This is a genomic window from Micromonospora sp. WMMC250, from assembly GCF_027460215.1.
Taxonomy (GTDB): Bacteria; Actinomycetota; Actinomycetes; order Mycobacteriales; family Micromonosporaceae; genus Micromonospora; species Micromonospora taraxaci.
In genome coordinates this window covers 4406513-4521855 of the sequence record NZ_JAPZBJ010000002.1, presented here as the reverse complement: position 1 = coordinate 4521855, position 115343 = coordinate 4406513, and the positions used below count along the sequence as shown (strand labels likewise).

Annotated in this window: 106 protein-coding genes and 1 riboswitch (2 of these 107 running past the window's edge); of the genes, 60 read left to right on the top strand and 46 right to left on the bottom strand. The window is 71.7% G+C overall.

Annotation, left to right across the window (positions count from 1 at the left end; translation table 11 throughout):
• From O3438_RS20240 to O3438_RS20230, 3 genes are all read left to right on the top strand, one after another.
• Positions 1-3581, top strand: partial view of a carbohydrate-binding protein gene (locus O3438_RS20240; protein WP_269681417.1) — the 3' portion only. Its footprint begins 1405 nt before the window's first position; the window shows 3581 of its 4986 coding nt (coding positions 1406-4986); its start codon lies off the left edge, out of view; its stop codon occupies positions 3579-3581.
• 194 nt (positions 3582-3775) lie between these two features.
• Positions 3776-4471 (top strand): hypothetical protein, encoded by a 696-nt coding sequence (locus O3438_RS20235; RefSeq protein WP_269681416.1) that lies wholly within the window; start codon positions 3776-3778, stop codon positions 4469-4471.
• A gap of 107 nt (positions 4472-4578) precedes the next feature.
• Positions 4579-7176: a right-handed parallel beta-helix repeat-containing protein gene (locus O3438_RS20230; protein ID WP_269681415.1), complete on the top strand. Its 2598-nt coding sequence runs from the start codon at positions 4579-4581 to the stop codon at positions 7174-7176.
• 83 nt (positions 7177-7259) lie between these two features.
• Here the strand turns inward: O3438_RS20230 and O3438_RS20225 are convergent, their stop codons facing one another.
• On the bottom strand, positions 7260-7631 hold the full coding sequence (locus tag O3438_RS20225; protein ID WP_269681414.1) for a DUF4267 domain-containing protein: 372 nt from the start codon (positions 7629-7631) through the stop codon (positions 7260-7262).
• Positions 7632-7719: 88 nt separating this feature from the next.
• Between O3438_RS20225 and O3438_RS20220 the strand changes: the two genes are divergently transcribed.
• A complete protein-coding gene (locus O3438_RS20220) occupies positions 7720-8292 on the top strand; it encodes a TetR/AcrR family transcriptional regulator (protein ID WP_269681413.1) in 573 nt (190 codons plus the stop codon).
• Positions 8293-8382: 90 nt separating this feature from the next.
• Here the strand turns inward: O3438_RS20220 and O3438_RS20215 are convergent, their stop codons facing one another.
• Entirely contained in the window at positions 8383-10062 is a 1680-nt protein-coding gene (locus O3438_RS20215) for a DNA repair helicase XPB (RefSeq protein WP_269681412.1), read from the bottom strand.
• A 171-nt stretch (positions 10063-10233) separates the two neighbouring features.
• Here O3438_RS20215 and O3438_RS20210 point away from each other — a divergent pair, with 171 nt between their 5' ends.
• Entirely contained in the window at positions 10234-11112 is an 879-nt protein-coding gene (locus tag O3438_RS20210; protein WP_269681411.1) for a L,D-transpeptidase family protein, read from the top strand.
• A gap of 97 nt (positions 11113-11209) precedes the next feature.
• Positions 11210-11446 carry a hypothetical protein gene (locus O3438_RS20205; RefSeq protein WP_269681410.1) on the top strand — a complete coding sequence of 79 codons (237 nt, stop codon included), beginning with the start codon at positions 11210-11212 and terminating at the stop codon, positions 11444-11446.
• Between the two features lie 45 nt (positions 11447-11491).
• Here O3438_RS20205 and O3438_RS20200 read toward each other — a convergent pair whose 3' ends face one another.
• Positions 11492-13978, bottom strand: coding sequence for a helicase-associated domain-containing protein (locus O3438_RS20200; protein ID WP_269681409.1), 2487 nt, complete (start codon positions 13976-13978; stop codon positions 11492-11494).
• Positions 13979-14062: 84 nt separating this feature from the next.
• Between O3438_RS20200 and O3438_RS20195 the strand changes: the two genes are divergently transcribed.
• Together O3438_RS20195 and O3438_RS20190 are read left to right on the top strand one after the other, a co-directional pair.
• Positions 14063-14686, top strand: a complete 624-nt coding sequence (locus tag O3438_RS20195) for an HAD family hydrolase (RefSeq protein WP_269681408.1) — start codon at positions 14063-14065, stop codon at positions 14684-14686.
• A 27-nt stretch (positions 14687-14713) separates the two neighbouring features.
• Positions 14714-15100, top strand: a complete 387-nt coding sequence (locus O3438_RS20190; RefSeq protein ID WP_088986676.1) for a cold-shock protein — start codon at positions 14714-14716, stop codon at positions 15098-15100.
• Here O3438_RS20190 and O3438_RS20185 read toward each other — a convergent pair.
• The gene (locus O3438_RS20185; RefSeq protein WP_269681407.1) at positions 15061-15891 is read right to left on the bottom strand and encodes a 1,4-dihydroxy-6-naphthoate synthase; all 831 of its coding nucleotides are present in this window, start codon (positions 15889-15891) and stop codon (positions 15061-15063) included. The genes O3438_RS20190 and O3438_RS20185 overlap by 40 nt on opposite strands.
• Before the next feature lie 411 nt (positions 15892-16302).
• On the opposite strand from O3438_RS20185, the gene O3438_RS20180 reads away from it, so the two are divergent.
• Positions 16303-17166 carry a helix-turn-helix domain-containing protein gene (locus O3438_RS20180; protein ID WP_269681406.1) on the top strand — a complete coding sequence of 288 codons (864 nt, stop codon included), beginning with the start codon at positions 16303-16305 and terminating at the stop codon, positions 17164-17166.
• On the opposite strand, the gene O3438_RS20175 is transcribed toward O3438_RS20180, so the two are convergent.
• Both O3438_RS20175 and O3438_RS20170 read right to left on the bottom strand, forming a co-directional pair.
• Positions 17167-17817 carry a futalosine hydrolase gene (locus tag O3438_RS20175; RefSeq protein WP_269681405.1) on the bottom strand — a complete coding sequence of 217 codons (651 nt, stop codon included), beginning with the start codon at positions 17815-17817 and terminating at the stop codon, positions 17167-17169. It abuts the gene before it with no gap.
• Complete coding sequence (locus O3438_RS20170; protein ID WP_269681404.1) at positions 17814-19415, bottom strand: MFS transporter; 1602 nt, start codon at positions 19413-19415, stop codon at positions 17814-17816. Before O3438_RS20170 ends, O3438_RS20175 begins: the two co-directional genes overlap by 4 nt.
• Before the next feature lie 89 nt (positions 19416-19504).
• On the opposite strand from O3438_RS20170, the gene O3438_RS20165 reads away from it, so the two are divergent.
• A complete protein-coding gene (locus O3438_RS20165; RefSeq protein WP_269681403.1) occupies positions 19505-20344 on the top strand; it encodes a DUF3027 domain-containing protein in 840 nt (279 codons plus the stop codon).
• 18 nt (positions 20345-20362) lie between these two features.
• Here O3438_RS20165 and O3438_RS20160 read toward each other — a convergent pair whose 3' ends face one another.
• The gene (locus O3438_RS20160) at positions 20363-20608 is read right to left on the bottom strand and encodes a DUF2530 domain-containing protein (protein ID WP_145786020.1); all 246 of its coding nucleotides are present in this window, start codon (positions 20606-20608) and stop codon (positions 20363-20365) included.
• An 88-nt stretch (positions 20609-20696) separates the two neighbouring features.
• On the opposite strand from O3438_RS20160, the gene O3438_RS20155 reads away from it, so the two are divergent.
• The 5 genes from O3438_RS20155 to thpR all read left to right on the top strand — a co-directional run bounded on the left by O3438_RS20155 (position 20697) and on the right by thpR (position 25294).
• On the top strand, positions 20697-22175 hold the full coding sequence (locus tag O3438_RS20155) for an NCS2 family permease (RefSeq protein WP_269681402.1): 1479 nt from the start codon (positions 20697-20699) through the stop codon (positions 22173-22175).
• A gap of 115 nt (positions 22176-22290) precedes the next feature.
• On the top strand, positions 22291-22740 hold the full coding sequence (locus O3438_RS20150) for a MarR family winged helix-turn-helix transcriptional regulator (RefSeq protein WP_197699303.1): 450 nt from the start codon (positions 22291-22293) through the stop codon (positions 22738-22740).
• A gap of 74 nt (positions 22741-22814) precedes the next feature.
• Entirely contained in the window at positions 22815-24098 is a 1284-nt protein-coding gene (locus O3438_RS20145; protein WP_269681401.1) for an MFS transporter, read from the top strand.
• A gap of 102 nt (positions 24099-24200) precedes the next feature.
• Complete coding sequence (locus O3438_RS20140; protein WP_269681400.1) at positions 24201-24710, top strand: hypothetical protein; 510 nt, start codon at positions 24201-24203, stop codon at positions 24708-24710.
• Positions 24711-24712: 2 nt separating this feature from the next.
• The gene (thpR, locus tag O3438_RS20135; RefSeq protein WP_269681399.1) at positions 24713-25294 is read left to right on the top strand and encodes an RNA 2',3'-cyclic phosphodiesterase; all 582 of its coding nucleotides are present in this window, start codon (positions 24713-24715) and stop codon (positions 25292-25294) included.
• A 156-nt stretch (positions 25295-25450) separates the two neighbouring features.
• Here thpR and sepH read toward each other — a convergent pair whose 3' ends face one another.
• The 3 genes from sepH to O3438_RS20120 all read right to left on the bottom strand — a co-directional run bounded on the left by sepH (position 25451) and on the right by O3438_RS20120 (position 29160).
• A complete protein-coding gene (gene sepH, locus O3438_RS20130; RefSeq protein WP_269681398.1) occupies positions 25451-26536 on the bottom strand; it encodes a septation protein SepH in 1086 nt (361 codons plus the stop codon).
• Positions 26537-26721: 185 nt separating this feature from the next.
• Positions 26722-27849, bottom strand: a complete 1128-nt coding sequence (gene serC, locus O3438_RS20125) for a phosphoserine transaminase (protein ID WP_269681397.1) — start codon at positions 27847-27849, stop codon at positions 26722-26724.
• A gap of 204 nt (positions 27850-28053) precedes the next feature.
• Positions 28054-29160, bottom strand: a complete 1107-nt coding sequence (locus tag O3438_RS20120) for a citrate synthase 2 (protein ID WP_269681396.1) — start codon at positions 29158-29160, stop codon at positions 28054-28056.
• 279 nt (positions 29161-29439) lie between these two features.
• Here O3438_RS20120 and pdxH point away from each other — a divergent pair, with 279 nt between their 5' ends.
• The 7 genes from pdxH to O3438_RS20085 all read left to right on the top strand — a co-directional run bounded on the left by pdxH (position 29440) and on the right by O3438_RS20085 (position 35524).
• Positions 29440-30069 carry a pyridoxamine 5'-phosphate oxidase gene (gene pdxH, locus O3438_RS20115; protein ID WP_269683696.1) on the top strand — a complete coding sequence of 210 codons (630 nt, stop codon included), beginning with the start codon at positions 29440-29442 and terminating at the stop codon, positions 30067-30069.
• A complete protein-coding gene (locus O3438_RS20110) occupies positions 30066-31364 on the top strand; it encodes an MFS transporter (RefSeq protein ID WP_269681395.1) in 1299 nt (432 codons plus the stop codon). Before pdxH ends, O3438_RS20110 begins: the two co-directional genes overlap by 4 nt.
• 18 nt (positions 31365-31382) lie before the next feature.
• A complete protein-coding gene (locus tag O3438_RS20105; protein ID WP_269681394.1) occupies positions 31383-32312 on the top strand; it encodes an aldose 1-epimerase family protein in 930 nt (309 codons plus the stop codon).
• Positions 32312-32914: a nitroreductase family protein gene (locus O3438_RS20100; RefSeq protein ID WP_269681393.1), complete on the top strand. Its 603-nt coding sequence runs from the start codon at positions 32312-32314 to the stop codon at positions 32912-32914. Before O3438_RS20105 ends, O3438_RS20100 begins: the two co-directional genes overlap by 1 nt.
• A gap of 187 nt (positions 32915-33101) precedes the next feature.
• Positions 33102-33407 carry a type II toxin-antitoxin system VapB family antitoxin gene (locus tag O3438_RS20095; RefSeq protein ID WP_145786031.1) on the top strand — a complete coding sequence of 102 codons (306 nt, stop codon included), beginning with the start codon at positions 33102-33104 and terminating at the stop codon, positions 33405-33407.
• A 44-nt stretch (positions 33408-33451) separates the two neighbouring features.
• A complete protein-coding gene (locus O3438_RS20090; protein WP_269681392.1) occupies positions 33452-34615 on the top strand; it encodes an acyl-CoA dehydrogenase family protein in 1164 nt (387 codons plus the stop codon).
• A gap of 99 nt (positions 34616-34714) precedes the next feature.
• Positions 34715-35524, top strand: a complete 810-nt coding sequence (locus O3438_RS20085) for a DUF4230 domain-containing protein (protein WP_269681391.1) — start codon at positions 34715-34717, stop codon at positions 35522-35524.
• Positions 35525-35748: 224 nt separating this feature from the next.
• On the opposite strand, the gene O3438_RS20080 is transcribed toward O3438_RS20085, so the two are convergent.
• Positions 35749-35958, bottom strand: a complete 210-nt coding sequence (locus tag O3438_RS20080) for a PspC domain-containing protein (protein WP_030329606.1) — start codon at positions 35956-35958, stop codon at positions 35749-35751.
• A 442-nt stretch (positions 35959-36400) separates the two neighbouring features.
• Here O3438_RS20080 and O3438_RS20075 point away from each other — a divergent pair, with 442 nt between their 5' ends.
• The 10 genes from O3438_RS20075 to O3438_RS20030 all read left to right on the top strand — a co-directional run bounded on the left by O3438_RS20075 (position 36401) and on the right by O3438_RS20030 (position 49962).
• The gene (locus O3438_RS20075; RefSeq protein WP_269681390.1) at positions 36401-37771 is read left to right on the top strand and encodes an L-serine ammonia-lyase; all 1371 of its coding nucleotides are present in this window, start codon (positions 36401-36403) and stop codon (positions 37769-37771) included.
• 71 nt (positions 37772-37842) lie between these two features.
• The gene (locus tag O3438_RS20070) at positions 37843-38670 is read left to right on the top strand and encodes an ABC transporter permease (RefSeq protein WP_269681389.1); all 828 of its coding nucleotides are present in this window, start codon (positions 37843-37845) and stop codon (positions 38668-38670) included.
• A 1-nt stretch (position 38671) separates the two neighbouring features.
• Complete coding sequence (locus O3438_RS20065) at positions 38672-39418, top strand: ABC transporter ATP-binding protein (RefSeq protein WP_269681388.1); 747 nt, start codon at positions 38672-38674, stop codon at positions 39416-39418.
• Positions 39415-41457, top strand: a complete 2043-nt coding sequence (locus O3438_RS20060; RefSeq protein WP_442929627.1) for a DUF5941 domain-containing protein — start codon at positions 39415-39417, stop codon at positions 41455-41457. Before O3438_RS20065 ends, O3438_RS20060 begins: the two co-directional genes overlap by 4 nt.
• Positions 41458-41472: 15 nt before the next feature.
• Entirely contained in the window at positions 41473-43683 is a 2211-nt protein-coding gene (locus tag O3438_RS20055) for a bifunctional glycosyltransferase/CDP-glycerol:glycerophosphate glycerophosphotransferase (RefSeq protein ID WP_269681387.1), read from the top strand.
• Between the two features lie 120 nt (positions 43684-43803).
• On the top strand, positions 43804-45105 hold the full coding sequence (locus O3438_RS20050) for an ABC transporter ATP-binding protein (protein WP_269681386.1): 1302 nt from the start codon (positions 43804-43806) through the stop codon (positions 45103-45105).
• A 94-nt stretch (positions 45106-45199) separates the two neighbouring features.
• Entirely contained in the window at positions 45200-46201 is a 1002-nt protein-coding gene (locus O3438_RS20045; protein WP_269681385.1) for a hypothetical protein, read from the top strand.
• Between the two features lie 64 nt (positions 46202-46265).
• Entirely contained in the window at positions 46266-46730 is a 465-nt protein-coding gene (locus O3438_RS20040; protein ID WP_269681384.1) for a DUF4442 domain-containing protein, read from the top strand.
• Positions 46731-46789: 59 nt separating this feature from the next.
• Positions 46790-47593 carry a beta-phosphoglucomutase family hydrolase gene (locus O3438_RS20035; protein ID WP_269681383.1) on the top strand — a complete coding sequence of 268 codons (804 nt, stop codon included), beginning with the start codon at positions 46790-46792 and terminating at the stop codon, positions 47591-47593.
• Complete coding sequence (locus tag O3438_RS20030) at positions 47590-49962, top strand: glycoside hydrolase family 65 protein (protein WP_269681382.1); 2373 nt, start codon at positions 47590-47592, stop codon at positions 49960-49962. The genes O3438_RS20035 and O3438_RS20030 overlap by 4 nt, the downstream gene beginning before the upstream one ends.
• 71 nt (positions 49963-50033) lie before the next feature.
• Here O3438_RS20030 and O3438_RS20025 read toward each other — a convergent pair whose 3' ends face one another.
• Positions 50034-50213, bottom strand: coding sequence for a hypothetical protein (locus O3438_RS20025; protein WP_269681381.1), 180 nt, complete (start codon positions 50211-50213; stop codon positions 50034-50036).
• A gap of 146 nt (positions 50214-50359) precedes the next feature.
• Here O3438_RS20025 and O3438_RS20020 point away from each other — a divergent pair, with 146 nt between their 5' ends.
• The gene (locus tag O3438_RS20020; RefSeq protein ID WP_269681380.1) at positions 50360-51010 is read left to right on the top strand and encodes a dienelactone hydrolase family protein; all 651 of its coding nucleotides are present in this window, start codon (positions 50360-50362) and stop codon (positions 51008-51010) included.
• Here O3438_RS20020 and O3438_RS20015 read toward each other — a convergent pair whose 3' ends face one another.
• Positions 51011-52114, bottom strand: coding sequence for an AI-2E family transporter (locus O3438_RS20015; protein ID WP_269681379.1), 1104 nt, complete (start codon positions 52112-52114; stop codon positions 51011-51013).
• A 212-nt stretch (positions 52115-52326) separates the two neighbouring features.
• Here O3438_RS20015 and O3438_RS20010 point away from each other — a divergent pair, with 212 nt between their 5' ends.
• Positions 52327-52497: an antitoxin gene (locus O3438_RS20010; protein ID WP_423436586.1), complete on the top strand. Its 171-nt coding sequence runs from the start codon at positions 52327-52329 to the stop codon at positions 52495-52497.
• A 69-nt stretch (positions 52498-52566) separates the two neighbouring features.
• On the opposite strand, the gene O3438_RS20005 is transcribed toward O3438_RS20010, so the two are convergent.
• Positions 52567-53172 carry a hemerythrin domain-containing protein gene (locus O3438_RS20005; RefSeq protein ID WP_269681378.1) on the bottom strand — a complete coding sequence of 202 codons (606 nt, stop codon included), beginning with the start codon at positions 53170-53172 and terminating at the stop codon, positions 52567-52569.
• Between the two features lie 105 nt (positions 53173-53277).
• Between O3438_RS20005 and O3438_RS20000 the strand changes: the two genes are divergently transcribed.
• On the top strand, positions 53278-54669 hold the full coding sequence (locus O3438_RS20000; RefSeq protein ID WP_269681377.1) for an FUSC family protein: 1392 nt from the start codon (positions 53278-53280) through the stop codon (positions 54667-54669).
• 12 nt (positions 54670-54681) lie between these two features.
• Here O3438_RS20000 and O3438_RS19995 read toward each other — a convergent pair whose 3' ends face one another.
• The 8 genes from O3438_RS19995 to eccB all read right to left on the bottom strand — a co-directional run bounded on the left by O3438_RS19995 (position 54682) and on the right by eccB (position 61058).
• A complete protein-coding gene (locus O3438_RS19995) occupies positions 54682-55326 on the bottom strand; it encodes a C39 family peptidase (protein ID WP_145786049.1) in 645 nt (214 codons plus the stop codon).
• Positions 55327-55552: 226 nt separating this feature from the next.
• On the bottom strand, positions 55553-55960 hold the full coding sequence (locus O3438_RS19990; RefSeq protein WP_269681376.1) for a pyridoxamine 5'-phosphate oxidase family protein: 408 nt from the start codon (positions 55958-55960) through the stop codon (positions 55553-55555).
• A gap of 31 nt (positions 55961-55991) precedes the next feature.
• Entirely contained in the window at positions 55992-56330 is a 339-nt protein-coding gene (locus O3438_RS19985) for a YkvA family protein (protein ID WP_269681375.1), read from the bottom strand.
• Positions 56331-56363: 33 nt separating this feature from the next.
• Positions 56364-57179 carry a hypothetical protein gene (locus O3438_RS19980; protein ID WP_269681374.1) on the bottom strand — a complete coding sequence of 272 codons (816 nt, stop codon included), beginning with the start codon at positions 57177-57179 and terminating at the stop codon, positions 56364-56366.
• Between the two features lie 154 nt (positions 57180-57333).
• Positions 57334-57690, bottom strand: coding sequence for a hypothetical protein (locus tag O3438_RS19975; RefSeq protein WP_269681373.1), 357 nt, complete (start codon positions 57688-57690; stop codon positions 57334-57336).
• A 205-nt stretch (positions 57691-57895) separates the two neighbouring features.
• Complete coding sequence (locus O3438_RS19970; protein WP_269681372.1) at positions 57896-59176, bottom strand: WXG100 family type VII secretion target; 1281 nt, start codon at positions 59174-59176, stop codon at positions 57896-57898.
• Positions 59169-59537 (bottom strand): hypothetical protein, encoded by a 369-nt coding sequence (locus O3438_RS19965; RefSeq protein WP_269681371.1) that lies wholly within the window; start codon positions 59535-59537, stop codon positions 59169-59171. The genes O3438_RS19970 and O3438_RS19965 overlap by 8 nt, the downstream gene beginning before the upstream one ends.
• A 105-nt stretch (positions 59538-59642) precedes the next feature.
• On the bottom strand, positions 59643-61058 hold the full coding sequence (eccB, locus tag O3438_RS19960; protein ID WP_269681370.1) for a type VII secretion protein EccB: 1416 nt from the start codon (positions 61056-61058) through the stop codon (positions 59643-59645).
• 160 nt (positions 61059-61218) lie between these two features.
• Here eccB and O3438_RS19955 point away from each other — a divergent pair, with 160 nt between their 5' ends.
• Positions 61219-62400: a type VII secretion protein EccE gene (locus tag O3438_RS19955; protein ID WP_269681369.1), complete on the top strand. Its 1182-nt coding sequence runs from the start codon at positions 61219-61221 to the stop codon at positions 62398-62400.
• A gap of 21 nt (positions 62401-62421) precedes the next feature.
• On the opposite strand, the gene eccD is transcribed toward O3438_RS19955, so the two are convergent.
• Positions 62422-63819 carry a type VII secretion integral membrane protein EccD gene (gene eccD, locus O3438_RS19950; RefSeq protein WP_269681368.1) on the bottom strand — a complete coding sequence of 466 codons (1398 nt, stop codon included), beginning with the start codon at positions 63817-63819 and terminating at the stop codon, positions 62422-62424.
• A gap of 166 nt (positions 63820-63985) precedes the next feature.
• On the opposite strand from eccD, the gene eccCa reads away from it, so the two are divergent.
• The 3 genes from eccCa to O3438_RS19935 all read left to right on the top strand — a co-directional run bounded on the left by eccCa (position 63986) and on the right by O3438_RS19935 (position 68770).
• Positions 63986-67951 carry a type VII secretion protein EccCa gene (eccCa, locus tag O3438_RS19945; RefSeq protein ID WP_269681367.1) on the top strand — a complete coding sequence of 1322 codons (3966 nt, stop codon included), beginning with the start codon at positions 63986-63988 and terminating at the stop codon, positions 67949-67951.
• A 206-nt stretch (positions 67952-68157) separates the two neighbouring features.
• Positions 68158-68466, top strand: a complete 309-nt coding sequence (locus O3438_RS19940) for a WXG100 family type VII secretion target (protein ID WP_088986628.1) — start codon at positions 68158-68160, stop codon at positions 68464-68466.
• 25 nt (positions 68467-68491) lie between these two features.
• Positions 68492-68770, top strand: coding sequence for a WXG100 family type VII secretion target (locus O3438_RS19935; protein ID WP_203174913.1), 279 nt, complete (start codon positions 68492-68494; stop codon positions 68768-68770).
• Positions 68771-68857: 87 nt separating this feature from the next.
• On the opposite strand, the gene mycP is transcribed toward O3438_RS19935, so the two are convergent.
• Positions 68858-70021: a type VII secretion-associated serine protease mycosin gene (mycP, locus tag O3438_RS19930; protein ID WP_269681366.1), complete on the bottom strand. Its 1164-nt coding sequence runs from the start codon at positions 70019-70021 to the stop codon at positions 68858-68860.
• A gap of 119 nt (positions 70022-70140) precedes the next feature.
• On the bottom strand, positions 70141-70464 hold the full coding sequence (locus tag O3438_RS19925) for a helix-turn-helix transcriptional regulator (RefSeq protein ID WP_269681365.1): 324 nt from the start codon (positions 70462-70464) through the stop codon (positions 70141-70143).
• 196 nt (positions 70465-70660) lie between these two features.
• Between O3438_RS19925 and O3438_RS19920 the strand changes: the two genes are divergently transcribed.
• A complete protein-coding gene (locus O3438_RS19920) occupies positions 70661-71374 on the top strand; it encodes a carbonic anhydrase (protein WP_269681364.1) in 714 nt (237 codons plus the stop codon).
• Positions 71375-71461: 87 nt separating this feature from the next.
• On the opposite strand, the gene O3438_RS19915 is transcribed toward O3438_RS19920, so the two are convergent.
• Together O3438_RS19915 and O3438_RS19910 are read right to left on the bottom strand one after the other, a co-directional pair.
• Positions 71462-72481 carry a coiled-coil domain-containing protein gene (locus O3438_RS19915; protein ID WP_269681363.1) on the bottom strand — a complete coding sequence of 340 codons (1020 nt, stop codon included), beginning with the start codon at positions 72479-72481 and terminating at the stop codon, positions 71462-71464.
• Between the two features lie 4 nt (positions 72482-72485).
• Positions 72486-72616, bottom strand: a riboswitch (cyclic di-AMP (ydaO/yuaA leader).
• Between the two features lie 166 nt (positions 72617-72782).
• Positions 72783-74153, bottom strand: a complete 1371-nt coding sequence (locus O3438_RS19910) for a YibE/F family protein (protein WP_269681362.1) — start codon at positions 74151-74153, stop codon at positions 72783-72785.
• A gap of 311 nt (positions 74154-74464) precedes the next feature.
• Here O3438_RS19910 and O3438_RS19905 point away from each other — a divergent pair, with 311 nt between their 5' ends.
• Positions 74465-76534 carry a copper-translocating P-type ATPase gene (locus O3438_RS19905; protein WP_269681361.1) on the top strand — a complete coding sequence of 690 codons (2070 nt, stop codon included), beginning with the start codon at positions 74465-74467 and terminating at the stop codon, positions 76532-76534.
• 5 nt (positions 76535-76539) lie between these two features.
• On the opposite strand, the gene O3438_RS19900 is transcribed toward O3438_RS19905, so the two are convergent.
• Entirely contained in the window at positions 76540-76836 is a 297-nt protein-coding gene (locus tag O3438_RS19900; RefSeq protein WP_088986622.1) for a metal-sensitive transcriptional regulator, read from the bottom strand.
• An 89-nt stretch (positions 76837-76925) separates the two neighbouring features.
• On the opposite strand from O3438_RS19900, the gene O3438_RS19895 reads away from it, so the two are divergent.
• From O3438_RS19895 to O3438_RS19865, 7 genes are all read left to right on the top strand, one after another.
• Complete coding sequence (locus O3438_RS19895; protein ID WP_269681360.1) at positions 76926-77135, top strand: heavy-metal-associated domain-containing protein; 210 nt, start codon at positions 76926-76928, stop codon at positions 77133-77135.
• A gap of 13 nt (positions 77136-77148) precedes the next feature.
• On the top strand, positions 77149-78093 hold the full coding sequence (locus O3438_RS19890) for a hypothetical protein (RefSeq protein ID WP_269681359.1): 945 nt from the start codon (positions 77149-77151) through the stop codon (positions 78091-78093).
• A 12-nt stretch (positions 78094-78105) separates the two neighbouring features.
• Complete coding sequence (locus O3438_RS19885; protein WP_269681358.1) at positions 78106-80361, top strand: heavy metal translocating P-type ATPase; 2256 nt, start codon at positions 78106-78108, stop codon at positions 80359-80361.
• A gap of 74 nt (positions 80362-80435) precedes the next feature.
• Positions 80436-80609, top strand: a complete 174-nt coding sequence (locus O3438_RS19880; RefSeq protein WP_088986618.1) for a CsbD family protein — start codon at positions 80436-80438, stop codon at positions 80607-80609.
• Positions 80610-80774: 165 nt separating this feature from the next.
• Complete coding sequence (locus tag O3438_RS19875; protein ID WP_269681357.1) at positions 80775-81122, top strand: ArsR/SmtB family transcription factor; 348 nt, start codon at positions 80775-80777, stop codon at positions 81120-81122.
• Positions 81119-81388 (top strand): hypothetical protein, encoded by a 270-nt coding sequence (locus O3438_RS19870; protein ID WP_269681356.1) that lies wholly within the window; start codon positions 81119-81121, stop codon positions 81386-81388. The genes O3438_RS19875 and O3438_RS19870 overlap by 4 nt, the downstream gene beginning before the upstream one ends.
• A gap of 118 nt (positions 81389-81506) precedes the next feature.
• Positions 81507-82964, top strand: a complete 1458-nt coding sequence (locus O3438_RS19865) for an alpha/beta hydrolase (protein WP_269681355.1) — start codon at positions 81507-81509, stop codon at positions 82962-82964.
• Positions 82965-83011: 47 nt separating this feature from the next.
• Here O3438_RS19865 and O3438_RS19860 read toward each other — a convergent pair whose 3' ends face one another.
• On the bottom strand, positions 83012-83653 hold the full coding sequence (locus tag O3438_RS19860; RefSeq protein ID WP_269681354.1) for an SAM-dependent methyltransferase: 642 nt from the start codon (positions 83651-83653) through the stop codon (positions 83012-83014).
• Positions 83654-83737: 84 nt separating this feature from the next.
• On the opposite strand from O3438_RS19860, the gene O3438_RS19855 reads away from it, so the two are divergent.
• Positions 83738-84322: a helix-turn-helix domain-containing protein gene (locus tag O3438_RS19855; protein ID WP_269681353.1), complete on the top strand. Its 585-nt coding sequence runs from the start codon at positions 83738-83740 to the stop codon at positions 84320-84322.
• Here O3438_RS19855 and O3438_RS19850 read toward each other — a convergent pair.
• From O3438_RS19850 to O3438_RS19820, 7 genes are all read right to left on the bottom strand, one after another.
• A complete protein-coding gene (locus O3438_RS19850) occupies positions 84319-85578 on the bottom strand; it encodes an RNA polymerase sigma factor (protein ID WP_269681352.1) in 1260 nt (419 codons plus the stop codon). The genes O3438_RS19855 and O3438_RS19850 overlap by 4 nt on opposite strands.
• Positions 85575-85931 (bottom strand): YciI family protein, encoded by a 357-nt coding sequence (locus O3438_RS19845; RefSeq protein WP_269683694.1) that lies wholly within the window; start codon positions 85929-85931, stop codon positions 85575-85577. The genes O3438_RS19850 and O3438_RS19845 overlap by 4 nt, the downstream gene beginning before the upstream one ends.
• A 165-nt stretch (positions 85932-86096) precedes the next feature.
• Positions 86097-87368 (bottom strand): DUF2786 domain-containing protein, encoded by a 1272-nt coding sequence (locus tag O3438_RS19840; protein ID WP_269681351.1) that lies wholly within the window; start codon positions 87366-87368, stop codon positions 86097-86099.
• A 309-nt stretch (positions 87369-87677) separates the two neighbouring features.
• The gene (locus tag O3438_RS19835; protein ID WP_269681350.1) at positions 87678-88817 is read right to left on the bottom strand and encodes a CaiB/BaiF CoA transferase family protein; all 1140 of its coding nucleotides are present in this window, start codon (positions 88815-88817) and stop codon (positions 87678-87680) included.
• Positions 88817-90970, bottom strand: a complete 2154-nt coding sequence (locus tag O3438_RS19830) for a 3-hydroxyacyl-CoA dehydrogenase NAD-binding domain-containing protein (protein WP_269681349.1) — start codon at positions 90968-90970, stop codon at positions 88817-88819. Before O3438_RS19830 ends, O3438_RS19835 begins: the two co-directional genes overlap by 1 nt.
• Positions 90971-90984: 14 nt before the next feature.
• Positions 90985-92199, bottom strand: coding sequence for an acetyl-CoA C-acetyltransferase (locus tag O3438_RS19825; RefSeq protein ID WP_269681348.1), 1215 nt, complete (start codon positions 92197-92199; stop codon positions 90985-90987).
• Positions 92189-93355: an acyl-CoA dehydrogenase family protein gene (locus tag O3438_RS19820; RefSeq protein ID WP_269681347.1), complete on the bottom strand. Its 1167-nt coding sequence runs from the start codon at positions 93353-93355 to the stop codon at positions 92189-92191. Before O3438_RS19820 ends, O3438_RS19825 begins: the two co-directional genes overlap by 11 nt.
• A 232-nt stretch (positions 93356-93587) precedes the next feature.
• Between O3438_RS19820 and O3438_RS19815 the strand changes: the two genes are divergently transcribed.
• Together O3438_RS19815 and O3438_RS19810 are read left to right on the top strand one after the other, a co-directional pair.
• Positions 93588-93890, top strand: coding sequence for a hypothetical protein (locus O3438_RS19815; protein ID WP_269681346.1), 303 nt, complete (start codon positions 93588-93590; stop codon positions 93888-93890).
• 138 nt (positions 93891-94028) lie between these two features.
• Positions 94029-94673: a TetR/AcrR family transcriptional regulator gene (locus O3438_RS19810; RefSeq protein WP_269681345.1), complete on the top strand. Its 645-nt coding sequence runs from the start codon at positions 94029-94031 to the stop codon at positions 94671-94673.
• Between the two features lie 9 nt (positions 94674-94682).
• On the opposite strand, the gene O3438_RS19805 is transcribed toward O3438_RS19810, so the two are convergent.
• Entirely contained in the window at positions 94683-95561 is an 879-nt protein-coding gene (locus O3438_RS19805) for a zf-HC2 domain-containing protein (protein ID WP_269681344.1), read from the bottom strand.
• 72 nt (positions 95562-95633) lie between these two features.
• Here O3438_RS19805 and O3438_RS19800 point away from each other — a divergent pair, with 72 nt between their 5' ends.
• The 8 genes from O3438_RS19800 to O3438_RS19765 all read left to right on the top strand — a co-directional run bounded on the left by O3438_RS19800 (position 95634) and on the right by O3438_RS19765 (position 107335).
• Positions 95634-96674 (top strand): TRM11 family SAM-dependent methyltransferase, encoded by a 1041-nt coding sequence (locus O3438_RS19800; RefSeq protein ID WP_269681343.1) that lies wholly within the window; start codon positions 95634-95636, stop codon positions 96672-96674.
• Between the two features lie 432 nt (positions 96675-97106).
• A complete protein-coding gene (gene kdpF, locus O3438_RS19795) occupies positions 97107-97196 on the top strand; it encodes a K(+)-transporting ATPase subunit F (protein ID WP_036390805.1) in 90 nt (29 codons plus the stop codon).
• Complete coding sequence (gene kdpA, locus O3438_RS19790) at positions 97196-98851, top strand: potassium-transporting ATPase subunit KdpA (RefSeq protein ID WP_269681342.1); 1656 nt, start codon at positions 97196-97198, stop codon at positions 98849-98851. Before kdpF ends, kdpA begins: the two co-directional genes overlap by 1 nt.
• Positions 98852-98871: 20 nt before the next feature.
• Positions 98872-101046 (top strand): potassium-transporting ATPase subunit KdpB, encoded by a 2175-nt coding sequence (kdpB, locus tag O3438_RS19785; RefSeq protein WP_269681341.1) that lies wholly within the window; start codon positions 98872-98874, stop codon positions 101044-101046.
• Positions 101046-101927, top strand: a complete 882-nt coding sequence (locus tag O3438_RS19780) for a potassium-transporting ATPase subunit C (protein WP_269681340.1) — start codon at positions 101046-101048, stop codon at positions 101925-101927. The genes kdpB and O3438_RS19780 overlap by 1 nt, the downstream gene beginning before the upstream one ends.
• A 72-nt stretch (positions 101928-101999) precedes the next feature.
• Complete coding sequence (locus O3438_RS19775; protein ID WP_269681339.1) at positions 102000-104549, top strand: sensor histidine kinase; 2550 nt, start codon at positions 102000-102002, stop codon at positions 104547-104549.
• Positions 104546-105226, top strand: a complete 681-nt coding sequence (locus O3438_RS19770; protein ID WP_269681338.1) for a response regulator — start codon at positions 104546-104548, stop codon at positions 105224-105226. Before O3438_RS19775 ends, O3438_RS19770 begins: the two co-directional genes overlap by 4 nt.
• Positions 105227-105325: 99 nt before the next feature.
• The gene (locus O3438_RS19765) at positions 105326-107335 is read left to right on the top strand and encodes an FAD-dependent oxidoreductase (protein WP_269681337.1); all 2010 of its coding nucleotides are present in this window, start codon (positions 105326-105328) and stop codon (positions 107333-107335) included.
• Here the strand turns inward: O3438_RS19765 and O3438_RS19760 are convergent.
• Positions 107236-107655 (bottom strand): SAV_915 family protein, encoded by a 420-nt coding sequence (locus O3438_RS19760; RefSeq protein ID WP_269681336.1) that lies wholly within the window; start codon positions 107653-107655, stop codon positions 107236-107238. The two genes, O3438_RS19765 and O3438_RS19760, sit on opposite strands and share 100 nt — an antisense overlap.
• A 41-nt stretch (positions 107656-107696) precedes the next feature.
• On the bottom strand, positions 107697-108110 hold the full coding sequence (locus O3438_RS19755; protein WP_269681335.1) for a hypothetical protein: 414 nt from the start codon (positions 108108-108110) through the stop codon (positions 107697-107699).
• Positions 108111-108273: 163 nt separating this feature from the next.
• Here O3438_RS19755 and O3438_RS19750 point away from each other — a divergent pair, with 163 nt between their 5' ends.
• Complete coding sequence (locus O3438_RS19750; RefSeq protein ID WP_269681334.1) at positions 108274-109029, top strand: dienelactone hydrolase family protein; 756 nt, start codon at positions 108274-108276, stop codon at positions 109027-109029.
• An 18-nt stretch (positions 109030-109047) separates the two neighbouring features.
• Here the strand turns inward: O3438_RS19750 and O3438_RS19745 are convergent, their stop codons facing one another.
• The 7 genes from O3438_RS19745 to O3438_RS19715 all read right to left on the bottom strand — a co-directional run.
• A complete protein-coding gene (locus tag O3438_RS19745) occupies positions 109048-110151 on the bottom strand; it encodes an L-dopachrome tautomerase-related protein (protein WP_269681333.1) in 1104 nt (367 codons plus the stop codon).
• A 157-nt stretch (positions 110152-110308) separates the two neighbouring features.
• Complete coding sequence (locus O3438_RS19740; protein ID WP_269681332.1) at positions 110309-111190, bottom strand: SMP-30/gluconolactonase/LRE family protein; 882 nt, start codon at positions 111188-111190, stop codon at positions 110309-110311.
• 61 nt (positions 111191-111251) lie between these two features.
• Positions 111252-112193, bottom strand: coding sequence for a sugar kinase (locus O3438_RS19735; protein WP_269681331.1), 942 nt, complete (start codon positions 112191-112193; stop codon positions 111252-111254).
• Positions 112190-112810 (bottom strand): bifunctional 4-hydroxy-2-oxoglutarate aldolase/2-dehydro-3-deoxy-phosphogluconate aldolase, encoded by a 621-nt coding sequence (locus O3438_RS19730; RefSeq protein WP_269681330.1) that lies wholly within the window; start codon positions 112808-112810, stop codon positions 112190-112192. Before O3438_RS19730 ends, O3438_RS19735 begins: the two co-directional genes overlap by 4 nt.
• Before the next feature lie 11 nt (positions 112811-112821).
• Positions 112822-113661, bottom strand: coding sequence for a hypothetical protein (locus O3438_RS19725; RefSeq protein ID WP_269681329.1), 840 nt, complete (start codon positions 113659-113661; stop codon positions 112822-112824).
• Positions 113655-114800, bottom strand: coding sequence for a galactonate dehydratase (gene dgoD, locus O3438_RS19720; protein WP_269681328.1), 1146 nt, complete (start codon positions 114798-114800; stop codon positions 113655-113657). The genes O3438_RS19725 and dgoD overlap by 7 nt, the downstream gene beginning before the upstream one ends.
• Positions 114797-115343, bottom strand: partial view of a FadR/GntR family transcriptional regulator gene (locus O3438_RS19715; RefSeq protein WP_269681327.1) — the 3' portion only. 164 nt of this gene lie beyond the right edge of the window; only the last 547 of its 711 coding nucleotides appear in the window; its start codon lies off the right edge, out of view; it ends in the stop codon at positions 114797-114799. Before O3438_RS19715 ends, dgoD begins: the two co-directional genes overlap by 4 nt.

Sequence of the window (115343 nt, the reverse complement as noted above, 5' to 3'; positions counted from 1 at the left end):
ACTTCACCGTCGAGGGTGCGCCGACGACACGCACCGTCGACACTCTCGGCAGCGGAGGCGACGCGCACCTGAAGGTGTTCGTCGGCGGAAACGGCAGCGACAACGGGTACGACAACAAGGTGCTGGTCAACGGCATCCCGCTGGAGATCGGGATGTGGGAGAAGGAGGTCGCCGACCTCAGTTTTCCGAACGAGTGGCTGGTGCCGGGCGTCAACGCCGTCGAGTTCGTGGCGGGCAACGACCGTGGCAGCGCCAAGCCGGGCGGTTGCGACAACTTCGACGACTTTACGCTGCGGGACTTCCAGTTGCTGCCGACCGACGCGAAGGCGACGCAGCTGACCCGGTCGATCGCGCAGACGACTGTCACCATCGGTTCGGCCAGCTACCCGGCCGGATCCCAGGTGACCACCTACATCGGTGACGGCAGCTGTGGCAACAGCTTCAACGGGGTGCTGACCAAGATGGTCATGTTCGACGTCACCGCGCCGGACGGGTCGGCGTTGCCGGCGTCGGGCAAGCGCGCGGACGTCGACACGACGACGATCGCGGACGGCGCGCACACCATCAAGGCGGTCGTCGGGGACAAGACCTCGACGCGGCGCTTCACCAGCGACAACACCGCCCCGGAGATCGAGAGCAGCGTCCCGGCCGCCGGGCAGCGGCTGACGTCGACGGTCGCGCTCGACGTCCGGATCAAGGACGCCACCGGGTTGGCCGGTACGCCGGTCCTCACGCTGGACGGCGCGGCCGTCAAGCAGGGTGACCAGATCGGCCACGGCCTGCCCGCCGGGGAGCACACCATCGCGGTGACGGTGACCGACGCGCTCGGCAACACCGCCACCCGTGAGGTGCGGTTCAGCAGCGCCAGCATCCCGGACGTCCCGACCGAGCTGAACTCGACGGTCAAGGGCACCGACCCGCTCTCCGCCGAGCTGTCCGCCCGGATCCCCGGCGCGGAGGGTGTCGGTCTGACCGCCACCTTCACCAAGGCCGACGTGGTCCTGCCGACCGCTGGTTATCAGGGTGAGGCGGCCGACGTGCCGACCGCGCTCGACGTCCAGCACGACAAGACCGTGGACGTCACCTCGCTGCGTCCGCTCGACGGCGCGACGGTCGACAGCGCATCCGGCCGTGGGGTGGTCTTCCAGCGGTACGACCTGCCGCTGGCGGCGGCCAAGCAGGAGCCGACGCTGCGCTGGTCGGGCACCATCGACCCGGCCCGGATCGTGGCGCTGCGGGTCTGGAACCCGGCCACGAAGAAGTGGGTCGTGCTGACCAGTTCCCGTGGCCAGGCTGGGCAGGACACCGTCCTGACCGCGCAGGTGGAGGCCGGTTACCGCGACGGTGGTGTCGTCCACGTGCTGGTCACCGGTGAGGACCCGTTCGCCGACGACCTCTCCCCGCGCGACTCGACGGCGCAGAACGACAAGGACCGCTTCGAGGACCCCGCGTCGTACGACTTCTCGCTGGCGCACTTCACCGACACCCAGTACGTCACCGAGGGTGCGGCCGGCGGCACGTACGACGACTTCGACGGCAACGCCGAGCCTTCGGACGTCGAGACGGCCGAGGAGCAGGCGATCTGGTCGGCCGCGTACCGCGACCAGATGCAGTGGATCGCCGACAACGCGGACAGCCGCAAGATCGCGTACACGGCCCACACGGGCGACATCATCGAGAACGACTACTACGACCCGCTGGCGAAGAACCCGGACGGTTCGCTGAAGCGGCCCGGCCTGCACGAGCAGGTGGAGAAGGAACTCGCCGTCGCCTCCGGCTTCCAGAAGATCCTCGACGACAACGGCGTCGTCAACCAGGTCATCGCCGGCAACCACGACGACCAGTTGGGCGCGGAGACCGGCCCGACCTCGCGGTTCAGTCGGACCTTCAGCGCCGACCGGTACTACGGCACGGCGAAATCCTGGCCGAAGGGCACCGAATACCACGCGTGGGACGAGGTGACCAACGCCGACGGCTCCGTCACCCCCGGCACCGACAACCAGAACAACTACCTGCTGTTCTCCGCCGGTGGACTGGACTTCGTCGCGGTCGGCCTGTCGTACGGGGTGACGCCGGCCGAGGCCAAGTGGGCTGACTCGATCTTCAAGCGGTACAAGGACCGCAACGGGATCCTGCTCTCCCACGACTACCTGAAGCCGTCGGCCAACCCCGACGGGCGCGGGGCGGACTTCTCCGCGCCGGACGGCTCGCCGCTGTTCAAGCAGGTAGTGGAGACCAACGCGAACGTCTTCCTGGTCCTCGCCGGTCACGAGCACGGCGTCGGCACCAACCTGAAGTCGAAGATCGGCGTCACCGTCAGCCACGACGTCGTCGAGCTGCTGGCGGACTACCAGTTCTACACGGTCACCGCCGCCGAGCTGTGGCCGAAGCAGGTCGCCGCGGACGGCACCATCGACGTCAACGGGGACGGCAGGCCGGACCACAAGGCCACCGACCGGTTGCAGTTCGGGGCGAGCTTCCTGCGCCTGCTCCAGTTCGACGTGGACCGGGCCGAGATGCACATCGACACGTACTCGCCGTTCCTCAAGAACTTCGGTGCGACCGAGTACGACATCCGCCAGGACGGCAGCCAGACCAAGCCGCGCTACAACGGCGCGGAGGACAACCTGACCCTGCCGGTGGACCTCAGCACCCGCAAGACGTCCTTCACCACCGACTCGCTCGCCGCGTACGTGCCGTCCGGCACGATCGGCACCGCCGAGGTGACGGCGAACGGGGTCGCCACGACGACCTGGGGCAACCTCCTGCCGGGCACCTCGTACGGCTGGATCGTCTCCGCGAAGAGCGCCGACGGCGGTGAGGCGGTGGCCCAGCCGGCCGTGTTCCGTACCGCCAAGCAGGTCCCGACGATGACCGTCACCGCAGCCCCGACCGCCTGGGGCACCGCGGCGACGGTGACCGTCACTGTCGCGGCCGGCAGCACGCCGATCACCGGCGCGGTGGAGTTGCGCGAGGGTACGACAGTTCGTGGCTCGGCCACGCTGACGAACGGGGCTGCGACGTTCACCCTTCCGGTGGGCCTCGCGGGCGGTCAGCACAACCTGACCGCGTCGTACCCGGGCAGCGACCACCTCACCCCGGTCGACGCCAGCGCCACACTCACGGTGAACGTGCCGGCGGAGTGGAACCCGTCCACGGTCTACAACGACGGGGACCGGACCACCTACCAGGGGCGGATCTTCCGGGCCTCCTGGTACACGAAGAACCAGAAGCCGGGCGCCGACCCGAACGGCGCATGGCAGGAACTCGCCATAACCGAGGACGGCACCTCGATCTGGACCGCGTCGCGGATCTTCAACTCCGGTGACGTCGCCATCTACGACGGCAGGACGTGGCGGGCCCAGTGGTACACCCGCAACCAGAAGCCGGGCGACCGCAACGGCTCCTGGGAGGAGATCGCGCCCACCCCGCCGGACAACAGCCCGGCGGCCTGGACGCTCACGAAGGTCTACACCGTGGGTGACCGGGTGTCGTTCAAGGGCCACGTGTACGAGGCCAGGTGGTGGACACGCGGCCAGGAGCCCGGGGACAAGAACGGCCCGTGGAAACTGATCAGGTAATCAGGTACGCGTGACGCCGGCCCGGGACCGCTCCGGTCCCGGGCCGGTGCGCTTACCGCCTCACCCATCCGGTGGAGTCGACCCGTTCGGCCGCTTCTCACGTTCTGCCTGCTCATACGCTTCGCCGAAGGCAGATGCGTGGTCTTTCCACAGTGGCGGGGGCGATGGTGGTGTCGAGGCGTACACGTCGGGCTGTGGTTTCGATGGTGGCCGGTGCGTTGTTCGCCCTCGGGGTGGTCGCGCCCGGCCCGGCGGTGGCTCCGCTGCCCCGCGCGGCCAAGGCCGACGGCGACGTGACGCCCGTGCCGACCGAGCCGCGCCCTCCGCAGTTGCCGGCGGACTTCCAGGGCACCGGCCGGTACGTCGTGCGCGACCTCGGCATCGACGTGCCGTTCACCTGGCAGGGCCGCGACGGCAACAGCCAGATGGTCGCCGGCGGCCCGGAGCATCCGATCTGGTTCACCAACCTGATCTACGAGAACAGGCTGTACACGCTCACCTACAAGTGGCCGAACATCCCGCTGTTCCCGCCGCGCGAGTGCAGCAAGGTTCCGGGGTTCTTCAACCGGCAGATCTTCAACGACAAGCTGAAGACGTCCCGTTTCGTCGGGCCGGAGATCCTTCAGGGGGACAAGGACCGGCACGTCGACCACTGGCGGGTCGGTGTCGTCGGAGGCTCCACGGTGCCGGGGGAGTTCTTCCGGTTCCCGCTCGCGCTCGGTGACATCTACGTCGACCAGCGTGACCCGACCCGGTGGTGGCAGGTGCTCCAGTTCGGTCTCCAGAACCTCTTCGACCCCGAGTTGGACGAGTGGTTCACGATGGACAGCTTCGACCACCGCCCCGGCCAGGTGACCCTCCCCGACCGCTGCCCACCGCCGACGTCCTGACACGGCCCGTCCGAACGACAGGTGGACGGTGGTCGAGGGAGCCTCGGGCACGCCCTGAGCGGGGTAGGCTGCCGCGGCACACCATCCCTGATCATCGTGGGGCATTCATGAAGAGAGCCGCTCGCTCCCTGCTCGCGCTCGTACCACTGGTCGGTGCCGCAACCCTGGTCGGGCCGGTGATTCCCGCTGCCACCGCGGCTCCCGCGCCCTCCTCCGCCTCGGCGGCGCCAACGTCCACCGGTTCGGAGCTTTTCGTCAGTGCGACGGACTGCGTGCCCAACGGCGACGGCAGGGCCGAGTCGCCGTTCTGCACCATCTCCGCGGCCGCGGCCGTCGTGCAGCCCGGTCAGACCGTGCTGGTGCAGCCGGGGCTCTACCCGGAGAGTGTCGCGGTCACCCGATCGGGCACCGCAGCGGCACCGATCACCTTCAAGGCAGCCAACACCCGGGACGGCGTCGTCCGGGTGGGCAGGTACGGCGCGGACACCGGCACCGGATCGGTCTTCACCCTGCGCCAGGTGCACGACGTCGTCGTCGAGGGCTTCGCCATCTACGGGCGCCCAGAGGTGCCGGTCATTGTCGACGGCGCGTCTCGGGTTACCGTCGACGGCACTTCCGTCACCGGAACCAGCCGGCCCCTGATCAAGGTCACCGGTGGTTCCGCCGATGTGACCATCAGCCGGAACTTCCTGCACTCCCCGGGTACGACAGCGCTTGCCGTCGAGGGCGACTCGACGGGCACGATGGTGATCGCCAACCAGATTCCGAACGGCGGGATGGAGCTGACCCGGGCCGCGGGTGCCACAGTTACCAACAACACCATCCAGGCCGGGTGCGCTCCGGGCATCACGCTCGTCGCCTCGCCCGGTGTCACTGTCGCCAACAACATCGTCAAGCCCTTGCCGGACCAGAGGCTCTGCGAGGGCGAACCGACGGTGAAGACGGCGATCATGGTCCTTCCGGCGGAGGTTCCGCAGACGACCGTCCACCACAACCTGATCGATCCGACCACCGGCTGGGCCCTCTACCGCTGGGGCGCGACCACGTACCGGACGCTCGGAGACTTCCAGGCGGCCACCGGGCAGGGCGCGTTCGACATCGTCGCCGACCCGCTGCTCGACCCCAGGTTCGAGGACCGCGGCTTCATCGCGCTGAAGCAGAGCTCCCCGGCCATCGACTCCGCCGACGCGAACGCACCCGGGGTGCCGGCCACCGACCTGATGGGCAACGCCCACGCCGACGACCCGACGTGGGCGAACACGGGCACTGGCAACGGCTACCACGACCGGGGAGCGGTCGAGCGGCTCGGACCGACCACCCTCCGGGTCGAGCGCCTGCACCGGACGATCGGCGCCGGCCCCCTGGACACCACGCTCCGCGCCAGCGCCTCGACCCAGTGGACGACCGACGGTCCGATCGGATCCTTCGTCTACCAGTACGGTGACTCCCCGCTCTGGCGGGGCGGCACGCCGTCGCTCAACGAGAACCACCGGTTCCGTCGGGCGGGTAGCGCCTGTGTGCAGGTGCAGTGGAGCACGACCGGCTTCCGGTCCGCCAGTGCCAGCGCCCCGAGCTGCACGGTGCTCGGGGCGCACTACACGGCGGTGGCGCCACAGCGGCTCCTGGACACCCGGTCCGCGGTCGGTGTGGGTACCAGCACCCCGGTGCCGCCGAAGTCCGAGGTGGTGGTGCCGGTCGACAGCATCGGCGGAGTGCCGGCGGCGGACATCAGCGCCCTGGTGCTGAACGTGACAGCGACCCAGCCGGCGACCGCCGGGTTCCTGACCGTCTACCCGGACGACACGAACGCGCCGACCGCCTCGAACGTCAACTTCGTTGCGGGAGAGACGGTGCCGAACCTGGTGACCGTGCCGATGAGCAACGGAAAGATCAGGATTCGCAACAGCAGCGGCGGCACGGTGCACGTGGTCGCCGATCTCCAGGGCTGGTACGCGGAGGCCGGCGACGGATTCGCCACCCAGCCGTTGACGCGGGTCCTGGACACCCGTACCGACGGCGGCGCGCTCGCGCCGAACAGCACGCGCACGCTCAACCTGGACCGGAAGGTCTCGCCGGGCGCGACGGCCGTCGTCCTCAACGTCACCGTCACCGGGCCGACGACCAGCGGCGTGTTGAAGGTCTTCCCGTACGGCTCGCCCGTGCCAACCGCGTCGAATCTGAACTTCGTCGCCGGCCAGACCATCCCGAACCTGGTGATCGTGCCGGTGACCGACCTCAAGGCGAACATCCACAACCAGAGCTCCGGCAGCGTCCACGTGATCGCGGACCTGGCGGGATACTTCGGGGTGGACGGACAGCTCAGCTACGTTCCGAACGGGCCGTTGCGGATCGCCGACAGTCGGGACGCCACGGGCCTGCCCAACCGGGGAGGCGCGAAGCCACTTCAGCCGTGGGAGTCGGTGAATGTCAGCCCGTACGTCGACAACCTGGCCTGCTGCGTGACGGCCGCCGCCGTGGTGGCGAACCTTACCGTCACCGCGCCGGCCAGCTCCGGTTTCCTCATCGCGCATCCGGGCGCCGAGGCGCGTCCGCCGGTGTCGAACCTCAACTTCGTGGCGGGCGAGACATCGTCGAACCTCGCCATCGTGGGGACCATGGGCGGCCTGAACCTCTACAACAGCAGCTCCGGCACCGCCCACGTGGTCGCCGACCAGGCGGGCATTTTCGTCACCCCGCAGTACTGACCGTCCCGGCAGTGGCCGCGCCCCCGTCGGGGCGCGGCCACTGCCGTTGTGTCTGAACGGAACGAGCCCGGAGTCGGCGTGGGTCACAGGGCGAACAGCAGCGCGGCGTTCAGGAGGACGACAACGGCGGTGGCGAAGTGGATGCCGAAGGCGACGGCCTTCGTGCCACCGTTGCGCAGCACGATGGCGGTGTCGCCCAGCGGGACGAGCGCGACGATCAGCATGTACCACGCGACCGCGTCGGCGTTCGTGAAGGCGATCAGCGCGAGGCCGAGCAACCCGAAGGTCAGGTCTTTCAAGCCCTTGACCGTCAGGTACGCGGGATCGCCGTCCGGCCGGGCCGGAACGCCGTACCCCGCTGCCGCCGCCTGGGGCACCAGCAGGAACCGCGCACCGATGAAGACGACGAAGAGGCTGAGGACGACGGCGAGCCCGTAGGCGAGGGGTGCCAGCATGATGTGCTCCAATTCCTAGCGCTGCTAGATATGGGAGCGACGCTAGCAGAGCATCGACAGCAACGCTAGCGGTGCTAGCATTGCTGTCATGTCGACACAGGCACGCCGGGAGCGCGAGCGGGCTGAACGGGAACAGGCGATCATCGCCACGGCACGCGATCTGGCGTTGGCGGAGGGCTGGGACGCGGTGACCACCCGGCGGCTCGCTGCGGAGATCGAGTACAGCCAGCCGGTCCTCTACAGCCACTTCAAGGGCAAGGACGCCATCATGGCGGCGGTCGCCGTCGAAGGGTTCGCCGAACTGGCGGCGGCGCTCGCCTCGGCCCGGACGTCGGCCGCCGATCCCCGCCAGGCGGTCGCCGACGTCGCGGCCGCGTACACCGACTTCGCCGAGCAGCGGCCGGCGATCTACGACGCGATGTTCACCCTCACCGTCGACCTACCGTTCGCCAGCCAGGACGTCCCGACCGACCTGGCCCGCGGCTTCGCCGAGCTGGCCGAGACGGTGCGCCCGTTCGCCGGCGACGGCGACCTGGAGACGTTCACCGAGACGTTCTGGAGCGGCCTGCACGGCCTGGTCACGCTGATGCGCAGCGGCAGGCTCCGCCGCACCGACCACGACCGGCGGCTGGCGGTGCTGGTGGACCGCTTCTCCCGGTGAAGATTCACTCCGTTTCGCCGAAAGTGCGGTATCGAGGCGTCTGGGATACCGCACTTTCGGCGATCTGGAGTTGATCAACCCCCGCGCGCGTCAGTCGACGGTCGGCAGGGGTGGGCCGAGGACGTCGTCGGCGTCGACGATCGTGTACGCGTACCCCTGCTCGGCGAGGAAGCGCTGCCGGTGTGCCGCGTACTCGGTGTCGATCGTGTCCCGGGACACCACAGTGTAGAAGTGCGCCTGTCGGCCGTCGGCCTTCGGCCGGAGCACCCGCCCCAACCGCTGCGCCTCCTCCTGGCGTGACCCGAACGTCCCGGACACCTGGATCGCCACCGCCGCCTCGGGCAGGTCGATGGAGAAGTTGCCGACCTTGGAGATCACCAACGTGCGCAGCTCGCCGGTGCGGAATGCGTCGAACAGCCGCTCCCGCTCCTTGTTCGTCGTCGAACCCTGGATGATCGGCGCGTCGAGGTATTCGCCGAGCTGGTGCAACTGGTCGATGTACGCCCCGATCACCAGCACCTGATCCTCCGGATGCCGATCGACCAGCGCCTTCACCACCGGCAACTTCGTGCGGGCGGTAGCCGCCATCCGGTAACGCTCCTCGGCCTCGGCCGTCGCGTACGACATGCGCTCCGCGTCGGTCAGGGTCACCCGTACCTCGGTGCACTCGGCCGGGGCGATCCAGCCCTGCGACTCGATGTCCTTCCACGGCGCGTCGTACCGCTTCGGGCCGATCAGGCTGAACACGTCACCCTCGCGGCCGTCCTCGCGTACCAGAGTCGCCGTCAGGCCCAGCCGACGGCGGGCCTGGAGATCCGCCGTGAACCGGAAGATCGGCGCGGGCAGCAGGTGCACCTCGTCGTAGACGACCAGGCCCCAGTCGCGGGCACCGAACAGGTCCAGGTGGGTGAACGCGCCACCGCGGCGCGAGGTGAGCACCTGGTACGTGGCGATGGTGACCGGGCGGATCTCCTTGCGCTCGCCGGAGTACTCGCCGATCTCCTCCTCGGTCAGCGACGTGCGGGCGATCAGCTCCCGCTTCCACTGCCGGCCGGCGACCGTGTTGGTGACCAGGATCAGCGTCGTCGCCTTCGCCTCGGCCATCGCCGCCGCGCCGACCAGGGTCTTGCCGGCGCCACAGGGCAGCACCACCACACCCGACCCGCCGGCCCAGAACGCCTCCACGGCCTCCCGCTGGTACGACCGCAGCGTCCACGGCTTGCGGCCGTCCTTGCCGGCCTCGGCCAGCTCGATCGGGTGCGCCTCACCGTCGACGTAGCCGGCCAGGTCCTCCGCCGGCCAGCCCAGCTTGAGCAACGCCTGCTTGAGCCGGCCACGCTCGGACGGGTGCACCCGGATGGTGTCGTCGTCGATCTTGTCGCCGAGCATGCCGGCGAGCTTCTTGCTTTTGGCCACCTCGATCAGCACCAGCCGGTCGAGCGCGCGCAGCACCAACCCGTGCGCTGGGTCGTTGGCGAGCTGGAGCCGGCCGTACCGGTCCATCGTCTCGGCCACGTCCACCAGCAGCGCGTGCGGCACCGGGTAGCGGGAGTACTTCAGCAGCGAGTCGACCACACCCTCGGCGTCGTGCCCCGCCGCCCGGGCGTTCCACAGACCCAGCGGCGTCAGCCGGTACGTGTGCACGTGCTCCGGCGAGCGCTCCAACTCGGCGAAAGGCGCGATCGCCATCCGGCAGGCCTGCGCGTCGGGGTGGTCGATCTCCAGCAGCAGGGTCTTGTCCGACTGCACGATCAGTGGTCCACCGCTCACGCCAGCGTCCTCTCCTCGGTCGGTCTTCGGCCCTGGCGGGTCGCATACCCGCAGATGGCCGACCATCCAGTGTTGCACGGGCCGGGATGTCCAAAGAAAGTTGCTCACCAGGTGCAACCGTGACGGCACTCACGAACGTCTAGCAAAGGGGCGAATGTCTGGGGAGGTGCCATGAAGCGTGTCTGCAACACTTCCCGGCTGGTCGCCCTGCTGGTGGTCGTGCTGGTCGGTTCCGGTGCGTGCACGTTCGATCCGCAGTCCGGTGGGAGTGGTGGCGGGGGAGCCGCCCCAGCCGGCGCGGCGGAAAAGGCAACGGGGGCGAGCGGCGCGCCCGGGCCGGACCAGCGCGACCGGCCCACGCCGGTCGCACCCACCTCCGCCACAGCCAAACCCAAGCCGAAACCCACTCGCAGCGTCACACCCAAACCAACCCCCAGCACGGGTACGCCGACAGTCGCCGGCTGCCCGCAGGGCCAGCACCAGCGCCAGGTGGAGACGTACCTGGCCCAGTTGGGCGGGTTCGGGACGGTCACCGTGGACGGCCGGCAGTCCGCCGCCGACTGCGCCGCGATCAAGAAGTTCCAGAAGAGGTACGGCATTCGCCCCGTCGAGGGTCGCGCCGGACCGACCACCCTCGACGTGGCCCAGCGCCTCGCCACCACCGATCCGAGCCGGTGCAAGGCCGGCACCGGCACCACGTTCTGCGTCGACCTGACCCGGCAGACCGTCTGGGCGGTCCGAAGCGGCAAGGTGATCATGGAGCCGACGGTGACCCGCACCGGCATGTCCGGCTACCGCACCCCGGCCGGCACGTTCACCGTCAACTTCCGCAATCCCAAGGAGTGGTCCGACCCGTACGAGGTGTGGCTGCCGTACTGGCAGCACTTCACCCAGGGAATGGGCTTCCACGAGACCACCACCTACCTGCACGACACGTCCATCGGCTCGCACGGCTGTGTCAACCTTCTGCACGTCGACGCGGTCCGGATGTGGGAACTCGGGAAGGTCGGCACCCGGGTGGTGCTGATCGGCCGCCGTCCCGGCACCTGACCGACACGGCCGCGAATCGGGGGTTTAACCCCTGTCCGACCGGTCCAACGAGTGTCACCCTGGGAGTCCAGGGCCAGACCGGGCGGGGAGGCTGGGTATGACGGTCGACCGTGACGTGATGACGGAACATGAGCAGGCACCACCCGACGAGGTGTCCCGAGCGACGGTGATCGCGTACGCCGTCGCGGCGGCACTCCTCCTCGGGTGGTTCCTCTTCGGATGGCTGGTGCTGCGGCAGGGCTTCGTCGACTCGGTCGGGGAGTCCGCCGGCGCCGGCTTCGCGCTACTTCTGGTCATCTCGGTGGTCGGCACCGTCCGCCGCAGCCGCCGCTGACCGGCAACGCCCGCGGTGGCGTCGTCGGTCGGCCGTACGAACCGGTCAGTCCGCCAGCACCGCCGCGGTGATCCGGTGCAGCGCGAACGTGTGCAGCATCTCGGTCCGTTCGTCCTCGGCGCGCAGATAGCCGGCACCGATCGAGACCGGCTTGACCAGGCGGGACGCGGTCGCCCCGTGAGCATCGACGTAACCGACCCAGACCAGCGCCTTGTCCCGTACCGCCTGCTGGAGCACCGCGAGGGCCTCGCTGTGCGTGTGAGCCGGCACCGGGCCACCGCCCAGCCCCGCCGCACCGCCACGCACCACCGCCGGCGCCCGCCGGGCCGCCCGCGCCGCCGCCTCACCCCTGCGGATGTGCTCCACCACACCGAGCAGCCGTGGCATCGGCAGCTTCGGGGTGACCAACGGGTCGAGCGTCCGGGTGGTCACCGACACCCGCGCCGGGGCCCGGCGGATCCGCGGCCGGGCCAGCACCGTGCTGCCGGTGCCGTCCTCCTGCACCGGGGCGTACCCGGCGTCGCGCAGCGCACCCAGCAACCGACCCACCTGGTACTGCGTGCACAGCACCGTCGGCGCGAGCCGACGCAGCGCCATCGACTCCAGCCGGCGGTCTGCCAGCACCTCGCTGAGCAGGGTCTCGTCGTCGCTGCGCAGGTACGCCCCGGCCAGACCGACCCGCAGCCCGCCGTGTTTACGGGCCACGTCGTCCACCAGGTAGGTGAGGCCCTGCGGCACCGGGGTACGCGACCGCCGTCGGAACACGTCGTGCAGGTCGTCGGCCGTGTAGCCGGAATCCAGCGCACGTCGCACGCTCGACGTGGTGACCCGGTGCACGCTGGCGCCGCCGGCCGACTCGAGTTCGGTCATCGCCTCCAATTCGGCGGCGAGCGCCGGTTCGGGTGGGCCGGGCACCACCACTGTCAGGTCGGCCTGCACCAGGAAGTGGTCGACCGGTGCGGGCAGCAGCGCGTCCAACGCCCGGGCGGCACCCGACGGGTCGCCGCTCTCGACGTCCGCGTGTACGCCCAGCGGATCCTCGCCGCCCCGCTCGTCGGTCGACGTCAGGTCACCCAGCAGCAGCCGACCGTACGACGTGAGCGCACCCAGACCTGTGACACCCAACTGCGCGGCCTCGGCCAGCACCTCCCGATGCGCGGCGTCCCGGCCCCGGCTGCGTCGTGGCGCCCGCCAGTCGAGCAGGTCCTGCACCTCGTCGGGGGTGGGCGCGGTCGCCGGCTCCAGGTCGGCGAGCACGCCGAGCACGGCCCGCCGGACGCCCGGGACACTCGCCCGTTCGGCCTCGGAGGACAGCGCGGTGATCGGTCGGTCCCGGTCGTCCCGGCGGCCCACCAGCCCCACCTGCCGGGTCATGGTCAGCCAGGCCCGGGCCAACTGCTCCCAGCGTTGGGCCAGTGAGGCGGCCCGCCACACCTCGTACCCGCCGGTCGGCAGCACCTGCTGATCGGCCCCGTACCGGCCGGTGGCCGCGCCCGGGATCTCCAACTCGCCGAGGAGCCCCGCCGCGTACGCCACCTCCAGCAGCAGCGCTGTCGTCGGTTCGTCCAGCCCGGCGGCGCGCGCCAGCCGCCGCAGGTCCCGTACCCCGATGCCACCCGAACGCAGCACCGGCGCGGGTTCGTCGGCCAGCTGCTCCAGCAGCCCTTCGGTGTTCCGGACCACCTCCATCGTCTGCCCGGCGCCGGCCGAGTCGACGGCTTTCGGTTCGCGTGGCGCGCCGGCAACCGGCGGTGGGCTGGTGCGCAGCGGGCCGAGAGGGCCGCTGTCGCGGCGCAGCAGCAACCCGACCTCGCGGGGCAGCTCCACCGTGCCGCTGGCCGTCGACGATCCGGTCGTCACGGGGACCAGCAGCCGATTGTCGACGAGCCAACGCACCGGGGAGCCGGCCGGGGCACCACCGTTGGTCGGGTCGGAGAGCACCGGATCCTCAGCGCCGAGCGGTGGTGCCTGCAACGCGCCCGGGGGCACGCTGCCCACCGGCGGGCCGGCAGCCAGGCGGTCCAGGATCGCCCGGGCCGACGGCGGGGCGGCGAGCAGCGTCCGGCGCAGTTTCGCCGGGTCCGCGCAGAGCGCGGCCGTGCGCGGGTCCAGCTCCGCAGCCGGCCGGCCGAGCCCAGCGGGGTACGGGGCGACTTCGTCGACGGCGGGCACCACCTCCAGCGCGTGCTCCGGGCCGTACAGCAGAAAGAGTGCGCGCAGCCGACCCACGGCGGCCCGGACGGCGGTCGGAGCCGGCGGGTGCGGCCCGGAGGTCGCCATGGCCAGGACGGCGTCGGTGGCCGTGGTGCCGTCGTCCGGGTTCCGGGTGAGGCGGGCGGCGTCGAGGATCTGGAGGGTGAACTGGTCCAGCCCGTCCAGCGCACGCGCCACCGAGACCCGGGACTGGGCCCGGATGGCCAGGGCGGAGACGTCGGCTGGCACGGGTACGACGAGATCGGGCCGCAGCTGGAGGAGCGCGGCCAGTGACTCGTCGGGCAGCGACCGCAGGTGGTCGGCGAGTGAGGTGGTCATCGTCTTTCCACGCTAGCCCGGCAGCGGGCTTCCGCGCCCCTCGGACGTTCGGCCGGAGGGGAGTCGCCGGGTACGTTTTTCGGCATGCCCGCACTGACCGTCGGATTCGATCTCGACATGACCCTGGTCGACTCCCGCCCCGGCATCGCCGCGGCTTACCGCGCGCTGACCGCGAAGACCGGCGTGCCGATCGACGCCGAGCTGGCGGTGTCCCGCCTCGGGCCGCCGCTGCGTACCGAGATCGCGCACTGGTTCCCGCCGGAGCAGGTCGAGTCGGCTGTGCTCCTGTACCGCGAGCTGTACCCGGCGTACGCGATCACCCCGACGCTCCTGCTGCCCGGCGCCCGGGAGTCCATCGACGCGATCCGTGCGCGGGGTGGGCGGGTGCTGGTCGTCACGTCCAAGATCGGCCGGTTGGCCCGGTTGCACCTGGACCACCTCGGTCTCGAGGTCGACGAGTTGGCCGGTGACCTGTTCGCCGAGCAGAAGGCGACCGCCCTACGCGAGCACGGGGCCACCCACTACGTCGGTGACCATGTCGCGGACATGGTGGCGGCGGCAGCGGCCGGGGTGCCCGGCATCGCTGTCGCGACCGGCCCGTGCTCCCGGGACGAGCTGCGCTCGGCGGGCGCGGAAGTGGTGCTGGATCGGCTCACCGAATTCCCAGCGGCACTCGACGGCATGATCCAGCTAGCCTTGGAGCAGTAGCGGCTCAAGTGAAGCAGGGGTTTTCAGGTGCCTACGGGTCGAGTGAAGTGGTACGACACGGCCAAAGGATACGGCTTCGTCACAAGTGACGAGGGCGGGGACGTGTTCCTGCCCAAGGGGGCGTTGCCGGCGGGTGTCACCGACCTCAAGGGTGGCCAACGGGTCGACTTCAGCGTGGTGGACAGCCGTCGGGGCGCGCAGGCCATGGGTGTCAAGCTGCTGGACGCGCCGCCGTCGATGGCGGAGTTGCGCCGTCGACCGGCCGAGGAGCTGCACGGCCTGGTCGAAGACATGATCAAGGTGCTGGAGGCCAAGGTCCAGCCCGACCTGCGTCGGGGCCGGTACCCGGACAAGAAGACCGCGCAGAAGATCGCTCAGCTGGTCCACGCGGTGGCGCGCGAGCTGGAGGTCTGAGGCACCAGGCCGGCGGTGGCGGCCCGGTCGAGCAGTGCCGCCACCGCGGCGAAACCGGCCTCACCCAGGTCTGCGGTGAACTCGTTGACGTAGAGACCGATGTGCCGGTCCACCACGTCGAGTTCCATCTCCTGGGCGTGCGCCAACACGTACTCCCGGCTGGCGGCCGGGTCGGCCCACGCCTGCCGGACGGACTCGCGGACCCAGCCGGCTGCGGCCTCCGGGTCGACGGCGCCGCGTCGGGCCAGGATCGCACCGAGTGGAATGGGCAGGCCGGTGTCGGCCTCCCACCACTCGCCGAGGTCGACGAGCGCGCTCAGGCCGTGCCGGTGGTAGGTGAACCGGGCCTCGTGGATGACCAGCCCCGCGTCGTAATGCCCGGCCGCGACGCCCGGCATGATCTCGTGGAACGGGACCACCTCGATCCGGGCCGGCGGCTGCCCGGCCGACCAGAGCCGGAACAGCAGGTACGCGGTGGTCCGGTCGCCCGGCACCGCCACCGTCGCGCCGGTCAGGTCGGTGCGGTCGCCCCTGGTCAGCACGAGCGGGCCACAGCCACGACCGAGCGCGCCACCGCAGGGCAGCAGGTGGTAGTCGTCGAGCAGCCAGGGCAGCGCCGCGAAGCTCACCTTGACCAGGTCGAAGGCGCCTCGTTCGGCCGCCGTGTTGGTGACGTCCACGTCCGCGTAGGTCACCTCCACCGGCGGTGCGCCGGGAACCCGACCGTGCACCAGCGCGTGGAAGACGAACGTGTCGTTGGGGCAGGGCGAGATCGCCAGGGAGAGCGCCACGCCCCTCACGTTAGCCCTGCCCCCGCCCCGAGGCCCGTGCCCACCCCGCCCACTGTGATCCGTGACGGGTCTGGCGGGTCGGGTCACCCGCCGTCTCGGCCCGCGCTGGTGTTGGTCCGGCCGCCCACAACCTGCGCGCCAGCCGCTGCCAGGAAGTGTGTCGCTGCCTGTAGAGCTGCCCCATCTTTGGGGCAGCACGGGTCGGCGGTGGGCGGCTCGACTAGTCAGCGGTGCGGCCGGTATCAGCGGTGTGGTGGTCTGATCCGACGTCCGTCGGCATGCCCCACCTATGGGGCAGCTCTACAGGCGCTGAACGAGGTATGCACAGCGACAACGGCGTTATCCACAGGGTTGTCCACAGCTCGACCGTTGCTGTTGACGGCCGAAGGGGTCGCGGAAAAGCATGGACCTGTGACTACCGGTGAGGACGCCGTCGACGTGGGGGCAGCCCTTCGGGACCTGCGTCGACGTGTCGATCTGAGCCAACGGCAGCTGGCTGAGCGCTCCGGCATACCCAAGAGCACCGTGGCGCGCATCGAGGCGGGGCAAGGCGCCAGGCCGTCCTTCCGGACGGTGGAGCGGCTCGTCCGTGCGGTCGGCGGCGACCTCGCCCTCAAGCTGCCCGGTGACCACTGCTGCGTCCCGGCGAGCGAGACGGCGAGCACGGTGGCCGCCCCCGACGAGGAGCGGGAGGCCGAGCTGCGGGACGAGGCAGGTCGCCGGTACCCGGCGCATCTCGACGTCCGTCGTGTTCTGACCCTCCGCGACTGGCCGGGAGCCTGGTGGGTGCACTCGTACACCCTCCCGGAACGGCTGTGGCCGGTGCGTGTCCCGGAGCTGACCTACGACCTGGATCGCACGCGGCGGGACGAGCGACGGATGCGCCACCAGACGAGGGCCCAGGTGCGGTATCGGCGTGCGTCCGAAGGGCTGCCGGCCACGTCGTGGCGACTCCTTGCCGAACTGCCCGGGGCCGGGCCGGTCGGTGAGTTGAGAGCTCATGAGCGAAGCGTGGACCTGCTCCTCGGCGAGGACTGGGGTGACCGACGTGAGCTGGTGTTGGAGGGCGTTGTCGTCGCTCCCGGTCTGCGGACCCTGGGCATCGGGCGTCAACTGATCGGGCTGCTGGCCAGGGAGATGGCAGTGGCCGGCATCCACACCGCACACGCGACAGCCGCTGGTGGCGCCGTTGACTTCCTGCTCGCCTGTGGGTTCGAGCTACAGGCGGGTCGGCCGTCGGCGCTCGCCCTCGAGGTCCGTCCGCCCCAAGGTTAGTCAACGCAGCGCGGGTGCTGCCGTGGTCAGGGCGGCGAGGGCTTCGCGCAGCCGCCAGGCGTCCCGGTCGCGTGGGCCGATCGGGTTGGAGATGGTGCGTAACTCGGCGAAGGGCACCCCGGCCTGGGCAGCGGCGACCGCCACTCCGTACCCCTCCATGGCCTCGGCGACCGCCTCCGGATGCCTTCGGCGTAGCTCCCGGGTGCTGGCCGCGGTGCCGGTGACAGTGCTGACGGTGAGCACCGGCCCGGTCGTGGCCGCCGGGAGCGCGGCCCGCAGTGCCGCCAGCAGGCTCGGGTCGGTCGGTACCACGCCGCCGACGCCCAGCATCGCCGGCGGCATTCCCAGTTCGTCGACGGGGATGAACCCGTCCGGTGCTTCGGCACCCAGATCGGCGGCGATGCTGGCGGTGCCGAGCACGGTGTCGCCGACCTCGGCCCGCCCGGTGAAGCCGCCGGCAACGCCCGCGCTGATCACCGCACGGTAGGGGCGGCCGGCGGCCTCGGCCAGCGCCAGCAGCCGGGCGGTGGCGGCACCGGCAACGGCCGGGCCCACGCCGACCGGTGTCACGGTCACGGTGTGGTCGGTCAGGCCGGCGCGGACCGCCTCCGCCTCGGCAGGGACCGCCGTCACCACCAGCAGACCGGTCACGAGACCGAGCCGGGGGATTCGCGGCGGGTCTCGTCGTCCGCCCCGCCACCCGGGCCGCCGACCGCCGAGGACGGACGGTAGATGTGGTAGCCGGGAGGAGCCAGGCCCGGGTCGTCGTACCGTGGCGAGCTGGCCTGGGTCGGGGCCGGCGAGGTGGGCGCGACATCAGCGGGCTCGTCGGCCGGCTCGTCCTCGGTCAGCTCGTCGTCACCGAGCGGCCGGCCGGCCAGCTTCTCGCCCCGCAGCCGGGCGGCTACCAGCACACCCCGGATCGCGGCCAGGACGCCGACCCCGGCGGCCACCGCGATGCCCATCCGACCGTTGAACGGGACCAGCCCCAGCCCTCCACCCGCGACGAAGGCGAGCATCAGCACCGTCTCCGAATGGGCGAAGGAACTCGCCCGCAGCCGCTCCGGAATGCGCTCCTGGATCGAAGCGTCCACGGCCAGCTTCGATATCCCGCTGACCAGGGCCGCGACCAGGCAGAGCAGGGCGACCATCACCAGCGAGAACTGAATGACGGCGAGAACCGCCACGCCGGCCACGATGATCATGCTGCTGGACTGGATGGCGGCCGGCCGGTGGATGCGCAGACGGGTCCCGATGGCGGTGGCCAGGAACGTGCCGACCGCGAGCGCCCCGCCGACCGCCCCCAACGCCCACTCGGCACCCAGATCCCGGCCGAACGCCACAGTGGTCAGGTCGCCCTTCTTGATCGCGAAGGCGAGGAAGAGCAGCAGGAAGCCGTACACCGCGCGGAGCGTCGCGGCGCCGATCAGCGTCGCGATCACCAGGCGGCCGGCGGGTCGACCCCGGCCCAGCGGTCGGTCGCCACGGTGACGGCCCAGCGCGCGCAGTGGCCGGGGGACCCGCTCCGGTGGTTCCGAGTCGGCCTTCGGCGGCAGGCGCAGGGAGATCACCATGCCGACCAGGAAGATCACCGACGCGACGCGCAGCGGCCACTGCGGCCCGAACCAGAACGCGGCCAACCCGATCGGAGCGACGAGCGCGCCCGCGACCGTGCCGTAGACACTGGCCCGGGCTCCCACCTGGGACAGACCGAGGCCCTCCGGCAGCAACCGGGGCACGGCCGCGGACCGGGCCACGCCGTACGCCCGGGACAGCGCGAGCACCCCGAACGCCGCCGGATAGAGCCCGAATCCATGGATGTAGTCGGAGATCAACCAGGCCAGGAAGGCGCGGCCCAGCATCGTCGCGGCCAGCGCGTACCGCCGGCCGTGCCGGAAGTGGTCGAGCAGTGGGCCCACCACGGGGGCGAGCATGGCGAACGGCACCATGGTCACCAGCAGGTAGAGCGCGACCTTGCTGCGGGCCTCGCCCAGCGGCACGTTGAAGAAGATCGTCCCGGCCAGGCCGATGGCGATCAGGGTGTCACCGGCGCAGGAGAGCGCGTGCAGGTCGAACAGGCGCACCATGCCGACCTCGCCGCCGGCGCCCCGGGCCCGGGCCCGACCGGCCCGGCGGGTCACCCAGCGGCCGCTGCCCACCGAACCGCGGAACAGCAGACGAACGGCGCGAATGCCGGTGCCGACCGTCCGCCCGAGGAGGGATCGCTCGGAGCGGGAGTACGACGGCATGTGCACCATCCTCGCCCATCTGATCCGGGCGCGCCCACACCACTGCGCGGAAAGGTTCCCCGGGAGTCCCTGTCACCCCTGCGGGGCGCATGGGGAACAATGGTCGGGTGACCAGGCCCGCCTCCACCCGTGCCGCCCGTCTCGACCAGGTCTGCGCCGCCGCCGTCGAGGTGGCCCGCGCTGGCATCACCGAGGTCGACGCCGACGACGTCGGCGACCACCTGCAGGTCGTGGCCGAAGGTGAACGGCTGGTCACCCATTACTTCGAATGCCGCCTCGCTGGTTACCGGGGTTGGCGGTGGGCGGTCACCGTCACCCGGGTGTCGCGCAGCAAGACGGTGACCATCTGCGAGACGGTGCTGCTGCCCGGGCCCGACGCGCTGCTCGCGCCCGGCTGGCTGCCCTGGCAGGAGCGCCTCAAGCCGGGCGACCTGGGTCCGGGTGATCTGCTGCCGACTCCGCCGGACGACGACCGGTTGGTCCCCGGTTACCTGCTCTCCGACGATCCGGCGGTCGAGGAGACCGCGTGGGAGTTGGGCCTCGGGCGGGCGCGGGTGTTCTCCCGCGAGGGCCGCATGGAGGCGGCGCAGCGCTGGTACGACGGTGACCACGGCCCCGACGCTCCGATCTCCACCGCCGCTCCGGCCGCTGCCCGTTGCGGCAGCTGCGGTTTCTACCTGCCGTTGGCCGGTGCGATGCGGCAGGCCTTCGGCGCGTGCGGCAACTTCTTCGCCCCGGACGACGGCCGGGTGGTGAGCGCCGACCACGGTTGCGGCGCGCACTCGGAGACGCTCATCGAGGCGGCCGAGACCGCCGTCGAAGAACTACCCACGGTGTACGACGACAGCGCGGTGGAGGCCATGTCGGTCAGCCGTGCCCCGGGCTCGGTGGAGGACGCCGAGCCGGCGGAGCCGTACGGGCATCCCTGACCGTTCGCGGCGGGCGTTTCAGCTCGCGCGGCGTCGGCGTCGGTTGGCGTCGTGCCGCATCATCACGGCTAGCCCCGGGAAGCCCCACAGGAACCCGGCGAGGCAGGTCCAGAGCCAGTTCTGGTGACCGTTGTCGGTCAGCCAGCCCCGAAAGAAGATCAGCAGGACCAGCCCGGCGACCGCCCACGCGATCAACCCGGCGAGGGCGAACGGCACCATCGGCGGGTCCAGCGGTGCGGGCCGCGGTGGCTGCTCGTTCGGCATCCGGCAAGCGTACGCGACTGACTTCCCCTGCCCGTCGCTGATCTGGGACGATGCGCGCGACAACCGGAAGATCACCTGCGAGGACCTGATGGCAGTAGCGCCGCCCGAGAACGGCACACCTCCCAACCCCGCTCAACCGCGTAACGGCTTCGACCGGTTCTTCGAGATTTCCGCCCGTGGCTCGACGATGAGCCGCGAGGTACGCGGTGGCCTGGCGACCTTCTTCACGATGGCGTACATCGTGGTGCTCAACCCGCTGATCCTGGGTGGTGCCGTCGACGGTGACGGCAAGACCCTCCCGATTCCCGCGCTGGCTGCCGCCACCGCGCTGGTCGCCGGTCTGATGACGATCCTGATGGGTGTCGTCGGCCGGTTCCCGTTGGCGCTGGCCGCCGGTCTGGGCGTCAACGCGTTGGTGGCGTACGAGATCGCCCCCGAGATGACCTGGGCCGACGCGATGGGCCTGGTGGTGATCGAGGGTGTGATCATCGCGGTGCTGGTGTTGACCGGTCTGCGGACCGCTGTGTTCCGCGCGGTGCCAACCCAGATGAAGACCGCGATCGGCGTCGGTATCGGTCTGTTCCTGACCATCATCGGCCTGGTCGACGCGGGGTTCGTCCGGCGGATCCCGGACGAGGCCAACACCACCGTCCCGGTCGGTCTGGGCATCGGCGGCAAGCTGGTGAGCTGGCCGATGCTGGTCTTCGTGGTGGGTCTGCTGATCACCCTGGTGCTGGTGGTCCGCCGGGTGCGGGGCGCGATCCTGATCGGCATCCTCGCCTCGACGGTGCTGGCGGTGATCGTGGAGGCGATCGGCAACATCGGCCCGTCGTTCGTCAACGGTCAACCCAACCCGAAGGGTTGGTCGCTGAACGTGCCGGAGCTGCCGAAGACGGTCGTGGACCTGCCCGACCTGTCGCTGCTCGGCAAGTTCAACGTGCTCGACTCGTGGGGTCGGGCCGGCTGGGTGGTCGTGTTGATGTTCGTCTTCACGCTGCTGATCACGGACTTCTTCGACACCATGGGCACGATGGTGGCCGTGGGCCAGGAGGGTGGCCTGCTCGACGAGAAGGGCACCCCGCCGCGGGCCAAGGAGATCCTGCTCGTCGACTCGATCGCCGCGGCGGCCGGTGGCGCGGCCAGCACGTCCAGCAACACGTCGTACATCGAGAGTGCCGCCGGTGTCGCGGAGGGCGCCCGGACCGGTGTGGCGAACCTGGTCACCGGCGTGCTGTTCCTGCTGGCGATGTTCCTGGCGCCGCTGGTGGTGATCGTGCCGTTCGAGGCGGCCTCGACGGCCCTGGTGGTGGTCGGTTTCCTGATGATGACAGCGGTGCGGACGATCGACTGGTCCGACTACGAGATCGCCATTCCGGCGTTCCTCACCATCGTGTTGATGCCGTTCACGTACTCGATCTCCAACGGGATCGGCGCCGGCCTGATCACCTTCGTGGTGGTCAAGTTGGCGAAGGGCAAGGCCCGCGAGATCCACCCGCTGCTGTACGGGGTGGCCGCGTTGTTCGTGCTGTACTTCCTGCGCGGGCCGATCGAGTCCCTGGTGCTCTGACGGTCGTCCGGGCGGGGAGTCGAACGGGATTCCCCGCCCGGAACTGCACCAATGTCCTCGTGAGCCTGGTCATATGAGATGTCGTTAGCCAGGCTCATTAGTTAAGCTAACTAACGTGATGGAGCGGACGGTGACGGCGGAACGCGTGCCACCGGCGCGACTGGCTCCCCAGTTGCGTGATGCGATCACCCGACTCAACCGGCGGGTCCGCCAGGCCCGGCCGGTCGGCGACCTCACAGTCACCCAGGTCTCCGCGCTCACCAGCCTGCGGCTGGCGGGCGCGCTGACGCCCAGGGAACTGGCCGACGTCGAGCGGGTGCAGCCACCGACGATGACCAAGATCGTCGGGAAGTTGGAGGACCGCGGCCTCGTGCGGCGGACACCCCACCCGACCGACGGCCGGCAGGTCATCCTCGCGGCGACCGAAGGGGGGCAGGCCGTGCTCGACCAGTTCGAGCGGGCCCGCGACGAATGGCTGGCCCACCGGCTGGCCGCGCTCGACGAGGACGAACGGGAGACCCTGCAGAGGGCAGCCCAGATTCTCCAGCAGCTCGCTCGCGCCTGAGCCGCGCCCGGCGCCACCGGGTCCGTGCCGTCACCTGTCGATGACGCGTACGTCCTTAAGGAGGCGCACCAAGAGTGCAGGCCAAGCTGAGCACGATGTTCCAGTCCCTACAGGTCCGCAACTACCGCCTCTTCGCATCCGGGCAGCTGATCAAACTGATCGGCGTCTGGATGATGTTCATCGCCCAGGACTGGCTCGTCCTCGAGCTCTCCGACAACTCGGCGACAGCGCTCGGCGTGGTCACCGCGTGTCAGTTCACCCCGGTGCTGCTGCTCACCCTGCTCTCCGGCCGGCTCGCCGACCGGTACGACAAGCGGGTGCTGCTCTTCGCCGCCAACACGTTCTGGAGCCTGCTGGCGCTCGGCATGTCCGTGCTGGTCCTCACCGACCTGGTGCAGCTCTGGCACGTCTTCGCCTTCGCCGCGCTGCTCGGCACGGCCAACGCCGTCGAGACTCCGGTCCGTCAGGCGTTCGTCTCCGAACTCGTCGGCACGCCCCTGCTGCCCAACGCGCTGTCGCTGAACGCGGCCGTGTTCAACTCCGCCCGGATCGTCGGCCCGGCCGTCGCCGGCCTGGCCATCGCCGCGTTCGACGTGGGCCCGGTGTTCCTCTTCACCGCTCTCAGCTCGATCGCGCCCCTGGTCAACGTGGTCCGAATGCGGACGGCCGACCTGCACCGCGACGCCCTGTTGCCGCGCGACGAGCGGGCGTCCGCACGGGTCGTCGACGGGCTGCGGTACGTGTGGCGCCGCCCCGACCTGCTGATGCCGATGGCGATGATGTCGGTGATCGGCATGTCGTTGTTCAACTTCCAGCTCACCCTGGCCGCGCTGGCCAAGACGGTGTTCCACACCGGCGCTGCCTCCTTCGGCCTGTTCAGCACCGCCCTGGCCGTCGGTGCCCTCGGCGGCGCGCTCAGCGGCACCGGCCGGCGTAGTCGCCCGTCGGTCTGGTTGGTGCTCGGTGCGGCGATCGCCTGCGCCAGCTTCGGCACCCTGGTCGGCCTCGCGTCGACGTACTGGCTGGTGGTGGCACTGCTGGTGCCGACCGGCTTCTGCATGGTCTTCTTCGCCCAGGCCGCCAACCAGCGCATCCAGATGGGCGTGGACGCGGCCTTCCGGGGCCGGGTGATGGCCCTGTGGGTGCTGGTGTTCCTGGGAACCAACCCGGTCGGCGCGCCGTTGATCGGCTGGGTTGCGGAGCACTTCGGCGCTGGCGCCAGTATCTGGATGGGCGGGCTCATCTCGCTGGCCACCGCCCTGATCGCGCTCACCTGGCAGCTGCGCCACTCCGGTGCCCGGCTGCGCTTCCGGGTGCTGCCGATGCCCCGCTTCTACGTCACGTCCACCGACTGCTGACGGGTGCGAAGCGCGTCCGCGCCGTCCGCGCCGTCTTCGGCGGATGGCGCGGATGCGCGCAAACCGCTGGCGAGGGGGCACGATGGGGCTTAGCGTCGATGCGTGGGAGTCGAGCGCGCGCTGATGCTGGCCCTGGCGCTCCTCGCCATGGCCAGTCTTCCGGCGATATTCGCCCTGCTCTTCTGCTACGACGAGATCGTCGACCGGGTGGTCTGCGGCTGGTCCGAGTGGCGTGAGCGGCGGCGGGAGGAACGCACGATCGCGCGCCTCGACCGCGCCATCGAGGCGGACGCGTTGACCCGGGACATCGACCTCAGCGCCTTCGACCGCATCGACCGTCGGCCCCTGGAACAGCTCGCAGCCGACCTGCGGCGTCTGGGCGGCCAACGGCTCGGTGGCCCCGGCCGACCGATGGTCTGGCACGGTGCGCTGCTCCAGGCGTACGACGATCGTCTTCGCCTCGCCTGCCGAGCCCTCGACATCACCGAGCACCTCGGCGAGTTGGACGGCGTCGACCAAGAGATCGAGCGGGTCCGGGTGGAGGGTGTGCTGCACGCCGCCGGGCTGAGCCTGCCGGCGGCGAGGGCCGGGCACTGGCAGCGGCACCGCTGAGCGTGCGGCTGTTCGTCGCGGTCTACCCCCGTCCCGAGTCGGTCGACCACCTGGGCGCGCGGGTCGCGCGCCTACGGGTCGCTGCGGCGGCCGCCGCCGGTGTCAACGTCCGACTCGCCGAACCGGCCCACCTCCACGTCACGCTGGCCTTCCTCGGTGACGTCGAGGCCGCCCGGCTGGTCGAGGTGGAGAGCGCGCTCGGGCTGGCCGCGGAGTCGTTCCGGGACGACCGCAGCGCCGCGCCCCGGCTGAGTCTCGGCGGTGGTGGTCGGTTCGGCCAGGATCGGTCCACGGTGCTCTGGGTGGACCTCCGGGGCGAGGTCGAAGCCCTGCACGCGCTGGCCCGGCTGATCCGGTCCCGGCTGCGGCACGCCGGGCTGCCGTACGACGAGAAGCCGTTCCGCCCGCACCTGACCATCGCCCGGCCTGGTGATCGGATGGACCTGGCCGACATCGAGGCCGACCGGGCCGATCTCGACGACTACCAGGGCCCGGAATGGCCGGCAGCCGAGCTGCTGCTGGTGCGTAGCCACCTCGACTCGCGACCAGCACGCTACGAACGGCTCGCCACCTGGCCGCTCTGACCGCCCCGAGGTCGTGATCCACTCGGGTTCTCGGAAATCGGGGCCTCCTGCTCGCGTCGACAGCCCGGTTTCCGCGAAGCCGAGTCGATCACGGCCCGGCTGCCCCCGCACCCTGGCTGGACGGGTGGTGAACCACCACCCGTCCAGCGCAAAGCGTCAGGAGGACTCGCGCGCCGCCGGGCCGCTGCCGAAGAGAACGTCGTCCCAGCTGGGCAACCGCTTACGCGGCTTGCCGTTCGCGTCGGTGGACTCGCCGCCGCCGGCCGCCGCCGCCGCAGCGCCCGTCCGGCGGGGCCGCAGCACCGCCAGCGACGGCACGGCCGGCACCTCCTTGGGTGCGTCCGAGTCGTCGTCGAAGGCCGACCCCTGGCCACCGCCGAGCAGCGCGGCAGCGCCCCCACCGACCGGCCGCTGCCGAGGCGCGTCCGACCCGGCGAGAGCAGCCGGAGTGCGCGGCTCCAGACCACGGCCGGACGAGGCGCCGAGTGGACGGTCCAGTGAGGCGAGCAGCGCGTCGCGGCCGGCGCGGATCGGATCCCGACCGGGACGCGGGTGCTCGGACGCCGCCGGCAACCCGTGACCGCCACGGCTCGGTTCACCACGCGACGGACCGGGCAGGGCGTGCCCGCCCCGCTCCGGCGCAGGCTCCTGGCCGAGGATCGGCGTGGGCCGCTCGGCGCACAGATACTGCGCCATGTCGTCGTGCGGGGCCACCGACTGCCGGGTCTTGTCGAGATCCCAGATGGCCTGCGCGGTGGCCTTGCCGGACGGCCAGGTGGCGATGATCCGCCAGGTGCCGTCGTCACGCCGGTACGCGTCCCAGGAGATCTTCTCGGTGTCGATGCCGTGCTGGCTCAACCGGCCGTTGACCACCTCGGCGAGCGGGGTCGGCTTTTCCGCTCCCTTGAGGCGGGTGCGGCGGGCGTGCTGCGCGAGCATCGCCCGCTCCTGCAACACCGGACCGGCGTATCGCAGCACCCGGTCGACCGGCACGCCGGCGATCCGGGCCACATCCTCGGCGGACTCACCGGAGCGGATGCGGGCCTGGATGTCCCGAGGGGACAGTGAGGGAGTCGGGTCGGCCGCGGTCGGCGCCACCACGAGCGGCGGCGCGCCCGGCTCGGCGTGCAGCGCGCCGGAGATCCGTTCGTCGATCGGCAGCGCAAGCAACCGCCCGACCTCGTCGGCGAGAACCAGGGCATGGCCGTCCTCGGAGAGGGCGACGAAGCGTACTGGGCGCATTGCGTTGCCTCCGTCCCGCTTCGCTGGCCGCACGCCACGAGTCGGCCACCCAGGCGTCTCCGACCACCGTACGCGCATCTGCCTCGGGGTGGGGGAAGCGACACCCCGCATGTCGTGACTGAGCTGCGGCGATGATCACGGTCGGTGTCCGTGGAGGCCCCGACGGACACCGACCGTGACGAAGCTCAGAGTCGCTCGACCACGTAGTCGATGGACGCGGTCAGCGCCTCGACATCGGCCGGCTCGACGGCCGGGAACAGCGCCACCCGGAGCTGGTTGCGGCCGAGCTTGCGGTACGGCTCGGTGTCCACGATGCCGTTGGCGCGCAGCGCCTTCGCGATGGCCGTGGCGTCCACCCCGTCGGCGAAGTCGATCGTGGCGACCACGTTGGAGCGCAGTGCCGGGTCGGTCACGAACGGGGTGGCCACCGTGGAGCGTTCCGCCCAGCCGTACACCGTGGCGGCGCTCTCGGCGGTGCGCTTCGCCGCCCAGGAAAGGCCGCCCTGCGCGTTCATCCAGTCGGTCTGCTCGGCCGCCAGGAAGATGGTGGCCAGCGCCGGGGTGTTGTAGGTCTGCTCCAGCCGCGAGTTGTCGATCGCGGTGACCAGGTCGAGGAAGGCGGGGATGTAGCGCCCGGACGCCTTGATCTCGGCGGCCCGGTCGAGCGCGGCCGGCGACATCAGGGCCAACCAGAGGCCACCGTCGGAGCCGAAGCACTTCTGCGGGGCGAAGTAGTAGACGTCGGTCTCACCGACGTTGACCTCCAGGCCACCCGCGCCGGACGTCGCGTCGACCAGCAGCAACGCGCCCTCGTCCGCGCCGGCCACCCGGCTGATCGGGACCGCCACACCGGTCGAGGTCTCGTTCTGCGGCGTCGCGTACACGTCCACGCCGGACTCGGCGACGAGGATCGGCGCGCTGCCCGCCTCGGCCTTGCGGACCGTCGGCTCGCCCAGGAACGGCGCGTCCTTCACCGACTTGGCGAACTTGGCGCCGAACTCGCCGAAGCTGGCGAACTGGGCCCGGTCGCGGATGAGGCCGAAGGTGGCGACCTCCCAGAACGCGGTGGTGCCACCGTTGCCGATCACGACCTCGTAGCCCTCGGGCAGCGAGAAGAACTCGGCGATGCCGGAGCGCAGCCGGGCCACCTGGTCACGGACCGTCTTCTGCCGGTGCGAGGTGCCCAGGTAACTGGTCGCGACCTCGGCCAGCGCGGACACCGCCGCGGGACGGACCTTGGACGGGCCGCAGCCAAAACGTCCGTCGGCGGGCTTGATGTCATCGGGAATCCGGATGGTCGGTGCGTCAGCCACGGTCTTCAAGATCCTTCCACAAGGGCGAGGGCGGGCCCGGCGACACTGCCGGCCCCCATCCTCGCACCCGGACCGATCGGCGGAAGCCGGGCCCCGGCGGGCAGGTCTGAGGCCTTCGCCACACCTCGACGTCACCTCCGCCCGGCGGTAAAGCAAAGGGCCCCCGGTCGACGCTCGGCGTCGACCGGGGGCCCTTTCACAAACTCAGACGCCGTGCGGGACCGCGCCCCAACCCTCGACCTCGGACGGCTTGCGGGTCTCCGGGCCGACGTAGCGGGCGGACGGGCGCACCAGCCGCTGGAGGCGCTTCTGCTCCAGGATGTGCGCGCTCCAGCCGCCCATCCGCGCGCAGGTGAACATCGAGGTGAACATGTGTGCCGGCACCTCGGCGAAGTCCAGCACCACAGCCGACCAGAACTCGACGTTGGTGGCCAGCACCCGGTCCGGGCGGCGGGCCTGCAACTCGGCGAGGGCGGCCTTCTCCAGCGCCTCGGCGATCTCGAAGCGCGGCGCGCCCAACTCCTTGGCGGTACGCCGGAGCACGCGGGCGCGCGGGTCCTCGGCCCGGTAGACGCGGTGGCCGAAGCCCATCAACCGCTCACCACGATCGAGTACGCCCTTGACGTAGCCCTCCGCGTCGCCGCTGCGCTCCACCGCCTCCAGCATGCTGAGCACCCGGGACGGGGCGCCACCGTGCAGCGGACCGGAGAGGGCGCCGATGCCGGAGGAGATGCAGGCAGCCGCGTCCGCGCCGGTCGAGGCCACGATGCGAGCGGTGAAGGTGGACGCGTTCAGGCCGTGCTCGGCAGCCGAGATGAAGTACGCGTCGACGGCCTTCACGTGCCGCGGGTCGGGCTCACCGCGCCAGCGCTTCATGAACCGCTCGACGATGGTCTGCGCCTTGTCGATCTCCTTCTGCGGCACCGCCGGCAGGCCGAGGCCCCGGGCGGACTGGGCGACGAAGGAGAGCGCGGTCACCGAGACCCGGGCCAGATCCTCGCGGGCCTGCTCGTCGGAGATGTCCAACAGCTGGTTGAGCCCCCAGTACGGGGCCAGCATGGCGACCGCGGACTGCACGTCGACGCGGATGTCACCGGAGTGCACCGGCACCGGGAACGGCTCCGCCGGCGGCAGGCCCGGCCCGAACCGGCCGTCGACCAGCAGCGCCCACACGTTGCCGAACGACACCTGGCCGATCAGATCCTCGATGTCGACCCCGCGATAGCGCAGCGCGCCACCCTCGCGGTCAGGTTCGGCGATCTCGGTCTCGAAGGCGACGACGCCCTCCAGCCCGGGTTTGAAGTCGGCCATGTCGCTCTCCTGGATCTGGTCGGTGCGCCCGAACAGCTCATCCGGCCTGGTCGGCCGAGCGCCTTAGGCGACCCTCAGGGATGTGTTCGGAACATCTTGCCTGCTGAGTAAGGGATACGCGACCCGCTGCGACTGTGCTGCACGCGACATCCTCGGGCGCGCAATCTTCGCTGGACTCGGTGAGACTGGGCAGTGCGGGCTGGCCAGCGCGGGAGGGCGCCGGCGAGCGCGCCGAGAAGGAGTGGGGACGTGACGGGTGACACACCCGCCCCGGCTGCGATGCGTAACGAGTACGCCGCGGACCTGGGCCTGACCGAGGCTGACCTGGCCACCGACTGGCACACCCAGTTCGACGGGTGGTTCGCCGACGCGGTGGCCTTCGGGCTACCCGAACCCAACGCGATGGTGGTGGGCACCGCGGACCCGGCCGGTCGGCCGAGCGGCCGCACGGTGCTGCTGAAGGGGTACGACAGGGAGGGCTTCGTCTTCTTCACCAACCACCTGTCGCGCAAGGGCGTCGAGGCGTCCGCCAATCCATACGCCAGCCTGGTCTTTCCCTGGTTTCCCATGCAGCGTCAGGTGGTGGTCGCCGGGCGGATCGCGCCGGTCGACCGGGCGACGAGCGAGGCGTACTTCGCCAGCCGGCCGCGCGGCTCCCAACTGGGTGCCTGGGCCAGCCCACAGTCCCAGGTGGTGTCGGGGCGGTCGGTGCTGGAGGAGCGTTACCGGGAGGTGGCCGAGCGGTTCGCCGGCGCGGCGGAGGTCCCGACCCCGCCGCACTGGGGCGGCCTGCGGGTGCACCCCGAGTCGGTGGAGTTCTGGCAGGGCCGGTCCGGCCGGTTGCACGACCGGCTCCGCTTCCGCCGCCTCGACGAGGGTGGCTGGGTCGTCGAGCGGTTGGCGCCGTGACAGGTGTGCAGGAGGCCCGGCCGCGCGGAGCGCGCCGCTGGGCGATCGACGTACGGCCGCTGCGCGTGCCCGCGTACCGGCGGCTGTGGCTCGGCAACACGGTGGCGATGTTCGGCTTCCAGTTCACCGCCGTCGCGGTGCCGGTGGAGATGTACGCCCTGACCCGGGACTCGTTCTGGGTGGGTCTGCTGGGCGTGGCGGCCTTCGTACCGTTGCTGGTCTTCGGGCTCTGGGGCGGTGCGGTCGCCGACGCCCGCGACCGGCGTGCCGTGCTGCTCGGTGGCTCATTGTTGCTTTGGGCATCCACTCTCGGGCTGCTGCTCCAGGCGGTGCTGGACGTGGGCAGCCCGGTGTTGCTGTTGGCGCTGATGGCGGTGCAGTCGGTGGCGTTCGCGATCAGTTCACCGGCCCGCAGCGCGATGCTGCCCCGCCTCGTGCCGGAGGACCTGGTGGCGTCCGCCACCACCCTGAACTACACGACGTTCACCGCCGCCTCGGTGGCCGGGCCGCTCGCCGCCGGCCTGATCCTCTCCGCGTCACCGGACACCGCCGTGGTCCTGCCGATCGCGTACGGGTTGGACGCGGTGCTGTTCACAGCGATGCTCTGGGCCGCGCTGCGACTGCCCAAGCTGCCGCCCGAACCGGCCGAGGACGGTCAGGTCCGCCGGGCCGGCCTGGCCAGCGTCGTCGACGGATTCCGTTACCTGGCCAGCACACCCGTGCTGCTGCTCTCCTTCGGCGTGGACCTGATCGCGATGATCCTCGCCATGCCGAGGGCGCTGTTCCCGGAGATCGCCCAGGAGCGGTTCGGCGGTGGCGGGTCGGTCGGTCTGCTCTACAGCGCCATCGCGATCGGCTCGATGCTCGGCGGCCTGACCTCCGGCTGGATCGGCCGACTCCGCCGGCAGGGCGTCGGCCTGGTGCTCGCGGTGGTGGGGTGGGGCCTGGCGATCGCCGCGGCCGGTCTCGCCCACCAACTCTGGCTGATGGTGCTCCTGCTCGCCGTGGCCGGTGCCGCCGACCTGATCAGCGCGGTGCTGCGCCAGTCGATGCTGCTGGTCTACGCCCCGGACCGGATGCGCGGCCGGCTCCAGGGCGTCAACACGGTGGTGGTGGCCGGTGGCCCACGCCTGGGCGACCTTCGGGCCGGCACGATGGCGGCCGGTTTCGGCGGCGGGGTGGCCTGGGTGGCCGGCGGGCTCGCCTCGGCGGTGCTGGTGGTGGTGCTCGCCGTCGCGTTCCCGGCGTTGCTGCGCTACCGGGCGGCGACGGCGTCGAGCGGCGACCGGACGTGACCGGTTAGGGTCGCCGACATGGACAGCCCCGATCAGCGCCCGTTCTCCGGCGCCCAGTGGACCATCTCGGCCGCCGGCCACGAGGCCGTCATCGTGGAGGTGGGCGGCGGGCTCCGGACGTACCGGCACGACGGCGTCGACCTGGTCGACGGGTACCGGACCGACGAGGTCAGCCCGGGCTGCGCCGGACAGGTGCTGGCACCCTGGCCGAACCGGATCCGCGACGGCCGCTACTCGTTCGGGGAGCGGACGCACCAGCTTCCGCTGACCGAGCCGGAGCGGCACGTGGCCATCCACGGCCTCGTCAACTGGGTGCCGTGGCGTCTGCTGGAGCAGTCCGAGGACGCGGTGACCGTCGGCTACGACCTTCCGCCGCAGCCCGGTTACCCGTGGCCGCTGCGGCTGCTCAGCCGGTGGAGCGTCGGCGCGGACGGGCTGCGCGTCGAGCACGAGGTGACCAACACCGGCGAGGAGGCCGCGCCGTTCGGCTTCTCCGTGCACCCGTACCTGCAACTGCCAGGGGTCGCGGTCGACGACCTGGTCATGCGGCTGCCGACCCGTACCCGAATGCTGGTGGACGGCCGGTTGCTGCCGGTCGGCGTGACACCGGTGGCCGGGACGGAGTACGACTGGACCAGCCCGCGCCGGATCGGCGCCGCCGAGCTGGATCTGTGCTTCGGTGAGGTGATCCGCGACGCCGACGGCGGCTCGTCGGTGAGCCTGGCCGCACCGGACGGTTCGGCGGGGGTCAGCATCTGGGCGGACGCCGAGTTCGGTTGGTGGCAGGTGTTCACCGGGGATGCCCTCGTCGGTGACCGACACCGCCGCTCGGTGGCGATCGAGCCGATGACCTGCCCGCCGGACGCGTTCCGCTCGGGCCGGGACCTGCTCACTCTCAAGCCCGGTACGACCTGGCGGGGTGCCTGGGGCATCCGGCCCGGGGCCTGATGGAGTTCGCCGAGGTCGTCCGGCGTCGGCGCATGGTGCGCAACTACGACCCGGACCGCCCGGTCCCGCCCGACGTGGTGGACCGGCTGCTCGACCACGCGGTCCGGGCGCCGTCAGCCGGCTTCGCCCAGGGCTGGGGTTTCCTGGTCCTGGACGAGCCCGCCGACCGGGAACGGTTCTGGGCCGCCACCACACCCGACGGCGGTGGGCGGGAACGCTGGCTGGCCGGCATGCGCCGGGCGCCGCTGATCATGGTGCCGCACGCCAACGAGTCTGCCTACCTGCGGCGGTACGCGGAACCGGACAAGGGGTGGACGGACCAGTCCGTCGACCGCTGGCCGGTGCCGTACTGGCACGTGGACACCGGCTTCGCGGCGCTGCTGATGCTGCTCACCGCCGTGGACGAGGGGTTGGGGGCCTGTTTCTTCGGCATTCCGCCGCAGCGGTTGGCCACCTATCGGCAGGCGTTCGGCGTGCCGGAGGAGTACCAACCCGTCGGTGCCGTCACAATCGGTTACCGAGCGGCCGACCATAGGTCACCGTCGCTGCGTCGGGGGCGCCGTCCGATGGACGAGGTGGTGCGGCGCGGCCGGTGGAGCTGAGCGCGCCGTCCCGTTTGTCCGCTTGAGGATCGGACGACCGGTAGTGAAACTGACATCAGGGAGCGAAACGCAGCGTGCGGTGGGCGGCTAGGCTGGCACGGTCATCGGTGCCGCGCCGCGCGGTGCCCGCCGCGGCCCGGCTCGGCGCCGTCGGTCGGCCCGGCCACGGGGAGGGGAGCGTGCCGTCGTGATCTTCAGAGCGGTCCGGGACGGGCGTCCCTATCCGGAGCACAATCTGACGCTCAAGCAGTGGGCGGAGATTCCTCCCCGGCCACTGCGCCTGGACCAGATGATCACCACCAAGCGTGAGTTGGCGCTCGACAAGCTGCTCGCCGAGGATTCGACCTTCTACGGTGACCTCTTCCCGCACGTCGTGCAGTGGAACGGTGGGCTCTACCTGGAGGACGGCCTGCACCGCGCGCTGCGCGCCGCCCTTCAGCAGCGCAACCAGATCCACGCCCGGGTGCTGGTGCTCTCCGAGTCGATCGAGTGACGAGCCCTTCTGTCGCGCGCTGAGCCTTCGTTAAGGTGGCGTCCATGACCGCTCCGCTGGACCTGCTCGACCTGGACCCGTCGCTCACCGACGAAGAGCGGCAGATCCGCGACGTCGTCCGCCAGCTCGTCGACGACCGGGTGCGCCCGCACGTCGCCGACTGGTACGAGCAGGGCCAGGTGCCAGCCCGCGAACTGGCCCGGGAGTTCGGCAAACTCGGCCTGCTCGGCATGCACCTCACCGGCTACGGCTGCGCGGGCGCCTCCGCCGTCGCGTACGGGCTGGCCTGCCAGGAACTGGAGGCCGGCGACTCCGGCCTCCGCTCGCTGGTCTCGGTGCAGGGTTCGCTCGCCATGTACGCCATCTGGCGCTACGGCAGCGAGGAGCAGAAGCAACGCTGGCTGCCGTCGATGGCCACCGGCGAGGCGATCGGCTGTTTCGGTCTGACCGAACCGGACCACGGCTCCGACCCCGCCTCCATGACCACCCGGGCACGGCGCGACGGCGGCGACTGGGTGCTCACCGGCGCCAAGATGTGGATCACCAACGCGCCGATCGCCGACGTCGCGGTCATCTGGGCGCGCACCGACGAGGGAGTGCGCGGTTTCGTCGTACCCATGGACACGCCCGGTGTCACGGCCCGCGAGATCCGCCGGAAGATGTCGCTGCGCGCCTCGGTCACCGGCGAGATCGCGCTCGACGACGTCCGGCTCCCGGCGGACGCCCGACTGCCCGAGGCGAGCGGGCTCAAGGCGCCGCTGAGCTGCCTCACCGAGGCCCGGTACGGCATCGTCTGGGGTGCTGTCGGCGCCGCCCGTGACTGTCTGGAAACCACACTGGCGTACGCGGGCACCCGCACCCAGTTCGGCCGTCCGCTCGCCGGGTTCCAGCTCACCCAGGCCAAGCTCGCCGACATGGCCGTCGAGCTGGTGAAGGGGCAACTCCTCGCCCTGCACCTGGGTCGGCTCGCCGACGCCCACCGGCTGCGGCCCGACCAGGTCAGCGTGGGCAAGCTGAACAACGTGCGGGAGGCCCTGGCCATCGCGCGACAGTGCCGCACCATCCTCGGCGCCAACGGGGTCTCCGGCGAATACCCGATCATGCGGCACGCCAACAACCTGGAGAGCGTGCTGACGTACGAGGGCACGTCGGAGATCCACCAACTGGTCGTGGGACAGCGGCTCACCGGGCTCTCCGCGTTCGCCTGACCTGCCCGTTTGTGCTTTCCGGGCGCTCGGCGCGCGACTGTCGCACGGGGGCCGTACCGTCATTGACAGACGACGTGTCTGACAAGGACGGTGAGCGTGATGGCCCGCGACGCTGGCACCAACGAGCCCACGAGGGAGTTCCCCGGTTACCCGACCGGTGACAACCTCAAGGAGCGGTCGGCCGCGACACCCGAGCCGACCAGTGACACACCGGGCGACGGCTCCGGAGGCTTTGGCGGCCCCGGCAGCCCGGCGCCTGGCGGCGGCGGTGGGGCGGCCCGAGGCCTGCTCCTGCTGCTCGGCGCTGCCGCGCTGGCCGTGGTGGTGCTGCTCGGCATCCAGGCGACCGGCTTCCTGCCGGAGTTCCGTAACCCGTTCGCCAAGGAGCAGACCGACCGCAGTCAGCCACCGCTGCTGAAGTCGATCCAGGACCTCAGCCGCTACGTCGCCGCCGAGGGCAACTTCCAGGTGGTGGTCGACACCCAGAACGACCGGCGCAACGTCCCCGACTTCCTGCTCAACGAGCGCACCCTGTTCGTCGGGGCCGGCAGCGTCGAGGCGTACGTCGACTTCACCAAGATCGGTGACGGGGCCATCGTCCAGTCGGCCGACGGCAAGTCAGTCGAGATCAAACTGCCGGCGCCGCAGCTCGGCGAGACCAACCTCGACATGGACAAGAGCTACGTCTTCGCGGAGCAGCGCGGTCTGCTCAACCGGCTCGGTGACCTGGTCGGCAACGACCCCAACCGGCAGCAGCAGGTCTACAAGCTCGCCGAGGAACGGATCACCGCCGCCGCCCGCGACAGTGGTCTCTCCGCCCGGGCCGAGGAGAACACCCGCAAGATGCTGGAAGGGCTGCTCCGCTCCCTCGGCTACCAGCAGATCACGGTCACCTACATCGCTCCCTGACCTGCTCGACCCGTGTACGGCGAAGCGCCCGCACCGACTGCAGTCGGTGCGGGCGCTTCCGCACATGAATGCCCCTTGCCCCCGCGCGCCCTTGCCTCCGCCCCCGCGCCCGCGCCCGTCAAGATTCGCGCAACATCAGGGATGGTGGTGCCTCGGGAGGCCGGGAGGCAGCAACATCCCTGATGTTGCTGCCGTGGCCCGGCGTCGACGGGGTAGGGGACGGGTCAGTGGCCGGTGGAGGCCAGGTAGCGGTCCTCGTTCGGCATGAGCACCCAGAGGATCAGGTAGACGATCACCTGCGTGCCGGGCAGCAGCAGGGACAGCAGGAACAGCAGCCGGACCATCCCCGCGGACATGCCGAACCGTCGACCGAGGCCAGCGCAGACACCGGCGAGCATGCGCCCCTCGCGGGGCCGGACCAGTTTGCGACTCATCGTCGTACTCCCACTCTGCGGCGGTGCGCCGCGTCTGCAATCCACGGTAGAAGGGGGTGACCAGCTCGCCCTCGGTCGCGAGGAGGAGTGGCAACCCGTGGACCCGTAGGTGCATTACCCGGGCAGCCCCTTGCTGACGCCTCCCCGCTCGCCCGCCCGTCGCCCGCCCGCCGCGCGCCTGGTGCGCGTCTGGTGCGCGCGGGGCGGGCGAGCGGGCGGCGGGCGGGCGAGCGGGTCGGTGAGCGCGGGGCGGGGGATGGTGATCGGGCGTTCACGTCCCGGACCGGGTGGGCCGTGAGCTGGGCGGGTAGGCTGGCAGATCGGCCATCCACACCCCGGATGGCCGCAACCCACACCCCGGGCGGTCACGAACGGGGCCGCCTACCGGTGGCCACGACCCGGCCGGTTCCGTACGCCGGGACGACGGCGAGGAAGCGCAGCCATGATCAGTGTTTTCGACCTCTTCAGCGTCGGTATCGGGCCGTCCAGTTCGCACACCGTGGGGCCGATGCGGGCGGCGCGTACGTTCGTCGGCGGGCTCAAGGCCGACGGGTTGCTCAGTGACGTCGCGCGGGTGCAGGCCGAGTTGTTCGGCTCGCTGGGGGCCACGGGGCACGGCCATGGCAGTGGTCCGGCGGTGCTGCTCGGGTTGGCCGGCGAGTCGCCGGAGACTGTCGACACGGACACCGTCGGTCCTCGGGTCGAGCGGATCCGGGCCGAGCGGCGGATCAGCATCCTCGGCGCGCACGAGATCGACTTCGACCCGGACCGGGATCTGACGCTGCACCGCCGCCGGTCGCTGCCGTACCACCCGAACGGGATGACCTTCGCGGCCTTCAACGCGGCCGGGGAGGAGGTCAGGACCCGCAGCTACTACTCGGTCGGTGGCGGTTTCGTGGTGGACGAGGCGGCGGCGGGCGCGGACCGGATCAAGCCGGACAGCACGCAGGTGCGGTACCCGTTCCTGACCGGGGCGCAACTCCTCGACGTCACGTCCCGCACCGGCCTGTCGATCAGCGAGGTGATGCTGGCCAACGAGCGTTCCTGGCGCAGCGAGGCGGACATCCGGGCGGGCCTGTTGGAGATCTGGCGGGTGATGCGGGAGTGCGTGCAGCGCGGTTGCGAGCGCGACGGCGTACTCCCTGGGGGGTTGAAGGTCCGGCGGCGCGCGGCGGAGCTGCGGCGCGGCCTGGAGGCGGACGCCGGCACGACCGACCCGCTGCACGCGATGGACTGGGTGACGTTGTTCGCGCTCGCGGTCAACGAGGAGAACGCCGCGGGCGGCCGGGTGGTCACCGCGCCGACGAACGGCGCGGCCGGGATCATCCCGGCGGTGCTGCACTACTACAGCCGCTTCGTGGAGAACGCCGATGACGACGGCGTGGTGCGGTTCCTGCTGACGGCCGGCGCGATCGGCGTGTTGTTCAAGGAGAACGCCTCGATCTCCGGCGCGGAGGTCGGCTGTCAGGGTGAGGTCGGTTCGGCGTGTTCGATGGCGGCGGCGGGGTTGGCCGAGGCGCTCGGTGGCACCCCCGAGCAGGTGGAGAACGCGGCCGAGATCGGGATGGAACACAACCTCGGGTTGACCTGTGACCCGGTGGGTGGCCTGGTGCAGATCCCCTGCATCGAGCGGAACGCGGTGGCTAGCATCAAGGCGATCACGGCCGCCCGGCTGGCGCTGCGCGGCGACGGTGTGCACAAGGTGTCGCTGGACAAGGTCATCAAGACCATGCGAGAGACGGGCGCCGACATGAAGATCAAGTACAAGGAGACGGCGCGTGGCGGTCTGGCCGTCAACGTGATCGAGTGCTGAGCCCGGTCGATTCGGGGCATTCGTTCACCGACTGCTAACCTGGCGTCCGTTTCAGGAGGCGGGAGGCTGCGGTGACCTCTGGCGTCGCGGCCCTGTGGTCGCACCGCAACTCGCTGCGCATCCTGGTCAGACGGGACCTGGCGGTCAAGTACCAGCAGTCGGTGCTGGGCTACTTCTGGTCGTTGATCGAGCCGCTCGGCATGGGCGCGATCTACTGGTTCGTGTTCGGGGTGCTCTACTCCCGCGACACCGGTCGGCACCTCGGCGAGGCCGCCGAGTCGTACCCGTTGTTCCTGATCACCGGGATCTTCGCGTGGATGTGGACCAGTTCCGCGCTGAGTGAGGCGACCAACGCGCTGACCGGCCAGTCCCGGCTGATCACCACGATGAACGTGCCGCGTCAGGTCTTCCCGATCGGCCGGGTCACCGGCCGGTTCGCCGAGTACGCGGCCGGCCTGCCGATCCTGATCGCGATCGCGGTGATCTATGCGGCGCACGGTCGGATCCATCCCGGTTGGTCGTTGCTCTCCCTCCCACTGGCGGTGCTGGTCCAGGCCGTCCTGCTGACCGGGCTGGCCCTGCTGCTGTCCGCGTGGAACGTGCTGATGCGCGACGTCGAGCGGTTGATGCGGTTGATCATTCGGGTGCTCTTCTACGCCACGCCGATCATCTACCCGCTTAGCCTGGTCCGGGAGTCCGGCCTGCCCGACTGGTTGAAGGTGGTGTACGAGCTGAACCCGCTGGTCGGGATCTTCCAACTGCACCACGCGATCTGGTACCCGGACGAGTTTCCGGACGCCCGGCTGCTCGCCACCACTGTCGTCGGCAGCCTGCTGGTGCTGACCGCCGGCTGGTGGTCGTTCCGTCGGTTGGAGCCCGCAGTGCTCAAGGAACTCTGACGTGGCCGCCCCGATCATCGAGGCCGACGGGCTGGGCATCCGGTTCGTCCGTAACCGTCGCCGTCAGCTGCGGCTGCGGGAGTTGTTCATCCATCGCGGGAAGCGTGGTGCGCTGCCCGGCCAGTTCTGGCCGCTGCGGGACGTGTCGTTCACCGTGGAGCCCGGCGAGACCGTCGGGGTGATCGGCCGTAACGGCACCGGCAAGAGCACTCTGCTGCGGTTGATCGCCGGGGTGCTCATCCCGGACGAGGGCGACATCCGGGTGCACGGCGCGGTGGCGCCGTTGCTGGAGTTGTCCGCCGGTTTCTCCAATGACCTGACCGGGCGGGAGAACCTGCACCTGGTCGGTGGGCTGCACGGGCTGTCGACGGGCTACCTGAAGCGGCACTTCGACGAGATCGTCGAGTTCGCCGGTGAGCAGGTGGAACGGGCCATCGACACGTCGGTGCGGCACTACTCGTCGGGCATGAAGGTGCGGCTCGGTTTCGCGATCATCTCGCACCTGCCGCACCCGATCCTGCTGATGGACGAGGTGACCGCGGTCGGCGACGCGGAGTTCCGCAAGAAGTGTTACGCGACGATTGATCGTCTGCTCGGGGAGGGGCGCACGCTCGTGTTGGTGTCACACAACGAAAAGGACCTGACCCGGTTCTGTCGTCGGGGGTTGTACCTCGACGCGGGCCGGTTGACGCTCGACGGCACCATCGCCGAGGCGCTCGACGCGTACCACGCCGCGGTCCAGCGGTGACGCTCGCGATCGTGCTCGCCGCCGGGTCGTCGGCGGCGGGCCTGACCACCGCGACCGGGGAGCCGCTGGCCGACCGTCTGGCCGCCCAGTTGCGCCAGGCCGGGGCGACCGACGTGCGCTTCGCGGCCACCCTCGACGAGGTGGGCACGCTGGTCGCCGGCGCCACCGCCCCGGTGCTGGTCACCGGCGCCGACCTGGTGGCGCACACCGCCGTACTGCGGCACCTGGCCACCAGCCCGGTCGGGCCGACGGTGGCGCTGGTGCTCGGCGACCCGCCGGTGCCCGGGCGGGCGGCCGTCCGGGAGGAACGCGGTCAGGTGGTCGACGCCGGCGCGCTGGACGCCCTCGACGGGGACGCCACCGGCGTGTTCGGCGGCGCTCTGCGGGTCGGCGTCGACGACCTGCCGACCCTCGCCGCCGCCGCCCGGGCGGCCGCCGTCGGCGCGCGGCCCGTCGCCGCCCCGCTCGGCCCGGCCGGCGACGTGTCGCCGCTGCCGGCGGGCGGGGGAGCCGGTCACGACGACCCCGGAGCCGCCGTGGACCGGCTCTTCGCGGGTCTCGCGGCGCTCGGCACCCTGATCTTCGCCCAGCGGGTACGCCTGCTCGTCGCCCGCCGGGTCGAGAGCGCCGACGAGCTGACCGCTGCCGAGGCGGCGGTGACGGCCGTGGACGAGGACCGGGCCGAGCTGCGGCTGTCGGTGAAGGAGAAGGACGACTTCTTCTCCACCTACTTCGTCAGCACCTGGTCCCCGTACCTGGTCCGGTTGGCGGCCCGGCTGCGGCTCACCCCGACCGGGGTGACGGCGATCTCGGTGCTGTTCGCGCTGGCCGCGGCGGTGCTGTTCGGGGTCGGTGGGCGGCCCGCGCTGGTCGGTGGCGCGGTGCTGCTCTACCTCGGGTTCGTGCTGGACTGCGTGGACGGCCAGTTGGCCCGGTACACCCGGAACTTCAGCGCCTGGGGCGGCTGGCTGGACACGATGGCGGACCGGGCCAAGGAGTACCTGGTCTACGCCGGGCTCGGCTTCGGGGTCAGCCACGCCGGGTTGGGCAACGGCTGGGCCCTCGCCATCGCAGCGATGACCTTGCAGACCGTCCGGCACATGACCGACACCTGGTACGGGGTGCTGCACGACGAGGCGGCCCGCCGACCGCGGACGACCACGGGTGCCAGCGGCGGGATCGGTGACCGGCTCAACGCCGCGTCGACCCGGGTGCAGGCCGACACCGGGTCGTTGTCGTACTGGCTGAAGCGGACAGTGGTCTTCCCGATCGGTGAGCGGTGGGCGCTGATCGCGCTGACCGTGGCGCTGTTCAACCCGCTGGTCAGCCTGATCGCGGTGCTGGTGTGGGGGGTGCTGGCGTTCGCGTACACCGGGGCGCTGCGCACGTTGCGGGCCCGCTGGATGTGGGTGCCGGTGCTGGACACTGTCGACGCCACCCTGCACCGCGACGACGGCCCGTTGGCCCGTTGGCTGCCGGTGGTCCGCCCAATGGGGCCGCTCACCCTGGCGGTGATCGCCGCGCTCGGCCCGGCGGTGCTGCTGGTCGGGGCGCTGCTGAGCGACGCGCCGGACGGGCTGCGCTGGGCGGTGCCGGTGGCGCTGCTGGTGCTACTGGTCGGTGGTCTGGGTGCGGGGGCCGCGCACAACGGTCCGCTGGACTGGCTGGTCCCCGCCGCGTTGCGGGCCGCCGAGTACCTGTTCGCCATCGCGGTCGGGGTGGTCGGCGGAGTGCCGGGTTGGCTGATCTTCGGGTACGTCTTCGTGCTCACCGTGCACCACTACGACCTGACCGCCCGGTTGGAGAAGCGGCAGGCGGCACCGCCGTTGCACGGGGCGACGCTGGGCTGGGAGGGGCGCTCGGCACTGCTGGCCCTGACGGCGATTGTCGGCGTGGCGGGTAGCGGTCTGGCTACACTCGGTGCGTACCTTCTCGTGGTTTTCGTGGTGAGCGTCGTCCTGGCCTGGTTCGTGCGACCGGCCCGTAGCGCGCGGGCGTCGGTTACGCCGGTGGGCGCTGGAGGTGCCGCGCCGCGCTGACGGAGGGACGGCCGGATGACCCTGATCAGCTTCGTGGTGCCGGCCTTCCGCGTGCAGGGCTACCTGCGTGAGTGCCTGGACTCCGTCCTCGGCCAGCCGGAGACGGACATCGAGGTGATCGCCGTCGACGACTGCTCGCCGGACGCCAGCGGCGACATTATCGACGAGTACGCGGCCCGCGACCGGCGGGTCCGTTCGGTTCGGCTGCCGGAGAACGTCGGCCTCGGTCCAGCCCGCAACATCGGGTTGGACCGGGCCGCCGGCGAGTACGTGTGGTTCCTCGACGGCGACGACTGGCTGACCCCGGAGTGCCTGACCGACGTCGCCGAGCGGCTGCGGGCGACCCGCCCGGACGTGCTGCTGGTCGACCACGTGCGAACCCACTGGAACGACACCGCCACCCGCAGCGCGATGGCCGAGGTGTTTCCGGAGTCGCCCGGCCCGGAGACGTTCCGGCTGCGGGACCGGCCGGAGGCGATGCACCTGCTGCACACCGCGTGGAACCGCCTGGTCCGCCGGGAGTTCCTGGTCGACCTGGGCCTGCGCTTCGCCCCCGGCTGGTACGAGGACGTCTCGTTCAGCTATCCGGTGCTGATGGCGGCGCAGCGGATCGGCGTACTCGACCGGGTGTGCGTCAACTACCGGCAACGCCGCGCCGGGGCGATCACCCGGACCCGCGGTGACCGCCACTTCGAGGTCTTCCCGCAGTGGCATCGGGTCTTCCACCTGATGGACGAGTGGGGGCCGGCGACGGACGCCCTACGGCCGGCGGTCTTCGAGCGGATGATCTGGCACTACCTGACAGTGCTCGGCAACGGTCAGCGGATCGCTCCGGAGCTGCGGCAGACGTTCTTCGCGCAGATCACCGCCGACTACGAACGGTGGCTGCCGCCCGGCGGCTATCCGGTGCCGGACGGGGTGGAGGGGATCAAGCACCGGCTGGTCGCCTCCGGCCGTTGGCGCACGTTCAGCGCGTTGCGGACCGCCAGCCGGGCCCGCGACGTCGCCCGCCGGCAGGCCCGTACCGCCCGCCGGCGGGTCGGCCCGGTCGCGCGGCGCGGTGCCCGGCTGACCCGCGACGGGCTGCTGCGTGAGTACTACCGGGCCGAGTTGCGTCGGCCGGTCGATCCGACGCTCGCGGTGTACGCCGCGTACTGGTACCGCGGCTACTCCTGCAACCCGGCGGCGATCTACGAGGTCGCCCGCCGGTTGGCGCCGGGGGTGCGCGGGGTGTGGATCGTGCGTCGGGACCGGGTGGACACCGTTCCGGCCGGGGTGGAGTACGTGGTGGCCGGCACGCCGGCCTACTACCGGGTGCTCGCCCGCGCCCGGTGGCTGGTGAACAACGTCAACTTCCCGGATTTCGTGCGCAAGCGACCCGAGCAGGTGCACCTGCAGACCCACCACGGCACCCCGGTCAAGGTGATGGGCCTGGACCAGCAGCGCTACCCGATCGGCGCGGGCCGGATGGACTTCGCCGGGCTGCTGCGCCGGGTGGACCGTTGGGACTACAGCGTCAGCGCGAACAGCTTCTCCACCCAGATGTGGGACCGGGCGTACCCGGCCACGTACACGACCTTGGAGGTGGGCTACCCCCGCAACGACCGCCTGGTCACGGCCGGTCCGGAGGAGGTGCGCCGCCTGCGCGCCGAGTTCGGCGTCGGTCCCGACGAGCAGGTCGTGCTGTACGCCCCGACGCACCGTGAACACCTCCCCGGCTACCGGCCGCCGTTCGACCCGGACCGGTTCGTGCGGGCGTTGGGTGACTCCGGTCTGCTGCTGATGCGCAGCCACTACTTCCACGACCGGGACCGGCGTCCCGGCCGGCCGGTGGACTGGGAACGGGTTCGCGACGTCAGCGGTTATCAGCGGGTGGAGGACCTCTATCTGGTCGCCGACGTGTTGGTGACCGACTATTCGTCGGCGATGTTCGACTACGCGGTTCTCGACCGGCCGATCGTGCTCTACACCCCGGACTGGGAGGCGTACCGGCTGGCTCGGGGGGTCTACTTCGACGTGACCGCCGAGCCGCCCGGCGCGGTGGCCAGCACCTTCGCGGACCTGGTCGACGTGTTTCGCAGCGGCGAGGTGCGCTCGGACGCCGCGAGTAAGGCCCGCGAACATTTTCGAAGCCGGTTCTGCACATTGGACGACGGGCATGCGGCGGAACGGGTGGTGCGTCAGGTTTTCCTGGGGGAGCCGAGCGGGCGCTCTTCGCCCTGTTGATCGCTTGTGTCGTGTAATAGCAGCGTCATCAACCAAACATGAGACGTTTACCCGATGTGCGAATCGAATGATCCTGGTCACAGTCTCTGGGTCGGCAGGGACTAGCTGGGGGGGACGACGGTGAGCACCGTCACGCTCAAGGATGTCAGCAAGGTCTTCAGAGACGGCACGCTGGCCGTCGACAGCATCAATCTCGATGTGAACGACGGCGAGTTCATGGTGCTCCTCGGGCCGTCCGGCTGCGGCAAGTCGACGGTGCTGCGGATGATCGCCGGGTTGGAGGACCCCACTCAGGGCGCGGTCATGCTCGACGGGGAGTTGGCGAACGACCTGCCCCCACGGGACCGCAAGATCGCCATGGTCTTCCAGGACTTCGCGCTCTACCCGCACATGACCGTCGGCGACAACATCGCCTTTCCGCTGCGGTTGGCCGGGGTCGAGCCGGAGCCGAGGGGTGAACGGGTCAGCGACGTGGCGAGTGCCCTGGGCATCGGTGACGTGCTGGCCCGCAAGCCGGGTCAACTCTCCGGCGGCCAACGACAGCGGGTGGCGATGGGCCGGGCGATCGTCCGGCGACCCGGTCTGTTCCTGATGGACGAGCCGCTCTCGAATCTGGACAGCGGTCTCCGCGCCGAGCTGCGCGCGGAGATCTCGGGCCTGACCAGGGAATTGGGCGTCACCACCGTCTACGTCACGCACGACCAGGCCGAGGCGCTCACCATGGCCGACCGGGTGGCCATCATGCGTCGTGGCGTGCTCCAGGACGTGGGCACACCCACCCAGGTGTACGGGCGGCCGGCGACGCTCTACGTGGCCGCCTTCCTGGGCAGCCCGCGGATGAACCTGTTGGAGGCGTCGGTCTACGTCCACCTCGACCGGTACGTCACGCTGAACCTCGGTGAGCAGTCGCTCTACCTGCCGTGGAACGACATCCGCAGTAGGGCGGTGGCGCACTACCACGGTGAGCGGATCGTGGTCGGCATGCGGGCCGAGGCGCTCACCCCGGTCTCCCCGGACAGCCCCGGCGACGTGCTGCGGGGGCGGATCCGCTACCTGGAGCACCACGGGCACGAGTCGTTGGCGTTCCTCGACATCGGCGCGACCGCGATCATGGTCGACGAGATGGGCGCACCGCTCGACCCGCCACCGGTCGGCCAGCGTGGTCTGCGCCGGTTCGGATCGGTGATGCAGCGGCTCACCGGCAAGCCGGTGGAATCGCAGGCACCCACGGTTGGCGGCGGCTCCCAGACCAGCGTGCTCCCCGACCCGGGTCGGCACCACCGTCGCCCGGCGGAGTTGGCGGTGCGCCTGGCGCCGTATCCGGCGGTCAGCGCCGGTCACCCGCTCGCCGTCTCGGTCCGGATGGACGCGCTGCACTTCTTCGACGAGCGCGGCGCCCGAATCGACGTCGGTTGGCGCTGACGACTCGCCGTGACGGGGTGGCGAACCAGCCACCCGGTGTCCTACCGTCTGCGCACCCAGTCCACAGTGCAAGACCACCGAGAGGGGTGCATCCGTGTCGGGTGACCGTCCCAGTCCGCTCGTCATCGAGCGCATCCTGCGAGATCGCGCGGGCATCTGGCAGCAGATCGTGGCCGAGGGTGACCTCAACGCGTTGACCGGGCGGATGCTCGCCAGTTCCGCCATCGCGCTGGCCTGCTACGGGGCGGTCCTGGGGGCCTTCCACAGCCCGCTGATGGCGCTGACCTCGGCGCTGAAGCTGCCACTGCTGTTCCTGGTCACGCTCGCCATCTGCCTGCCCACGCTCTACTTGTTCAACCTGGTCTTCGGCGCCCGGCTCTCGGTGCGGCAGTCGCTGGCCCTGGTGATGGTGGCGATCACGGTCACGTCGATGCTCGCTGTGGCGTTCGCGCCGATCAGCCTCTTCTTCCTGATCACCGCACCCGACTACGGGTTCTTCAAGCTGCTCAACGTGGCGATCCTGACCCTGTCGGCGCTGGTCGGGCTGCGGTTCCTCACCGGCGGGATGCAGGTGCTCAACGACCACGGCCTGCTCGCGCCGGAGGCCACCAGCACCCGGGCCGACGCGTACGCCCAGGTCAACGTCCCGGCCCAGGCCGTGCCCGCAGCCGTACCGGCCGACCCGGCCCCGACTGCGGCGCCGGCCGCCGTTCCGGCTGCCGAACCGGTGGCCGTGCCGGCCGGAGCTGTGCCGGCCGGGTCGACCTCGAACGGTGCCGCGGCGACCCCGCCGGTTCCGGCGCAGCCGAGCGGTCAGCCGGCCGTCGCCGCGATTCCGCCCGGCATGGTGCCCCCCGGCTACGGTCCGGTGCAGCGTCCGTGGGAGCGGCCGCCGGCGCGGCGCGGCGAGCCGACCCAGCGGCCGGCGAGCATGACCCTGCTCTACATCTGGATCCTGCTCTTCGGCTTCGTCGGCACCCAGCTGGCGTGGACGCTGCGCCCGTTCTTCGGTGACCCGGGCCAGGATTTCTCGTTCTTCCGCAGCATCGACGGCAACTTCTACGCGGAGATCCTGCGCACGATCGCCAACCTCTGACGACCTGTCGTCATCGGGAAAACCGCTGGTTGCCGCCCTGGTTACCGACGAGTAGCGTCAGGACATGACCATCGACTCCCGCCAGGTGGCGGCCGGCATGCTGCAAGCGGTGCCCTTCGCCCGTACGCTCGGCCTCGAGTTCGTCGAGGTGGCGCCCGAGGCGGAGGGCGGGGTACGAGCAGTCGTCCGGCTGCCCGACTCGCCAGCCACCCACAACCACATCGGCGGCCCCCACGCCGGTGCCATGTTCACCCTCGGTGAGACAGCCTCCGGCGCGGTCGTCATGGCCGCCTTCGGGCAGCTGCTCGACCGGGCCGTGCCGCTCGCCGTCCGGGCCGACATCGCCTACCGCAAGCTCGCCATGGGCGCGGTGCTGGCCACCGCGCGCCTGGGCCGGCCGGCGCCCGAGGTGATCGAGGAACTGGAGTCCGGCCAGCGGCCGGAGTTCCCCGTAGAGGTGGAGATCGCGACCGAGGACGGCAAGCCGACCTCGGCGATGACCGTGATCTGGACGCTACGGCCGAACTGAACCGAACCGGGCCGGGCGAAACTGGTTTGCGGGCCCAGCAGGGTGGATAGATTCGTACCGTGCTGGGCCTACCTGCTCACGTGACCGCCTGTCTCTTCGATCTGGACGGTGTGCTGACGCAGACCGCCCGCGTCCACAACGCCGCGTGGAAGCAGACGTTCGACGAGTTCCTCCAGCAGCGGGCCACCCGCTCGGGTGAACCGTTCCAACCGTTCGACCCGGGCCCGGACTACAACCGCTACGTCGACGGGCGACCCCGCGCCGACGGGGTCCGGTCGTTCCTCGCCTCCCGGGGGATAACCCTGCCCGAGGGCAGTCCCGACGACCCACCGGACGCCGACACCGTCAACGGCGTGGGCAACCGCAAGAACGTGCTGTTGCTGCAGCGCCTGCGCACCTCGGGCGTCGAGGTCTACCCGGGCTCGGTGCACTACCTGAAGGCCGCGGGCGAAGCCGGGCTACGCCGGGCCGTGGTGACCGCGAGCGCCAACGGTGGTGAGGTGGTCGCCGCCGCCGGGCTGGAACCGCTGCTGGAGGCCCGGGTCGACGGGCTGGTCGCCCGCGCCCAGTCGCTGCGCGGCAAACCGCACCCCGACACCTTCCTCGCCGGGGCCAGGCTGCTCGGCGTCGACCCGACGCACGCCGCCGTCTTCGAGGACGCGCTCTCCGGGGTGGCCGCCGGGCGCGCCGGTGGCTTCGGCTACGTGGTCGGCGTCGACCGGGTCGGGCAGGCCGACGAGTTGCTGGCGCACGGCGCCGACGTCGTGGTGAAGGACCTTGCCGACCTGCTCGACGCCGCCGACCCGCCGTCGCCGGCCCGCACCGCCACCCAGCAGCCCGCCGGTGAACGAGGTCCCGCGTGATCCGCGAGCGGGCCTATCCGGTCGAGCCGTGGCACGTCCGGGAGACCCGGCTCGACATGGACGTGCTGGCCCAGTCCGAGTCGGTCTTCGCGCTCTCCAACGGGCACGTCGGCCTGCGGGGCAACCTCGACGAGGGTGAGCCGCACGGTCTGCCCGGCACCTACCTCAACTCGTTCTACGAGCTGCGTCCGCTGCCCTACGCGGAGGCGGGCTACGGCTTCCCCGAGTCCGGGCAGACGATCGTCAACGTCACCAACGGCAAACTGCTCCGACTGCTCGTCGACGACGAACCGCTGGACGTGCGCTACGGGGAGTTGCTGTCCCACGAGCGGGTCCTCGACCTGCGGGCCGGCACCCTGCACCGGGAGCTGCACTGGCGTTCCCCGGCCGGTCGGGAGGTCAAGGTCCGCAGCACCCGCCTGGTCTCGTTCACCCAGCGGTCGGTCGCCGCCATCAGCTACGAGGTGGAGGCCGTCGACGGCCCGCTGCGGCTGATCGTGCAGTCCGAGCTGGTGGCCAACGAGTCACTGCCGGCGCAGAGCAAGGACCCCCGGGTCGCGGCGGTGCTGGAGTCACCCCTGCAGGCCGAGGAGGAGCTGACCACCCCGGACGGCGGGCAGTTGATCCACCGCACCAAGGTCTCCGGGCTGCGGGTCGCCGCCGCGATGGAGCACGAGGTGCACGGCCCGGACCACACCACCATCGAGTCCGAGGGTTACCAGGACTGGGTACGCACGACGATCGCCTGCGTGCTCAAGCCCGGTGAGAAGCTGCGGGTGATCAAGTACCTGACGTACGGCTGGTCGAGTCGGCGGTCGCTGCCCGCGCTGCGCGACCAGGTCGGCGCGGCGCTGGCCGGAGCCCGGCTCGACGGGTGGGACGGCCTCCACCGCGAGCAGCGCAACTACCTCGACGAGTTCTGGGACGCGTCCGACGTGCTGGTCGAGGGCGACCCCGAGGTGCAGCAGGCGGTCCGGTTCGGTCTCTTCCACGTGCTCCAGGCCGGAGCGCGGGCGGAGCAGCGGCCGATCTCGGCGAAGGGACTGACCGGTCCCGGCTACGACGGGCACGCGTTCTGGGACACCGAGATGTTCGTCCTGCCGGTGCTCACGTACACCCAGCCGAGCGCCGTGCGCAGCGCGTTGCAGTGGCGGTACAGCACGTTGGACTCGGCGAAGGAGCGTGCCGAGACGCTCAACCTCAGGGGCGCGGCCTTCCCCTGGCGGACCATCGAAGGGCCCGAATCGTCCGGATACTGGCCGGCCGGCACCGCGGCCTTCCACATCGCCGCCGACATCGCCGACGCCCTGCGCCGCTACGTGATGGTCACCGGGGACACCCAGCTGGAGCGGGAGATCGGCCTGGAACTGCTGGTGGAGACCGCCCGGCTGTGGCGCTCGATCGGCCACCACGACCGGCACGGGCAGTTCCACATCGACGGTGTCACCGGTCCGGACGAGTACACCGCCGTGAAGAACGACAACGTCTACACCAACCTGATGGCGCAACGGAACCTGCTCAGCGCCGCCGACGTGGTGATGCGCTACCGGGACGAGGCGTACCACCTCGGGGTCACCGACGAGGAGGCCGCCAGCTGGCGCGACGCCGCCACCTCCATCCACGTCCCGTACGACGAGGAGCTCGACGTCCACCAGCAGGTGGAGGGCTTCACCCGGCTCCAGGAGTGGGACTTCACGCACACGCCGGCGGAGAAGTACCCGCTGCTGCTGCACTACCCGTACTTCGAGCTGTACCGCAAACAGGTGGTCAAGCAGGCCGACCTGGTCCTCGCGATGCACTGGCGGGGGGACGCGTTCACCAGCGAACAGAAGCTGCGCAACTTTCTCTACTACGAGCGCCGCACCGTCCGCGACTCGTCGTTGTCGGCGTGCACCCAGGCGGTGCTCGCGGCCGAGGTGGGCCACCCGGAGTTGGCGCACACCTACCTGCGCGAGGCAGCGCTGATGGACCTGCACGACCTCAACGAGAACACCCGCGACGGCGTACACATGGCGTCGTTGGCCGGCGCGTGGCTCGCCCTGGTCAGTGGGTTCGGCGGCCTGCGTGACCACGACGGCGAGCTGTCCTTCGCGCCCCGGCTCTCCAGCCGACTCAACAGGCTGGAGTTCTCCCTGCAGTGGCGAGGGCTGGCGCTGCGGGTGGATGTCCGGCCGCACCAGACGACGTACTCGCTGCGCCACGGTGGCCCGGACGACGTGGTGGAGTTGCGCCACCACGATCAACTTCTACGGGTGACGTGTGACGAGCCGGTGACGGTGCCGGTGCCGCCGGCCGAGCCGACCGGCCCGTCGCCCGAGCAGCCACCCGGCCGGTCTCCACTGATGCGTCTGCCTGAGCACGAAGAGTGACGGTCGGGGCGGAATGAGCCGCCCCGACCGCCTCGCACCGACTGTCAGACCGGCTCGCCGGTCACCGTGTCTCAGACCGGTTCGCCGGTGGACGGGCGCCCGATCGCGTCCCGGGGCGCCGCCGCCTTGGGATCGTCGGGCAGCCGCGCCGAAGCGGCCTGGTCCCCGAAGTCCTGGTTGTGCTGGGCGTCCTGTTCCCGCCGGGCCCGCTCGGTCTTCTGCTGCTGCTCGGAGATCTGCTGCTTGGCCATGACGATCCTCGCGATCCGTCGGGGCGCGGTTGCGCCGACACGGTCTGCGGTCGCTCGTCGCGTACCCGACGCCCCACGGGGCAAACGCGGCGTGCGGCGCGGCCGGCGGGGTACGCGGGCGGTAGGCGATCACGCGGAGGTGGGGCATGGACGAACAGGCAGCGGTGACGATTCCAGTCGGGGACGCGGACCTGCCCGCTGACCTGATGCTGCCAGCCGAGCCGGCCGGTGTCGTCCTCTTCGCGCACGGCAGCGGCAGTTCCCGACACAGCCCCCGCAATGTGGCGGTGGCCCGCGCGCTGAACGGTCGAGGACTCGGCACGGTGCTCGTGGACCTGCTCACCCCCGCCGAGGACGAGGTGGACGCGCGCACCGCCGAACTCCGGTTCGACATCGGGCTGCTGGCCAGCAGGCTGGCCGGGATCGTCGACTGGTTGGCGGTGGAACGACCCGCCGGCGACGTGTCAATCGGGCTGTTCGGGGCCAGTACGGGAGCCGGCGCCGCACTTGTCGCGGCATCGTCCCGCGCGAACCGGGTGGGTGCCGTGGTCAGCCGGGGCGGTCGACCGGACCTGGCCGGGAGCGCCCTGGCCCAGGTGCGTACCCCGACGTTGCTGCTGGTCGGTGGCCTGGACGAGGAGGTGATCACGCTCAACGAGCGGGCGGCGGCCGAGTTGGGGGACGTCGCCGAGCTGCGGATCGTCCCCGGTGCCACCCACCTCTTCGAGGAGCCCGGGACGCTTGAGCAGGTGGCCGACCAGGCGGGGGCCTGGTTCACCACCCACCTCAACCGATGATCACTCCGCCGGCACGAGGGCCGAGGCGGACCGGCGCTGCTGGACGGTGTCGATGACGCGCCAGAGCACGGCGGTGATCGGGACGCTGACGAAGGCGCCCGCGATCCCCGCGATCAGCGTGCCGGCGGTGACCGCCACCAGGATCACCGCCGGGTGCAGTCGTACCTGCCTCTTCATGACCAGTGGTTCCAGCAGGTTGCCCTCGATCTGCTGCACCGCGATCACCGCGGCGAGGGTGAGCAGTGCGGTGGTGGGGCCGTTCGCGGCCAGGGCCACCAGCACCGCCACCGCGCCGGCCACCGTCGCCCCGATGATCGGCACGAACCCGCCGAGGAAGGTGATCAGTGCCAGCGGCAGGGCGAGCGGCACCCGCAGCACCACCAGAGCCAGACCGATGCCGATCGCGTCGATCGCGGCGATGAGCATGGTGCCCCGGCTGTACGCGCCCAACGTCTGCCAACCGGCCCGGCCGGCCTCGGCCGCGACGCTCTGGTTCGCGCCGGACACCCGCGACAGCACCCAGTGCCACATCGACCGGCCGTCCTTGAGCAGGAAGAAGAGCAGCACCAGGGCGAGCAGCGCGGAACCGAACACCTCGGTGGCCGTCCGGGCGCCCTTTACCGGGTCCGGCGAGCTGCCGCTCAACCCTTCCCGGGCCTGGTCGACCAGCCGGTCCAGCTGCGCTTCGCTGACCGGAAGCGTCGACGTCACGAAGTCCCGGCTGCGCTCGACGCCCTGCGTCAACTCCTGGCTGAGCTGGTCGAACTGGCTCGCGGTCAGGTTCCACACCAACGCACCGACACCGACCAGGATGCCGAGCAGCAACAGCACCGTGCACAGCGCGGCCAGTGCCGCCGGCAGACGCAGCCGACGCAACAGGAGCAGCACCGGGTCGAGCAGCGCGGTGAGGAAGACGGTGGCGGCCAGCGCGATGGCCAATGGTGCCAGCAGGACGGCGATCTTGCCCAGCAGGTACAGCCCGACGACGATCACCACCAGGCATGCGCTCCACAGGACCGCGGTCCGGACCAGCCAGGGCAGCGCCGCCCAACTCTGCCGTGGGCCGGGGTCGCCGGGCCTGGTTCCGGGTTCCTCTGCCGCCATGTCGGTCCTCCTCGATCTCGGCGAGGTCGGTACCCAGCCGGGCGTGCGCCGACACCCGTTTCGCGTCGACTCCCCGTCAGCCGCTGCCCGCGCGGATCGTACGCCGGATGGGAACCCCTGGGTGGGTGTTCGCGGACCGGCGTTTGCGCTCCCCGCGCGAGGGAAGGCAATTCGTGGAGCCGGACTGAAGGGGGAGTGCCGTGGGTGACTTCATGGACAAGGCCAAGGACTTCGCGAACAAGCACGACGAGCAGGTCGACAAGGGCATGGAGAAGGCCGGTGACATGGCCGACAAGCGCACCGGCGGCAAGTACACCGACAAGATCGACAAGGGTGTCGACCAGGCTCAGGCGCGTACCGGCCAGGGCGACCAGACCCGTTGACCCACCGGAAGCCCCCGGGTCGCCGTGCCGTCGGCGGCCCGGGGCGCTCTCGTCGGACAGCGACGACGCTCAGCGCTGCTGCCGCTCGCGCAGCTCGTCCACCGAGGTGGGCCGCCCGCTCAACGCGTCGCGCAGCCTGTCGACCAGGCCGATGCCGGGAGCGAGCAGCTTGTTCGCCGGCGGGTGGTCGGGTGAGCCCGGGTGCGGCCGGGTCGGACCGATCGCCTTGACCGCCTCCACCTTGGCGGCGACGTCGACCAGTTCCTCCCGGGCCGTCGCAGCCCGGAGCCGGGGAAAGAGTTCGTTCTCCTCCTCCCGCACGTGGTCCCGGATCGTGCCCGTCAGGTGGGCGAGCAACTCCTCGAAGCGGCTGTCGGCCGGGTCGGTCGACTCCAACTCCTTCATGGTCCGCTCGGCCTCGGCGTGCTCCGCGATCTCGCGGTCGGCGATCTCGTTGCCGTCGGGCAGCGCCTTACGCGCGATCGGATAGACGTACGCCTCCTCCGCCACCGAGTGGCGGACGAGTTCGGCGATCACCACGTCGACGAGGTGGCGGCGGTGTTCGGGGGTGCCCTGCCGAGTCTCCAACTCGACGAGGAGCGCCTCGACGGCACTGTGGTCGGCGACCAGGATGTCGACGACGTCACGGTCGTCGGTGGTCGGTGGGTTGGTCATCTCACGGCCCCTTACCGGTTGCGGATCGGTGGGAGGTGTGAGGCCCTGGTACCCCCACGGGGCTGCACAAACCTACAGACGACGATGCGGTGGAGGAGGCCTGTGGTGCCCCGGGGACCGGTGGTGCCGGACCGGCACGATTGCCCCCTCCCCGCCGGGGTAACCGCCGCCATGGCCGACGACCGCCCACCCGCCGACAGCGATCGGTCGCGCCTCGACGAGGCTGCCGAGCGGAGCGGCCAGGCAGTCGAGCGGGTACGGCACCGGGGCGGTCAGGCGGGCCGGATCCGGGCCCGACAGTGGGAGGTCACCCTGGTGATCTCCATCCAGGCCGGGCTGGCCGCGGCGATCGCCGCTCTTCTCGCGAAGAATCTGCTCGGCCCCGGATCGCACGTCTTCGCCCCGGCCGCCGCCGTCGGAACGATCGCCACCGCCATCGGTCAGCGGGCCCGACGCACCTTCGAACTGCTGGGTGGCGTGTCGCTGGGCATCATCATCGGGGACACCCTGCGGTACCTGCTCGGCTCGGGTCCGTGGCAGACCGGCGTGGTCGTCGCGCTGGCCATCGCCGCCGCGCTGCTGGTGGCCGGCAAGGGTGGCGCGCTGGTCGGTCAGGCCGGCGGTACCGCGGTGCTGATCGCCACGCTGGCCCCGATGGACCGTGGTCTGGAGTTGCCCCGGATCTTCGACGCGCTCGTCGGCGGGGCGGTCGGTCTGGTGGTGGTCGCGCTGCTGCTGCCGATCAACCCGATGCGGGTGCTGGACCGAGCCGCGGCACCGATCTTCGAAGTGCTCTGCGACCAACTCGCCGAGCTGGCGCAGGCCCTGCGGGAACGTGACGGCGAGGGGACGCTTCGCGTACTGGGACGGCTCCGCGACACCGAGAGCGACCTGGGTCGGCTGCACGACGCGCTGAGCGGTGCGGAGGAGGTGGTGACGATCGCTCCGGCCCGCTGGCACCGCCGCCAGCAGTTCCACAGGTACGCCCGTAGCGCCGACCACCTGGAGCGTCTGCTGCTCGACAGCCGAGCCCTGGCCCGCTGGTCGTCGACAGCGCTGCAGTACGGCGAGCCGATCCCGTCGGAGCTGCCGGACGCGATCGGTCGGCTGGGTCGGGCGGTCGCGGAGATGCGCGCGGAGTGCAAGGTCGGTGAGGACCCGCAGGGCACCCGACGGCTGATCGAGGAGTGCGCCAGACTGGCGGGGCGTGCGGCGGTGAGCGGGGTCGGGTCGTTCGGCGAGTCACTCGTCACCGGACTGCGTACCGCGGCCAGCGACCTGCTCCGGGCCTGCGGGTACGAACCCGACGACGCCAACCGGGTCGTCCGTCGGGCCGCCGGTGCCGGCGAGGCGGAGCTGCACCCGCCCGCCCGACGGACACTGCGTCGGGTGCGGCCGGCGCGGTCCACCCGAGCGCGTCGCCGCGCGCACCTCGCCTCCCGCGCCCGCGACGAGAGCCGGGCCGGCCTCCCCGCGCGGGAGAGACCGGCCCGGTGAATCCCGTCCAGGTCAGGAGGAGTAGCCGCGCTCGGCGATCCAGTTGGCGACCTTCGGCAGGCTCACCCAGTACTCGCCCAACGCCGGGTCGGCCGGGTCGGCGACCCGGATGGTGTCGCCACCGTCCCGGTAGCCGACGAGGGTCAGGTAGTGGCCGCCCTCGTACGAGTGCGGGTTGCCGTCGGTGTCGACGGTCGTGCCCTTGATGTTGGCGACCACCGGCCGGCCGGCGTCCACCGCCGCCAGGACGTCCCGACGCAACTGCTCGACCTGGTCGGGCCGGGCGACGGAGTCACGGATCTCGGTGGTCCGGTACTTGCCACCGGTCAGCTCGTTCAGCACGCGGGTGGTGTCCAGGGCCGAGGGAGTGCCCGCCTCGGTGGTGCCGAGCAGCTTGGCCACCTCGTCCTGGGAGAGCGCCTTGCCCTGGGCGGACAGCGCGATCCGGGTCGCTGCCGGGCCGCAGTAGTAGAAGTTGGGCTGGGCCTGGTAGTCGACGCCGAGGATCCGCTCGGCGGACCGCTGGGTCTGACTCGTCGACGTCTGTGCCGGGGCAGCCGGAGCGGCCTGGGCGGCTACCGCCGGGCCGAGGGCGCAACCACCGGCGACCAGCAGGCCGGCAACGGACAAACCGCTCTTCTGGACGATCGGATTCATTGTCGAGTCTCCGTTCGGGGGTTGACGTCTCCGCGCAGCGGAGGACGCAGCACCGGGAATGGCGCTCGGCTGAACACGGCGGGCGACCAGCGGCGGGTTCGGCCGTTGGCGCACCGGGGACGTAACGGCAGTGCTCCGGCGGACATTCCGCCGGCGGCGTGGTGCGGCCGTCGCGATCAGGTGTAACGGCGGGAGGTCGGGCGGGATTCCACCGGCCCTCGATCGTTCAGAGGCTCCCCAGCAGCCCGGTCACCGTGATCTCGATGACCACCCGCCCGGGATTCGGACGGGGGGTCCGATACCGCTCGGCGTAGCGGCGTTCCGCCTCCACCACGGAGGCGCGGTCCGACCGCAGCACCGCGCGGCCCTCGATGGTCAGCCAACGGCGGCCGTCCACGTGGCAGACCGCCACCGCCGCTCCCGCCGGACCCGCGGCGGCCACCTGGCGGGCCTTGCTGGACGTGCCGGAGGTGATGACCCGGGCCAGTCCGGCCGCCGGGTCGAGGGTCACCCCGACCGGTACGACGTGCGGGGTACCGTCGGCGCGCAGAGTGGTCAGCGTGGCAAGGTGACGTTCCGCGCAGAACGCGACAACCCGCTCATCGTGTACGTCCAGCCGATGACCGCCCGCCATGCCCGCTCCCTGTCCGCCGCACCGGCCCCGATCATGGCACGCGGTGTGCGCGGTCCCCCTCCGGCAGGGCGTCCGGCTGACCGGGCAGGCGCCGACCGACCGCCCGACGCTTGTGCACGAGCCGGGTCAGGTAGATCAGCGCAGCGGCCAGGACACCCATGTCGTCCAGGTAGATCGGGTCCGGAAGCACGTCGACCGGGAAGATCGTGTAGATCAGCGCCCCGTAGAAGGCGACCTTTCCGCCCGCGCCGAGCCCGGTCAACATCCGTCGCGTACGCACCACCCGCACCGCGAGCACCACGGCGCCGACGAGTGTGGCGATCGCCAGGATGCCGGCGATCACCACGAGGACCCACGCCTGTCGGGACATGCCGTCACGCTAACGCACCGGACGGCAGGCGGCTCAGAACGCGGGCACCGTCGCACGACCGCGCGCCGTCACCTTGTTCTCCCGGGTCTGCTCGACGTTCTCCCGGGTCTGCTCGGCCGCCGACCGGGCCACCTCGCTGAGCGGCAACACCGACGGATCCGCGACCCGTCGCCCGGTGGCGGCGTGCGCCTCCTCGCGCAGACTGCGGGCCGCCGCCACGGCCAACTCCGCAGCCCGCCAGGCGACCTGCTCCTGCTCGCGAGCAGCGGCGTGCCTCGCCGCCAGGTTGTCGCGGATCGCCCTTTGCAGCACCAGCTCCTGCTCGACCGGGTGCAGCCGCGGGTCCCAGCCGTCGCGGTGCGCGAACACCTCGCTGAGCTGCTCCACCGACAGCTCCCGCCGCCAGTACGCGTTCAGCGCCGCACGGTGCAGGTAGCGCTCGCGGTCCACGTACTCGGCGGGCGTCCGGGCGGTGTGCGGCAGTGGCATCGCGGCCGCTGCGGCGAGCCGGCGCACTGCCGCCTCGGCTGCCTCGTACGCCTGCCAGGCTGCCTCGACGGCCTCCTGCGCGGTCACCCACTCCGCGCGACGGCGCTGGGCGGACGTGGTCGCCCGCTCCGCGGCCACCGCGACCTCCTGCGCGTACCGGCTCTGCTCGCGTTCCTCCTGCACCTGTTCGAGTTGACTCGGCATGGCCGCGCGGCGGATCCGGGCACCCGGGTCGATGCGGAGTCGGCCGGGCCGCAGCAGAAGCGCGGAGACGATGACGCCGACCACCCCGAGCAGGCTCAGCCAGATGACGGCGGCGCGGGACAGGTCGGGTAGAGCGGCGGAGAGGATGGTCTGCATGATCAGCACCTCGCGGTCGAAGGCGGGTATCGACGGGTGGCAGGAGGAGCCCGACGGTGCCGGTCAGCCAGGTGATGGGGGCGCCCCGTCGGCGGAGACTCGGTTGCCGTGACGGACGACCCGGGACCGGGCCTCGGAAATCGCCGGAACTGGATCAGCGGGCGGGCGGACCGCGCCGCGCCGGAGTGCCACGGCCGGGATCGATGGCCGGCGTGTACTGCGGGCCGCCCGCGACCACAACGGGTGCGGCGACGATGTCGACCGCCTCGGTCGGCGGCGCTGCGGGCTGGCCGGCACGCTCGGTGGCCGGACCCGTATCCGGGCGGACCGTTGCCACCCGGCTGCTCACGGCGCTCGGCCGCAGCGGCGTCGGGGTGGGCGGCGGCGTCGCGGCGAGAGCGCCACCGAGGCCGACCGCCAGCACCAGCGCGGTGACCGCCAGTCGGGTCAGTTCGCGCAGCGACCGCAGCACAGCCCACCGGGCTGGGCGGACAGAGGCTGCGGACGACACCCGACCAACCTATCCCCCACTGCGGTGTGCCGCAGCACGGCGACGGCCTGATCCGCCGTGACCACCACCACCCTGAGCACAATGGACGGTGCCGAACCTCACCCGGAAGCGGTTGTGCCCCCGCCCGGATCAGGTCCGTTCGGGGGCACAGCCGTCGTTCGTCGCCTGCCTGCGGGGGCAACGGCGCCCTGCGGCGGGGCCGTGGTCAGTGGCCGCTGCCGAGCACCGGCGGCGCGGCCTCGCCACCGTCGCGCCACACCATCTCGTCCTCGGTCAACCAGGTCAGCCGCTCGTCGGAGTCGTCGTCCTGAGGTCGGCCCCGCCCGCCGAGCACACCGGAGTTGCCTCCGCCCGGCCGGCTGCTGCCGCCGGCCGTGGCCCGGCCGCCACGCTGGCCGTCGATGCTGCGCCCGATCCCGCTGGCGGCGCGGCTCTCAGCCGGGGTGGCCCCACCGGCCGGCCGAACCGACGTGGTCGGCGTGCTGCCCGAACCGGCGAGCGTCGCCGTGCGGAGAACTCCGCTGGCCGGCGCGCCGCCCTGCCCGCCGAAGAGCAGGCCGGGCCCGGAACCGGCGGCGAGGGTCGCAGTGCTCGGCCCGGACAGCCCAACCAGCCCGGCAGCGCCACCGGCGACCAGCGCCCCACCGACGAGTGGGTCAGCCCCGGCCAGCGTGGTGCTCCGCGAATCGGAGTCGCTGCCGGCGCCGATCGGACCGCCGGCGACGGCCGGCGCGCCACCGGTGCCCGTGCCGTGCTGGCCAGGGACCGAGGCGTCGCCGACGCCCGGCGGCTCGGCGGCCCGGTCGGGCCTCGCGATGGTCGCGTCGCCGGTGCGCGCGCTGACGTCGGTGCTGCCGGGCCCGGCGTGCGCCTTGGCGACCGTCGGAACAGCCGACGGGGACGTCGGATCCTTGCGGGCGGCGTCCGGGGTGTCCGGATGTGGCAGGCGCGCCTCGACGACCCGGTCGTAGGCGGAGATCTCGTAACTGCCGGCCAGCTCGGCCACCAGGTTCACCATCCGCTGGTGGGCCTTCTCCTGCTCTTCCTTGTCCTGCTGGTGGCCCGCGATGCCCATGACCAGAGCACCCGGCAGACCGAAGGTGGCGGCACCCTTCACCGCACCGGAGATCGCCTTGTCGTTGTCGTCGGTCTCCTCCGGGCTCTCGGCCTGCTTGCGAGCCGTCCGCAGATGGTCGGCCATCATGGTCAGCCCCTGCTTGATGCCGGCCATTCCGTCGCCTAGGGCGTCGGAGTGGGCGACGATCAGGCTGAGCCGCCGGTTGAACTCCCGACCCGCTGAACCCGTCCAGGTGTTGCTCAGCTTCTCCAGGTCGCCGTTCAACTCGCGGCCGAGACCGTCCAGGATTCCCTTGAGCTCGGCCCACTGGGCGGCCACACCCTCGATCTGCTCGGGCTGACCGGCCATGACGCCGTCGTAGAGCTGCTGGTGGGTGTTGCCCTGGTAGCGCTGGGTGTAGTCAGACACGCCCGTCCTCCTTCGGCTCGAACGCCCGATCGACACCGTTCAGCGCCGCTGTGACATCGGTGGCGTTGGCCGCGTTACGCGCCTCGGCGGTGCGGTAGTTGGTCAGGATCGTGCTGGTCGCCTGCTGTGCCGCCAGCACCGCCTGCCGGACTCGCTCGGCCTGGTCGACATAGGACTGGTGGACCTCGCTGTAGCGGCGCGCCTGGTCGGTCGCGTCCAGGAACGTGCCGAGCGCAGGCGGGCGGCACTGCATCTCGGTGTTGAGCTTGCGCAGCACCGACTCCACCTGGCTCAGCCGCGAAGCCAGGTTTTGGTGGAAGTCCTCAAGGGACAATAGGTCGACTTCCGTACGCCCGGTCATGGCAACATCCCCGTCGTTCTGGTTGACAACCGACAGCGACATCCAGGTTAGTCCACGGCTACGACGCGGGGCGACCCGTCATCGCTGCTCAGCCATCCGTCCCGGTCACTGCCCCTCGGGTGAGAAGACCGACATCGCGGCGTCGCGGCTCAGGGTGGGCCCGGTCGGGATCAGCGAGAGCAGCGAGCCCGGCACCGCCAGCGGGGTGACCCCGCCGTAGCCGAGCACCCCCAGCGTCGCCGCCGAACCGAGCGGGTACCGGATGCCCTGCGGGCTGATCAGGTAGATCGTCGACCCGGCAGCGCCGGAACCGCTGGTCCCGGCGCCGGGTGAGGCCTGCGCGATGACGCCCTTGCCGCCGGGCAGCAGCACCGCCTCGGTGGTCCGTACGGCGTCCCGCCTGGTCTGCGGCACCGGCACCGGGCCCGGATCGGCGTCGGTCAGCTCGGCCGGTGCCCGTTCGAAGACCTCCAGGGTGGTGGTCGGCGGCCCGCCCGTGCTGCTCGCCCGGTACGTCGCGCACAACGCTGTCTGACCCGAGCTGGTCGGGTAGAAGCTGGGCATCGTCTTCGGCAGCCCCTCCTCCTCGACCCGCTGCTCGACGAACAACTCGCCAGCCTGGTTCGGCGTGATGTCGGTGATCCGACCGCCGCCGCCGACCATCAACAGGGCGGTGATCTCACTGATCGAGGCGAGCCCTTCCCGGGTGAGCACGTAGAACCGCCCGGCGGCGCTGAACACCTGGCCTACGGTGGCCGGTCGGTCGGCCACCATCCGCGTGCTGGACTCGCCCTCGCCGGGCAGTGTCGGCTTGCGCAGCGGCGGCCCGGCCGGAACGGCGTTGAGCAGTTGCTGCCCGACCCGGAGCGGCGCGGCGTCGGCCATCTTCAGCGCCGTGATCGTCTGGTCCCCGCCGAGCACCTGAAGTCGGACGTTGTTGGTCACCAGGTAGCGCTGGTCGTCCACGACGACGAGCGCCGCCCGGTCGCCCAGCGGGACGCCGCCGGGCAGCGCCCGGTCGATCACGACCCGGGTGCGGGAGCGCTGCGGGTCGACCGGATCGGGCACGTCGCAGACCGACCAGGGCAGACCGGTCAGCGACTTGCGGTCCGGCAGTGCGTCCGGCGCGCCGACGATGCCGAGGGTGAGCCCCCGTGGGCGGTCCCGCAGGGAGGCCTGGGACATCGTCCGCACCGTCGCGTCCGGCTGGTCGAGGATCAGGCGCGCCGAGGCGTAGTTGAGCGTCGGGTGGAGCTGTCCCTCCAGGAACACGTACGTCGCGCCGGTCTCCCGTTCGATGACCAGGGTCTGGTCCTCCAGCGGCGCGGTGTTCCCGGTGAGCTGACCGTAGGCGCCGACCCCGCCGAGCACGACGGCCGCGGTGATGACACTGCCGAAGACAGCCATGCCGAGCCTTCGCATCGGCAGGTTGGTGGTCTCCGGGTCGCCCGACAGCAACGCGGAGACGATCCGGCGGGTGACGAAGCGGTACGCCTGCACCTGATCGCGGCGGGTCCGCATGACTTACCTCCGGCAGGGTGGATCCGCGACGATCAGGTCGGGGCGCCGTCGCGGGCTTCCCTACGATAAGGGGCCGACCGGGGTTCCTTGGGACCACCGTTCGTGGCCGACGTCGGACCGACCCGGCGCAGAGCCGTACGTGCAGGAGGGACAGTCAGCGATGACGCAGGTTCAGGCACGACCCGCCCGAGCGGCCACGGACCCGTCCACGACCCGCTCGACGCCGCCGAGCGACCGATCCGGTGGGGGGCGAATCGGCCCGGTACTGGTCGGGCAGCTCGTCGTGCTGGAGTTGTGCGTGCTGGGCGTCTGGGCGGCGTCGGCCGGTCCCGGTTGGCTGCTCGCCGCTGCGGGTGGCGTGGGGGCGCTCGTCCTCCTGGCCACCTTCGCCCGACGGGGAGGCCGCTGGTGGTTCGAGGACCTGCTGTTGCGTCGGCGGCTGCGGAGCCGTGCTGAGCGCGCGTCGGCCGCGGTGGCAGGTGGCACGGCGACGGACCCACGGTTGGTCACTCTCGCCCCCGAGCTGAGCATCATCGAATTGACCGATCGGGGCACCCGGCTCGGCATCGGGCAGGACGCCCAGGGGTGGTTCGCGGCGGTCGCTCTGCAGTCCGTCAGCGGCGCCACGGTCGGATCGGTGCACGCGTCCACGATGGACCAGGTGCTGCGCGTACTGGCCGACTTCAGCGCCCCGGTGTCCCGGGCCCAGGTCGTCGCACACACCCTGGTCTGGTACCCGGCGCCCGGCGCACCGCCGGCCGCGCACCGGACGGTGTGGGTGGCGTTGCGCCTCACCGTCCGCGACGCGCGGGTCGAGGCGGTGAGCCGGGGCGGCGGGCTGCCCGGCGTGCACCGGACCCTGGCTGCCGGCATCGGTCGTCTCGGCAAGGCGCTGACCGGTGCGGGCCTGGCCCACCGGCCGCTGGGCCGGGAGGAGCTGCGCGCCGCCATCGTCTCGGCGGCCGGCCTGGACCTGGGGCCGGAAGCGCCGACGGAGACCTGGCGTGGGCTGCACGGCGGTGGATGGACCCACCGGTGCATGGCGCTGCGAGGGCGAACGGATGCGCCCCTCGGCCCGCTCGTCGACGCGATCACGGCGACCTCGGCGCCGTCGCACACGGTGGCGGCGACGGTGTCGATGGACGGTCGCGTAGCAGCACCGCTGCTCCGGATCGCCGCGATGGACGGTCACGTCGAGGCGCTGCTGAAGGTGGTCCGTGACGTAGCGCACCGCACCGGCGTGTCCACCCGACCGGTGGACGGGCAGCACGGGCCGGGCATCTACGCCAGCGCGCCGGTCGCGTCGGCGTTGGGAGCCTCCTCCCGTTCGCGACAGCAGTGACCGGCAGGGTGGCGGTGGGGGTCAGGGCCGGAGGTTGACGATCCAGCCGTAGAGCCCGCACACCCAGAAGGCGAGCGGGACCAGCGCGATGATCAGCAGGATCTCGGCGATGTCGAGAAGTCGGCCCCAGACCGGCGAGATGCGTTTGCCGGCAACGGTCAGGCCGTAGATCAGGCTGATCACGGCGGCCATCACCAGACCGCCGAGGACCAGACCGAGCTTGACCGGCAGTGACCCGTCGGTGAAGGTGGCCGCGGCGGCCAGGCCCAGCCCCACGGTCCCGGCGAGCAGCACCGGGGTGCGCTGGGAGCGGCCCAGGAGCGGTCGGGCCCGCAGCAGCGACAACAGCGCCAGCACCAGGCACAGCAGAACCGCCGACAACCGGCCGTCGAGAGCCAGCACTACCTGCGCACCCAGCACCAGGAGCGCGAACGTCCACAACAGACCGGTCAGGAACTGGTCGGCCCGCTCACTCCGCTGGAGCACCTGCCGGCCGTCCACCGACTCGGTGTCGGTCTTCAGATCCTCCGGACCGGTCGGGATCGACGGCACCGGCAGTCGCGCCAACCGGTAGGCGGTCATCGGCAGCGCCGGCACCACGGCGAACGCCACAGCGGCCACCACCGCGGCGGAGGCCGACGCGTCGAGGTCGAAGACCAGGCAGAGCAGCGCGCCGAGGCCGGTCGCGGCCCCCACCCCGATCGCGGCGAAGAAGAGCGGGTACCGGTCACCGACAGCCAACACGGCGACAGCACCGGCGACCACCGCGGCGGTCGCCGCCACCAGCACGTGTGGGCTGGCCAACTCGGTCAGCGGCCGGTCACCGGCGAGCAGCAGCAGACCGCCTGTGGCGGCGTGCGTCAGGCCGACGATGGCCAGCACCGCACCGGTCTGACTGTCGCCGGCGGCCCTGGACAGCACCGCCGCGCCGACCAGCAACGCCACCGCGACCAGCAGGGCGGCCAACGCGCCGGGCAGGTGTGGTGGGCCGGCGAACAGCGCGGCGAGTGCACCGGCGCCGAACGCCGCCGCCGCGAAGACCACGGCGAAGGACCGGGTCGCACCGGCCTGCCAGGCTCCGGGACGTTGGTTGGTGGCGGTCGCCACCGCATCCACCACATCGTCGAAGACGATCTCCGGCGCGGCGGCGGACCGGGGGTTGAAGTAGAGCACCTCACCGTCGCGGATGCTGAGCTGCGTGGCCGTGCGCCCGCCGTCCAGCGGCGCACCGCCCAACCGGGACAGAGCCCAGCCGCCGTGCCGCGCGCCCTCGTCGGCGAGGTCCTCGCCCGCGTAACGCAGCAGGGTGGGGAGCAGGTCCGCGATCGGCACGTCCGACGGCAGCGCCAGATCCATCCGGGTACGCGGAGCCACGATGGTGATCCGGCTCAGCCCACCGGTCGCCGTCTTCGTCGCCACAGTGGCCTCCAGGTGTGCGTCTGCGATCGGCTGGCCGCGATGCTGCGGTCCGGGTCCACCGCGCCCACGGCAGATTACCTACGATGGCGGGCACGTACGATGCCCACCCGCGGGCTCCGGTCCGCGGCGGCACGTCATCAGGGCCGCTTCTGGGGAGGAGACAGCCGTGAGCACGGTGGTGTTCCGCCGGCTCCCGCGTCAGCCGGGACCGGCCCTACCTCGCGGTGAGGTGCTGCTGGAGTCGCCGCCCGAGCTGCCCGAGCCGACACCTCGCGGCATGGGGCAACTGCTCATGATCCTGCCGATGTTCTGCGGGGTCGGTGCGATGGCCTTCCTCTACGCCGGCAAGGGCGGCGGCATGATGACGTACGTCGCCGGCGGGCTCTTCGGCGTCTCGATGCTCGGCATGGCCATCGGTTCGCTGGCCAACAGCGGCGGCAAGGACAAGGCCGAGTTGAACGCGGACCGCCGCGACTACATGCGCTACCTGGCGCAGATGCGTAAGCGCACCCGGCGCGCGGCCGAGCAGCAGCGGGCCGCGATGGCCTGGCGGCACCCGGAGCCCGACGCGCTCTGGTCGATCGCCGCGTCCCGTCGGCTCTGGGAGCGACGGATCACCGAAGACGACTTCGGCGAGACCCGGATCGCCCTCGGCCCGCAACGACTGGCGGTCGAGATCGTCCCGCCGGAGACGAAGCCGGTCGAGGACCTGGAGCCGATGAGCGCCATCGCGCTCCGGCGCTTCGTCCGCGCACACTCCACAGTGCCCGAACTGCCGACCGCCCTCTCGGTGCGCGCGTTCAGCCGGGTGGTGCTGCGTGGCGACCGTGAGCCGGTGCTCAACCTGACCCGTGCCGCGCTCGGTCAACTGGCCACCTTCCACGCACCGGACGACCTGGTGATCGCCGTGGTCGCCGCGCCGGACCGGCAGCCGTCCTGGGGCTGGGTGAAGTGGTTGCCACACGCCCACCACAGCGCCCGTACGGACGCGGCCGGAGCGCGCCGACTGGTCTTCGCCAGCCTGGCCGAGGCCGAGGCCGCGCTCGCCGGTGAGCTGGCCGCACGACCCCGCTTCGCACCCGAGGCGAAGCCGCTGACCACCGCCGCGCACCTGGTCGTGGTCATCGACGGTGGCGAGGTCTCGCCGACCTGTCAGCTGGTGGGGCCGGGGTTGCTCGGCACGACCGTTATCGACCTGTCCGGCACGGTTCCGCGCGACGCCGGTCGCTGGCTGCTCTGCCTCGACGTGGCCGACGGCAGCTCGCTCGACCTGGTGCGCGGCAGTTCGTCGTCGCCGTTGGGTCGACCCGACCAGCTCAGCGCCGAGGCCGCCGAAGGGCTGGCCCGACAGATCGCCCCCTACCGGCTGTCCCAGCAGCAGACCAGCAACGAGGAGCCGCTGGCCCGCAGCATGGAGCTACCGGACCTGCTCGGTGTGGGTGACGCCGCGACGGTGGACGTCCAGAACACCTGGCGTCCGCGTGGGCACCGGGACCGCCTGCGCATCCCGCTCGGTGTCGGCCCGGACGGCAACGTGGTCGAACTGGACTTCAAGGAGTCGGCGCACGAGGGCATGGGCCCGCACGGCCTGGTGATCGGTGCCACCGGGTCCGGCAAGAGCGAGCTGCTCCGTACGGTGGTGGCCGCGTTGGCGGTGACCCACTCGTCGGAGGAGCTGAACTTCGTCCTGGTGGACTTCAAGGGCGGCGCGACGTTCGCCTCGTTGGAGGCGCTGCCGCACACCAGCGCCGTGATCACCAACCTGGCCGACGAGCTGCCGCTGGTCGACCGGATGCGCGACGCGCTCGCCGGCGAGATGGTGCGCCGGCAGGAGTTGCTGCGGGCAGCCGGCAACTACGTCTCGCGCTTCGAGTACGAGAAGGCCCGCGCCGCCGGCGAGCCGCTGGCCCCGATGCCCAGCCTGCTGATCATCTGCGACGAGTTCAGCGAACTGCTCGCGGCCAAGCCCGACTTCATCGACCTGTTCGTGATGATCGGCCGGCTGGGCCGGTCGCTCGGCGTGCACCTGCTGCTGGCCAGCCAGCGACTCGAAGAGGGCAAGCTGCGTGGTCTGGACACGCACCTGTCCTACCGGATCGGTCTGCGTACCTTCTCCGCGGTGGAGAGCCGGATCGTGCTCGGCGTGCCGGACGCGTACGAGCTGCCGAACGCGCCCGGTCACGGCTACCTGAAGACCGACACCAGCACGATGCTGCGGTTCCGGGCCGCGTACGTGTCGGGGGCGTACCGGGCGCCGGGGCAGCAGGCGAGCGCCTCGCAGGCGTTGGTGCAGCGGCGGATCGTGCCGTACGGCCTCGACTTCGTTCCGGCCCAGCTCCCGCAGATGCCGGTGGCCGCCGCCCCCGAGCCGGAGCAACCGGCCGACGGCAAGGCAGTGGCGATGCTCGACGTGCTGATCGACCAGCTCAAGGGCCGGGGCCGCCCGGCCCACCAGGTGTGGCTGCCGCCGCTGGCCGATCCGCCGGGTCTGGGCGAGCTGCTCGGCGCGCTGGCCGTCGACCCGACCTACGGGTTGTGCACCGCGTCCTGGCCCGGGCGGGGCAGGTTGACAGTGCCGGTCGGTGTGGTGGACCGCCCGTACGAGCAGCGCCGTGACCCGATGATGGTCGAGCTGGCCGGTGCCGGCGGCAACGTGGTCATCGTCGGCCGTTCGTTGAGCGGTAAGAGCACCATGCTGCGGACGCTGCTCGCCTCGCTGGCTCTCACGCACACCCCGCGTGAGGTGCAGTTCTTCTGCCTGGACTTCGGCGGAGGCGCGCTGCGCAGTCTGGAGCAGCTTCCGCACCTGGCGGGGGTGGCCGGTCGACGCGACGTCGAGGCGGTACGCCGGACGGTGGCCGAGGTGGTGGCCGTCCTGGACGACCGGGAGACGCGGTTCGCCCAGCACGGCATCGACTCGGTGGCCAGCTACCGCCGTCGCCGGGCCGCCGGCGAGTTCGTCGACGATCCCTTCGGCGACGTGTTCCTGGTGGTCGACGGTTGGAACACGCTGCGCCAGGAGTACGAGGAGCTGGAGCAGACCATCACCACGCTGGCCAACCGTGGCCTCGGCTTCGGCGTACACGTGGTGCTCACGGCCGTGCGGTGGGCGGAGATCCGCATCAACATGCGGGATCTGCTCGGCACCAAGTTGGAGCTGCGGCTGGGTGACGCGTCCGAGTCGGAGATCGACCGCCGGGCGGCGACGAACGTGCCGGAGAAGTCGCCCGGTCGCGGCCTGACCCGGGACAAGCTGCACTTCCTCACGGCGATCTCGCGGATCGACGGTCGCCGGGACATCGACGACCTCAGTGAGGCGTCGGTGTCCCTGGCCGGGCACGTGGCGGCGAACTGGCCGGGCCGCCCGGCGCCGAAGGTGCGGCTGCTGCCCCGCCGGCTGCCGGTGGGCGAGTTGGCCCGGATCATCGACCGGTCGGCGCCCGGTCTGCCGATCGGTGTCAACGAGTCGGCGCTGGCACCGGTCTACCTGGATCTGGTCAACGAGCCGCACCTGACGGTCTTCGGCGACGCGGAGTGCGGCAAGACCAACCTGCTGCGACTGATCGCCCGGGGCATCACCGAGCGGTACACGCCCGCGCAGGCCCGCCTGGTGATCGCCGACTACCGGCGTGGTCTGCTCGGTGCGGTGGAGGGCGATCACCTGTTGGACTACGCGCCGTCCAACCAGGCGTTCGCGCAGGGGCTCGCCTCGATCCGGAGCGCGTTGTCCAACCGGCTGCCCGGGCCGGACGTGACCACCGCCCAACTGCGCGACCGCAGCTGGTGGAAGGGTCCGGACCTCTACATCCTGGTCGACGACTACGACCTGGTCGCCTCCGGTGGCAGCAATCCGCTCAGCGCCCTCCAGGAGTTGCTGCCCCAGGCACGTGACATCGGCCTGCACCTGATCATCACGCGGCGGGTCGGCGGGGTGTCCCGTGCGCTCTACGAGCCGGTGCTGCAACGGTTGCGTGAGTTGGACTCCCCGGGCCTGCTGATGTCCGGCAGCCGGGAGGAGGGTGCGGTCTTCGGGACGCTGCGGCCGAGTCCACAGCCACCGGGTCGAGGCACCCTGGTCCGCCGGCGGGACGGCCAGCAGCTGATCCAGACCGCGTGGGCCGAGCCGGCGTGACCGACGCCTGTCGTTCGGTGGGACGTGCCGGGCCGGCTTGGTCCGATCCACCACCATCCATCGGGCTTCGGTGGTCAGGGCTGCGAGGGCTGGTCGGGTTCCGCTACGGTCTTCACTGGAGTGTCCGTCGGTGGGGTGTTGCTGCCTTGCCGCGGGGGAGGGGTGCGGCGAAGCCGCCACCACAAGATGACGGAGGGGTGTGAAGCATGGCGTTCGAGGTCGAAGCAGCGACTCTGCATACCGCCGCGAGTGACGTGCGGTCCACGCGCAGCGAGGTTGACGGCGAGCTGAAGAAGCTGTGGAACGTGGTCGACGACCTGGCGATGGCGTGGAAGGGCCAGGCGTCCACGGGCTTCCAGTCGCTGATGACGCGCTGGAACGAGGACACCGTCAAGCTGCTGACGGCGATGGACAACATCGCCGACCTGCTCGACAAGTCGGGTACGACGCACCAGGTCAACGACGAAGAGCAGCAGCAGATGCTGGACAAGTTCCACTCTGCTCTCAACCCGTGATCCGCAGGCAGCAGAGGAGGAAATCGTGACGATCAAAGTTGACTACGCTGTCCTCGAGAGCAGCAACCAGCAGATGCAGGCCATCTCGAAGACCATCGACGAGAAGCTCGACACGCTGCGGTCGATGCTGTCCAAGCTGCACTGGGACGGCGAGGACCGGGTTGCCTACGAGCAGCACCAGGCCAAGTGGGACACGGCGGTCCGGGACATCAACCGGATCCTGAACGAGATCGGCGGCGCTGTCGGCATCGCCCGCGAGAACTACGTCTCCACCGAGATGAGCAACTCGAAGGTGTGGGGCTGAGAAGCCCGTTGGTGCGGCTCCGGTCCGGTCGATCCGGGCCGGAGCCGCATTGTTTCTGCCCCGGCGAGGTGCTGCCGACCCGGCGGATCAGCCGGCGGTTGGCGCGTCGGTGCGTCGGCCCGGGCGCCAACCTCGTTCGCGGCCCCGGCTGACGATCGGTCGCCCGATCAGCAGCAGCGCGGCGATCAGCCCGCCGACCAGCGCCGTCCAGATCGCGGCGGTGCGTTGCCAGCCCAACGGGTCGTCCGTTGCCATCGGCGCGGGGATCGCGCTGGCGGGTGGGTTCGTCCGGGTGCCCAGGATGCTCGACACCGCCCGGTACGGGTTGACCATGCCGTAACCGATGTCGGCGTTGTGACCTTCCGGCGGGTTGTCGGCGGTGCGTTCCAGTCGTTCGGCGATCTGTTCCGGGGTGAGGTCGGGGTAGGCGGCCCGGACCAGCGCGGCGGCACCCGAGACGTACGCGGCGGCGTAGCTGGTGCCGCCGTTCGGTTCGGCGCGGTAGCCGGCCCCCCGCGGCGCCGGCCCGATGATGTTCAGCCCCGGCGCGGCGATGTCGACGTAGTCACCGCTGATCGAGGTGCCGACGTGACCGCCCTCCTCGTTGACCCCGCCGACGGCCAGCACCCCGGGGTACGCGGCCGGATAACCAGGCCTGCTCTGCTGCCCCTCCTGCTGGTTGCCGGCGGCGGCGACGAGCACCACCCGCTTGGCCAGCGCACGGTCGACGGCGGCGGTGAGTTCCGGACCGGGGATGGTCGTCAGCGACAGGTTGATCACGTCGGCGCCCTGGTCGACCGCCCAGTCGATCGCGGCGGCGATCTGCCCGGGAAGCTGCGGGTCGTCGGTGTCCTTGAGGTCCGGCAGGACCCGGATGGGGAGGATGCGGGCGGCCGGGGCGATGCCGCTGAACGGGACGCCGGTGCCTTCCCGGCCGGCGATGATGCCGGCGATCATCGTCCCGTGCCCGACGAGGTCGCACTGCCCCTTGTTGGCCGGCAGGTCGTTGAAGTCGCGACCGTCGAGCACCTGGCCGCTGAGCAGCGGGTGGGTCGCGGAGACCCCGGAGTCGATCACCGCCACCGTCACTCCCGCGCCGCGGGACAGTGGCCACGCCGATGCTGGTTCCAGACGGCGTAACGCCCACGGCATCTGTGCCAGGCCCTCCTCGCCCTCGGGACCGCAGGTGGGGGGTGCGGCGCTGGCCGGGGAGGGTGCCACCAGGCCGGTGCCGAGCAGTAGCGCCAGCATTCCACTGAGGACAGCGCGGGTGGCATGGCGGGACGAGGGGGTCGCGCTCGACGGCGGGCATTCGCGCACCCGCAGAGATTACCGCTGTGCCCGGTCGGGCATCGGCCCGGCGACGACGGTCAGGCCTGGGGGTCGACGTCCGCGGTGGGCGTCTCGGCGAACAGTGCGAGCAGCGCGCCGACCTGACGGTCGGCTTCGGCGGGGTGCCGGAACCGGCCGGCCGGGTTGAGGGTGTATTCGTTGCGCCTGCCGACGCGGGTGCGGTGCAGGTATCCGTCCGCCTCCAGGTCGGCGACGATGGCCTGCGCGGCGCGTTCGGTCACCCCGACCTCGGCGGCGACGTCCCGCAGTCGGGCGGTGGGGTCGCGGGCGATGGCCAGCAGAACGTGACCGTGGTTGGTGAGGAATGTCCAGTTTCGCCCGCTGCCGGACGTGTTCGTCATCGTGTGACCGCCTCTGCGGATGCCCGCCCTCGGTGCGTCGCCCGCGGGTCGATTCCGGGTCAACGTATGAAATCTATATCACGCATCCCTTGACGCGTTTTTCGGTGCGTGTGACCGTTGACCCCGAGCCGCCGCCCGCCGCCGGCCCACCTGAAGCCGTTTGACCAGGTCAGATGCATCGAGACGAGGTGCGGGGATGAGTCATTCCGGAACTACCGGTGGGCAGCCGGGGCCACAGCGGACCACCGACCGGGCAGCCGCGCCGAGCGCGCCGGCTCTGGCCTACACCGAGTTGATCGCCGGCAACAGGCGCTTCGTCGACGGCGCTCCGCGCCACCCCAACCAGGACGCCGGCCGCCGGGCCGCCGTGGCCGACGGGCAGCACCCGTTCGCGGTGATCGTCGGTTGCTCCGACTCCCGCCTGGCCGCCGAGATCATCTTCGACCGCGGACTGGGTGACCTGTTCGTGGTCCGGACCGCCGGCCACACCGCCGGCCCAGAGGTGCTCGGCAGCGTGGAGTACGCGGTGACAGTGCTCGGCACCCCGCTCGTGGTGGTGCTCGGTCACGACTCGTGCGGCGCGGTGCAGGCGGCCCGGGAGGCCGCCGCGACCGGCGCCCGACCGCCGGGGCACCTGCCCGCGGTGGTCGACGCCGTGCTGCCCAGCCTGCGCCGGGCCGAGGCCGCGGGTGTGCAGGACATCAACGGCATCGTCGACATCCACATCGCACAGACCGTCGAGACGTTGCTCGGGCAGTCGCCCGTGTTGGCCGGCGAGGTGGCGCAGGGGCGGTGCGCGGTGGTGGGTGTGTCGTACCGGCTCGCCGCTGGAGAGGTGCGCCCGGTGGCCGCCGTACCGGCCGGCCTCACGACTCTCGACGCCGACCCGGCCGCGCCCGCAGCGGCCTGACCTGACGAGGGCCGCGCCTTTCGCGGCCGGACGCGACGAGGGCCGCTCCGCGCGACGCGGAACGGCCCTCGACGAATGTCCTGCGGGTCAGAGCAGCGACATGTGGACGTGGTCGGTGTGGTTCGACGGCCCGCTGTACGAACTCCAGCCGGTCGCCGGGAACCAGATCTGCCGGTTCCAGATGACGTAGTAGATGCCCAGTCGGTCGGCGTTGCGGATGAGGAAGGCGGCGACGTTGTTGCCGTACTTCCGGGTGTCGTCGTTGTGCCACGGGGCGAAGCCGCTCTTCTGCAGCGACCAGTCGCAGGCGCGGCCCTTCGGGTGCTCCCACGGCCCGCCGGAGCGGTAGCAGCCGACGAACCGGTTGAAGCCGGCCGCCTTGACCTCCTTGTACGCGTGCAGCGTGCGGGGGGTGACGCAACCCGACGTGGTCGGGTCCTTCTCGCTGCACGACTGCGGCTTCCAGTCACCGTCGGCGGTGCGACCCGGGCCGATCTTGGCGACCTTCGAGGTGGCGTCGACCAGGCCGCCGGTGAAGCCCTTCCCGCCGACGAGGGAGAGCGCCTTGTCGGCCTCGCTCTTCCGCTTCGCCATCACGGCGGTCTGCTTCTGCTGCTCGCGGACCTCCGCGTCGAGAAGTAGCTTGGCCTGCTCGGCGCGGGCCTTCACCGTGTTGACCTCGGCGAGCTTCTTCTCGTTGACCATGTTCATCTCGTCGAGCAGCGAGGCGCGCTGGACGAACGCGTCCGGGGCCTTGCTCTCCAACAGCATCGCGAGCGCGCCGATGCGGCCGGTCCGGTACGACTGGGCGGCGATCTGCCCGACCTGGGGGGCCAGCGCGTCCAGGTCGGCCCGGGCCCGATCGACCTCCTGCGCCAATTCGCTCTGCCGCTTCTTGGATTTGTCCAGTTGGGACTTCGCGGCGGAGTAGTCGCGGTTGGCCTGCTCGATGACGTCGGTGAGCAGCTTCGGCTCGCCGTCCTCCTCGTGCCCGGACGGGGTGGGGTTCGTCGGGGCGGCGTGGGCCGGGAGGGGCCCGGCGAGCACGGTGAGTGCGGCGATCACGGCCACCACGGGTGTCAACCAGCGGCGTAGGGGTGCCGTCACAATGTTCCCTTCCCTCGACCGCCGACCGGGTTAGCTGACGGGTTCGGGGCGGAAGTGGCCCCTACCGCTGACGCGGATTCACCCCACGTACCTGGGTCCCCGGCTCGCCGGTTGGCGATTGGGCGGTGGCACCGCAGACGCCGCTTCGCGCCTTCATCGGTGACCGGCAGCGAGGTTACCCGAGAGTCGACCGGGTGAGCTACGCCTGGATGCCGACCAAAAGCGTCATTTCGCCATAGCGTTGAGTGACCAGTGACGCGGTTCTCAGGGTGGAGGCCCGATCTGGTCACGCTGAGGAGTGTCACCATGTCGTATCCGTGCTCCTGTTCGGCTCCGGCCACCGGTCGGCGGCGGTAGATGGGGGTGGAGTCCGCGTCGGGTCCGACTCCTCGGGGTGACCCGTTCGCGGTGAGACAAGTGCGGCCAGCGCCTCCGCCCGGTCCGTCTGCGGTCGTGGGGCGGGAGCGTCGGCGGCCGACGTGGTGTCCGTGCGACCGGCGGCGGTCACCACCGCGGCCAGTCCGGTGGTCAGCGGCACGGCGGCGATCAGGCCGAGGGTGGCTACCGCGCTGCGCACGATCTCCTGGGCGAGGAACTCGCTGGTGAGGATCTGCCCGATCGGCCGCGCGTCGGCGGTGAGCAGGAGCAACAGCGGCAGCGACGCGCCCGCGTACGCCAGCACGATGGTGTTGACAGTGGACGCGATGTGCGCCCGACCGACCCGGGTTGCCGCACGGTACAGCTGCAACCGGGTAAGGCCGGGGTTGGCGTGCGCAAGCTCGGTGACGGTGGCCGCCTGGGTGACCGTCACGTCGTCGAGCACCCCGAGCGATCCGATGATGATTCCGGCGAGCAGCAGGCCGTGCAGGTCCACGTCGCCCTGGAACATCGACAGGGTGGTGGCTTCCTCGCTGCCGAAGCCGGTGAGGTGGGTCGCGGCCGTGGCGATGGTGGCGAGCACGCCGGTCAGCACCAGGCTGCCCAGGGTGCCGAGCACCGCTACCGACGTCTGTGCGGTGACCCCGTGTGTCAGGTAGAGCACCACGAACATGATCAGGGCGGCGCCGACCACCGCCACCAGCAGGGGTGACTTGCCCGCGCCGATGCCCGGCAGCACGAAGGTGAGCAGGATGGCGAAGCTGGCGGCCAGGCCGGCGAGCGCGGCGAGACCCCGCCACCGACCGAACGCGACGATCGCGGCGGCGAAGACGACAGCCAACCACAGCATCGGGGTGCCCCGCTGGTGCTCGGCGACGTTCCAGTTGCTGATGGTGGGGTCGGTGGGGTCGGTCAGTTCGACCAGGATGACCTCGTCGCCGACCTCCACCCGGGGTGCGCCCGGCCCGTCGGGCACCGGCGTCTCGACCCGCTGGCCGGCCGACGGCCCGTCGTCCACGCGGACGTCGACGGTGCCACAGCGCCCGTCGCCGATGCTCGGTGTGCCCTCGGGGCTCGACGGCGACGGCGGGCACGGCTCCATCACCACCCGGGTCACGGTGCCGCTGTAGCGCGGCACGTCCGCCCCGCCGTCGGATTGCGGTGACCCGCCGCGTGGCCAGAGGAGCACGGCCGCGATCACGGTGGCGACGAAGAGGGGCACCACGGTCATGACGAGGATCCGTCGCACCCGGGGCGGGGCGGACGGAGCGGGACGGGCGTGGTCGGAACCCAAGGTGAGACTCCCAACGATCCGGTGCGGGGTACGTGTCAGTGGGCCGGTCGGTTCACCGTCACTGCGGAAACGTGGTGGGGGAACGCGGGGGTTCGCCGGCTGACGACCGTTCGGTCACGGACGGTCAGGGTCGGACCGGACCGGCCGGCCGCGACACCACCGCGCGGCGGCGCGGGTGCCCGTTCGTGCCTCGGTCTACCGGGGGTCATCGTGGGGAATGCTAACCAGCACGGTCGGGGGACGCAGGTCGTGACGGAGTGTCGGTGGTGGAACCGCCCGCGTGGCGGTCCCTGGACGGGCATCGTGGAGACATGTCCGCGTCGTCAGCGCCCGACCCCGGCCAGCACGTCCCGGTCGGGCCACCCCATCACGGAGGGCACGACAAGCACGGCGGGCACGACAAGCACGCCGGGCACGATCCCGAGATGTTCCGCCGGCGCTTCTGGGTCTGTCTGGCTCTCACCGTTCCGGTGGTCCTGACCAGCCACCTGGTGTGGGATCAGTGGGGCCTGGGCGGGGACGTACCCGGCCGCTCCTGGGTGGGCCCGGTGCTCGGCTCGGTGGTGTTCTGGTGGGGCGGCTGGCCGTTCCTCGTGGGTGCGGTGCGGGAGGTGCGGGACCGCGCGCCCGGAATGATGCTGCTGGTCGCGATGGCGATCACCGTCGCGTACGCGGCGTCCCTGGCGACCAGTGTGGGCGCCTTCGACCTGGACTTCTGGTGGGAGTTGGCCGCGCTGGTCACCATCATGCTGCTCGGCCACTGGCAGGAGATGAAGGCCATCGGGCAGGCCCGGGGAGCGCTCGCGGCGCTGGCCGCGCTGCTGCCGGACGAGACCGAGCGCGTCGCGGCGGACGGACAGGTCGAGGCGGTGGCGGTGTCCGACCTGCGGGTCGGTGACGTGGTGCTGGTCCGTCCGGGCGGTCGGGTGCCGGCGGACGGCCGCGTCGTCGAAAGTGACGCCGAGCTGGACGAGTCGATGATCACCGGTGAGTCACGGCCGGTCGCCCGGTCCGTGGGTGACCGGGTGGTGGCCGGCACGGTGGCCACCGACTCGGCGATCCGGGTACGCGTCGAGGCGCTGGGTGAGCAGACCGCGCTCGCCGGCATCCAGCGAATGGTCGCGCAGGCCCAGGGTTCCGGCGGGCGGGCCCAACTGCTGGCCGACCGGTTCGCCGCCGCGCTGTTCTACGTCGCCACCGGCACGGCCGTGCTGACCGTGCTGGTCTGGGCGGCGCTCGGTCGACCCGACGAGGCGGTGGTCCGCGCGGTCACCGTCCTGGTGATCGCCTGCCCGCACGCGCTCGGTCTCGCCATTCCCCTCGTCGTCGCGCTCTCCACCGCGTTGGCCGCGCGGTCCGGGATCCTGGTCAAGGACCGGTTGGCGTTGGAGCGGATGCGGACCGTGGGCGCGGTGCTCTTCGACAAGACCGGCACGCTGACCCGGGGCGAACACGCGGTGACCGACGTGGCGACGGTGCTGGGCACGGAACGGGACGAGGCGCTGCGGATCGCGGCGGGCGTCGAGTCGGACAGCGAGCATCCGCTGGCCCGCGCGATCGTGGCGGCGGCCGGGCCCGCCGGCCCGCTCCCGGCCGCCGGGTTCCGGTCGCTGCCGGGCCGCGGTGTGCGGGCGACAATCGACGGTACGGAGTACGCGGTGGGCGGTGCGGCGCTGCTGCGGGAACTGGGTGTGTCGCTCCCGTCGGAGCTGGAGGTGGCGACCGACCGGTGGTCGGCGCGGGGCGCCGCGGTGCTGCACCTGGTGCGGCTGCCGGAGGCCGTGCTCGGCGCGTTCGCGCTGACCGACGAGGTGCGCCCGGAGGCCCGGCGGGCCGTCGACGAACTGCGCGCCGAGGGTGTCCGGACCATCGCCATGATCACTGGTGACGCCCGCCCGGTGGCGGAGGCGGTCGCTGCCGAACTCGGCTTCCGGCCCGGCGTCGACGAGGTCTTCGCGGAGGTGCTGCCGGCGGAGAAGGACGAGCGGGTGGCGGACCTGCAACGGCGGGGGTTGACGGTGGCGATGGTCGGCGACGGGGTCAACGACGCGCCGGCGTTGGCCCGGGCGGACGTCGGCATCGCGATCGGCGCGGGCACCGACGTGGCGATCGAGTCCGCCGGGGTGGTGCTGGCGTCGTCGGACCCGCGTGGGGTGGGCGCCGTGGTCCGGCTGTCCCGGGCGTCGTACCGCACGATGCGTCAGAACCTGGCCTGGGCGGCGGGCTACAACGTGGTGGCTCTGCCGCTCGCGGCGGGGGTGCTGGCGTGGGCGGGTGTGGCGTTGAGCCCGGCGGTGGCCGCGGTGCTGATGTCCGCGTCCACCATCGTGGTGGCGCTCAACGCGCAGTTGCTCCGTCGGGTCCGTCTCGACACTGACTGAGGGTGTCAGCCGCGCTTCATCAGCCGGCCGACCGCCGCCATCATCTCGGTGGCCATCTCGTCGGCCCGGCCCTCGGCCGCCCCTTCGTGCATGCAGTGCCGGGCGTGCCCGTCGAGCAGCCCGAGCGCCACCTTGTCGAGGGCGGCCTGGATCGCCGATATCTGGGTGAGCACGTCGATGCAGTAACGGTCGTCGTCGACCATCTTCTCGATGCCCCGGACCTGCCCCTCGACCCGGCGGAGTCGCGCGAGCAGTTGGTCCTTGCTGGCGGTGTACCCCCGGATCGGGGCGGGTGTGGTCATGCCGGCAAGGATAGCGTACCCCCGGGGGGTATGGTACCGTCGCTCCCGGTGGGGATACCCCCACCCCGTACCGGTAAGGAGACGTTCTGATGGTCAACACGACGTACCAGGTGCAGGGCATGACCTGTGGGCACTGCGTCAGCGCGGTCACCGCCGAGGTCGGCGGCATCGCGGGCGTGCACGAGGTCCAGGTCGACCTCGCCACCGGCCGGGTCACCGTCGACAGCGACCAGCCGTTGGACACCGAAGTCGTCCGGGCCGCCGTCGACGAGGCCGGCTACAACCTCGTTGACGCGTGATCGGAGGGCCGCCATGCGCACCGTGACGAAGTTGGGCGTGTTCGCCGTCGGACTGGCGGCGGTCTTCGGCACGACGTACGGGATCGGTCGGGTGGTCGACAGCACCCCGGCGGCCGAGAGTCGACACGACGACGGCGCGGCTCCCGCGACCGGCGGGGGCGGGACCACCGATCGCCTCCCCGGCGGCCTGCTCGTCTCCGACAACGGCTACACCCTCGAAACTGTCGACGCGCCGGCCGACGAGTTCGCCTTCCGGATCGTCGGGCCGGACGGACGCCCGGTGACCCGCTACGACGTGGCGCACGACAAGCAAATGCACCTGATCGTCGTCCGGCGGGACCTCTCCGGCTTCCGGCACGTGCACCCCGAGTTGGCCCCGGACGGCACCTGGCGGGTCGACACCCCGCTGGCCGGCGCCGGGCAGTGGCGGGCCTTCGCCGACTTCGCCCCGACCGGGGCGGAGCCCCTGACCCTCGGTGTGGACGTGACAGTCCCCGGCGAGCTGACCGAGCGACCACTGCCGGCACCCTCGACCAGCACCACCGTCGACGGTTACACGGTGACCCTGACCGGCGCGCCGCAGCCCGGCCGCACGTCGGAACTGACCCTGACCGTGAGCCGGGACGGTCAGCCGGTCACCGACCTGGAGCCCTACCTGGGCGCGTACGGGCACCTGGTGGCGCTACGCCGAGGTGATCTGGCCTACCTGCACGTGCACCCGGACGGGACACCGGGGAACGGGCGGACCCGACCCGGCCCGGCGGTCACCTTCCTCGCCGAGGTGCCGTCGGCCGGCAGCTACCGGCTCTACCTCGACTTCCGGCACGGTGGGGCGGTGCACACCGCCGAGTTCACAGTCGTCACCGACGGCACCTCGACCGGGGTCGTTCCCAGCCCGAGCGGACCCGCGCCGACCGAGGGCGCCGACCACGGCACCCCCGGGCACGGGCACAACTGACGGGACCAGACGATGACCACCACCAGCAGCAGACCGCTACCCGAGGCACCCAACCGGATCGAGTTGGCGATCGGCGGGATGACCTGCGCCGCCTGCGCCGCCCGGATCGAGAAGAAGCTCAACCGGATGGACGGTGTGAGCGCCACAGTCAACTACGCCACCGAGAAGGCGACGGTCCGGTACGTCGATGGCGTCACGCCGGACGACCTCATCGAGACGGTGCAGAAGACCGGCTACACGGCCGCGCTGCCCAGCCCGCCGACGCAAGAGCAGGCGGTGGACCCGTTGAAGGGTCCGCGTACCCGACTCTGGGTCTCGGTGGCGCTGAGCGTGCCGGTGGTGCTGCTGGCCATGGTCCCGGCCTGGCAGTTCGACTACTGGCAGTGGCTGTCACTGACCCTGGCCGCCCCGGTGGTGGTCTGGGGTGGCCTGCCGTTCCACCGGGCCGCGTGGACCAACCTGCGGCACGGCGCGGCGACGATGGACACCCTGGTGTCGCTCGGCACCCTCGCTGCGTTCGGCTGGTCGCTCTGGGCGCTGTTCCTCGGTGACGCCGGCCTGCCCGGGATGACGCACCCGTTCCGTTTCGACATCACCCGCACCGACGGCGCCGGCAACATCTACCTGGAGGCGGCCGCCGGGGTGACGGTGTTCATCCTGGCCGGGCGCTACTTCGAAGCCCGGTCCAAGCGCACCGCCGGCGCGGCCCTGCGTGCCCTGCTCGAACTCGGCGCCCGCGAGGTGGCGGTGCTGCGCGACGGGGTGGAGACCCTGATCCCGGTGGACCAGCTCGCCGTCGGCGATCGGTTCGTGGTCCGTCCCGGGGAGAAGATCGCCACCGACGGGGTGGTCGACGAGGGCACCTCCGCCGTCGACGCCAGCATGCTCACCGGTGAGTCGGTGCCGGTCGAGGTCGGCCCCGGGGACGCCGTTGTCGGTGCCACCATCAACGCGGGCGGGCGGCTGGTCGTCACCGCGACCCGGGTCGGTGCGGACACCCAGCTCGCCCGGATGGCCGACCTGGTCGAGCAGGCGCAGAGCGGCAAGGCGGCCGTGCAGCGGTTGGCGGACCGGATCTCCGGTGTCTTCGTGCCGATCGTCATCACGCTCTCCGTCGGCACCCTCGGCTGGTGGCTTGGCACCGGAGCCGGGACGACCGCCGCGTTCACCGCAGCCGTGGCCGTGCTGATCATCGCCTGTCCCTGTGCGCTCGGCCTGGCCACCCCGACGGCGTTGCTGGTCGGCACCGGTCGGGGCGCCCAACTCGGTGTCCTGATCAAGGGGCCGGAGGTGCTGGAGTCGACCCGCCGGGTGGACACGGTGGTGCTGGACAAGACCGGCACCGTCACGACCGGCCGGATGACGGTGACGGACGTGGTGCCCGCGAGCGGGGAGGACCGGGCCGAGCTGCTCCGGCTCGCCGGCGCGGTGGAGGCCGCCTCCGAGCACCCGATCGCCCGGGCGATCGCCGCGGGTGCCGCCGAGGCCGGCGCGCTGCCCCCGGTGACCGGTTTCCGCAACCTCGAAGGGTTGGGCGTGACCGGCACCGTGGACGGGCGGGTCGTGCTGGTCGGCCGGGCCCGCCTGCTGCGTGAGCGGCAGATCGACGTGCCGCCGGAGGTCGAGTGGGCCGTCAGCGAGGCGGAGGCCGCGGGCCGTACGGCGATCGTGGCCGGCTGGGACGGACAGGCCCGGGGTGTGCTCGCGGTCGCCGACGCGGTCCGACCGACCAGTCGGGCGGCGGTTGCCCGGCTGCGCGCGCTGGGGCTCACACCGGTCCTGCTGACCGGGGACAACACCACGGTGGCCCGGGCGGTCGCGGCCGAGGTGGGCATCGACGAGGTGATCGCCGAGGTGTTGCCGGCTGGCAAGGTCGACGTGGTGAAGCGGCTCCAGGCCGAGGGGCGGTCGGTGGCGATGGTCGGTGACGGGGTCAACGACGCCCCGGCGCTGGCCCAGGCCGATCTCGGGTTGGCCATGGGCACCGGCACCGACGTGGCGATCGAGGCGTCCGACCTCACTCTCGTCCGGGGCGACCTGGACGCCGCCGTGGACGCCATCCGGTTGTCCCGACGCACGCTCGGCATCATCCGCGGGAACCTGTTCTGGGCCTTCGGCTACAACGTGGCGGCCCTGCCGCTGGCCGCCGCCGGACTGCTCAACCCGATGATCGCCGGCGCGACCATGGCGCTGTCCTCGGTCTTCGTGGTGGCCAACAGTCTGCGACTGCGTCGGTTCCGGTCGGCCACCGTCGATCGCGGACTGTGACGGCGGTAATGGTTGGACCGGTGACGGCGGGGGTATTGCTGATGTCGTAGCGACGCTTGCGATGGAGGTTGGCAATGGGTTTCGACGACAAGATCAACAACGCCACCGAGGACGCGGCCGGCAAGCTGAAGGAAGGCGCCGGTCGGGCCACCGACAACGAGCAGCTCGAGGCCGAGGGTCGCGCTGACCAGTCGACGGCCAAGCTCAAGCAGGCCGGCGAGAAGATCAAGGACGCCTTCAAGAGCTGACGTACGACGTACCCGCGACGCCGGGCCGGTGATCTCACCGGCCCGGCGTCGCTGTGTGTCCGGGTGTTCTCCGCCCGCCCCTGAGATCCCCCTGATTCCGCCGTCGCTCCCCACCGCCACGCGCCCGTACCTGCTAGCTTCTTTTTGCATGTGCGAGGGCTTGTTGTGAGCAGCGCTCCACCGCCGACCGGCGACGACCTGGTCCGGGTGCTGGCCGCCCTGGCCAACCCGCATCGGCTGCGGATCGTCGCCGCGCTGTCCCGCGAGCGCGCGTACGTCAGCGGGCTGGCCCGGCAGCTGGGCATCAGCCGAGCGTTGTTGCAGGTCCACCTACGAAAGCTGGCGGCGGCCGGACTGGTCACCGCTCGCCTGGAGTTGTCGGAGGACGGGAAGGCCATGAACTACTACGAGGTGGAGCCGTTCGTGCTCACACTCACCCCCCGGGTCGTCGCGGCAGCTGCGGAGACGCTGACCGTGCCCGACTCGGCCGAGCAGCCGGGAGCGCAGCGATGAGCGAGCACGACTGGACCGAGGTGGTCGGCGCGATCGGCATCTTCGCCCTGATCATCAGCGTGTTCACGGTGACCGTCGTGCAGTTCTCGAAGACCCGGCGGGCCCGGTACGAGGCCGCCCGCGCGGACGACTACCGCCAACTCGCCGAGCAGGCCGCTTGGGCCCAGGCGGAGAACGCCCGACTGCTCGCGGCGATGGAGGGGCGGCTGGGCGGGATGGAGACCCGGATGACCACCGTCGAACGAGTCCTGACCGAGGTCGACTGACCCGGCCGCAGGCCCCGGGCCGCCGAGCGGCTACTCGACGACCCGGGTGGAAGAGCGTCACCCCGCCCAGTGGGCGGGTTTCACCGGCAACGCTCCTACCCGGAGAGGACAGCACCTCATGCTGCGCGTACGCAAATCCGCAGTCGCCTGGGCGGTCGCCCTGGCCCTCACTGCCACCGGCCTGACCCCGGCCAGCCCCGCCGCCGCCCGACCACAACCCGCCCCGACGATCGACTGGCGGCCCTGCGCCAAGGACGCCACCGCCGAGTGCGGCACAGTGGCGCTGCCGGTCGACTGGAACCGACCACGGGGTGAGCGCTTCGAGCTGGAGTTGGCCCGTCGGACCGCCGACCCGGCCGCCCGGGAAGGGGTGCTGTTCTTCGGCCCCGGCGGGCCGGGCGACAGCGGCGTCGACCGGGTGGTGGACGGCAGCTCCCGGTTCAGCGCCGACCTGCGCCGTCGGTTCGACATCGTCAGCTTCGACCCGCGCGGCACCGGACGCAGCCATCCGGTGACCTGTTCCCGTGACCTGCTCGGCCGGCAACCACAGGTGATCGCCGACCAAGCCCAGTTCGACGCCACGGTGACCAACAACGAGTTGCTGCGCGCCGACTGTCGGGCCCGCACCGGGGCGCTCTACGACCACGTGGACACCACAAGCGCCGCCCGTGACCTGGACGCGGTGCGTGCCGCGCTCGGCGAGCGCCAGCTCACCTTCCACGGCAGCTCGTACGGCACCCTGCTCGGGCAGCGGTACGCCGAGCTGTTCCCCGGGCGGGTCCGGGCCATGGTGCTGGAGGCCGCCATGGACCACAGCCTCGACACCCGCGCCTTCCTGGACACCCAGGCCGTCACCGCCGAGGACGCGTTCGACGAGTTCCTCGCCTGGTGTGCCCGCTCCGCCGACTGCGTGCTGCACGGTCACGACGTGCGGGCGCTCTGGGCCGGGCTGCACTCCCGGGCGGAACGGGGCACCCTGACCGACCCGGACCGGGGCGGCGCGGCGCTCGCCCCGTTCGAGCTGAGTCGCCTCGCCCACAAGCAGCTCTACGACACGTGGCGGTGGCCGGGGCTCGCCGAGTGGTTCGTCCGGCTGGACGGCCCGGCCCCTGCGCGCGTCAACACGCTGGCGGACGAGGCCGTGGCTCCGTACCCCTTCGCTGTCTTCTGCCAGGACTGGAGCCTGCCGGTCCGCGACTACCGCGAGTACGCGGGACTTGTGCGCCGCAGCGGGCAGCTCGCTCCCGACCTGCGTTACCCGCCCGCGCTCTTTGCCCTGGTCACCTGCCTGGGCGCCCCGACGCCGGTCGCCAACCCGCAGCACCGGTTGCGGGTCCGCACCGACGTGCCGCTGCTGATCGCCGCCACGGTGCACGACCCGGCGAGCGGGTACGGCTGGGCTCGTAACGTGACCCGGCAGCTGGGCCGGCACGGCGTGCTGCTCACCTACCAGGGGTGGGGGCATGGCAGCTACACCACCAGCCCGTGCGTCGAGCAGATCGTCGACGACTACCTGATCGACCTCGTGGTGCCGGCCCGGGATGTCGGCTGCCCGGCCGTCGAGCCCGAAGTCTGAGCGCCCTGCCGTCGGCCGTCGGGGATTCCGGGCGGCCGGCGGTGTGGTCAGCTGCGCCGGGTGGCGCGTACGACGACGTCGTGCAGCGTGTTCTCGTGCCCGCCGGGTCCGGTCACCGTGCGGTGGTGCTCCGCCGCGGTGGTGACCTCCCACCCGGTGTCGTCCAGGCGCGCGGTGATGTCGGTGAGCGTGACCGATGCCTCGGCGGGCGGGTGGTGATCGTGCCCGGTGGCACCCGACGCGTGCAGGTGCCCGACGACGAGGAGCGTGCCGCCCGGTGCCACCCAGGCGGCGATGCGGTCGTAGAAGGCCAGCTGCGGCATCGCGGGATGCGCGTAGTGGGTCGTGACGAGATCGAACCGGGCGCTCGGCTCCCAGACCGTCAGGTCGGCCTCCACGAACCGCACCCGGTCGGACACGCCGCTGGTCGCGGCACGGTCGGCGGCGCGGGCGAGAGCGGCGGAGGCGAGGTCGACACCGGTCACCCGCCAGCCGTGCGAGGCGAGCCAGACCGCCTCCGCGCCGGTGCCGCACCCGGCGTCCAGGGCCGTGCCCGGCGTCAGGCCGGCGGTCTCCCGGGCCAGGTAGGGGTGCGCGAGGTTGCCGGTCCCGGCGTCGGGACGCTCGTGGTGCGCCTGGTGCCAGTGCCGGTCCCAGTAGTCCTTGTCGAATTCGTGCCGCTCGGTCATGTGTCGCTCCTCCGCGTGTCGCCACCGACTGTGACCGGCGCCGGAACGATCCGCAAAGCATGTTGCCGAATGGCAAAATGAGGCATGGTCGAGAACCAGGACAGCACCCTCGACGCTGTCGGCCCCCGGTTGAAGCACCTCCGGCTCCGCCGTGACCGCACACTCCACGAGCTCGCGGCGGAGACCGGCATCTCCGCCAGCACGCTGTCCCGGCTCGAAGCCGGCCTGCGACGCCCGACGCTCGAGCAACTGCTCCCGCTCGCCCGCGTCCACGGCGTGACACTCGACGAACTCGTCGGCGCGCCGCCGACCGGCGACCCCCGGATCAACCTGCGCCCCATCGCCACCAGCGACGGGTCGACAATCCTGCCCCTGACCCGCCGGCCCGGTGGGATCCAGGCCTACAAGTTCGTCCTGCCGACCGGGTCCGACGACCGCGTACCCGACCTGCGCACCCATGAGGGCTACGACTGGGTCTTCGTGCTCAACGGCACGTTGCGACTCGTCCTCGGCGAGCACAACCTCATCCTCAAGTCCGGCGAAGCCGCCGAGTTCGACACCCGCACCCCGCACTGGTTCGGAGCCACCAGCGCCGGGCCGGTCGAGTTCCTCAGTCTGATCGGCAAGCAGGGCGAACGCGCACACGTCCGCGCCGCCCCGAAGACCTAGGGTTCGCGTCGCCCCGTCAGGCGGGCCGCCCGCAGCTCCAGGTAGCGCTGTTCGGGCAGGCTCGTGGTGCCGCGTGCCGCCGCCAGGTACGCGTCCCGCGCCGCCCCGGGTTCACCGGCCAGTTCCAGCAGGTGCGCCCGTACGGCGGCGAGCCGGTGGTGCCCGGCGGTGCGCTCGTCGGCGTCCAGCGCGGTGAGCAGGGCGAGCCCGGCCCCGGGCCCGTCCACCATGGCCACCGCCACCGCCTGGTTGAGGGTGACCATCGGGTTCGGGGCGATCCGGGCCAGCAGCCGATAGAGCGCGACGATCTGCCGCCAGTCCGTCTCCGCCGCCGTCGACGCCTCGGCGTGCACAGCGGCGATCGCCGCCTGGAGCTGGTACGGGCCCGGCGGCGACCAGGTCAACGCCTCCGTGATCAGGGCGATCCCCTCCGCGATGGCGGTGGCGTCCCACCGGGTGCGGTCCTGCTCGGCCAGTGGCACCAGCTCCCCGTCCGCACCGACCCGGGCCGCCCGGTGCGCGTCGGTGAGCAGCATGAGTGCCAGCAACCCGGCCACCTCACCGTCGTCGGGCAGCAGCCCGTGCAGGATGCGGGCCAGCCGGATGGCCTCGGCGGTCAGGTCGGCCCGGTGCAGATCCGGCCCGCTGGACGCGGTGTACCCCTCATTGAAGATCAGGTAGAGCACCCGCAGCACCGTCCGCAGCCGCTCCTCCCGCTCACCCGGCGCGGGCAGGTCGAACCGGGCACCGGCCGCCTCGATCCGCTGCTTGGCGCGGCGGATCCGCTGGCTCATCGTCGCCTCCGGCACCAGGTGCGCCCGGGCGATCTGGGCGGTGCTGAGACCCCCGACCGCGCGCAGCGTCAGCGCCACCTGCGCCGACCCGTTCAGCGCCGGGTGGCAGCAGAGGAAGAGCAGGGTCAGGGTGTCGTCGGCGTCCGGCACCGCCGGCTCCTCGTCGGCCGGGGGCGACACTCCGGCGTACGCCGGCTCCCGCAACGCCACCGCCACCTCGCGGTCCCGGCGGGCGCTCTCGCTGCGCCAGTCGTCGGTGAGGCGGCGGGTGGCGACGGTGAGCAGCCAGGCGCGGGGATTGTCCGGTACGCCCTGCCCAGGCCACTGCATCGCGGCGGCGAGCAGCGCCTCCTGGACCGCGTCCTCGCACCTGTCGAACTGGCCGTGCCGGCGCACCAGCAGGCCGAGGACCTGCGGTGCGAGCGTGCGCAGCAGGTCCTCGACCGTCCGGTCGTCGGTCACATCTCCGCTCCGGAGTCGTCCATGATCGGCCGGACCTCCATCACACCGCCGAACCGCACGTCCGGCCAGCGGGCGGCGATCTCGGCGGCCCGTTCCGGGCTGTCACAGTCGACCGCCAGGTAGCCCGCGAACTGCTCCTTGCTCTCCATGAACGGCCCGTCGACGACCTCGGCGGCGCCGTTGACGAGCCGGACCGTCCGGGTCTGCGACGGATTGGCCAGCGCCTGACCGCCCACCAGCTCACCCGTCTCGGTCAGCTCCTTCATGATCTCGTCGACCTCGCCGAACAAGGCGGTGCGGTCCTGCTCGGTCAGCTCCTCGGTGAAGCCGGGCCGGTTCCAGATCAGCAGCATGTACTTCACGGCGGTGCTCCTCAGGCCTCGGTCGCACCCCGGTCGGGGCGCGGCTCACCGGAGGGTCGGAGTCGTCGCCCCGTTCCCTACGGCTCAGCGAAGAAAATCGCAGAAATTCCTGCCGGTGGTGCTCCCACGCCGGTCGGGCCAGCGGCGATGGTGCGGTCAGCGCCGCCCGGGTGGGCGCCTGTCGGGTCCGCCGGGCACCTGCCGGGGCTTCCGCCCGCCGCCGACGTCCAACGACGCCCGGTCGGCGGCCGACGTGCCGGAGGACCAACCCTCGGCGTCCCGGACGCTGAGTCGATGCCGGGTGACACCGGGGAAGAGCGTGTCCAGCCGCTCCCGGACCGCCTCACCGCGCGCGGCGAGCACCGGCAACAACCGCTCCGCCCCGGCCGTCTCGGTCGCCGCCCGGTCCGCCGCGTCGGTCGCCGCCTCGGTGGCCGTACGCAGCCGCTCGCCGATCCGCAGCGCGAACGCGTTGAGGAAGGACTCGTCCCACACCTTCGTCCGCCGCCCCGACCCCGAGCGCCGCTCGGCGCGCCCCCGCAGCATCGCGGCCGTCGCCTGCACCAGCAACGAGGTGTAGAGCAGTTCCACCGCCACCAGATCCGCCGGCCAACCCAGCACTGTGGTGAAGCCGAGATCGTCGGACCAGACCGCCTCGCACCGGTTCGCCGCCGCCACCTCCTGCACCAGCAACGCCTTCGCGCCCGCGTACGGGGTGTCGGTGCTCAGGCGTACCCCACCGGGCTGGTCGCCGCGCTCCGCTCCGGCGGCCAGCAGCGCCTCGTCGATGCTGTGCCGGGCGATCAGCTCCTGCGCCTTGGCGGTCAACGCCTCGGCCTCGGCCGGGAAGGTCGTCGACTCGGCCTTGGCCAGCAACGCCCGTACCCGGTCGAGCATCGGTGACCCGCTGCGGGCCGCTCCCGCCGGTCGGGCGGTCACCGCGCCGGTCGTGCCCGGCGGCGGGCGCAGCACCGCGATCGGCGGCAGGCTCTCCACCAGCGCGAGAGTGTCCACGGCGGTCCGGAGCGCGTCGGCCCGGTCCAGGCCCTCCGCAATCGTCCAGGACGCCAGCACGTCGTCGTCGCGGACGTCGGTGGTCAGCGCGCGTAGCTGGTCGTCCCACCAGGCGGGGACCGGTTCGGCCTGCGTACGCCGTTGGGCGGCCATGGCCGCGCGGACCAGCAGTGCCGCCCGGCTGCCGAGCCGCCGGTTGGCGATCCGGTCCACGTCGGCCGGCTGCCAGCCGCGCGGCCACAGTCGGCTCAGACCGCGGACCAGGCGGGCCAGCAACGCCGCGTCCACCGCCGTGGCGCCGTCCGCCGCGCCGGTGCCGACCATCAGCTGGTCCAGCTGCCGTTCGGCCTGCCGTACGTCGGTGCCGCGCACCGCCGCGAGCGCGTTGGCGACGAGTTCGTCAGCGTCCGGCACGGGCACCTCCTTCACTGGCTCTGACCTCCGCTGCCCCTCCAGGCTCCATGATCATGCCCCGCTGGGTGCCGGAGCCGCGAAACGGGCATCTGCCCGGACGGTGTGACCGGGTTCCCCGACGTGGCGGTATCCGCCCTGATGATCGCCCCACTTCGCCGATCTCGTGTTGACCTTGCCCGGTGGGCCCGGGCGCGGAGACGGTGCCGCGCATGACTGGGACAGCGCCGCCCGGCCCCGGCCCGCCGCCCAACGCGGTTGATCAAGAGGTTTGCGTCACCAGAGGACGATTCCTTGACGCAAACCTCTTGATCAACTTGAGGGTGGGTGGCGCTGGGGCCAGCCGGTGAGGATGTCCTCTACCTGTTGGGTGTCTCGTTCTGGGTCGGGGGCTGGGGTCGGGCGCGTTGTCGGCGTTCGGTCGAAGCGCGGCGCCGGTGCCGGTTGGATCTCGCCACCCACCTCCACGAACGTGTCCCGCGCGGCGTTGTGCGGGTGCCGGTGGGCCTCACCGGGAGCGAGCACCGGCGCGACGCAGGCGTCCAGGTCGGCGAAGACAGCCGTCCACTCCTCCCGGGTGCGCTCGGCGAACCGCTCGGTGAACCGTCGCCGCAGTTCGTCCCAGCCGCTCGGGTCGTACTGCGCGGGCAGGTCCGGGTCGTCGGCGAGGTCGAGGCCGGCGAGGAGTACGGCGTAGAAGGCCGGTTCCATCGCGCCGACGGCCATGAATCCACCGTCCGAGGTGGCGTACGTGTCGTAGAAGGGCGCCCCGCCGTCGAACATGTTGCGCCCGCGCGGTGCGGCCCATAGACCGGTGCCGAGCAGCCCGTGCAGGAACGAGGTGAGCAGGGCCGAGCCGTCCACCATGGCGGCGTCGACGACCTGGCCGGCGCCGGAGCGTTCCCGTTCGAGCAGCGCGGCCAGCACGCCGACGGCGAGCAGCATGCCGCCCCCGCCGAAGTCGCCGAGCAGGTTCATCGGGGCGTACGGGCGCTCGCCCGCGCGTCCCAGCGGCTCCAACGCCCCGGCGACGGCGATGTAGTCGATGTCGTGCCCGGCTCGGGCGGCCAGCGGGCCGTCCTGACCCCAGCCGGTCATCCGCGCGTACACCAGTCGGGGGTTGCGGGTCCGGCACACCTCCGGGCCGAAGCCGAGCCGCTCGGCCACCCCCGGCCGGTACGCCTCGACCAGCACGTCCGCCCGGTCGGTGAGCCGCAACAGGTCGACCACGCCGTCCGGGGTCTTCAGGTCTAGCGTGGTGACCCGCCGACCGCGCTGCAACGGGCCGCCGGTCGGAGCGGCCAGCCGGCCCGCTCCCGGTGCGCCCGGCCGGTCCACCCGCACCACGTCCGCGCCCAGGTCGGCGAGCACCATGCACCCGAACGGGGCCGGGGCGAGGCTGGCGAGTTCGACCACCCGTACCCCGGCCAGCGGCCCTCCGCGCGCTGCCATCACGCGACGCCAGCCGGTTCGGCGGGTCGGGCGGCGAGCCGGTCGACCAGGTCGGCGGGCGGTGTGAACCGGTCGCCGTAGCGGTCGGCCAACTCGGCGGCGCGGGCCGCGAACCCGGCCGGGCCGTCCGCGTACTGCCGGACGTAGCGGATCACCCCTCCCGTCCACGCGGGGAAGCCGATGCCGAAGATCGAGCCGATGTTGGCGTCCGTCTCGGTCCGCAGCACGCCCTCGTCGAGGCAGCGCAGCGCGTCGAGTGCCTCGGCGAACAGCATCCGTTCCTGGAGGTCGGTGAACGGCACCGCCCTTCCCGGGTCGGTGGTCAGGTCCGCGAGGCCGGGCCACAACCGGCCCCGGGCGCCGCCGTCGTACGAGTAGAAGCCGCGCCCGGCGGCACGGCCCGGCCGGTCGTACGCGTCGACCAGTTCGTCCACGAGCCGGTGCGCCGGCAGCGGCAGGAACTCCTCGCTGGCGGCCTCGAACTGACGGCGGATCCGTTGGATCAGGGTGAGGCTCACCTCGTCGGCCAGCGCGAGCGGCCCGGTCGGGTAGCCGGCCTGCAACGCGGCCTGCTCCACCGACGCGGCGGGGACGCCCTCGGCGACCATGCCGATCGCCTCGTCCATGAGCTGGCCGATGACCCGGCTGGTGAAGAAGCCCCGGCCGTCGTTGACCACGATCGGGGTCTTTCCGATCCGCCGACCCAGGTCGAACGCGCGGGCCAGCGCGTTGTCGCCGGTGCGCTCACCGACCACGATCTCCAGCAGTGGCATCCGGTCCACCGGCGAGAAGAAGTGCATGCCGATGAAGTCGACCGGCCGGTCCACCCCCTCGGCCAGCCCGGTGATCGGCAGGGTGGACGTGTTGGAGGCGATCAGCGCGCCGGGTGCCAACACCGGCAGCACCTCGGCGAAGACGGCCTTCTTCAGCGTCGGGTCCTCGAAGACCGCCTCGATGACCGCGTCGCAGCCGGCGAGGGCGTCCACCTGGTCGGTGGTGGTGATCCGGTCCAGCACCGCGCGGGCTTCCGCCTCCGTGGCCCGACCCTTGCGTACCCGGCGTGCCAGCAACCGTTCGGCGTGCTCCCGGGCCCGCCCGGCGGCCTCCGCCGTGACGTCCCTGACCACCACGTCGATACCGGCGCTGGCACAGGAGTACGCGATGCCCGCGCCCATCATGCCCGCGCCGAGCACCGCCACCCGCCGCACCGCTGCGACGTCCACCGACGGTCGGGCCGCACCGCCGTTGACGGCCCTCAGGTCGAAGAAGAACGCCCCGATCATGTTCTTGGCGACCTGCCCGGTGAGCAGACCGATCAGGTGCCGGGTCTCCACGGTGAGCGCGGTGTCCACGTCGACCTGCGCGCCTTCGACGGCGGTGGCCAGGATCGCCTCCGGTGCGGGCAGCCGGGCACCCTTGAGCTGTTTGCGCAGTGTCGCCGGGAAGGCGGGCAACTGGGCGGCCAGTGAGCGGCTGGCGGGGGTGCCGCCGGGCATCCGGTAGTCCGGCCGGTCCCACGGCTGCTTCGGGTGGGGGTTGGCGGCGATCCAGGCACGGGCCCGGTCCAGCATCTCCGCCTCGGTGGCGACCACCTCGTCCACGATCCCGGCGGCCAGGGCGTCGGCCGGACGCATCCGGCGGCCGGTGAGCAGCACAGTGGTCAGCGCGCCGGCCAGGCCGAGCATCCGTACCGTCCGGGTCACCCCGCCGGCCCCGGGCAGCAGACCCAGGGTCACCTCGGGCAACCCGAGCCGACTGTCGGGCACGTCCAGCGCGATCCGGTGGTGGCAGGCGAGCGTGATCTCCAGACCGCCGCCGAGCGCGGAGCCGTTGACCGCCGCGACCACGGGTCGACCCAGCGTCTCCAACCGCCGTAGGTCCCGTTTGATGGTGCCGAGCAGGTCGGCCAGCGCTGGTGCGTCAGCCCGGGTGGCCCTGATCATCTCCGGCAGGTCGCCGCCGGCGAAGAACGTCGACTTCGCGCTGGTCACGATGACCCCGACGAGATCGGGTTCGGCCTCCAGCCGGTCGAGGGCGGCACTCATCGACGCGGCGTACGCCCTGTTCATGGTGTTCGCGGACTGGGTCGGATCGTCCAGGGTGAGCGTGACGATGCCGTCGGCGCCGCGGTCGTACCGGATGGTGTCGGTCATTGTCGTCCTCCGGGTCAGCAGCGCTCGAGAACGGTGGCGACGCCCATGCCGCCGCCTATGCAGAGGGTCACCACGGCGCGGCGCAGGTCACGGCGCTCCAACTCGTCCAACGCGGTGCCGAGCAGCATGGCTCCGGTCGCGCCGAGCGGGTGGCCGAGAGCGATAGCGCCGCCGTTGACGTTCACCCGGTCCGGGTCGAGCCCCAGGTCACGGACGTACTTCAGCACCACTGCCGCGAACGCCTCGTTGATCTCGAACAGGTCGATGTCGTCGACTGTCAGCCCGGCGGCGGCGAGTGCCTTGTGGGTGGCCGGGATCGGGCCGGTCAACATCAGCGTCGGATCCGCCCCGGTGACCGCCGCGCCGACGATCCGGGCACGTGGGGTGAGGCCGAGGTCGCGGCCGACCTGCTCGGAGCCGATCAGCACCAGCGCCGCACCGTCCACGATGCCCGACGAGTTGCCGGCGTGGTGGACGTGCTCGATCGCCTCCAGCCAGTGGAACTTCTGCAACGCCACAGCGTCGAAGCCGGCCGCCTCGCCGATCGTGGCGAAGGACGGGGTGAGCCGGGCGAGGGCTTCCCGGGTCGTCTCCGGGCGCGGATGCTCGTCAACGCTGAGGATGTCCAACCCGTTGCCGTCGCGGACCGGCACCACCGAACGCGCGAAGTGCCCGCCGGCCCACGCCTTGGCGGCCCGTTCCTGCGACCGCACCGCGTAACCGTCCACGTCGTCGCGGGTGAAACCCTCAAGCGTCGCGATCAGGTCGGCGCTGACGCCCTGCGGCACGAACGACGTGGCCAGCGCGGTCTGCGGGTCGGTCGCCCAGGCCGCGCCGTCGGAGCCCATCGGCACCCTGGACATCGACTCCACCCCGCCGGCCAGCAGCAGGTGCTCCCAGCCCGAGCGGATCCGCGCGGCGGCGGAGTTGACCGCCTCCAACCCGGAGGCGCAGAACCGGTTGAGCTGCACCCCGCCCACCTCGTCGGGCAATCCCGCCAGCAGCGCGGCGGCCCGCGCCAGGTCGCCGCCCTGCTCGCCGACCGGGGTGACGATGCCGAGGAGGAGATCCTCCAACCGGCCCACGTCCAGGCCGGGGTTGCGCTCGCGCAACGCGTCGATCAGGCCGACCACCAGCGAGATCGGCTTGACCCCGTGCAGCGCGCCGGTGTCCCGGCCGCGTCCGCGCGGGGTGCGAACCGCGTCATAGACGTACGCCTCAGAGGGCACGGGCGATCAGCTCCTTCATGATCTCGTTGGTGCCGCCGTAGATCTTCTGCACCCGGGCGTCGGCGTACATCCGGGCGATCGGATATTCGGTCGTGTAGCCGTAGCCACCGAAAATCTGCAGGCACCTGTCGATGACCTCGCACTGCCCGTCGGTGAGCCACGACTTCGCCATCGCGGCGGTGGCCACGTCCAGGTCGCCGCGACTGTGCCGGACGATGCAGTCGTCCAGGAAGACCCGGCTGACCCGGGTACGGGTGGCGCACTCCGCGAGCACCATCCGGGTGTTCTGGTGGCCCATCAGCGGCTTGCCGAAGGCGGTGCGTTCCTTGGCGTACGCGACGGTCAGCGCTACCGCCCGTTCCATCGCCGCGACCGCGCCGACACCGATGACCAGCCGTTCCTGCGGGAGTTGCTGCATGAGCTGGATGAAGCCCAACCCCTCCACACCCCCGAGCAGGTTGGCCGCCGGCACCCGGAACCCGTCGAAGAACAGCTCCGCGGTGTCGTTCGCGTGCAGCCCGATCTTGGACAGCAGTCGCCCCCGGCGGAACCCCTCCGGATCGCCGCTCACCTCGCAGACGAGCAGCGAGACACCGGCCGCCCGCTGCTCGGGGTCGGTCTTCACCGCCACGATGATCAGATCGGCCAGGCCGCCGTTGGTGATGAACGTCTTCGCGCCGGTGACCAGGTAGTCGTCACCGTCCCGGACCGCCCGGGTTCGCATCGCCTGAAGATCGGAGCCGCCGTCCGGCTCGGTCATCGCGATCGCGCCGACCAGTTCACCGCTGCACAGGCCGGGCAGCCAGCGTCGCTTCTGCTCCTCGCTGCCGTACGCCGCCAGGTAACCGGTGACGATTCCACTGTGCACGGCCAGCCCGAGGCTGCTCTCCCCGGTGTGCGCCTGCTCGTGCAGCATCACGGCCTCGTGGGTGAACCCGCCGCCCCCGCCGCCGTACTCCTCCGGGACGGACAGGCCGAGCAACCCCAGCTCACCGGCGCGCCGGTAGTGCTCGCGGTCCGGGTGGCCCTGCGCCAGCAGGCGCTCGGCGTGCGGCAGCACCTCCTTGGTGAAGAAGGTGCGGGCCAGGTCGGCGAGGTCGTCGTGCTCCGGCTGCCGCCAGGGCGAGGGTGGACCGTCGAGTGGGGGCGTCGGCATGAGCACCACCCTCGCGCCCTGTTGGCAGCATGTCAATAAGCCGCGGGGTGGCCGCCCGGCGTGCCGCCCGCCCTCGGCCCACCGAGGCTGCCCGCCTTGATCGACTCCGTTTCCTTGAAGCCGGGCCAAACGCCCGACCTGGATGCCCCGTCTTCAGCAAAGTCGAGTCGATCAAGGTGTGAGAGGCGGTGTGGGCGCGGCCGAAGTGGGCCTGAGCGGCGAGAATCGTGTCATGAGAACCACGCCTCCGGCCCTGCTCGACGGCGCCCGGGTCACGATGTTCGCCAACCTGGCACCGGGCCAGTTGCCGACGGGGGCGACACGCCACTCCGTCAACGAATTCGCAGAGCTGGTCGTCCACCTGGCGGTAGCCCGCTACGACGAGGCCGAGGCGGACTGCTACCTCTTCTACTGCACCGGAGACTGGGCAGTTTTGACGGACACCTGTCACCCAACGGAGGCGGAGGCCGTCGCTCAGGCGGAGTTCGAGTTCGGCGCTGTCGCCTTCGTGCGGGTGCCGCCAGCCGGCACTTAGTCACCGCCGGCGGGCCATGATCAGGTGATGAAAAGTAGGTCCGGAGCGGCTTCCACAGCTCTTTCTCATCACATGATCAAGGTGCGGTGGCGACTGACACCGAGGGCGGCGCGGTGAGCTGCCGATAGGGTCGGGCAGATGAGTGTCGAGACGGCTCCCCGTCGCCGCCGGTTGGAGCCGGACGCCCGGCGCGGCCAGATCCTGGCCTGTGCGGTCCGGTTGTTCGGCGAGCGGCCGTACGCGGACGTCTCGACAACCGACGTCGCCCGCGAGGCGGGTGTCGCCCGGGGCCTGGTCAACCACTACTTCGGCACGAAGAAGGACCTCTACCTGGAGGTCGTCCGGGTCATGGTGACCATTCCGGAGGTGGCAGTGGAGCGGCTGCCCAAGGGGGACCTGCGGACCCGGGTCGACGCCAGTGTCACCTGGTTCCTCGACGTGGTGTCCCGGCACAGCACGTCCTGGTTGGCGGCGGTCACCGCGCGGGGGATGGGCGGGGACGCCGACGTGGAGCGGGTGCTGGCCGAGGCCGAGGAGGTCGCCGCGGACCGCATGCTCGTCGCCGTCGGGCTGGCCGGCCAGGCCGCGCACCACGAGGAACTTCGCGGCATGGTCAGGGCGTACTGCGGCTTGGCCACGTCGACCGCCCGGGAATGGCTTCAGCGCGGCGCGCTGACCCGCGACCAGGTACACCTCCTGCTGACCACCACCCTGCTGACCATCGTCGAACAGGTCGTCCCGCAGGTCATCGCCAGCGACGGACCGGCCCGCCCGCGGGCCTGAGTGGGCCGGTCAGGCCGCGCGCCGCTCGTCGGCCCGCCCGGCACGAGCCGCCCCACCGACCCGCCCGCGACGAGCCGCCGGAGTGGTCGCACCGACGTGCGCCGCCGGGGCGGCTGGCCCGAACCGCGCTGCCGGGGCGGCGAAACGGTCGGCGGCCTGGGCCGGGTACGACTCGGGGCGTACCACCCGCAGCGGACGCTCCACCTCGTCGGTGCCGAACCGCCAGCGTGACGGCGTCGGCTGCCGCTGCGGCGCGGGCCCACCGGGGCGCAGGCCGGGCCGGGACAGCAGCACGGTGATCAGGTAGCCGACCACCAGGAAGCCGTGGCTGACCAGTCGTTCCCCGCCCACCGAGCCGGTGGCCAGGTCGTTGACCGAGAGCAGCAGCAGCGTGCCGACGAACGCGCTGAGCATCGGCAGGAGCCCGGCCGGCGGGGTGCGGCGTACCGCCACGAAGAGGAAGCCGGCACCGACCGCCACGTTCCAGGCGGCCGACTCGTGCCACAGGTGCTGGCCGGTGGGGTGTAGGTGGTCGGCGGTCGCGCCCCGGCCCACCTGGGCCAGGCCGAGCACCAACTGCACCGCGCCGAGCAGGCCGAGCGCCGCACGTAGCCCGGCGACCAGGGGGCCACGCCCACCCAGGCGCCGCCACCACGACCGCCGGGGCGGCGGGGCCGCCGCGGTGGCGGCCAGGATCGCTGCGGTCCGGTCGGGTACGTCGGTGACCAAACGGGTACGAATCCGACGTGTCACCGCAGCCGCCGCCGTGAACCAGGCCCGGCAATCGGCACACCCGTCAAGGTGCCCCTGCGCCGCCGCCCGTTCGGCGGCGGTCTCCTCCCCGTCCAACTGCGCGGACAGGACCTCCCGCCACTGCTCACACCCCATGTACCGGTAGTCGCTCCGACAGCCGCTCCGGTTCCCGGCGACCGTCACCCGTTGTGGAATACTCGCCGGACCATGACGCGCTACGGCCTGCTGATCCTGCCCGCAACCAATCGGGTGTACGCCCGCTCCGCCGTCGACCTCACCCGAGCCGAGCTGGAGATCTTCGGCCGCTCGGCGCTCGACGGTCGGATCGGCGACCTGGACACCGAGGTGGTCGGTGGGGCGTCCTACGTGACGTTCACCGGCGACGGGTTGACCGAGCGTGACCTGGCCGTCCTGGGCAATCTCTCCGCCGGGTACGCGCTGTTCGAGATCGTCGGCGAGTTGCTGCGTCCGATCGAGTGGAGCCGGCTGGACCGCTACGACGACGACCTGCTCACCATCCAGAAGTACCCGGGCAAGACCAACGAGCAGTTCACCAAGCTGCTACTCAACGTCACGCTGCTCGCCTCGGACTGGGCCACCGAGATGACCAGCCGGCGGTTCCGGGTGCTCGACCCGCTCTGCGGCCGGGGCACCACGCTCAACCAGGCGCTGATGTACGGCTTCGACGCCGCCGGGATCGAGCGCGATCAGAAGGACGTCGAGGCGTACCGGGCGTTCGTCACCACCTGGCTGAAGCAGAAGCGGCTCAAGCACCGGGTGCTGGAGTCGGGGCCGGTGCGCCGGGAGCGCAAGGTGGTCGGCCGACGCGTGCGGATCGAGCTTGCGCCGACCCGCGAGGAGCACAAGGCCGGCCAGACGCAGTTGTTGGACGTGGTGAACGCCGACACCGCCCGGTCGGCGGAGTTCTTCCGCCCGGAGACCGTGGACCTGGTCGTGGCCGACGCGCCGTACGGCGTACAGCACGGCAGTCGTACCGCCGATCACGGTTTGTCGCGTGACCCGCTGGCGCTGCTCGCGGACGCCGCGCCGGTCTGGGCGCGGTTGCTGCGGCCTGGCGGCGCGCTCGGCATCTCCTGGAACACCCACGTCGCGAGCCGCGACGACGCCGCGGCGGCGCTGGCCGACGCGGGCCTGACAGTGGTCGACGACGAGCCCTACCGCGCGCTGCGGCACCGGGTGGACCAGTCGATCATGCGAGACGTGCTGGTGGCCCGCCGCCCGGTCTGACCCGGCCTCGCACCTCCGCTCCGCCACCTCCATGCGCGGACCCCGTCCGGGTCGCGCATGCCTCTCGCGTGCCCTTTGCTCTGCACCCGCGGAGGCGACGCTCACGGTCTGTAGCTGGTGCCTCCGCGGGTGCAGAGCAAAGGGTGGACAACCAGTCCTGACCGCTCGGGCCGTCGGGGTTCTGTGCCCCATTTCACCTGTTCACGGTGCCTGTGTGAAAACCACGTCAAGAAAAGGTTCGCCGCCGTCATGGTCGCGTTATGACCCCTGCCGTACGGCGGGTGACGGGGCTTTGATTGCCCGGCGCGACCGGAAGGCGGTCGCGACGAACCTTTCCGGCTGAGGAGTCAGCGTGTCTGACGTGGTGTTCGTGGTCCTGACGGTGGCGCTGTTCGCGGCGCTCGCCCTGGTGGTCCGGGCGGTGGAGAAGCTGTGAACGCGGTCAACGCCGTCGGTCTGGTGCTCGCGATCGTCCTGGGCGCGTTCCTGGTGTTCGCCCTGCTGTTCCCGGAGCGCTTCTGATGACCATGACAACAGCGGGCGTCATCTTCGTGCTGGCGCTGGTGGCGGCCCTCGTCGCCGTCTACAAGCCGTTCGGCGACTACATGTTCCGGGCGGTCTCCGGCACGAAGCAGTCGCGGGTCGAGCGGGGCATCTACCGACTCGTCGGGGTCAACCCGGCCGCCGAGCAGACCTGGGGTGTGTACGCCCGCAGCGTGCTGGCGTTCTCGGCCGTCTCGATCCTGTTCCTGTACCTGTTCCAGCGGGTGCAGAACCACCTGTGGCTGTCCCTGGGCTTCGACCCGGTGGTGCCGCACGGCGCGTGGAACACGGCAGTGTCGTTCGTGACCAACACCAACTGGCAGTCCTACTCGGGTGAGTCGACGATGGGCCACCTGGTGCAGATGGCCGGCCTGGCCGTGCAGAACTTCGTGTCGGCGGCGGTCGGCATCGCGGTGGCTGTCGCGTTGGTGCGCGGCTTCGCCCGTAGCCGCACCGGGCAGCTCGGCAACTTCTGGGTGGACCTGACCCGGGTCACGCTGCGGATCCTGCTGCCCATCGCGGTGCTCGGCGCCATCGCGTTGATGATCGGCGGGGCGGTGCAGAACCTCTCCGGCGGCACCGACGTGACCACGCTGACCGGCGGCACCCAGACCATCACCGGTGGTCCGGTCGCCAGCCAGGAAGTGATCAAGGAACTGGGCACCAACGGTGGCGGCTTCTACAACGTCAACAGTGCCCACCCGTTCGAGAACCCGACCGCCTGGACGAACTGGCTGGAGATCTTCCTGATCTTCCTCATCCCGTTCAGCCTGCCCCGGGTCTTCGGCCGGATGGTCGGGCAGAACCGGCAGGGCTACGCCATCGCCGCGGTGATGGGCATCCTCGCGTTCGCCAGCGTCGCCATCACCAACATCTTCGAGCTGACCGGTCACGGCACTGTGCCGCAGGCGGTCGGCGCGGCGCTGGAGGGCAAGGAGGTGCGGTTCGACGTGTCGAACTCGGCCACCTTCGCCGCCGCCACCACGCTGACCTCGACCGGCGCGGTGAACTCGTTCCACGACTCGTTCACCTCCCTCGGCGGCATGATGACGATGATCAACATGATGCTCGGCGAGGTAGCGCCGGGCGGTACCGGCTCCGGTCTCTACGGCCTGCTCATCCTGGCGGTGATCACGGTCTTCGTGGCCGGCCTGATGGTGGGCCGCACCCCCGAGTACCTGGGCAAGAAGATCGGGTCGCGGGAGATCAAGTTCGCCTCGCTGTACTTCCTGATCACGCCGATCCTGGTGCTGGTCGGTACGGCCGCCGCGTTCGCCACCGGCAACAACTCGACAGCGCTCAACGTCGGCCCGCACGGCCTCTCCGAGGTGCTGTACGCGTTCACCTCGGCCAGCAACAACAACGGCTCCGCGTTCGGCGGCATCACCGTCAACACCACCTGGTGGGACACCGCGCTCGGGTTGTGCATGCTGCTGGGCCGTTTCCTGCCGCTCATCTTCGTGCTCGCGTTGGCCGGCTCACTGGCCCGCCAGGCACCCACCCCCGCGTCCGAGGGCACCCTGCCGACCCACCGACCCCTGTTCATCGGGATGGTCGTCGGCGTCACCGTCGTCCTCGTCGCGCTGACCTTCCTGCCCGCGCTCGCGCTCGGCCCGCTGGCAGAGGGGCTCTGACCATCATGAGGAACGAGGACATGTCCGTGACATCCGGGCAGCTCGCCACCGGCGCCAACCGGATCGGCGGGGGTCTGCTCGACCCGAAGCAGCTCATCCGGTCCCTGCCGGACGCGGTGCGCAAGCTCAACCCGAGCACCCTGTGGCGTAACCCGGTGATGCTGATCGTGGAGGTCGGCGCGGCCTTCACCACCGTCCTTGCGGTGACCGACCCGTCGGTGTTCGCCTGGGCGATCACCATCTGGCTCTGGCTCACTGTCGTCTTCGCGAACCTGGCCGAGGCGGTCGCCGAGGGCCGGGGCAAGGCCCAGGCCGCGTCCCTGCGGCAGGCGAAGAAGGACACCATCGCCACCCGGCTGATCGACTGGAGGCCCGGCGCGCGCGCCAACACCTACCGCGACGAGGCGGTGCCCGCGCCGGACCTGCGTCAGGGCGACATCGTGCTCGTCGAGGCGGGCGGCATCATCCCCGGCGACGGGGACATCGTCGAGGGCATCGCCAGCGTCGACGAGTCGGCCATCACCGGCGAGTCGGCTCCGGTCATCCGCGAGTCCGGCGGCGACCGCAGCGCTGTCACCGGCGGCACCAAGGTGCTCTCCGACCAGATCATCGTGAAGATCACCCAGAGGCCGGGTGAGAGCTTCATCGACCGGATGATCGCCCTGGTCGAGGGTGCCAACCGGCAGAAGACGCCGAACGAGATCGCGCTGAACATCCTGCTCGCCGCGCTCACGATCATCTTCCTGTTGGCCGTGGTCACCCTCCAACCCCTGGCGATCTTCTCCAAGGCGTACCAGGCGGCAGCGCCGGACAGCGGGGCGATCACCGGTTCGGGTGTGACCGGCGTCGTGCTGGTCTCGCTGCTGGTCTGCCTGATTCCCACCACCATCGGCGCGTTGCTCTCCGCCATCGGCATCGCCGGCATGGACCGCCTCGTCCAGCGCAACGTCCTGGCCATGAGCGGCCGGGCCGTCGAGGCGGCCGGCGACGTCAACACCCTGCTGCTGGACAAGACCGGCACCATCACCCTGGGCAACCGGCAGGCCGCCGAGTTCGTACCGGTCGACGGGGTCGACGCCGCGACGGTGGCCGACGCCGCGCAGCTGTCCAGTCTGGCCGACGAGACCCCGGAGGGGCGCTCGGTGGTCGTCCTGGCGAAGAACGAGTTCGGGTTGCGCGAGCGCGAGCCCGGCGTCATGCCGCACGCCACGTTCGTGCCGTTCACCGCGCAGACCCGGATGAGCGGCGTCGACCTGACCCCGGACGGCAGCGTGGACGGCGGCACGGTGGGCACGGCCCGCCGGGTCCGCAAGGGCGCCGCCGCCGCGGTGATGAAGTGGGTACGCGAAAACGGCGGTCACCCGACCGAGCAGGTCGGCGAGATCGTGGACGCGATCAGCGGCACCGGCGGCACCCCGCTCGTCGTCGCCGAGCACGTCGACGGTCAACCCGCCCGTGCCCTGGGCGTCATCCACCTCAAGGACGTCGTCAAGTCCGGCATGCGCGAGCGGTTCGACGAGATGCGCCGGATGGGCATCCGCACCGTGATGATCACCGGCGACAACCCGCGTACCGCGAAGGCCATCGCCGACGAGGCCGGGGTGGACGACTTCCTGGCCGAGGCGACGCCGGAGGACAAGCTCGCGCTGATCAAGCGGGAGCAGGAGGGCGGCCGGCTGGTCGCGATGACCGGTGACGGCACCAACGACGCCCCGGCGCTCGCCCAGGCCGACGTCGGCGTGGCCATGAACACCGGCACGTCGGCCGCCAAGGAGGCCGGCAACATGGTCGACCTCGACTCCGACCCGACCAAGCTGATCGAGATCGTGGAGATCGGCAAGCAGTTGCTGATCACCAGGGGTGCGCTGACGACGTTCAGCATCTCCAACGACATCGCGAAGTACTTCGCGATCATCCCGGCCATGTTCGCCGGCCTCTACCCGAGCCTGGACGCGCTGAACATCATGCGGCTGGCCAGCCCGGAGTCGGCGATCCTGTCCGCCGTCATCTTCAACGCCCTGGTGATCATCGCGCTGATCCCGCTCGCCCTGCGCGGTGTGCGGTACCGGCCGGCCGCCGCGTCGAAGCTGCTCAGCCGCAACCTGCTGGTGTACGGACTGGGCGGCATCATCGTGCCGTTCATCGGGATCAAGCTCATCGACCTGCTCATCCAGTTCATCCCGGGGATTTCGTGATGCGCCTACCCACCTGGATCGCCCAACACCTCGCCGCCCTGCGCGCCGTACTCGTCTTCACTGTGCTGCTCGGCCTGGTCTACCCGCTGGCCCTGGTAGCGCTCGGCCAACTGCCCGGCCTCCACCACAAGGCCGACGGCTCGCTGATCACCGTGGGCGGCACCACCGTCGGCAGCGCGCTGATCGGCCAGTCCTTCACCGACGCGGACGGCAACCCGGTCGCCCGCTACTTCCAGTCCCGCCCCTCCGCCGCCGGCGACGGCTACGACCCGACCTCCACCTCGGCCAGCAATCTGGGCCCGGAGAGCGTGGTCGACACCATCGCCACCGACCCGGAGGAGTCCAGCGAAAGCCTGCTCACCCAGGTGTGCGGGCGCAGCAAGGCCGTCGGCGAGCTGAACGGCGTCGACGGGCGACGCCCCTACTGCACCGACGGCGGGGTGGGCGCCGTGCTCGCGGTCTTCCGCGCCGACGGTCTCACCGGCCCGGTCACCCGGGTGGTCAGCGTCAACCAGACGGCCCCGGCGACGCCGTTCGTCAGCTCCTACCAGGGGGTCAGTGTGGAGTTGGCCCAGCCCGGCGAGGACTACGTGGCGGCCGGTGGGGTGGTCACAGCGATCCGGGGCGACGCGCCGGCCGACCCGGCGGTGCCCGCCGACGCGGTCACCGCCAGCGCCAGCGGCCTCGACCCGCAGATCAGCCCGGCGTACGCCGAGTTGCAGGTGAACCGGGTCGCGCGGGAGCGCGGCGCGGACCCGGCGGCGGTCCGCAAGCTGGTGCGGGAGCACACCGACGGGCGGGCGCTCGGATTCATGGGTGAGCCCGGCGTCAACGTGCTGGAACTCAACCTGGCCCTCGACAAGCAGTTCGCCGCGCGCTGAGCACCCTCGCGGGCGGGGCCGTGCCGACCGGCACCGCCCCGCCCGCCACTCTGACCAGGGAGGATGGTCCCCGTGCCACGCGGAGAACTGCGCATCTACCTCGGAGCCGCCCCGGGCGTCGGTAAGACGTACGCCATGTTGGAGGAGGCCCGGCGGCGAGCCGCGCGCGGCACCGACGTGGTGATCGGCTTCGTGGAGACCCACGGCCGCCAGCACACCGCCGCGATGCTCGGCGACCTGGAGCAGGTGCCCCGTCGGGCGATGGAGTACCGGGGCGTCGAGTTCACCGAGATGGACCTGGACGCGGTGCTGGCCCGCCGGCCGGAGATCGCGGTGGTGGACGAGCTGGCGCACACCAACGTGCCCGGTTCCCGGCACGACAAACGCTGGCAGGACGTCCAGGAGCTGCTCGACGCGGGGATCGACGTGCTGTCCACTGTCAACGTGCAGCACCTGGAGTCGGTCAACGACGTGGTCGCGCAGATCACCGGCACCACCCAGCGGGAGACCGTGCCGGACGAGATCGTCCGCGCCGCCGAGCAGGTCGAGCTCGTCGACATGACCCCCGAGGCGCTGCGTCGGCGGATGGCACACGGCAACATCTACCGACCCGACAAGATCGACGCCGCGCTGGGCAACTACTTCCGGGTCGGCAACCTCACCGCGCTGCGCGAGGTGGCGTTGCTCTGGCTGGCCGACAAGGTCGACGAGCAGCTCGACCGCTACCGCAGCCAGCAGGGCATCGCAACCACCTGGGAGGCCCGGGAACGGGTGGTGGTCGCGCTGACAGGTGGCCCGGAGGGCGAGACGTTGATCCGCCGGGCGGCCCGGGTCGCCGCCCGCAGCAAGGGCGCCGACCTGCTCGCCGTGCACGTGGCCCGCAGCGACGGCCTGGCCGGCGCCGACCCGGCCCAGCTGGCCCGCCAGCGGGTGCTGGTGGAGAGCCTGGGCGGCACGTACCACCAGGTGCTCGGCACCGACGTGCCGGCCGCGCTGCTCGACTTCGCCCAGGGGGTGAACGCGACCCAGCTGGTGCTCGGCGCCAGCCGCCGGGGCCGACTCGCGCAGATCTTCGCCCGGGGTGTCGGGGTGACCACCACAGCGCTCTCCGGCTCGATCGACGTGCACCTGGTCACCCACAAGCAGGCCGGCAAGGGTCGCCGGGCGGCTGCGGTGCCGGCCGCGCTGTCCCGACGGCGCCGGCTGCTCGGCTTCGCCCTGGCCGTGCTGGGCATGCCGCTGCTCACACTGCTGCTGCGGACCCTTCCCGACCTGACCCTGACCAACGACATCCTGCTGTTCCTCGCCGGCGTGATCGGGGTCGCCCTGGTCGGCGGGGTGTGGCCGGCCCTGGTCGCCGCGCTCGGCAGCTCGCTGCTGCTCAACTGGTTCTTCACCCCGCCGTTTCGCACGTTGACCATCGCCGAGGCGGACAACCTGCTCGCCCTGGCCGTCTTCGTGGCTGTGGCGTTGGCGGTCAGCTGGGTCGTCGACGTGGCCGCCCGGCGTACCCGGGAAGCCGCGCGGGCCGCCGCCGACGCGCAGACCCTCGCCGCCGTCGCCGGTGGCGTGCTGCGCGGCGAGCGCCCCCTGCCCGCCCTGCTGGACCAGCTCCGGGAGACGTTCGGGCTGCGCGCCGTCAGCGTGTTGGAGCTGGCCGAGGAGGCCAGTGGACGCCCGGACCGGGCCCGCGACGAGCGCGCCTGGTGCGTCGTGGCCAGCGTCGGCGAGCAGCCGGCCTGCGCACCCGACGGCGGTGAGACGGCGGTACCTGTGGACGAGCGGATCACCGTCGTGCTCAGCGGCCGACGGCTGGAGGCCGCCGACCGCCGGATCGTCGAGGCGTTCGCCGCCCAGGCCGCCGTCGCGCTACGCCAGGAACGGCTCGCCGAGGAGGCCGCCACCGCCCGACCCCTCGCCGCCGCGGACCGGATGCGCACCGCGCTGCTCGCGGCGGTCAGCCACGACCTGCGTACGCCACTGGCGTCGGCGAAGGCGGCGGTGACGAGCCTGCGCAGCCACGACATCGAGTTCGACGAGTCCGACCGCGAGGAGCTGCTGGAGACCGCCGAGGAGTCACTGGACCGGCTCGCCCGGCTGGTCGGCAACCTGCTCGACATGAGCCGGCTCCAGGCGGGCGTCCTCGGCATCTCGGCGACCGCCATCGGCCTGGAGGACGCCGTACCTCTGGCGCTTGACGAACTCGGCCCGGCGGCCGCGACTGTCGGCACCGACATTCCGGCCGACCTGCCGGCCGCCACCGCCGACCCGGGCCTGCTGGAACGGGTGCTGGTCAACATCGTCGCCAACGCGCTGCGCTACAGCCCGCCGGACCAGCCGCCGACGATCACCGCCAGCGCCCACGCCGGTCAGGTGGAGCTGCGGGTGATCGACCGGGGTCCGGGCATTCCGGAGGACCAGTGGGAGCACGTCTTCCTGCCGTTCCAACGCCTCGGCGACCGGGACAACCAGACCGGCGTCGGTCTCGGTCTCGCCCTGTCCCGGGGTCTGGCCGAGGCGATGGGTGGCAGCATCACCCCGGAGACCACCCCGGGCGGTGGGCTCACCATGGTGCTGCGGCTGCCCGCCGCGCAGACCAGCTCGGAGGGGCCGCAGGAATGACGCGCATCCTGGTCGTCGACGACGAACCGCAGATCCTGCGTGCCCTGCGGATCAACCTGCGCGCCCGCCGGTACGACGTGGACGTCGCCGCGACCGGGGCCGCCGCGTTGAAGGCCGCCGCCAGCCATCCACCCGACCTGGTGGTGCTCGACCTCGGGCTGCCCGACATCGACGGGGTGGAGGTGATCCGCGGCCTGCGCGGCTGGACCGCCGTGCCGATCATCGTGCTCTCCGGTCGGGCCGGCAGCGAGGACAAGGTGGCGGCGCTCGACGCCGGCGCCGACGACTACGTCACGAAGCCGTTCGGCGTGGAGGAGCTGCTGGCCCGCATCCGTGCCGTCACCCGCCGGCTCGGCGCGCCCAGCGAGGCGGTGCCGGCGCTGCGGATCGGTCAGCACACCGTCGACCTGGCCGACCACAGCGTGCGCAGGGACGACGGCACCGAGGTCAAGCTGACCCCGACCCAGTGGAGCGTGCTGGAGAAGCTGCTGCGGCACCCCGGCAAGCTGGTCAGCCAACGGCAGCTCCTCCAGGACGTGTGGGGGCCGGAGTACCAGAACGAGACCAACTACCTGCGGCAGTACCTGGCCCAGCTGCGCCGCAAGCTGGAGGACGACCCGGCCCGCCCCCGGCACCTCATCACCGAACCGGGAATGGGCTACCGCTACCGCCCCTGACCCGTTGACACCCGCCGGAAGAGATTGAAGAATTTCGTTCGCAGCGGCAGCGGCGTGCTTCTGTAACCGTCCCCTCCGGTTACCCCCTGGGAGTGCGCCGTGTCAGTGCCCCTGTCCCGCCGTCGACTGCTGACCGCCGGCGGCGCCGGCCTCGTCCTAGCTGGTCTCTCCGACCCGTTCCGGGCCGGTCCCGCCCGAGCCGCCGTCACCACCGCCGACCTGGTCGTCTACGGCGCCACCTCCGGCGGGCTGGCCGCCGCGATCACCATGCGCCGACTCGGCCACACCGCCGTCGTGGTCGAGCCCACCAGCCACGTCGGCGGGCTGAGCACCGCCGGGCTGGGCGCCACCGACACCGGGGTCCAGGCGTCCATCGGCGGGCTGGCCGCCGAGTTCTACCGCCGGGTGTACGTGAGGTACCACGGCGGCACCCTCACGCCGACGTCCCCGCTGCGGATGACCTTCGAACCGCGCGTCGCCACCGCCGTCTTCGCGGAGATGCTGGCCGAGGCGGGCGTGCCGGTGGTCGTCGACGCCCGGCTGGCCAGCCTCGGTCGCAGCGGCAACCGGATCACCGAGCTGCGCACCGAGGACGGCTCGGTCTACTCCGGCGGGGTGTTCGTCGACGCCACCTACGAGGGTGACCTGCTGGCCATGGCCGGGGTGGGGTTCACCGTCGGGCGGGAGTCGAACGACACCTACGGCGAGACGATCAACGGGGTGCAGTCCCGTAATACCCACCAGTTCGTCTACCCCGTCGACCCGTACGTGACGGCCGGCTCGCCGACGAGTGGTCTGCTGCCGGGCATCTCCGCCACCCCGCTCGCCCCGCAGGGCAGCGGCGACGGCCGGATCCAGGCGTACTGCTTCCGGATGTGCCTCACCCAGGCGGCCAACCGGATCCCGTTCGGTAGGCCGTCCGACTACGACCCGATCCGGTACGAGTTGCTGCTGCGCCACATCCAGGCCGGGTACACCGGGCCGTACTTCACCACCCACTCGATCGGCGGTGGGAAGACCGACTCCAACAACAACGGCGCGGTCTCCACCGACCACATCGGCTTCAACCACGCCTACCCGACGGCGAGTTGGGCCGCACGGGAGAGCATCATCGCCGAGCACCGCAGCTACCAGCAGGGGATGATGTGGTTCCTGGCCAACGACTCACGGCTGCCCGCGTCGGTGCGTGAGTCGACCGCCCGATGGGGCCTGCCGGTCGACGAGTTCACCGCCACCGGCGGCTGGCCGCCGCTGCTCTACATCCGCGAGGCCCGCCGGATGGTCTCCGCGTACGTGATGACCGAGGCCGACTGCCGGGGCCGGGTACGCGCCGCCGACTCGGTGGGCCTGGCCAGCTACACGATGGACTCGCACAACTGTCAGCGGGTGGTGGTCGACGGGAAGGTCCGCAACGAGGGGGACGTGCAGATCAGCGTGCCGGCGCCGTACCCGGTCAGCTACCGGGCGATCGTGCCGCACCAGGCGCAGTGCGCCAACCTGCTGGTGCCGGTCTGCCTCTCGGCGAGCCACATCGCGTACGGGTCGATCCGGATGGAACCGGTGTTCATGATCCTCGGGCAGGCCGCCGCCACGGCCGCGTCGCTGGCGCTCGCCGGGAACGTCGCCGTGCAGGCCGTCTCCGTGCCCACCCTCCAGACGCGGCTGCGCCAGGCCGGCGCGGTGCTGGAATGGGGGTCGACGAGCGAGGTGATCCTGGACAACGCGGCGGCCAGCGGAATCACCCGGGCCGGCACGTGGCTCCGCAGCACCAGCATCGGGGGCTACTACGGCCCGGACTACGAGCACGACGGCAACACCGCCAAGGGCGTCAACCGACTGCGGTTCCGCCCGACACTGCCCACCTCGGGGTCGTGGACCGTGCACCTGCGCTGGACCGCCGACCCCAACCGGGCGAGCAACGTGCCGGTGGACATCGCGTACTCCGGCGGGCTGACCACCCGGACCGTCGACCAGCGGCAGTCCGGGGGCCAGTGGGTGTCGCTGGGCACCTACCCGTTCACTGCGGGCACCGACGGGAGCGTGCTGATCCGCACCGAGGACACCAACGGCCACGTGATCGCCGACGCGGTGCGCTTCGTCCGCGCCTGACCGTCCGGGCCGGCGGCGGTCTCGGGCCGGGCGGCGGTTTCGGGCCGGGCGGCCGGCCTCGGGTCCAGCGGTGGTGCCACCAGCAACGGGTCGACCTGGATCACGTCGATGCCGAGCGGCCGCAACATGCCGCGCAGCGTCGACTCGCAGAGCTCCTCCCACGGCTGATCCGCGCCCATCGCGGTGACCAGCAGCTCGGGCCGGGTGAAGGCGATTCCCACCCGTTGCCCCTGCGGTGAGCGGCCGGTGCGAACCGTCCGCACCATCCGTTCCGGCAGGTCACGCACCGGAACGGCGTAGATTCTCGGGCCCTCGTCCATTGTCGGGTCTGTCCTTTCCGCATGTGCCGCCGAGGTGGCGGTCATCGACCGAGATGTTCGAGCTCACCGGCGAAGCAGCGGTTCGCCGTTGGGCGCGCGTCCGCCGCGGCGCCCAGGTCGAGCGCTCGCAGGATGTAGTTGGCCTCCGCCACCTCCACCCCGGCGCGAAGGCGCAGGTCAGCCACGGCGCGGTGCAGCACTGTGACGCTGTCGGCGGCGAGCCGGATCACGGCGTCGACGTCGGCGGCGAGCCACCACGCATCGACGGCGCACGGTTCGTGCCGCAGGTACTCCACCAGGTGACTGCCGGGCGCGGACCGGCCGAGCCGCACGCTGACCAGCGCCTCGTGCCGCCGCTGCGGCCCGTCCGCGCTGGTCGCGGGCTCACCGCTGTCGCCGTCGGCGCCGGGTGACAGGCCACCGCGTTCCCAGCGTGTCATCCGCCAAGGACTCATGGACCCATCGTCACCACCGAACGGCGGCGCAGCGCCCGCCGATACGCCGTTTCGACGGGCCACCGCCATCTCTTGACGCCGTGTTCACGCGGCTGCCCGCCGGGCACGCCGACACGGCGAGTAGCGTTCGGAGCAGACCAAGATCGGCGTACGAGGAGGCGTGGTGCAGACGACGACGGTGGACATTCCGACCGACGACGGGATCGCGGACGCGTCACTGACCCGACCGGACGGCGACGGGCCGTTCCCGGCGGTGCTGCTGTTCATGGACGCCTTCGGGCCGCGCCCCCGCCTGGTGGAGATGGCGGAACGGATCGCCGAGCGCGGTTACCTGGTGCTGACTCCCCACCTGTTCTACCGGGCCGGCCGGGCACCACTGTTCGACCTGTCCCGGCTCGGTGAGCCGGACCAGCGCGGCGCCCTGTTCGAGCAGATCACGCCGCTGATCGGCGCACTGACCCCCGAGGTGGTCAGCCGGGACACCGCCGCCTACCTGGACTTCCTGGCCGCCCGGGACGACGTCCAGCCGGGCCCGGTCGCGATCACCGGTTACTGCATGGGTGGCACGAACGCGTTGCGGGCCATCGAGGCGCACCCGGACCGCATCGCGGCCGTCGCGAGTTTCCACGGCGGGCGGATCGTCACCGACGCGCCGGACAGCCCGCACCTGGGCGTCGGCTCGATCACCGGCGAGGTGTACTTCGGGCACGCCGACGCCGACCAGTCGATGACGCCCGAGCAGATCGCCACGCTGGAGAAGGCGCTCGACGCCGCCGGGGTGCGCTACCGCTCCGAGGTGTACGAGGGCGCCCACCACGGCTTCACCATGGCCGACACCCCGATGTACGACGAGAAGGCCACCGAGCGTCACTGGGTCGCTTTGTTCGACCTGCTGGGACGCGCCCTGCCCGCCGCCTGACAGGCAGGGCGCGGCGGGTCAGCGGCGTAGCAGCACCGGGCCGGCGTCGATGCGGGTGCGGAACAGCGCGTACGGCTTGCGCCGCAGGTCCTGACCGCGCTGGTACTGCGGTTGCCGGTGCAGTTGGTTGGCGGTGACGTAGAGGTACCCGTCGGTGGCCACCGACATGGTGTCCGGCCAGAGCAGTCGCGGATCGTGGACCAGCGTCTCGTACTCGCCGTCCGGCAGTCGACGCAGCACCGCGTTGTGCTCGTACGACGTGACGTAGAGCCGGCCAGCGTCGTCGCTCTCCAACCCGTCCGAGGCGGTGCCCCGGTCGCCCTCGTCGACCACCGTCGCGGCGACCGCCTCCTGGGTGACACCCGGATCGGCCAGCGCCTCGGTGGAGACGCTGTAGAGGCACCGGGACGCCAGCGGGCAGTAGTAGAGCCGGGTGCCGTCGGCGGAGATGGCGATGCCGTCGGAGCCCATCGCCACCGGCTTCGGTGGCCCGTCCGCCGGTCGTTCCAGGAACGGTCGACCCTCGACCACCGGCCGGAACGACGTCAACGGCTCCGCCTTGGTGGACGGGTGGTCGTGCAGCCGCCGCCAGGCGGCCCCGCTGGCCAGGTCCACCACGATGATTCCGTTCGGCCCGGCGAACGCGGAGTCGGTGATGTACGCGACGCCGGACTCACCGCGACGCAGGTCGAACCGGACGTCGTTGAGGTACGTGGTCGGCAGCGCCACGTCCGCCGGGAAGGTGATCACCTGGGCGACCGTGTCGGTGTCCAGGTCGACCCGGACCAGCTTCGGGCCGCCCGGCTTCGTGGGCCGCAACATCGGGCTGCCCGTGTCCAGCACCCACAGCCGGTCGGCCGGGTCGACAACGATGCTCTGCACCGACACGAACGCGCCCGCGTCGTCGTCGCCGGACGGGTCGTTCCACGCCTGGTCGGGGTAGGGCACCTCCTGACCGTCGCGCAGTTCGACGACGGTGGCCGGCACCTCGTCGCCCCACTTGGGGAAGTTGACGAAGATTCGACCGGAGTGCGAGACGCTCACCCCGGTCGGCATCGGGCCGGTGAAGGTGTGTACCAGCTCCAGCTCGCCAACCGGCTCGTCGCTGACCGGCCCACTCATGACGCCCGCCCCACTGTGCTCATCGCCCGCCCCCTGCCGATCCGCCGGATGTTCCGCTCCTGTGCCGCTATTCCCGCCCGGACGTCCGGTATGCGTGGCCGGCCGGCAAAGCCGGGAGGGGGCGGTGAGCCGGGAGGGCGGGCGGTCCGGGTCCCGGTCAGGCCACCGGTGCGGCGGCCCTGGCGGCGGGCAGGCCGGGGACCGGGACGTCCACAGCGAGCAGCGCTCCGTCCTCCGGGCCGGGCGTGGTCAACCCCACGCGGGCGGTGCCGATGAAGAGTCGGCGCAGGTCGGGGCCGCCCAGGCAGATTCCGGCCGGCTGCTTCGCCGGTAGCCGGATCTCCTGCTCCAGGGTTCCGTCCGGCCGGTAGCGGCGTACCGCCGAACCGCCCCACAGCGCGATCCAGAGGTGACCGGCGGCGTCGACTGTCATGCCGTCCGGGCCACCGTCGGCGGAGGGCAGCCGAACGAACGGCTCCCGCCCGCTCAGCTCCCCGGTCGCCGGGTCGACGGTGAACCGGTCGATCTCGCCGCGAGGCGTGTCGGCGAGGTACATGGTGGTGCCGGTGGCGTCGAACGCCGGCCCGTTCGGGATGGTCAGTCCGGTCACCGCGGTCACCGGCGCCGCGCCGGGGGTGAGCCGGAACAGCGTGCCCTCGCCGGGCACCGCCGCGTACGTCATGCTGCCGGCCCAGAAGTGGCCGTGCGGGTCGGCGACCGCGTCGTTCATGCGGGTGGGCTCGGGTGCGTCGGCGACCAGGTCGGCGACCGGCCGGGGGTCGCCGGCGGCGGGCAGCAGTGTGAGGCCGGTTCCGGCGGCGGCCAGCCAGTCACCGGGCCGGCCGGCCACCGGGGCGACCGCGCCGAGCGGAACGTCGAGACGGCGTACCTCCCGCAGTGGGGCGGGGGCGTCGCCGTCGGTTTCCAGCAGGCGTCCGGCCAGCAGATCGACGAGGACCAGGCGGTCGTCGACCCAGCGCAGCCCTTCGCCCAACTCCAACCGGTCGGTGCTCCAGACGGTCGGCTCGGTCAGCTCCATCTCGCTCCTCCAAGGATCTGCGGGGGGCGGCGGCGGGCGGTCCGGCCCGCCCGTCACCCGGTCAGCGGACCGTACCGCCCGGCTCGTGGTCCAGCAGCGTCAGCTCCGCCCGGTCGGGCAGGCCCTCCCAGTCGCCGGTGGTGGCCACCGCGAACGCCCCGGTGGTGACGGCTCGGTCCAGTCGGGCCGGGGCGTCGGCGCCGTCGAGCCACCCGGAGAGCAGCCCGGCCACGAAGGCGTCGCCCGCGCCGACAGTGTCCACCACCGGCACCGTCCGAGCTGGACGGTGCAGTGCACCGGCCGTGCTGTGACTGGTCGCCCCGCCGGCACCGTGCTTGACGACGACCTCGGTCACCCCGGCGGAGAGCAACGCCGTGACCGGGTCGGAGGCGTCGGTCAGCACGGCCAGCTCGTCGTCGGAGGCGACCACCAGGTCGATCGAGGGCAGCAGCGGGCGCAGCGCGGTGGCGGCCTCGGCGACCGACCAGAGCCGCTGCCGGTGGTTGACGTCCAGGCAGACGGTGCTGCCGGCCGCGCGGGCTCGTCGCACGGCCTCCACCACCGCCTGGTACGGGTCGACGCCGAGCGCGCAGGTGATGCCCGTGACGTGCAGCAGTCGGGGCGGCGACGCCTGTGCGTCGAATGCCCGGGTCACGTCGGTCGGGCGCAGCCGGGAGCCGGCCGACCCGCTGCGGTGGTAGGTGACCCGGTTGATGTCGGCGACCCGGTTCTCGAAGAGGATCAGCCCGGTCGGGGCGGTCGGGTCGACCCGGGACCAGCTCAGGTCGACGCCCTCGGCGCGCAGCGTACGGCGGACCAGCTCACCGGGCTCGTCCGCGCCGGTGACGCCGACCCAGGCCGCCCGGTGGCCGAGACGGGCCAGCCCGATCGCCACGTTCGACTCGGACCCGGCGACGGAGATCCCGGCGGTGCCGCCCAGCCGCAGGGGGCCGGTGGTGCGGAACGCCGCCATCGTCTCGCCGAGCGTGAGCACGTCGGTCATCCCCGCACCGCCGCGAGGAAGGTGGCGGCGCGTTCGCGCAGCGCCGCCGGGTCGCCGCCCCGGACGGCGTCGCCGAGCAGGGGGGAGCCGACGCCGACCGCGAGCGCGCCCCGGTCCAGGTAGCGGCGTGCGCCCTCCGCGTCGACCCCACCGACGGGTACGAACGCGGTGCCGGGGAACGGGTCGCGCAGCGCGCCGAGGTAGTCGGGCCCACCGAGGGACGCCGGGAAGAGCTTGATCGCGGTGGCCCCGCCGCTGGTGGCCTGCACCACCTCGGTGGGGGTGAGCGCGCCGGCGAGGACCGGCAGCCCGAGCCGGCCGCCTTCGGCGAGGCTCGGCGCGAGCGCCGGGGTGACCAGGAAACCGGCGCCCGCGTCGGCCGCCGCGCGGGCGTCCTCGGCGCTGAGCACGGTGCCCGCGCCCAGGGCGTAGTCGGGTCCGAGCGCGGCCCGGGCGCGTCGGATGACGTCGAGCGCGTCGGCGCTGGTGAGCGAGACCTCGACCAGCGCGACGCCGCCCTCGGCCAGTGTGAGCACGGCGCTGAGCGCCGCCGCCGGGTCCGGGCCGCGGACGATGGCCAGCAACCGGTGGGTACGCAGCTCGTCGAGCAGGTTCATCGGGGATGTCCTCAGTGGGTGCGGTGGGCGGAGATGGTGAGTCGCCAGGCGACCTCGCCGCTGGGCGGGACGACCGCCGCGTCGTCGGGGCCGGCGTCGGCCAGGTCGAAGGCGGCGCCGAGCATCGGCTCGACACCGATGCTGCGGTACGGGGCGTAGTCCGGCCAGCCACCGAGGTTGCGCCACAGCGCGGTGCTCCGGGGCTGGTCGGCGCACTCCAGTTCCACTGTCAGCCGGTCGACACCGTCGACCACCTGAACCCGGGGGCAGTCGAGCAGCACCGCGCCGAGTGCGGTCCCGTCGTCGGCTCCGAGGGTGTCCAGTGTGAGGCCGGCCGGGGATGGCCACGGCCCGCTGAGCCACGGGGCACCGGCCGGCCAGGTGCCCGGCGGCAGCAGCGCGGCGGCCTCCGGATGCAGCCGGGTCGGTGTGCCGACGGGCGCGTCGAGGCGGGCGTCGGGGGAGAGGCCGAGCAGGGCGTGCGCGGCCCAGACGAAGCGGTACCCCGGGTCGGCGGCCAGCCGGTAGTCGGCCACGACCACCCCGGCGGAGTCGGTGATCCGGCGGGTCAACACGAACGTCGGGCGCTCGATGACCACGGTGCCGGGCCCGGCGTTGCGCCAGGGGCGGGACCACACCTCGCCGTGGTCGGGTCGCCCCCGCACTGTGGGCAGGCACTCCTCCAGCCCGCCGGCGTCGACGAACGCGTCGTCGGGGCGTACCCCGTGGCGGCCGGGTTCCGGGCCGCGCCACAGCCACTCCCGGCCGCCGCCGTGCAGGCTGGTCCACCGGCCGCCGTGCGCGGCGTCGTACGCCGCCCGCAGCGGCACCGCCGTCGCGGGGGTCACCATTCCGCGAACGACCCGTCGGCGTGCTGCCAGACCGGGTTGCGCCAGGCGTGCGGGGTCTCGGCGGCCTTGCGGACCGCCGCCTCGTCCACTGTGATGCCCAACCCGGGCCGGTCGAAGCGGGCGATGTGCCCGTCGACGAAGCGGAACGGCTCCGGGTCGACCACGTAGTCCAGCAACTCGGAACCGATGTTGTAGTGGATGCCGATGCTCTGCTCCTGGATCAGGAAGTTCGGCGTCGCGAAGGCCACCTGGAGGCTGGCGGCCAGGGAGATCGGGCCGAGCGGGCAGTGCGGGGCGAGCATCGCGCCGTACGTCTCTGCCAGCGCGGCGATCCGGCGTACCTCGGAGATCCCGCCGGCGTGCGACAGGTCCGGCTGGATCACGGAGACGCCTGCCTGCAACGGCCCGAGGAACTCGTTGCGGCCGTAGAGCCGCTCGCCGGTGGCCACCGGGATCGGCGTGCTCGCGACGATGTCGCGCAGGTGGTGGGCCTGGTCGGGCAGGACCGGCTCCTCCACGAAGAACGGACGGAGCGGGGCCAGTTCGGGCAGGATCCGGCGTACTGCGGCCAGCCCGGCCCGACCGTGGAAGTCCAGCGCGATGTCCCGGTCGGGGCCGAGCACGTCGCGGGCGGCGGCGACCCGGCCGACGACGGCGTCCACCTCGGCGGAGGTGGGGATGGCCGACAGTCGTCCGGACGCGTTCATCTTGATCCCGGTCAGACCGGCGGCGACCTGGGCGGCCGCGGCGTCGGCGATCTCGTCGGGCTCGTCGCCGCCGATCCAGGAGTAGACCCGTACCCGGTCGCGGACGGCGCCGCCGAGCAGGGCGTGCACCGGTGCGCCGTACGCCTGCCCGGCGATGTCCCAGAGCGCCTGGTCCAGGCCGGCGACAGCGCTGGAGAGGATCGGGCCGCCCCGGTAGAAGCCGCCCTTGGTGAGGATCTGCCAGTGCTGCTCGATGCGGAGCGGGTCCGCGCCGATCAGGTATTCGGAGAGCACCTCGACGGCGCTGCGCACCACCTCGGCGCGGCCCTCCACCACCGGTTCACCCCACCCGACCAGGCCCTCGTCGGTCTCCACCCGGCAGAACAACCACCGTGGCGCGACGAGGAAGGTCTCGATCCGCTCGATCTTCACTGACTGCCCCTCTGTCCCCGTGCCTTCTCGACGTCGCGGACGGCCTTGTCCAGCAACTCACGCATGGCGGCCTCGGCCGCCGTCTCGTCCCGGCTGCGCAGCGCGTCGACGACAGCTCGGTGGCTGGGCACCGGGTCGTCGTGGGGGGCGCCGCCGTGCACCAGCCGGTCCCGTTCGGCCAGCCCGGTCTCCATCACCACCTCCATGCGTTCCAACAGCTCGTTGTGGGTGGCGGTGAGCAGCGCACGGTGGAAGGCGAGGTCGGCGGCGATGGCGGCGGTGGGATCGCCGTCGGCCTCGCCCATCTCGACCAGCGCCCGGTCGAGGGCGGCCAGGTCGTCAGCGGTCGCACGGGTCGCGGCCAGCCGCGCGGCGGCCGGCTCGATGATGGCGCGTACCTCGTGGAGTTGGTCGAGGAGCCGCTGGTCGGTGCCCTCGGCGAACTGCCAGCGGATCACGTCACCGTCCAGCAGGTTCCAGTCGGAGCGGGGTCGGACGAAGGTGCCGCGCTTCTGTCGGGCGTCCACGATGCCCTTGGCGGTG

Bases quoted from the DNA above. Each gene is read 5' to 3' on its own strand.
- O3438_RS19815 (WP_269681346.1), top strand. From the start codon at position 93,588: ATGAGAACCACGCCTCCGGCCCTGCTCGACGGCGCCCGGGTCACGATG.
- O3438_RS19865 (WP_269681355.1), top strand. From the start codon at position 81,507: ATGCTGCGCGTACGCAAATCCGCAGTCGCCTGGGCGGTCGCCCTGGCC.
- O3438_RS19860 (WP_269681354.1), bottom strand. From the start codon at position 83,653: ATGACCGAGCGGCACGAATTCGACAAGGACTACTGGGACCGGCACTGG.
- O3438_RS20005 (WP_269681378.1), bottom strand. From the start codon at position 53,172: ATGACCAACCCACCGACCACCGACGACCGTGACGTCGTCGACATCCTG.
- O3438_RS20020 (WP_269681380.1), top strand. From the start codon at position 50,360: ATGGACGAACAGGCAGCGGTGACGATTCCAGTCGGGGACGCGGACCTG.
- O3438_RS20210 (WP_269681411.1), top strand. From the start codon at position 10,234: ATGAAGCGTGTCTGCAACACTTCCCGGCTGGTCGCCCTGCTGGTGGTC.
- O3438_RS19920 (WP_269681364.1), top strand. From the start codon at position 70,661: ATGAGTCATTCCGGAACTACCGGTGGGCAGCCGGGGCCACAGCGGACC.
- O3438_RS19770 (WP_269681338.1), top strand. From the start codon at position 104,546: ATGACGCGCATCCTGGTCGTCGACGACGAACCGCAGATCCTGCGTGCC.
- O3438_RS20085 (WP_269681391.1), top strand. From the start codon at position 34,715: ATGGCCCGCGACGCTGGCACCAACGAGCCCACGAGGGAGTTCCCCGGT.
- sepH (WP_269681398.1), bottom strand. From the start codon at position 26,536: ATGCGCCCAGTACGCTTCGTCGCCCTCTCCGAGGACGGCCATGCCCTG.
- O3438_RS20170 (WP_269681404.1), bottom strand. From the start codon at position 19,415: ATGCCGTCGTACTCCCGCTCCGAGCGATCCCTCCTCGGGCGGACGGTC.
- O3438_RS20165 (WP_269681403.1), top strand. From the start codon at position 19,505: ATGGGGAACAATGGTCGGGTGACCAGGCCCGCCTCCACCCGTGCCGCC.
- O3438_RS19990 (WP_269681376.1), bottom strand. From the start codon at position 55,960: ATGGCGGGCGGTCATCGGCTGGACGTACACGATGAGCGGGTTGTCGCG.
- O3438_RS19925 (WP_269681365.1), bottom strand. From the start codon at position 70,464: ATGACGAACACGTCCGGCAGCGGGCGAAACTGGACATTCCTCACCAAC.
- O3438_RS19805 (WP_269681344.1), bottom strand. From the start codon at position 95,561: ATGGGGTGTGAGCAGTGGCGGGAGGTCCTGTCCGCGCAGTTGGACGGG.
- O3438_RS19995 (WP_145786049.1), bottom strand. From the start codon at position 55,326: ATGAATCCGATCGTCCAGAAGAGCGGTTTGTCCGTTGCCGGCCTGCTG.
- O3438_RS19745 (WP_269681333.1), bottom strand. From the start codon at position 110,151: ATGAGTGGGCCGGTCAGCGACGAGCCGGTTGGCGAGCTGGAGCTGGTA.
- O3438_RS20105 (WP_269681394.1), top strand. From the start codon at position 31,383: ATGGACAGCCCCGATCAGCGCCCGTTCTCCGGCGCCCAGTGGACCATC.
- O3438_RS19980 (WP_269681374.1), bottom strand. From the start codon at position 57,179: ATGCAGACCATCCTCTCCGCCGCTCTACCCGACCTGTCCCGCGCCGCC.
- O3438_RS20075 (WP_269681390.1), top strand. From the start codon at position 36,401: ATGATCAGTGTTTTCGACCTCTTCAGCGTCGGTATCGGGCCGTCCAGT.
- O3438_RS19905 (WP_269681361.1), top strand. From the start codon at position 74,465: ATGTCCGCGTCGTCAGCGCCCGACCCCGGCCAGCACGTCCCGGTCGGG.
- O3438_RS19885 (WP_269681358.1), top strand. From the start codon at position 78,106: ATGACCACCACCAGCAGCAGACCGCTACCCGAGGCACCCAACCGGATC.
- O3438_RS19820 (WP_269681347.1), bottom strand. From the start codon at position 93,355: ATGCCGACGCCCCCACTCGACGGTCCACCCTCGCCCTGGCGGCAGCCG.
- O3438_RS20160 (WP_145786020.1), bottom strand. From the start codon at position 20,608: ATGCCGAACGAGCAGCCACCGCGGCCCGCACCGCTGGACCCGCCGATG.
- O3438_RS20010 (WP_423436586.1), top strand. From the start codon at position 52,327: ATGGACAAGGCCAAGGACTTCGCGAACAAGCACGACGAGCAGGTCGAC.
- O3438_RS20225 (WP_269681414.1), bottom strand. From the start codon at position 7,631: ATGCTGGCACCCCTCGCCTACGGGCTCGCCGTCGTCCTCAGCCTCTTC.
- O3438_RS19780 (WP_269681340.1), top strand. From the start codon at position 101,046: ATGCGCCTACCCACCTGGATCGCCCAACACCTCGCCGCCCTGCGCGCC.
- O3438_RS20055 (WP_269681387.1), top strand. From the start codon at position 41,473: ATGACCCTGATCAGCTTCGTGGTGCCGGCCTTCCGCGTGCAGGGCTAC.
- O3438_RS19845 (WP_269683694.1), bottom strand. From the start codon at position 85,931: ATGCTGCTGATCTGGAACCGGCCCGGCTTCACCGAGGAGCTGACCGAG.
- O3438_RS19740 (WP_269681332.1), bottom strand. From the start codon at position 111,190: ATGGAGCTGACCGAGCCGACCGTCTGGAGCACCGACCGGTTGGAGTTG.
- kdpB (WP_269681341.1), top strand. From the start codon at position 98,872: ATGTCCGTGACATCCGGGCAGCTCGCCACCGGCGCCAACCGGATCGGC.
- O3438_RS19725 (WP_269681329.1), bottom strand. From the start codon at position 113,661: ATGGTGACCCCCGCGACGGCGGTGCCGCTGCGGGCGGCGTACGACGCC.
- O3438_RS19985 (WP_269681375.1), bottom strand. From the start codon at position 56,330: ATGTCCCGACAGGCGTGGGTCCTCGTGGTGATCGCCGGCATCCTGGCG.
- O3438_RS20205 (WP_269681410.1), top strand. From the start codon at position 11,210: ATGACGGTCGACCGTGACGTGATGACGGAACATGAGCAGGCACCACCC.
- O3438_RS19870 (WP_269681356.1), top strand. From the start codon at position 81,119: ATGAGCGAGCACGACTGGACCGAGGTGGTCGGCGCGATCGGCATCTTC.
- O3438_RS19760 (WP_269681336.1), bottom strand. From the start codon at position 107,655: ATGGACGAGGGCCCGAGAATCTACGCCGTTCCGGTGCGTGACCTGCCG.
- O3438_RS19735 (WP_269681331.1), bottom strand. From the start codon at position 112,193: ATGACCGACGTGCTCACGCTCGGCGAGACGATGGCGGCGTTCCGCACC.
- kdpA (WP_269681342.1), top strand. From the start codon at position 97,196: ATGACCATGACAACAGCGGGCGTCATCTTCGTGCTGGCGCTGGTGGCG.
- O3438_RS20025 (WP_269681381.1), bottom strand. From the start codon at position 50,213: ATGGCCAAGCAGCAGATCTCCGAGCAGCAGCAGAAGACCGAGCGGGCC.
- O3438_RS19755 (WP_269681335.1), bottom strand. From the start codon at position 108,110: ATGAGTCCTTGGCGGATGACACGCTGGGAACGCGGTGGCCTGTCACCC.
- O3438_RS20120 (WP_269681396.1), bottom strand. From the start codon at position 29,160: ATGGCCGACTTCAAACCCGGGCTGGAGGGCGTCGTCGCCTTCGAGACC.
- mycP (WP_269681366.1), bottom strand. From the start codon at position 70,021: ATGCTGGCGCTACTGCTCGGCACCGGCCTGGTGGCACCCTCCCCGGCC.
- pdxH (WP_269683696.1), top strand. From the start codon at position 29,440: ATGCGTAACGAGTACGCCGCGGACCTGGGCCTGACCGAGGCTGACCTG.
- O3438_RS19955 (WP_269681369.1), top strand. From the start codon at position 61,219: ATGACGCAGGTTCAGGCACGACCCGCCCGAGCGGCCACGGACCCGTCC.
- O3438_RS19880 (WP_088986618.1), top strand. From the start codon at position 80,436: ATGGGTTTCGACGACAAGATCAACAACGCCACCGAGGACGCGGCCGGC.
- O3438_RS20220 (WP_269681413.1), top strand. From the start codon at position 7,720: ATGTCGACACAGGCACGCCGGGAGCGCGAGCGGGCTGAACGGGAACAG.
- O3438_RS19900 (WP_088986622.1), bottom strand. From the start codon at position 76,836: ATGACCACACCCGCCCCGATCCGGGGGTACACCGCCAGCAAGGACCAA.
- O3438_RS19830 (WP_269681349.1), bottom strand. From the start codon at position 90,970: ATGACCGACACCATCCGGTACGACCGCGGCGCCGACGGCATCGTCACG.
- O3438_RS20100 (WP_269681393.1), top strand. From the start codon at position 32,312: ATGGAGTTCGCCGAGGTCGTCCGGCGTCGGCGCATGGTGCGCAACTAC.
- O3438_RS19800 (WP_269681343.1), top strand. From the start codon at position 95,634: ATGACGCGCTACGGCCTGCTGATCCTGCCCGCAACCAATCGGGTGTAC.
- O3438_RS19890 (WP_269681359.1), top strand. From the start codon at position 77,149: ATGCGCACCGTGACGAAGTTGGGCGTGTTCGCCGTCGGACTGGCGGCG.
- O3438_RS20090 (WP_269681392.1), top strand. From the start codon at position 33,452: ATGACCGCTCCGCTGGACCTGCTCGACCTGGACCCGTCGCTCACCGAC.
- O3438_RS19835 (WP_269681350.1), bottom strand. From the start codon at position 88,817: ATGGCAGCGCGCGGAGGGCCGCTGGCCGGGGTACGGGTGGTCGAACTC.
- O3438_RS20080 (WP_030329606.1), bottom strand. From the start codon at position 35,958: ATGAGTCGCAAACTGGTCCGGCCCCGCGAGGGGCGCATGCTCGCCGGT.
- O3438_RS19965 (WP_269681371.1), bottom strand. From the start codon at position 59,537: ATGACCGGGCGTACGGAAGTCGACCTATTGTCCCTTGAGGACTTCCAC.
- O3438_RS20015 (WP_269681379.1), bottom strand. From the start codon at position 52,114: ATGGCGGCAGAGGAACCCGGAACCAGGCCCGGCGACCCCGGCCCACGG.
- O3438_RS20230 (WP_269681415.1), top strand. From the start codon at position 4,579: ATGAAGAGAGCCGCTCGCTCCCTGCTCGCGCTCGTACCACTGGTCGGT.
- O3438_RS19810 (WP_269681345.1), top strand. From the start codon at position 94,029: ATGAGTGTCGAGACGGCTCCCCGTCGCCGCCGGTTGGAGCCGGACGCC.
- O3438_RS19855 (WP_269681353.1), top strand. From the start codon at position 83,738: ATGGTCGAGAACCAGGACAGCACCCTCGACGCTGTCGGCCCCCGGTTG.
- O3438_RS19940 (WP_088986628.1), top strand. From the start codon at position 68,158: ATGGCGTTCGAGGTCGAAGCAGCGACTCTGCATACCGCCGCGAGTGAC.
- O3438_RS19895 (WP_269681360.1), top strand. From the start codon at position 76,926: ATGGTCAACACGACGTACCAGGTGCAGGGCATGACCTGTGGGCACTGC.
- O3438_RS20040 (WP_269681384.1), top strand. From the start codon at position 46,266: ATGACCATCGACTCCCGCCAGGTGGCGGCCGGCATGCTGCAAGCGGTG.
- O3438_RS20200 (WP_269681409.1), bottom strand. From the start codon at position 13,978: ATGACCACCTCACTCGCCGACCACCTGCGGTCGCTGCCCGACGAGTCA.
- eccB (WP_269681370.1), bottom strand. From the start codon at position 61,058: ATGCGGACCCGCCGCGATCAGGTGCAGGCGTACCGCTTCGTCACCCGC.
- O3438_RS20155 (WP_269681402.1), top strand. From the start codon at position 20,697: ATGGCAGTAGCGCCGCCCGAGAACGGCACACCTCCCAACCCCGCTCAA.
- O3438_RS20195 (WP_269681408.1), top strand. From the start codon at position 14,063: ATGCCCGCACTGACCGTCGGATTCGATCTCGACATGACCCTGGTCGAC.
- O3438_RS19730 (WP_269681330.1), bottom strand. From the start codon at position 112,810: ATGAACCTGCTCGACGAGCTGCGTACCCACCGGTTGCTGGCCATCGTC.